Here is a 114,675-nt window from a genome sequence, read left to right as displayed (position 1 = left end):
GGTTTTTTCAAACAGCGAGTCGTAATAAAAGTCATGCCACACAGCCATGCTTGCGCCATTGCCCAGCAGCAAGCCGCTGCACGGGGTGCTGGTGCGTAAGGCGTTCCAGTCTTCTAGTTCGGCATCAAATTCCTGGAAGGGGGTCATCGCAAATATCGTCTCAAGGCGTGGGCGGTGCAGGACTTTATCACGCCGCTGTGTTGAGCCAGATCAACATCCTTATTAACTGATGGGGTGAAGCTATGCTCATTGACTTCATCAGCGTCGCGGGTGCGCCCGCACAGAGGACTCGCCATGACCAGTACCTTTTTTATTCCTGCCGTGAACATCATGGGCAACGGTTGTCTGGATGAAGCCATGACTGCGATTCGCAATTATGGGTTTCGTAACGCGTTGATCGTGACCGACGCAGGTCTGGCCAAGGCGGGGGTGGCCGCTAAAATTGCCGAAAAACTTGCGTTGCAAGACATCAATGCCGTGATTTTTGACGGTGCCAAGCCCAACCCGAGTATTGCCAACGTTGAAGCGGGTTTGGCAGTGCTCAAGCAGCATCAGTGTGATTTTGTGCTGTCGCTGGGCGGCGGTTCGCCCCATGACTGCGCCAAGGGCATTGCGCTGTGCGCGACCAATGGCGGGCATATTCGTGATTACGAAGGCGTAGACCGCTCGGCCAAACCGCAACTGCCGCTGGTGGCTATCAACACCACCGCGGGCACGGCCAGCGAGATGACACGGTTTTGCATCATTACCGACGAAGAGCGCCACGTAAAAATGGCCATCGTTGATCGCAACGTGACACCGTTGCTGTCAGTCAATGACCCGGAGTTGATGGTGGCCATGCCCAAGGGGCTGACCGCGGCAACGGGTATGGATGCGCTGACGCACGCCATCGAAGCGTATGTGTCGATTGCCGCCAACCCGATTACCGATGCGTGCGCGATCAAGGCGATGGAGCTGATCAGCCATAACCTGCGCGATGCGGTGAAAGACGGCACGAATCTGACTGCCCGCGAGAACATGGCTTACGCGCAGTTTTTAGCCGGCATGGCGTTCAACAATGCGTCGCTGGGTTTTGTGCATGCGATGGCGCACCAACTGGGTGGCTTCTACGATCTGCCGCACGGGGTGTGCAACGCTGTGTTGTTGCCCCATGTACAAACGTTCAATGCCAGTGTGTGCGCATCGCGCCTGACCGACGTGGCTCATGCATTGGGCGCGGATGTACGCGGTTTAAGCCCGGAAGAGGGCGCGCAGGCGGCCATTGCGGCAATTCGCACCTTGGCCAAGGATGTAGAGATCCCGGCGGGCCTGCGGGACTTGGGCGCCAAGCTGGATGACATACCGATGCTGGCCACCAATGCCTTGAAAGATGCGTGCGGGTTCACTAACCCGCGTAAAGCGGATCAGGCGCAGATTGAAGAGATCTTTCGTAACGCGTTTTGATGCCAGGGGCTGTTTAAAACAGCGCCCATAAAAAAACGGCCGGTTTAACCCGGCCGTTTTTGTGTCTGGCTGATCAGTGCTTACTGCACTTCAACAGCCAGGCTCTCGCTGATTTTCTTCTGCCAGATCGCCGGGCCGGTGATGTGAACCGACTCGCCTTTGCTGTCGACTGCCACGGTCACCGGCATGTCTTTCACATCGAACTCGTAGATCGCTTCCATGCCCAACTCGGCAAAGGCCACCACGCGCGACTTTTTGATCGCTTGAGCCACCAGATAGGCCGCGCCACCCACCGCCATCAGGTACACCGCTTTGTGGTCCTTGATCGCTTCGATTGCGGTCGGGCCGCGCTCGGATTTACCGATCATGCCCAGCAAGCCGGTTTGGTCAAGGATTTGACGGGTGAATTTGTCCATCCGCGTCGCTGTGGTCGGACCTGCTGGCCCCACTACTTCGTCGCCAACCGGGTCAACCGGGCCCACGTAATAGATGAAGCGGCCTTTGAGGTCGACTGGCAAGGTTTCACCCTTGTTCAGCATCTCGACCATGCGCTTATGCGCCGCATCACGACCGGTGAGCATTTTGCCGTTCAACAACACGGTTTCGCCCGGCTTCCAGCTTTGTACGTCTTCAGGCGTCAGGGTGTCGAGGTTGACGCGGCGGGCCGATGGGCCTGCTTCCCAGACGATTTGCGGGTAGGCGTCCAGCGGCGGCGCTTCGAGCGATGCCGGGCCGGAGCCGTCCAGTACGAAGTGGGCGTGACGGGTGGCCGCGCAGTTCGGGATCATGCACACCGGCAGCGACGCTGCGTGGGTCGGATAGTCCATGATTTTGACGTCGAGCACGGTGGTCAGACCGCCAAGGCCCTGGGCGCCGATGCCCAGCTGGTTGACCTTTTCGAACAGCTCCAGGCGCATCTCTTCGATACGATTGGACGGGCCGCGCTTGATCAACTCGTGAATGTCGATGGACTCCATCAGCACTTCTTTGGCCATCACAGCGGCTTTTTCAGCCGTGCCGCCGATACCGATGCCGAGCATGCCCGGTGGGCACCAGCCCGCGCCCATGGTCGGAACGGTTTTGAGTACCCAGTCAACGATCGAGTCGGACGGGTTGAGCATGGCCATTTTCGACTTGTTCTCGGAACCGCCGCCTTTGGCCGCTACATCCACTTCCACGGTGTTACCCGGAACAATGGAGTAGTGGATGACCGCTGGGGTGTTGTCCTTGGTGTTGCGACGGGCACCGGCCGGGTCGGCCAGGATGGAGGCGCGCAGGACGTTTTCTGGCAGGTTGTAAGCGCGACGCACGCCTTCGTTGATCATGTCGTCCAGGCCCATGGTGGCGCCGGTCCAGCGCACATCCATGCCCACACGCACGAACACGGTGACGATACCGGTGTCCTGACAGATCGGGCGGTGGCCAGTGGCACACATGCGCGAGTTGATCAGGATTTGTGCCATCGAGTCACGGGCCGCTGGCGATTCTTCGCGCAGGTAAGCCTCGTGCATGGCCTGGATGAAGTCCACCGGGTGGTAGTAGGAAATGAATTGCAGGGCGTCAGCAACGCTCTGAATCAGGTCGTCTTGCTTGATCACGGTCATGGGTCGCGCTCCTCTATAAGACGGGAACATTCAATTAAGGTGTTTGCGACCTGGGTGTTTCGGTCTGTCGTAAACATCTTTGCAGGGATATACCGGACACGCATGACCGGTACAAAAAAGGCGCGGCAGTATAACCCGGCCAACCTTGTGATACATCCGTTGCGGTTAAAACGAAAGTAGGGGGGGGCGCGTCGTCGCTGTCCAAGGCTGTGTCCCACGGCGAAGGCGTCGTAGAATCAGCCAGCGAAATCATTCAGCTAAATCGCGTGCGCCACCTTATGATCGCCTGCAATCAGACGTCTAAGCCCCACAGGAGCCTGAAGTGCCCGAGTTACACGTCGCTGACCAGCACTGGTCAGTTGCCACCGGCAGCAATTTGCTCGACAGCCTGAATCAGGCGGGCGTGCCCGTGCCTTACAGTTGCCGCGCGGGCAGTTGCCATGCGTGCCTGGTGCGCTGTGTGCGGGGTGAGCCGCTGGACTTGCAGCCGGATGCCTTGACCCGTGCGCAGCGTGAGCAAGGCTGGCGCCTGGCGTGTCAGTGCCAAGTGGTCGAAGACATGCAGGTCGAGGCATTTGACCCGGTGCGCGATGGCGAGCCTGCCGAGGTGGCGGCATTGGACTGGTTAAGCCCGTCGGTGCTGCGGCTTGGCCTTTTACCGCGGCGCCCACTGCGTTACCGCGCGGGGCAGCATCTGGTGCTGTGGACCCGCAGCGGGGTGGCGCGCCCGTATTCGTTGGCCAGTCTGCCGGGTGAGGACCCTTTGTTGGTGGTGCATGTCGATTGCAGCGCTCGCGGAGCGTTCGTCAATGCGGCGCGTCAGCTTGCGGTCGGCGACGTGTTGCGCTTGGGCGAGCTGCGCGGTGGCGCGTTGCATTACGACCCTGACTGGCAGGAGCTGCCGTTGTGGCTCTTGGCCGCAGGCACGGGGCTGGGGCCGCTTTACGGTGTGCTGCGCGAAGCCTTGCGTCAGGAGCATCACGGGCCGATCCGCCTGGTGCATGTGGCCACAGACACCGCCGGGCATTACCTCAAGCAGGAGCTGGACGGGCTGGCGCGCACGTATCCAGCACTGTGTGTGGAATACGTGTTGGGCGATGAACTGGCTGACTATCTCGTCCAGATGCGTCTTGTTTCCCGGCAAACGCGCGCTTTAGTCTGTGGCCACCCCGACACGGTTCAAGCGTTTGCCAAGCGCTTGTTTCTGGCGGGGCTGTCGCGCAACCAACTGATGGCGGATGTTTTTCTAACCCGCAGTTGAGCGCAGGTTCTGATTCTTCGGGAGCACGCATGACTCAAGCCATCGTTGTAGAGCGCGACGGCGCGGTGACATCGATTGGCAGCGTTGGCGCCAGCGGCGGTGCAAGACACTAAGCGCCTGATGAAAGCCCCAGGGCGCGAGCAGTTACAGCGCGTGATCGCGAAAGAAAGCTGGCTGTTTATTCAGCGCTTGAGTTCGTCCGAGGCAATGGCGGCGCCGACTCTTAACAATGCTTACGAAAAAGCCCCGCCTGATCACTCAGGCGGGGCTTTGGGCTATCGCCTTGTCAGGCTTAAACCATTTTGTCGCCGACATGCAGGATCTTCATGCCGTTGGTGCCACCGATGGTGTGGTAGCTGTCGCCCTTGGTCAGGATGACCCAGTCGCCTTTCTCGACAACGCCGCGCTTGAGCAGCTCGTCAATGGCAGCCTGGCTGACCTGTTCTGGCGGCAACGAAGCCGGGTCGAACGGCACGGTGTAAACGCCACGGAACATGGCGGCACGGGCCTGGGTTTCGCGGTGCGGGGAGAACGCGTAGATCGGCACCGAGGAGCGGATGCGCGACATGATCAACGGTGTGTAACCACTTTCGGTCAGCGCGATGATCGCTTTGACGCCCGGGAAGTGGTTGGCGGTGTACATGGCTGCCAGCGCAATGCTCTGGTCGCAGCTTTCGAAGGTTTTACCGATGCGGTGGCTGGACGTTTTGCTGGTCGGGTGCTTTTCGGCGCCGACGCAAATCCGTGCCATTGCCTGCACGGCTTCGAGCGGGTAGGCGCCCGCCGCACTTTCAGCCGACAGCATCACGGCGTCGGTGTAGTCGAGCACGGCGTTAGCCACGTCGGACACTTCGGCGCGGGTTGGCATCGGGTTCTGAATCATCGACTCCATCATCTGGGTCGCGACGATCACCGCTTTGTTGTGGCGGCGTGCATGCAGAATGATTTTTTTCTGGATGCCCACCAGCTCAGCGTCGCCGATCTCGACGCCCAGGTCGCCACGGGCAACCATCACGGCGTCGCTGGCCTTGATCAGGCCATCGAGGGTTTCGTCATCAGCCACGGCTTCAGCGCGTTCGATTTTGGCCACCAGCCACGCCGTGCCGCCAGCTTCGTCACGCAGTTTGCGGGCGTATTCCATGTCGGCTGCGTCACGCGGGAACGAAACGGCCAGATAGTCGACCTGCATCTCGGCAGCGAGCTTGATGTCAGCCTTGTCTTTTTCGGTCAGGGCCGGTGCAGTCAAGCCGCCGCCACGACGGTTGATGCCTTTGTGGTCCGACAGCGGGCCACCGATCAGCACGGTGCAATGCAGTGCGTCATCCGTGGCGGTGTCAACACGCATCACGACGCGGCCGTCATCGAGCAGCAACTCGTCGTTTACGCCGCAGTCTTTAACCAGGTCCGGGTAATCGATGCCGACGATTTCCTGGTTGCCTTCGGTCAGCGGGTGGCTGGTGGAGAAGGTAAAACGATCACCGATTTTCAACTCGATGCGTTTGTTGGCGAATTTGGCGATACGAATTTTCGGGCCTTGCAGGTCACCCAGCAGGGCAACGAAGCGGCCATGCTTGGCGGCGATGTCACGCACCAGCTTGGCGCGAGCTTTGTGCTCATCGGGGGTGCCGTGGGAGAAGTTCAGACGGGCAACGTCCAGGCCAGCAAGGATCAGCTGTTCCAGCATTTCCGGTGAGTTACTGGCAGGGCCAAGGGTGGCAACGATTTTGGTTCGACGAACGGACATGCAAAGACTCCTGAGTTCAAGCGCTGCCAAAGGCTACTATGGTCTTTGGCTGTAGTCATTGTTCCTCTGCACTACTTTCGACTTAAGTTGTGGTGCATACGGTCATTGGCCTGAAGAATTTGCTCGCGGGGTCGATACACTGCCGAGAACAGGAGATACCCATGCGCATTTTGCTCGTTTTACTGTTGGCCACCACGGTGACCGGTTGTACCCGCTGGTCGATGAATCACCATTTGAACAATGCCTACCGCGCTTACGATCGCGGGCATTGCGAAACCGTCATGCTCGAACTGTCGGAGGTTGATCGCGACAGCCGCAGTCGTCCGTATATCTGGCCGCAAACAGCGATGTTGCGCGGGCTGTGCCTGGAGCGTACGAAGTTTTACCTGGACGCTGCCCAGACTTATCAGTGGATCATCAATGAATTCCCGCAGAGCGAATATGCCTACCGCGCCAAGGCGCGCATTGAGACGCTGCGTATTCTTAAGTTCATTCCGGGTGGCGGCACCACACAAGCGCTTCCCGCACAGATCTGATGATGGATGAAATAGAAGCTGGCCATTTGCCTGGCTTTTACTAATATGACAGGGTGACAGGCCGCATTGTGTGTGCGCGCCTGCACGGCCTTGCTGCCCGGTCCGGGTAAGCACTTCGCGTGTACACCATGCCTGTGCGCCGTGGTGCGCGGGCACTCAAAGCACTAGCGCGGCCATGCTCAATGGCCTTTCAAAGTGATATTTCGCATGTTTACTGATCGCCGTATCGAGCGTCATCAACTGCCGTATTTCTTGAAAGTTTTTAATCGGTTCACGGACAAGCCTATCGGGTTCCTCGGTTGCGTCTCGGATGAGGGGCTGATGTTGATCAGTCAACTGCCGTTGCTGATCGATGCCAATTTTGAGTTGCGCCTCAAGCTGCCAGGCGTTGAGGGGCATGTGCAGGTCATCGACCTGGCCGCCCGCTGCCTGTGGTGCCATGAAGATGTGACGCCGCATCACTATGATTCGGGCTTTATCCTGTATCAGCCACCTGCCGAGTACAGCGCGCTGATCACAACCTTGCGTCAGTACTTCAGTTTTTATCCCTTGCCGGCTTCTGCTTGATGTCAGGGCGCGGGGGCTGGTCTTGCTCACGCTTGAGCGCCTAGACTTACGGGGTCTACTGTTCAGGAACACCCCGTGACCACTATTTTTTGGTACGACTACGAAACCACTGGCATCAATCCGCGCTGTGACAGGGCGGTGCAAGTTGCCGGTATTCGCACCGACCTGGAACTCAATGAGATTGACCAGCCGCTCAATCTGTATTGCCAGCCCAGCGACGATATCCTGCCGCACCCAATGGCCTGTTTGATCACCGGTATTACCCCCAGTCGCCTGGAAGATCGGGGCTTGGTCGAAGCCGAATTCATGACGCGCACGCACGCCCAACTGGCGTTGCCGGGCACCTGTGGTGCGGGCTACAACTCGCTGCGCTTTGACGACGAAGTGACCCGCTACAGTCTTTACCGAAACTTCTTTGATCCCTACGCACGTGAGTGGCAGGGCGGTAACAGTCGTTGGGACTTGATTGATGTGGTGCGCACCGCCTATGCCTTACGCCCTGAGGGGATCGTCTGGCCGCAGGAGCAGGGGCGTGTGACGCTCAAGCTGGAGCGATTGACGGCCGCTAACGGGATTGACCACGGCCAGGCCCATGATGCGCTGTCTGATGTACGGGCCACGATTGCACTGGCGCGATTGATTCGTGAAAAACAGCGCAAGTTATATGACTGGTTATTCCAGTTGCGGACTAAGCAACGGGTGTTGGATCAGGTTCGACTTTTACAGCCGATGGTGCATATTTCCGGTCGATTCTCGGCAGCTCGCCATTATGTGGGGGTGGTGTTACCGCTGGCATGGCATCCAAAGAATCGCAATGCATTGATTGTGTGTGACCTGCACTTTGATCCCCGGCCGTTATTGGAGTTGGATGCAGCCACCTTGCGCCAAATGCTCTACACGCGACGTGAAGACTTGGCCGATGGACAATTACCCGTGCCGCTCAAGCTGATACACGTTAATCGGTGTCCTGTGGTGGCGCCGTTAAATGTAGTGCGTGCGCAGGATCAAGAGCGTCTGCAACTGGACATGGATGAATATCAGGCCCGTGCGCAAACTCTTATCGAGCACCAGGAAGTTTGGCAGGAAAAACTAGCGGCTGTTTATGCCCACGAAGACTTTGTTCCGAGCGCGGATCCCGAGCAGCAGTTATACGATGGTTTTATCGGTGACCGTGACCGTCGACTGTGTGAGCAAGTAAGGCTCAGTGACCCTGAAGCATTAGCCAAAGATACGTGGCCTTTTGATGACGAGCGCTTGCCCGAGTTATTGTTCCGTTACCGGGCACGAAACTTTGCACATACCCTCAATGAGCTAGAACAGGTACGCTGGCGTGAATTCTGCCAACAGCGATTATCCGACCCGAAGATGGGCGCACCGCTGACCCTGGAAGGCTTTAGGCAGGCCGCCGAGGAGCTGGCACGCAGCGCCACGCCTGATCAGCTTCAGGTGTTAGAGCAGTGGCAGCGTTACGCGCAAGCGTTGAGCCGGCGCGTGATGTTGCAGGCTCAAGAAGATCATTGAGCCTTACGTAACGCCCATAAAAAAACGCCAGCGAGCTGGCGTTTTTATTAGCAGCGCAAACAGGCTGCGCGTGCAGTGTTACTTAGTCGAGCAGCGTTGCCCAGCCTTCAACCACGTCACCGCCCCACTTGGCTTTCCACTCTTTCAGCGTTTTGTGATTGCCACCTTTGGTTTCAATCACTTCGCCGTTGTGCGGGTTTTTGTATTGTTTAACCTTACGGGCACGCTTGGTGCCGGTAGTTTTCACAACACCGCGCGGTGCTTTGCTTACTTTGGACTCTGGGTCCAGCAGCGCGATAATATCGCGGAGCGATTTTTGATACTCGCCCATCAGCGTGCGCAGTTTGCCTTCAAATTCCAGCTCGGTTTGAAGTTTGTCGTCTTCGGACAGGTTCTTCAGGCGAGCTTGCAGCTCTTTGATGGCTTCTTCAGTGGCGCGGTATTCGTTGATCAGGGACATGAGGATAACCTTATGTTGAAAAGGGTTAACAGGGACACAGTGCGGCAATAATAGTCAGACACTTTGTGCAAGTAAACCTGTCTGCGCAGAATAATTAAAATTTTTATTCATTAACTTCGCAGTTTCCAATAATCCCTTATTAAATACACGACGTTCCAAGGGACTAATATAAACCGTTCATCTCGGCTCGCCCGTGTGCATTAAATGTGACGCAGCCCGCGGTGCTGCTGACGCGGGCTGTACGCTGCGCGACTGAATGGCACAGGTAATTACCACCAAGGAATACTGTAGTTTTGCCGCGCACTCGCTAGAATGGCGGCCTTAGTAAAGTTTTTTTGGAGTTTGCCCTACATGCGCACTTTTCGATTGGTGATTGCGTGCCCCGACGGTGTCGGCATTGTCGCCAAGGTCAGCAATTTTTTGGCGTCACATAATGGCTGGATCACTGAAGCGAGCCACCACTCGGACGATCAAAGCGGTTGGTTCTTCATGCGTCACGAAATTCGTGCCGATTCGCTACCGTTTGGAATAGAGGCCTTTCGTGAGGCATTTGCGCCAATCGCCGAAGAGTTTTCGATGGTGTGGCGCATTACAGACACGGCGCAAAAGAAACGCGTTGTACTGATGGCCAGTCGTGAATCTCACTGCCTGGCGGATTTGCTGCACCGCTGGCACAGCGACGAACTGGATTGTGAAATCTCGTGCGTCATATCCAACCACGATGACTTGCGCAGCATGGTCGAGTGGCACGGTATTCCTTACTACCATGTACCGGTTAACCCCAAGGACAAAGAGCCGGCGTTTGCCGAGGTTTCGCGTCTGGTTAAACAGCATGATGCTGAAGTCGTGGTACTGGCGCGCTACATGCAAATCCTGCCGCCAGACTTGTGCACCGAATATGCCGGCCAGGTGATCAACATTCACCACAGCTTCCTGCCTTCATTCGTGGGTGCCAAGCCGTACCACCAGGCTTCGCTGCGCGGCGTGAAACTGATTGGCGCAACGTGCCACTACGTGACTGAAGAGCTGGACGCCGGTCCGATCATCGAACAGGACGTGGTGCGTGTCAGCCACAGTGACAGCATTGAAGACATGGTGCGTTTCGGTCGTGATGTCGAGAAGATGGTGCTGGCCCGTGGCTTGCGCTATCACCTTGAGGACCGCGTGCTGGTGCACGGCAACAAAACCGTGGTGTTCTAGGCTGTTGCGTAACCCGCCGCAGTTTTCGGCAGTTGCTACGGGAAAGGGGAACAAAACCCGGCGTAGACGCTGCCGAGCCGCGAGGCTACGATCCGGCGCGAAGCGCCCGTAAGCCAGGAGAGGTGCCATGACCGATCCGCTCGACAAGGCCACATCCTGTGCGCCTGCCACTTTGGGTGAAGGGTGCCTGAGTCGTTACGACCCGGACGCGCTCAGTCCCGAAGACGGTACGGATTTTCCTGACGCCGCGAGGCTTTGGGATGAGTTGCAGCAAGACGCTGAAGTAAACCCTGATCTGTAGCCGCCACGGGCGGCCACAGATTCACGTCCTGTTTAAATGCGGAAACTGCCGACCAGATGTTTCAGGCGCGCGGCCTGTTGCTCAAGGTCTGAGCAGGCGCGCAACGTGGCTTGCAGGTTTTCGACGCCTTCCTGGTTGAGGGTGTTGATCTCGGTGATGTCCATGTTGATCGACTCCACGACCGAGGTCTGCTCCTCCGTCGCCGTGGCCACCGATTGGTTCATGCCATCAATTTCACCAATGCGTTCGGTCACACTGACCAGCCGCTCACCCGCGCTGTTGGCGATCTGCACGCTGTCCTTGCTGTGCCGCTGGCTCTCTTCCATGGTGCTTACCGAATCGCGGGCGCTGACTTGCAACTCTTCGATCATTTTCTGCACTTGTTGCGCGGACTCTTGGGTGCGGTGAGCCAGGTTGCGGACCTCATCAGCTACCACGGCAAACCCGCGCCCGGCTTCCCCGGCACGTGCCGCTTCAATCGCCGCATTCAGAGCCAGCAAGTTGGTCTGCTGCGAAATACTGGTGATCACTTCCAGGATCTGCCCGATGTTCACGGTTTTGTCGTTTAGCGACTCAATGTGACCACTGGAGGTGCTGAGCATTTGCGACAGTTGTTGCATTGAACCGATGCTGCGTTCAACCACCTGCTGGCCTTCTTCAGCCAGGCCACGTGCGTCACTGGCTTGATGCGAGGCTTGGGCGGCGTTGCGTGCAATTTCTTGTGCCGCGGCGCCCAGTTCGTTGATGGCGGCGGCCACGCTGTTGGTGCGGCTGGCTTGCTCGTCAGAATTGAGCATTGAGGAATTGGACGCACTGACCACGCGCAAAGCGACTTCGTTGACATGTTCAGTGGCAGAGGCCACTTCGGTCATGGAGGTGTGGATGCGCTCAACGAATCGATTGAACGCACTGCCCAATGTGCCGAACTCGTCTTTGGACTCAACGTTCAGGCGGCGGGTGAGGTCGCCTTCGCCTTCGGCAATGTTTTGCATGGCACGTGTCATCACATGCAGGGGCTGCATCAACAAACGAATCAGCAAACCGAGCAGGGCAATGATCGAGACCACGGCAATCAGGGTCGCGATGATGGCGGACGTGCGGAACGTGCTGAGCATGGCGAAAGCCTGCTCTTTATCAATCGACAGGCCCACGTACCAGTTGACCGACCCCAGGCCTTTGACCGGGGCAAAGGTCACGATCCGGGTTTTACCGTCGACCTGGACTTCGCTGATCTCGGTGCTGATCGGTGGTGTGCCTTGAGGGTAGATATCGTTGAGGTTTTTTGTCACCAGGTTGCTGTCGGGGTGAACCAGGATCTTGCCGTCCGAACTGATCAGAAAGGCATAGCCCATGCCATCAAAATTCAAGGCGTTGATCGTGTCAGTGATGGTCTTGAGGGTCAGGTCGGCCCCTATCGCCCCGAGGGTCTGGCCAGCTTTTTTAACCGCCGTGCCAATCGAGATAACCATCTGCCCGGTGGCCGCGTCGATATACGGTTCGGTCAGGCTGGCCCCGTTACTGTTCAGTGCGTTTTTGTACCAAGGGCGGGTGCGCGGGTCATAGCCGTCTGGCATTTTGCTGTCCGGACGGATGGTAAAGCCGCCTTGGCTATCACCGTAGTACACCAACATAAACGTCTTGCTGAGGGCTTTTTGCTCCAGCAGGCTGCTGACGTTGTCCGCTTGCGGGTTAATGGCGATCGATTCGGCCAGGTTTTCACTCAGCACGATGCGCCCGCCCAACCACGTTTGAATGTTGTTGGCGGTGACGTTACCCATTTCGTGCAGGTAGTTTTCCAGGTTGCTGCGGATGGCGTTGCGCTGCAAATAATCGTTGTAGAGCGTAAATAGCGAGAAAGCGGCTATTACGATCAGGGACGCGGCAAGCAGGATTTTATGGCTGAAACGCAGGTTTTTATTCATGGCTTGAAGGGTCCGCTAAGGTCTAAAAGTTCGATGCCTACCAACTTGAAATGCGTGCAACATAGAAATCGCTGACAGAACCGGAGCAATTTCTATATTTGTTTGCGCTCTTTCCGAAATTAAATTCGGATTTTTCTGGTCTAGCATTAACTCTGTATCGACGTGTCATCGCGAAAGATTAATCAAAGGTGGGAAAATGCCTGACTCCTCAGCTCTACTTCTCGGCGCCGACCTTACGGGTCAGCCTATCGCTCAGTCTTTGCGCCTGGCCAATCGTCATGGCCTGGTCGCGGGGGCGACGGGGACAGGTAAAACCGTGACCCTGCAACGCCTGGCAGAGCAATTCAGTGATGCTGGCGTGGCGGTGTTCGCGGCCGATATCAAGGGTGATCTGTGCGGCCTGGGGGCGGCCGGTAACCCGCAAGGCAAAATCGCTGAACGGATCGCGGGCATGCCGTGGCTCAATTATCAGCCTCAGGCTTATCCAGTGACGTTGTGGGATATCCAGGGCAAAACAGGCCATCCATTGCGCACCACCTTGAGTGAAATGGGGCCGTTATTGTTGGGTAGCTTGTTGGAGCTGACAGACAGTCAACAGTCAGCGCTGTATGCGGCGTTCAAGGTGGCGGACCGTGAGGGGCTGTTGCTGTTGGATCTTAAAGACCTCAAGGCGCTGCTTAACCACCTGCGTGAACACCCTGAGGTATTGGGGGATGACGCGGCCTTGATGACCACAGGCTCCAGCCAGGCGCTGTTGCGCAGGCTGGCAACGCTGGAACAGCAAGGCGCAGAAGCGTTGTTTGGCGAGCCGGCGTTGCAGCTGGAAGATATCTTGCAACCGAGCAGTGATGGCCGCGGGCGTATTCACCTGCTCGATGCCAGTCGCTTGGTGCATGAAGCGCCCAAGGTGTATGCCACCTTCTTGCTGTGGCTGTTGGCAGAGTTGTTTGAGCAATTGCCGGAGCGTGGCGATGCTGAAAAGCCGCTGCTGGCCCTGTTTTTTGATGAGGCGCATTTATTATTCGCGGGCACGCCCAAGGCGCTTCAGGACCGACTGGAGCAAGTAGTCAGGCTGATTCGCTCCAAAGGTGTCGGCGTGTACTTCGTCACACAATCGCCTGCGGACTTGCCCGACACGGTGCTGGCTCAACTGGGGTTGCGTATTCAGCACGGCTTGCGGGCGTTTACGGCTAAAGAGCAAAAGTCGCTCAGGGCTGTGGCCGAAGGTTTTCGCCCCAATCCGGCTTTCGATGCCTTGGCGGTGCTCACGGAGTTGGGCACCGGTGAAGCGTTGGTCGGCATGCTGGAAGACAAAGGTACGCCGGCGATGGTGCAGCGCGTGCTGATCGCGCCGCCTCAATCGCGAATCGGGCCGTTGACGGACGCCGAGCGTGGCGCATTAATCGCCCGTTCCCCGTTGCAGGGCCGTTACGACAAACCCATTGACCGTGAGTCTGCTTATGAAGTGCTTATGGCGCGTAAAGGTGGCGTGCCTGATGGGCAAGCGCCAGTCGCGCCAAAAGAGCCGGGGTTTCTGGATCAGGCGGGCGAGTTTTTGGGTACCTCGACCGGCAAGGCGCTGCAATCAATGGCGCGCCAGGCCGTAAACCAGATGGGACGCCAATTGGTCCGCGGCTTGTTGGGTTCGTTACTGGGCACCAGCAAACGTAAATAAACGGGCGGGTAATGGCTGTCGCAGGCTGCTCGCTTTTAAAGCGCGCACCTCAAGAGAGGTTTGCAGCTTGCGGCAGTGACTATGTAGGTTCGGGTTTAGGCTTCGCGTGACTGGCCAGGCGTTCAAGGGCTGCGCGCAGTGCGGGGTCGGTAATGCCTTCGGCCGTTGCCTGAATGGTTTGTGCGGCGCCCTCTGACAAATCCAGCGTGTGGCCTGCCACTTTGGCCAGCACGGTTGGCGGCTGCACCTTGAATAAAATCCGGGTCAGACTGGCGAATTCATCAAACGCTTGTAATTGACGCTGCAAGCGTTTTTGTTGATAGCGCAGGCGGGTCGCCCAATGCCCATCGGTCACGATTAACAACAGGCTGCCTTCACGCCATGAGGCTACGTGGCAATGCTCACGCGCTGCCGGTTGAAGCTGGCTCTCAAGCAGGCGTTGCAGGTGCGCCAGGCGCCGTGCGTGGCCAAAAATGGCTTTTAGCGGCTTGGCCTCGCGCAGCAGGACGGAGGGTGCCCGAGCTGGATGTGGGCGAAATGCCATGTTCTAACACCTGGGAAAACTGAGGCGCAATCTTAGCAGAATCCACCCCTGTGGCTGTGTTTGATCCTGCCGTAAACGGCTTTCGCTGCAAAATCAATGGGTAACTTATTCGCCTTATGGGTTGAAGTTCAGCAAAAAGCCCTTATTTTAGTGAAGCCCCGTCACAACGCTGTACCAGTATCGTGGAATAACGCCACTTTCCTCACCGCCGTTTCCGGGTAGAATGCTCGTTCGCATGCGGCCATCAGGGCTGCTCGGGCGACTCTCGGGGCCGCCCTCCATCCCTATGTGTGGAAGATCCTGCCGATATGTTTGCGCCTTTGTTAAAGAAACTTTTTGGAAGCAAGAACGAGCGCGAAGTTAAACGCATGCTCAAGACGGTACAGGTCGTTAATGCCTTCGAAGAGCAAATGGTTGCTCTGACTGATGAGCAATTGCGCGCCAAGACCGAAGAGTTCAAGGCCCGCATAGCCAAAGGTGAGACCCTCGATCAACTCCTGCCAGAAGCCTTTGCGGTGTGCCGCGAAGCGGGCAAACGCGTCATGGGCATGCGCCACTTTGACGTGCAGTTGATCGGTGGCATGACCTTGCACGAAGGCATGATCGCAGAAATGCGTACCGGTGAAGGTAAGACCTTGGTCGCGACCTTGGGCGTTTACCTCAACGCGTTGTCCGGCAAGGGCGTACACGTGGTGACCGTGAACGACTACCTCGCCCGCCGAGATGCCAACTGGATGCGTCCGCTCTACGAATTCCTCGGTCTGACTGTCGGTGTTGTCACGCCGTTTCAGCCGCCACAGGAAAAACGCGAAGCTTACGCTGCCGATATCACCTACGGCACCAACAACGAGTTCGGCTTCGATTACCTGCGCGACAACATGGCTTTCAGCATGGAAGAAAAATTCCAGCGTGAGCTTAACTTCGCCGTAATCGACGAAGTCGACTCGATCCTCATCGACGAAGCTCGTACGCCGCTGATCATCTCGGGTCAGGCCGAAGACAGCTCCAAGCTGTACACCGAAATCAACAAGCTGATCCCGCGTCTCGAACAGCACATCGAAGAAGTGGAAGGCGAAGTGACCAAAGCCGGTCATTACTCCATCGACGAGAAGACCCGTCAGGTCGAACTGAACGAAGCCGGTCACCAGTTCGTTGAAGAAATGCTCACCCAGATCGGTTTGCTCGCAGAAGGCGAAAGTCTTTACTCGGCGCACAACCTGGGTTTGTTGACCCACGTGTACGCAGCGCTGCGTGCTCACAAGCTGTTCCATCGCAACGTTGAATACATCGTTGAAGACGGCCAGGTACTGCTGGTTGACGAGCACACCGGGCGTACCATGCCGGGTCGTCGCCTGTCCGAAGGCCTGCACCAGGCCATCGAAGCGAAAGAAGGCCTGAACATTCAGGCAGAAAGCCAGACCCTGGCGTCGACCACTTTCCAGAACTACTTCCGCCTGTACAACAAGCTGTCCGGCATGACCGGTACGGCGGACACCGAAGCGTTCGAGTTCCACCAGATCTACGGTCTGTCGGTGATGGTAATTCCGCCGAACAAGCCGCTGGCGCGTAAAGACTACAACGACCTGGTGTTCCTGACCGCTGACGAGAAGTACGCGGCGATTGTGGCTGACATCAAAGACTGCATGGCCAAGGGCCGTCCGGTACTGGTCGGTACGGCGACCATCGAAACCTCCGAGCACATGTCCAACCTGCTTAACAAGGAAGGCATCGAGCACAAGGTTCTGAACGCCAAGTTCCACGAAAAAGAAGCTGAAATCATTGCACAGGCCGGTCGTCCGGGTGCGCTGACCATCGCCACCAACATGGCCGGTCGTGGTACTGACATCCTGCTGGGCGGTAACTGGGAAGTGGAAGTGGCGTCCCTTGAGAATCCGACGCCTGAGCAAATCGCACAAATCAAGGCCGATTGGCAGAAGCGTCACCAGCAAGTGCTGGAGTCGGGCGGCCTGCATGTGATCGCTTCCGAGCGTCACGAATCGCGTCGTATCGACAACCAGTTGCGTGGTCGTGCCGGTCGCCAGGGTGACGCGGGTTCCAGCCGTTTCTACCTGTCGCTGGAAGACAGCCTGATGCGTATTTTCGCCTCTGACCGGGTGAAGAACTTCATGAAGGCGTTGGGCATGCAGTCTGGCGAAGCGATTGAGCACCGTATGGTGACCAACGCTATCGAGAAGGCTCAGCGCAAGGTTGAAGGGCGCAACTTCGATATCCGTAAGCAATTGCTGGAGTTCGATGACGTCAACAACGAGCAGCGTAAAGTGATTTATCACATGCGTAACACGTTGCTGGCCGCCGATAACATCGGTGAAACCATCGCTGACTTCCGCAAAGACGTGCTCGACAGCACGATCAGCGCTCACATTGCGCCACAATCGCTGCCTGAACAGTGGGACGTGGCAGGTCTGGAAGCCGCCATCGAAAGCGGTTTTGGCGTGAAGTTGCCGATTCAGCAGTGGCTTGATGAAGACGATCACCTGTACGAAGAAACACTGCGTGAGAAGCTGCTGAGCGAATTGATCGCGGCTTACAACGAGAAAGAAGAGCAGGCGGGCGCTGAGGCGCTGCGCACCTTCGAGAAGCAAATTGTGTTGCGCGTGCTGGACGACCTGTGGAAAGACCACCTGTCGACCATGGACCACCTGCGCCACGGGATTCACTTGCGCGGTTATGCGCAAAAGAACCCGAAGCAGGAGTACAAGCGCGAGTCGTTCAACCTGTTCTCCGAGCTGCTTGATTCGATCAAGCGCGATTCGATCCGTGTGTTGTCGCACGTACAGGTTCGTCGCGAAGACCCGGTCGAAGAAGAAGCGCGTCTGCGTCAGGAAGCGGAAGAGCTGGCCTCGCGCATGCAGTTCCAGCATGCCGAAGCACCGGGCCTTGATCAGCCGGACGCATTGGCCCAAGTGCTCGAAGGCGCCGATGTCGATGAAGTGACCACGGCTAATGATCCTGTTCGTAACGAGCAGAAGCTGGGTCGTAACGAGTTGTGCTACTGCGGCTCGGGCAAGAAATTCAAGCACTGTCACGGGCAAATCAACTAAGTAGCCTGTTTCAACTGCTGAAGAAACACCTGCGCCGCGACCGGCAATAGCCGTCGCGGCGTTTTACCTTTGAATTCCCGCCTTTGAGGGCGGCGCACACATCTAAATAGGAGCGCATCATGGCAGTTGGTCTTGGTCCTTTGCCCACTTTGCACCCGGTTGCAGGTTTTGAACTGGGGATTGCTTCAGCCGGTATCAAGCGGGTGGGGCGTAAGGATGTGGTGGTGATGCGCTGCGCCGAAGGCTCCAGCGTGGCCGGAGTGTTCACTCTGAACGCATTCTGTGCGGCGCCGGTGATCCTGGCCAAGCAGCGCGTGCACGGTGCTGTGCGGTATTTGCTGACCAACACCGGCAATGCCAACGCCGGGACGGGAGCGCAGGGTCTGGCGGCTGCGACCCGCACGTGTGCCAAATTGGCCGAGTTGACGGGTGTGGAGGCCAGCGCCGTGCTGCCTTACTCCACTGGCGTCATCGGTGAGCCGTTGCCGGTCGAAAAAATTGAAAGCGCCCTTCAGGCTGCGCTCGATGACCTTAGCGAAAACAACTGGGCACAAGCCGCTACCGGCATCATGACCACAGACACTTTGCCCAAAGGTGCAAGCCGTCAGTTTCAGCACGGGGGTGTGACCATCACCGTGACCGGTATCAGCAAAGGTGCGGGGATGATTCGTCCCAACATGGCGACCATGTTGGGTTACATCGCCACTGATGCCAAAGTGTCGCGTGAGGTGCTGCAAAACCTGTTGCTCGATGGCGCTAACAAGTCGTTCAACCGCATCACCATCGATGGCGATACCTCGACCAACGATTGCTGCATGTTGATCGCCACCGGCAAGGCTGATGTGCCTGAAATCACCGAAGCGCGGGGTCCATTGTTCGATGCGCTGAAACACGCGGTGCTTGAGGTGTGCATGGACGTGGCTCAAGCCATCGTGCGTGACGGCGAGGGCGCAACCAAGTTCGTGACCGTTGAAGTCAACGGTGGGGCTAATCATCAGGAATGCCTGGATGTGGGTTACACCGTGGCGCACTCGCCGCTGATCAAAACCGCGCTGTTTGCCAGCGACCCTAACTGGGGACGTATTCTGGCGGCGGTAGGGCGCGCAGGCGTGCCTGAGCTGGACGTCAGCAAAATTGATGTGTTCCTCGGTGAGGTGTGCATTGCCAGCGGCGGCGCTCGTGCGACGACGTACACCGAAGAGCAAGGCTCGGCGGTCATGGCGCGCGAAGAAATCACCATTCGCATTGAGCTGGGGCGTGGTGCATGCAGCGAGACTATCTGGACCACTGACTTGTCCCACGAGTACGTGAAAATCAACGCCGAATACCGTACCTGAGTGTTTCGACATTGCCTGTCAGTCACCGCGTGAGCATGAATGACAGGCAGGGTTGGCAGGTCGGCGCAAGATACAGCGGTTGAGCGGTGACCTGCGCTCAAGGCATGGCAATAGGCCGGATCAAAGGAAGTACAAGTGTGAAAAGAGTTCATGTGGCTGCGGCCGTTATCCGAGGCGCTGACGGCAGAATTTTGATCGCTCGTCGTGCTGATACCCAGCATCAAGGCGGTCTGTGGGAGTTTCCCGGCGGCAAAGTTGAAGCGGGCGAGACCGTCAGCGCCGCATTGAGCCGTGAGCTTAAAGAGGAGTTGGGGATTGGCGTCACGGCTGCTCGTCCGCTGATCAAGGTTCAGCATGACTACCCTGACAAGCAGGTGCTGCTGGATGTGTGGGAGGTTTCTTCATTCACGGGCGAACCTCATGGTGCAGAAGGTCAGCCTCTGGCGTGGGTCAATCCACGCGATTTGATGAATTATCAATTCCCCCAGGCCAATCAGGCCATTGTGGCGGCCGCACGTTTACCGGACCAATACCTCATCACCCCGGACGGCTTGGAAACGCCGGAGTTGTTGCGCGGCTTGCAGAAGGCCATTGCGGGCGGCATCAAGCTGGTCTCGTTGCGCGCGCCCAATGGCTATGACCCCAAATACCGCGACCTTGCGGTGGATGCTACGGGGCTGTGTGCGGGCAAAGCACAACTGATGCTCAAGGGGCCTTTGGAGTGGTTGGGCGACTTTCCTTCTGCCGGTTGGCATTTGACGGCGGCGCAGTTACGAAAATACGCACCTAAAGGCCAGCCGCTGGCGAAAGACCGCTGGTTGGCAGCCTCGTGCCATAACGCTGAAGAGTTGGCGCTGGCAGAGCAGATGGATGTGGATTTTGTGACGTTGTCACCGGTGTTGCCTACCCCAACGCATCCCGATACGGCGCCGTTGGGCTGGGAGCAAGCGCAGCAATTGATCGAAGGTTTTAGCAAGCCTGTATTTGTGCTGGGCGGGCTTGGGCCTGCCGACCGTCAGCAGGCATGGGAAATCGGCGCACAAGGTATCGCGGGGATTCGTGCGCTTTGGCCACACACGGCCTGAGATGCGCTGTTGCCACTGATGAGTAATACGCGCCAGCGTGCGGGCATAGCGGTTGCCCCCCCTTGAATGCGGTGCCTCAGAAGCACCGCGGTCATCGGGATTGCGAGCGCTTCGCCATCGGCCTCACCTCGGCACTTTCGGTGTGGCGCGAGGTCGCTTCACGCTTGGGGGTTGGGAGCGGCCTGCCACAGAATCTCCGCAATGCCCTGACGCTTGGCAATCAAGCGGGCGGCCACAAACAGCAGGTCTGATAACCGATTGATGTAAGCCAGCCCCGGACCTGTCAGTGGTTCCAGTGCATTGAGCTGCTGGCAGCGGCGTTCAGCGCTGCGGGCCAGGCTGCGGCAAACGTGCGCTTGGGCAATCAGCATCGAGCCGCCGGGCAGTATGAAGTTTTCCAGGGGGCCCAGTTCCTCGTTCCAGCGATCAATTGCGGTTTCCAGCCGCATCACTTCAGCGTTGTCGAGCGCCTGATAAGCTGGCATCGCCAGTTCGCCCCCCAGATCGAACAATCGATGCTGGCAAGGTTCAAGCACTTCAGACACCTCAATCAAACCTGCGTATTGGGCGGTGTGTTCGTGGAGTCCGGCCAGCAACACGCCCAGCTGGCTGTTGAGCGAATCGACTTCGCCGATGGCCTCTATGCGAGGGTGATCCTTGGGCACGCGTCGGCCATCGCCCAGACCTGTTTCGCCCTTGTCACCCGTGCGGGTGTAAATCTTGGATAAGCGAAAGCCCATGTCTACAGTTCCACCTTGGTTGATTCATGTGCGGGCATCAGCGGCAAGCGCAGGGTAAAGCAGGTGCCTTGACCCATTGTTGAGTGCACTTCCATTTGCCCTTTGTGGTTGTTGGTAATAATGAAGTACGACACGCAAAGCCCCAACCCGGTCCCTTGCCCGACTTCTTTGGTGGTGAAAAAGGGTTCAAAGATACGTTTGCGTACGTGCTCAGGCATGCCTGCGCCATTGTCTTCGACCTGTATTTCTGCCCACGGCGGGTTCAGTTTTGTGCGCAGGGTGATGCGCCCCGGTTCGCTGGGGTCTTTGCGCTGATGAATGGCCTGTGCCGCGTTTTTAAGCAAGTTCAGTAACACTTGCTCAAGCTCGTTGGGAATGCCGGGCACGGGACCCAGCTGGAGGTCGAACTGACGAATGATGGCCTGCCCTTTGAAATCAAAACCCAGCGCCAGATCGAAGTCATTACTGGCAATGTCCAGGGCCTGTTCAATCAGGGCGGGCAAGTCACAGGGACTCATTTGTCGATTGCTGCGACGGCTAAAACTCAGCATGTGGGTGACAATTTTGGCCGCGCGGGTGCCCGCTTGCTGGATACCGTCCAGTAGCTTGGGGATGTCGCGCGCGTGTAAATATTGGTTAATGGCCGCCAGATCTACGCCTGCTGCGGTTGCCTGTTCAATGTTCTTGGGCAGTTCATTCGACAAGCGCCTGCGGATGTTCTGCACGTTATGCAAGATGGCCCCCAAGGGGTTGTTGATCTCGTGGGCCATGCCTGCGGCTAATCCGCCGACAGAGAGCATCTTTTCGGACTGCACCATCATGTCCTCCAGCGAAAGGCGCTGTGTGATGTCATCGATCCGAATCACCGCGCCGCGTCCGCCATCGCCCATTAATGGGTAAAACGTCAGTGCGTAGTGTTTGGGTTCATCGTCTTGAAGCCAGGTGACGCGCTCAATTTTTACCACGCGATGTTGCTCGATGGTGTCCTTGATCTGCCTCAGGTACGGCTTGAGGGGCGCAAACGCTTGATAAACAGGCTGGTTCAGGGCTTCGTCCAGCCGTGTACCCGAAAGCGCGCTGGCTTCCTGGTTCCACTGGGTGACGTAAAGTTGCTCATCCAGTGCAATCAGAGCCGAAGGCATGGAGTCGATGATGTTGTTGAGGTAGAGCTGGAAGCCGGTCAGCTTTTTCTCGATTTTGCTGCGTACTTGCACTTCAAGTTCCAGCTTGCGATTGGTGTGGCGGGTTTCCTGTGCCAGTGCTTGCGCCTGGTCGTAGGCGGCCTGAGCTTGATCCCGGGCGCGTTTGAGCTCCTGCTCGCGCGCTTCAATACGCGACAACATCGTATTAAACGCTTCTGCCAGGCTGCCAATTTCGTCGTGATTACCCGGCGTTGCCCGCAATGCGTAGTTCTCTTCGCGAGTCACCTGACGCGACAGTACTTCAAGTTGATGAATGGGCTGGGTGATCAGGCGTTTGATCTGGCGCGCGATCACGAGCCACAGCAAAACGCTGAACACCAAAATGCCAAGGCTGGCAGTGAGCGTGCCGGTGTAGAAGGCCATGGGCAGCTCACTGCTGGCCACCAGCAGCAAGTGCCCGGGGGGCTTATCACCCTGGGGGAGTGGCGTAACGTGATGGCTGCGCAGCTCTGTCAGGCTCCAGGCGTCGATCTGCGCGAAGTGCTCGGGCAAGGGCAAATGTTCGCCATGCTGCAATTGCGCCAGTAAATTGCCGGCGCTGTCATAAATTGCCCCGGCACGCAGGGGGGCGTAGCTGCCAATGGTTTTGAGCAGTGCCTTGGCGCTTTGTGCAGAGTCCAGAGCCTGTGCCATCAGGTCAGGATTAGAGGCCAGGCTGCCCAGTGTTTGCAGCGCTTGGGGAGCGGTGCTTTCGTGGGAAATCCAGTAAGCCACACTGACAAAGGTCAGGTTGGCGACCACTAGCACGGTCGCCAACAGTACGAGCAGGGCGGCCAGCAACTTCTGGCCTACCGGAAGGTTTTCAAGGCGCTGGCGTAAAGGCATGACGTAGCCGTATGAGGGGCAGATAAGCGGGCAGGTTAGCGCGTAGCTCAGTCGCAGGGCAATCCACGCTGCAGCAAGTGTGCGCACAAGCGCTGGTGCAGGTGTTGCAGGTGCGGCACAGCAAGCTGAAGATTGATCGCGGCGTGGTTTGCATAACCGGTTAAGTAGCTGATTTCGGTACGTCTGCCTTGAGCGACGTCTTGATGCATGGAGGCGTAATTGTGTGCGGTCGCGTCAATGATGCGATGAACTTCGTCGTTCAAATTGAACGCAGCCTCTGGCTGGGCGCAGCTTTCAAGCAGGGAGCCCAGCTCAGTGCACAAGGCATCCACTTCAAGGCGGTGAGCCTTTAGGCCGCCATTGCGGCAATTGTGCAGAACGGTCAGCGGGTTGATGGCGCAATTGATTGCGAGCTTGCGCCACAAGCGACTCAGGATATTTTGGCTCCACTCGTGGCTGATGCCGCTGCGTTGCAGTTCTTCAAGCCATGCCGGTGCTGCGCCAGGTTGTGCATCGCCCAGCCAGATATGACCGTGCCCGGCCAATACCACGCGCCAGTCACCCTCGCGAAAGGCACCTTCTGTACTGGAGGCAAAGATACAGCGCGCATGTGGCACCCGAGTGGCAATGGCCTGCTGGCTGCCAAGCCCGTTTTGCAGCAGGATGATGTCGGCGTCGGGTGTCAGTCGATGGGCAACCTGAGCCACCGCGGCTTGTGCGTCATAGGCTTTGCAGGCCACCAGCAAGCGTGCAATCGGCTCGTCGGCTTCGGGTGTTTGTGCCGCAATGGGCAATAAGACGCAATTTTCGCCTTCGACCAGCGTCAAGCCTTGTGCGGCTTCATAGGCTTGCAGACGGGCTTGATTGCGCAGGATCAGGCGCACTGCAAAACCGGCGCGGGACAAGCGTGCGGCCCACAATGCGCCCATGCTACCTGCACCCAATATGTGCCAGGGGGTTGGCGTATGAAGGGAGGTGTGGGTAGTGGTTTGCGTGGGCATGTGTGCTCGCCAGTCAATCAAGTTAAAGAATCGCTATAATGCCCGCGCATTCTAACTGTCAGGCCAGGCGCGCTCCATCTGTGTTGTGCGCGCCCTTTATTTTGGAGATAAACACATGCCGTCGTTCGACGTGGTATCCGAACTGGACAAGCACGAAGTCACCAACGCAGTCGAAAACGCTGTGAAGGAGCTGGACCGCCGTTACGACCTCAAAGGCAAAGGCTCCTTTGAGTTCAAGGAAAAAGACCTGACCGTCAACATGACCGCGGAGGCAGACTTCCAGCTGGAAGCCATGATTGAGATCCTGAAGTTGGCGTTGGTCAAGCGCAAAATCGATGCGCAGTGCCTTGAGATCAAAGATGCCTATGCCTCGGGCAAGTTGATGAAGCAGGAAGTGGTGCTCAAAGAAGGCATCGACAAAGAGCTGGCGAAGAAAATCGTTGCTCACGTCAAAGACGCTAAGCTCAAAGTGCAGGCTGCCATACAAGGTGAGCAAGTACGCATCACCGGCAAGAAGCGTGACGACCTGCAAGAAGCGATTGCGGCCTTGCGTGCCAAGACGTTTGACTTGCCATTGCAGTTCAACAACTTCCGCGATTGATCAATGATCATTGGCCGTGGGGGAACCTATGGCGATCATTGACGTCCGAGTGTCCCGGGCACTGCACAAGCGATTGAGCGTTGCCGTTCAATCGTTTAGCTGAATACATAACGTCGCCGGGTATCGGTACGAGGAGAAGTAAATGGATTTGAACGCTGAAGTCGATCAGTTGATCAAGGCCTCTCAAGCCTGGATCCCGATGATCATGGAGTACGGAAGCCGTGTGCTGTTGGCGCTGATTACGCTGGCGGTGGGCTGGTGGTTGATCAACCGTTTGACCGCCAAGCTGGGTAACTTGCTGGCCTTGCGCAAGGCCGATCTGGCACTGCAAGGCTTTATCAGCAGCCTGGCCAACATCATCCTCAAGGTCCTGTTGGTGGTCAGCGTGGCCTCCATGATTGGCATTCAAACCACATCGTTCGTTGCGGCGATCGGTGCGGCGGGCCTGGCGATCGGTTTGGCACTGCAAGGCAGCCTGGCAAACTTTGCCGGCGGGGTGCTGATCCTGTTGTTCCGTCCATTCAAGATCGGTGACTGGATTGAGGCGCAAGGTATCAGCGGTACCGTTGACAGCATCCAGATCTTCCACACGGTGCTGCGTACCGGTGATAACAAAACAGTCATTGTGCCGAACGGTAATCTGTCCAACGGCATCATCACCAACTACAACCGTCAACCGACGCGCAAGGTGGTGTTTGATGTGGGCGTGGATTACGAGGCCGATCTGCAAAAGGTGCGTGAAGTGTTGCTGGCCCTGGCCGATGACCCGCGCGTACTGAAAGACCCGGCGCCAGTGGTGGTTGTGACCACGCTGGGGGACAGTGCGATCACTATGTCGTTGAGAGCATGGGTCGATACACCTAATTACTGGGATGTATTGTTCATGTTCAATGAGCAGTCGCGTGATCGGCTGAAGGCTGCAAATATTGATATTCCTTTCCCGCAGCGTGTCATACGAGTGGTGCAAGAGCGGGCAGAGTAACAAGTTGCAGCGAGTGCCAGCGAATGCCTGATTTAGATCATCAGGGATGAGCAGCAATTAAGGGGGCGAAAGCCTCCTTAATTGTTTCTGGCGTTTGTTTATAGGTGTTGATAGCCGGTGCATTGCATCTAATAAGTTAGTTAGCTTGCTATATAGATAACTTTTGACCGTGCAAAAAAAACCATGCCCTTATGCAAGGGCATGGTTTTTTCTGAAGCGTCTCTGCAATGAAGGCGTTGGGGCGCTTATTACAGAATGTTCAGCGGGTATTCAACGATGACGCGAACGTCGTTGGTGTCTACGCCGTAGTTGCTGGTGGTGCGGTAGATCGCGCTACGCAGGCGGAAGGACAAGTCTTTGGCCGGGCCTTCTTGCATCACGTATTTGCTTTCGAAGTTGAACTCGTGCTCTTTGCCTTCGCCGTCGGTGGTGGAGATGTTGTCACCGGTGACGTAGCGCGTCATGAAGCTCAGGCCAGGCACGCCGTAGGAGGCCATGTTCAGGTCGTAGCGCGCCTGCCAGGAGCGTTCGTCTTTGCCGTTGAAGTCGGAGTACTGCACGGAGTTGGCGAGGAAAATAGTGCCACCGCCGTCTACGCCATAGTAGTAACCGCTGTCACCGGTTGAGCGCTGGTGAGCCAGGGTGAACTTGTGAGCGCCGAGGCTGTAAGCCGCTGCCAAACTCCAGATTTTGTTGTCGACATCGCCCGCCAGTTCCTTGCCTTGGCTGGAGGTCCGGTAGCCGTTGAAGTCGAAGTTCAGGGCTTGGGATTCAGCGATTGGCAGGGTGTAGTTCAGGTTGACGTATTGCTTCTTGAAGTAGTCGTCAACGTCGGACGCTGCCACGCCACCGACGAAATTCTCAGTGAACTGGTAGGTCGCCCCCGCAATGTTTGCAGAAGGCAGGTGCAGGCTGTCGTGGAACATGCCGGTTTGCGAGCTGATGCCGGTAAAGCGACCTGCGGTCAGCTCAAGACCTTTGATTTCTTTGCTGGTGATCAATGTGCCGGTGGCCACTTCAGGCAGCAAGCGGCTGTCGTCGGTAGAGAAAACCGGGCTGGCCACGAACTGGTTGCCGTATTTCAGTACGGTGTCGGACAGGCGGAATTTTACAGCGCCACCGATTTTCGATTGGGTGTCTTCCGGAGAGCCATCGCTTTTGGTTGCGAACAGGCCGTTACCTTGACGACCTGCGCCGCCGTCCAGACGCACGGTGCCCATGGCAAATGCATCAACGCCCACCCCAATGGTGCCTTGGGTGAAGCCGGATTCGTAGTTAAGCAGTTCGCTCAGGCCCCAGTCTTCGCGATAGCCGCTTTTGTAAGGATGGCCGCCCGCCTCACCGTTTTTGCTGATGTTGCCAGCGCCATTACGGTAATCACGGTTCATGTAAAGCATGCGAGTTTTAGAAGTCAGTGTGCTGTCTTCAATAAAGCCCTTGGCGTCATCTTGGGATGAGGCCATTGCGAACTGTGTAGTGCCGGCTGAAACAGCCAGTGCGATCATGCTCCACTTCATCACGCGCATCGTGATTTGCTCCTTTGGTTTTAGGAAGAGTACTGCCGTCCCACCTGAATTTTTATCTGGGCGGCTCTTTCTTTTTGTGTCGGCGCAAACTTATATCACGCCGACCTTATTGGCGATACTTACCCTCAAAAGCTTTCAGCTTCTTTACAGATACGTCGCAAAACAGATTTTTGATGACGTAAATGTGCAGCAGTCATAAGGTTTGAACGGGCTGTTGAAACTACGAGCAGGGCTAAACACATGGCGCGATGTTGTGTGTCCACGGTTTAACAACTCCAATTTTCTGCGGCTGAGCTATGGTTATTTACCGTAGAGCCTTACGTCCCTTGGCTGGCTCTTGCGACTATGTACGAGCTTTATGCAACAAGCATGCTCAAAGCGGCGATGTCATGAAAAATAATTGATTTGTGCCCTGGTCTGCCTCTAAACCCCGATAAAGCGAGGGCGGTGCTTGTATGGGTTTCATCTTTGCGGATGCCTGGCTCCCCGCGTGCCAGCGCTGAAGTGTTCCGGCCAGCCTAAAGCGTTACCGGTTAACACCTGTTTGGGTACGCGGTGACGTTTGGCTGCACTAAAAGCATTCGTGTTGTTCTCTTTTGGTGCAGCAGTGTCTGAACGCTGTTTGGATCGGGTGTGATGCGAGCTTCAATCAAGGGTATCCTGCGCCTTTGCCGTCTGGCGCTTGATGAGTCTCATCGGTGTGAGTCGAGCTGCAAAAAAACCACCCTTCGAACAGGAGACCGTTCAGTGTTCGCTTTGGATTCACGGCTTAAACAGGACACCTGGCTGATAGGGGATTTCCCTTTGTGCAGCCTGCTGCTGTCCAATGACTCAAATTACCCCTGGTTTATTCTGGTGCCGCGGCGCGAGGGTATAAGTGAATTGTTTCAATTGGATGACGGTGATCAGCAGCTTATGTGGCGTGAAACTAACGCCTTGGCGCGCGTGCTGAAGGAGGTACTGGGTGCCGATAAAATGAATGTTGCCACGTTAGGTAATGTGGTCAGCCAGCTGCATATGCATGTCATTGCGCGCTATACCGCTGACGTGGCGTGGCCAGGCCCTGTGTGGGGTAAATTTCCTGCTAGGCCTTACACCGCAGATGAAGTGGTCGGGCTTTGTAAGCAGCTAAAACCTGTTTTGGGCGATAACTTCACTTTTTCGGAGGTTGTGGCGTGACATTAGAAGCGCGAGTTATGGACCTTGAAAGTCGTTTGGCTTTTCAGGATGACACCATTCAGGCACTGAATGATGTGTTGGTCGCACAGCAAAACGCAGTGGATCGTTTGCAGATGCAAATCGCTGCCTTGCTCAAGCGCCAGGAAGAAATGGGCGGCCAGTTTGAGTCCTTTGACGATGAAGCACCGCCGCCACATTATTAATACGTTCCACCGGCGAAAAAAAACCGCGATCAGCCTGGCTGGTCGCGGTTTTTTTGGGGGGTATGAAATCAGCGGCGTGGCAATGCTGCGATAACGTCTTCTGCCTGCAAGCCTTTGTCGCGGTTCATGACCGAGAACTCGACACGTTGGCCTTCGACCAGAACGCGATGACCTTCACCGCGAATGGCACGAAAGTGCACGAAAATATCATCACCCGAGTCGCGTGAGATAAAGCCGAACCCTTTTGAGGTGTTAAACCACTTCACCGTTCCAGTGTCGCGGTTAGTCATGTCGTAATTTTGCGTGGCTTGCGAGGGGGATGACTTGTAGAAGCTCACGGCCAGATGAAGCGCAACGGCTAGCACGGCCGGTGCAAGGCTAAGCAGAACGGCAGGCTGGTCGCCGATTGGCAACAGCAAGCCAAACAAGGTCAATGTCTGCAAAACAACAGACAGTACCAAGAGGGCGCTGACCAGGTTTTGCAGGTGATGGCGCGCACCTTTATTCCAGAACGGAATGACGGGAGCGAGTGTCAGGTTGAGCAGGCCGAGAAAGGCCAGGTAGAGGGCATCAGCGTGTTGGAGGTACGGAACGGCGTCGGGCTGTAGGCTGGGTATAAAGGACAGCAGCAAGGCAGCTGTTCCCATCACCAAGTGGACGATTTTCAACATTTCAATTAACTCACATTAAGACGGATCACAAGGAAGAGCGGATTGAGTACGGTTCGCTTCTGAAAAAAAGGAGGCGCTGGGCACGTACAGTCATCAGCCTATGCACCACCACCAAGGGCAGGTGAGGGCGACACGCCGCCTATTTAACAGTAAAGCTTGGCGGTTCTCAAATTAAGCCTCCTGAGCGGTAAATAAGGGTGATTCCGCAGGGCTAGTAGTCTCTATCTTTTTTCTGTGTAGGCATCATCCTTAGGATATATAGCTGAATTCCAGTTTTTTGGTGAGGGGTGGGAGGGGGTGGGTGTTGCTTGTTTTTATATTTGTTTTGGTGTCTTGTGTTGGGGAAGTTGTGTGTATCTTTTGGTTGAATTAAGTGCGCGGTCTTTTAATTTGTGACGGTGGATTTGGTTTGATTAATGATTGTGTTGAATACGACTGATCAGTTGATAGTTAAAAGAGGGTAGGGGCTGTGCTGATTGATCGCGATGCCCGAGTCCTTTCCGTTAACGTGTCTGCGGAGCGGAATGCTGGATCTTGTGGTGCCGAGGGGGCTGTGTCTTTGACGATGTTGTGCGCGTGCAGCGCTCAATGCCTGTGGCCTTTAAGCCGCCGCTCTTGAGGGGGCTGAGGCGCTCGAATTCATCGCCCCTATCGAGATGGCTCCTACGTGTTTGAGGGGGAGATCCGCTGGATAAGAACTTTTACATATTGTTTTATGTAAGTGCGTTACAGCAAATATCAATCAACTTAAATGGTGTTGCAATGGAGTGCTCTAATTATGGGGCGATTAATTCGGTATGAAGGTGTGGGCAGCAGGTTGGTGCAAAGAGTCAAGATTGATCCGGCTATTCTTAAGTTTGAAATGTCATTGGCTCGGCCGTTATCCCGGTCGGTGAGGCTAAATGGTTTTGCCACCTGTTTAAGGCTTGAAGAAATTTATTGGGAGGTGCTCGCGGATATGGCGCGTATTAATGAATGTTCAATCAATGCCTTGTTGTCCTATGTCGACAGGGAGGTGCATTTGCGGCATGGGGGGGTGAAAAATTTCAGCGGTCTGATCCGGGTTGTGTGCGTTATGCATTTGTCCGGTGCGGCACGAGGAGTGGCGGGGACGTCTCAAAAGCAGTTCTTTTGGGGGTGAGTGGCAGGTTGTGAAAGGCAGTGCTTGCGCGCAGCGGCTTGTAATCGATCGATATTTATGATGCCTTTAGTTGGTTCTGGTCATTCGTGCGGCTGCAAAGGCTCGATTTAACAGATATAATCTCGCGCTTTGTGGCCCTCTGTAGGGGTTGCCGCTAACGGATTGTCGAGATACGCCAATGCCCATGTACGATTATCAATGCGCTTCCTGTGGTCATCAGTTGGAAGCCATTCAAAAAATCAGTGATTCACCACTGGTTGATTGTCCTGCCTGTCAGGCGCCTGAGTTGAAGAAGATGCTGTCCATGCCAGGCTTTCGCTTGAGCGGAACCGGATGGTACGAAACAGACTTCAAGACAGGCTCGAAAAAGAATCTGGCAGGCGGCGACAAATCCGACTGAGATTGAGCGAAAGCAGTCTGAATATGAGCGGGCTCTTGCACTTTATCAGCACCGACGGTGCGCAAGACCTCCACCGAATTTCGAATTACGAGAAGTGAAACCACTACCATGATGCGCAGCCATTATTGCGGCCAACTGAACGAAAGCCTGGAAGGCCAGGAAATTACCCTTTGCGGATGGGTTCACCGTCGCCGTGACCACGGTGGGGTGATTTTCCTCGATATCCGTGATCGTGACGGTCTGGCCCAAGTGGTTTTCGATCCGGACCGCGCTGAGTCCTTCGCTGCAGCCGACCGCGTGCGCAGCGAATATGTTGTCAAGATTACCGGCAAGGTGCGCTTGCGTCCGGCGGGTGCGGGCAACACCAACATGGCGTCGGGCATGATTGAAGTGCTGGGCTATGAGCTGGAAGTACTGAACGAAGCTGAAACTTCGCCGTTCCCGCTCAATGAGTTCTCGGATGTAGGCGAAGAAACGCGTTTGCGTTATCGCTTCATCGATCTGCGCCGTCCTGAAATGCTCGAAAAGCTGCGTCTGCGTTCGCGCATGACCACCAGCATTCGCCGTTATCTTGATGAAAACGGTTTCCTGGACGTTGAAACGCCGATTCTCACCCGTGCGACCCCCGAAGGTGCTCGTGACTATCTGGTACCAAGCCGTACGCATGCGGGCAGCTTTTTTGCCCTGCCGCAATCGCCACAGCTGTTCAAGCAACTGCTGATGGTTGCCGGTTTTGACCGTTACTACCAGATCGCCAAATGTTTCCGCGATGAAGACCTGCGTGCTGACCGTCAGCCTGAGTTCACTCAGATCGATATCGAAACCAGCTTCCTTGATGAAAAAGACATCATGGGCCTGACCGAAGGCATGATCCGCAACCTGTTCAAGGAAGTGCTGGATCTGGAGTTCGGCGAGTTCCCGCACATGACTTTCGAAGAAGCCATGCGCCGCTACGGTTCCGACAAGCCAGACTTGCGTAACCCGCTGGAGCTGGTCGACGTTGCCGACCAGCTCAAAGACGTTGAATTCAAAGTGTTCAGCGGCCCTGCCAATGACCCGAAAAGCCGTGTCGCCGCCCTGCGCGTTCCTGGCGGCGCGAGCATGCCACGCAGCAAGATCGACGACTACACCAAGTTTGTCGGCATCTACGGTGCCCGTGGCTTGGCCTACATCAAGGTCAATGAGCGCGCCAAAGGTGTTGAGGGTCTGCAATCGCCGATCGTGAAAAACATTCCTGAGGCTAACCTCAATGTGATTCTGGATCGCGTAGGTGCAGTCGATGGTGACATCGTCTTCTTCGGCGCCGACAAAGCCAAGATCGTTAGCGAAGCCTTGGGCGCGCTGCGCATCAAGGTCGGTAATGACCTGAACTTGCTGACGTGCGAGTGGGCACCGATGTGGGTCGTTGACTTCCCGATGTTCGAAGAGAACGAAGACGGCAGCTTCAGCGCCTTGCACCACCCGTTCACAGCGCCGAAGTGCTCGCCAGAAGAGCTGGAAGCCAACCCGGCTACCGCTATTTCGCGTGCCTACGACATGGTGCTGAACGGCACTGAGTTGGGTGGCGGCTCGATCCGTATCCACCGCAAAGAAATGCAGCAGGCCGTATTCCGCTTGCTGGGTATCGAAGAGGCAGAGCAAGAAGAGAAATTCGGCTTCCTGCTGGATGCTCTGAAGTACGGTGCACCGCCTCACGGTGGCCTGGCTTTCGGTCTGGATCGCTTGGTGATGCTGATGACCGGCGCTCAATCGATTCGTGAAGTGATTGCGTTCCCGAAAACCCAGAGTGCTGCGTGTGTCATGACCCAAGCCCCTGGCCTGGTCGATGCCAAGGCGCTGCGTGAGCTGCACATTCGTTTGCGTGAACAGCCTAAGGCTGAGTAAAACTGGCCCACAAAGGCGCATCCCCGGATGCGCCTTTGTCGTTGGGGTCGAGCATTTTTATTGCCGGGCTGTGTTCACGGGCAGGGCCGGGCAAGGTTTCACACAAGGATTCGGAGTAGGTTATGGCAGGTCATTCTAAGTGGGCGAACATCAAGCACCGCAAAGAGCGTCAGGATGCCAAAAAAGGCAAGATCTTCACCAAGTGGATTCGTGAGCTGACGGTTGCTGCCCGTCAGGGTGGTGGCGATCCGGGCACCAACCCTCGTCTGCGCCTGGCGCTGGACAAGGCGCTGGGCGCCAACATGAGCCGCGACATCATTGATCGGGCAGTGTCGCGCGGTACAGGCGCAGCTGAAACCGACGACATGGTCGAGCTGACTTACGAAGGCTACGGCGCGGGCGGTGTGGCGGTCATGGTCGAATGCATGACGGACAACCGTAACCGCACGGCCGCAGCTGTGCGTCATGCGTTCAGCAAGTGCGGTGGCAATCTGGGGACCGATGGCTCGGTGGCCTACCTGTTCGAGCGTAAAGGTCAGATTTCCTACGCTGCCGGTATTGACGAAGATGCGTTGATCGAAGCGGCTATGGAGGCAGATGCCGATGATGTCGTAACCAATGAAGACGGTTCCATCGATGTCTTTACCTCGTTTTCCAGCTTTTATGCGGTGCGCAATGCTTTGGAAGCGGCAGGGTTCAAACCGGTCGATGCTGAAATTGTCATGCTGCCCACCACCAGTGCCGAGCTTGATCTGGAGGGGGCTGAAAAAGTGCTCAAGCTGATCGATATGCTTGAAGACCTGGATGACGTGCAAAACGTCTATTCCAATGCCGAAATACCCGAAGCGGTGCTGGAACAGCTAGCCTGATACCTGCTGCGACCTTGGAAGCCGGAGGTGCAACGCCGCGATGATCGCAGGCTGTGCACCTCCGGCTTCTGCCTTTAAGCTGTCCGGGTTAATGCCCGAGGGCATCACTTCAAAAGCTGTAGGCGTTATGACTCTTATTCTTGGTATTGATCCTGGCTCGCGAATCACTGGCTATGGCGTGGTGCGAGACACGGGGCGTGGCTGCGTGTACGTGGCTTCGGGGTGTATTCGTACGGGTAACGGCGAAATGCATGAGCGGTTGCAGATCGTGTATCGCGGTGTGCGCGAGGTCATTCAGACGTACGGGCCGGTTACGATGGGCATCGAGAAGGTGTTCATGGGGCGCAACGCTGACTCTGCGTTAAAGCTGGGACAGGCACGGGGGGCGGCCATCGTTGCAGGTGGTGAAGAAAGCTTGGAAATTGCCGAGTACACCGCCACGCAAATCAAACAGGCGGTCGCGGGCACGGGTGGGGCAAACAAAGAGCAGGTCATGATGATGGTCATGCATTTGCTCAAGCTCACCTCCAAGCCGCAGATTGACGCTTCGGATGCGCTGGCGATTGCGTTGTGCCATGCCCATACCCGCTCAAGCCTGTTGCCCCACGGCTTGGGTGCGGCACGTAGTCGTGGTGGTCGTCTGCGCCTTTGAAATGATGGCTTTTACTTTATTAAGCGTGCGGGTGATCGCTCCCGCAGTTACCCCTCGCTGCTGTCTTGTGAGCCAGGCGTTGTTCTGGCCAGAGAAAAGGATCTAAAACGTGATTGGACGCTTGCGTGGCACTCTGGCTGAAAAACAGCCGCCCCATCTGATTCTGGATGTCAACGGCCTGGGTTATGAGTTGGAAGTGCCAATGACCACGCTGTACCGCTTGCCATCCATTGGTGAACCGCTGACCCTGCACACGCATTTAGTGGTTCGCGAAGATGCACAGTTGCTCTATGGTTTCATTGGTAAGCGAGAGCGTGACTTCTTTCGCGAGCTGATCCGGCTCAATGGCGTAGGCCCCAAGCTGGCCTTGGCCTTGATGTCCAGCCTGGAAGTCGATGAGCTGGTGCGTTGCGTTCAGGCGCAGGACACCTCAGCGCTGACCAAGGTGCCGGGCGTCGGCAAAAAAACAGCTGAGCGCTTGTTGGTCGAACTCAAAGATCGATTCAAGGCGTGGGAGCAAGTACCGAGCATGTTTGCTCTGGTGCCTAATCAGCCGGATGCACCCGTGCAAGTTGCCAGCGCTGAAAGCGACGCAGTCAGTGCTTTGATTTCTTTGGGGTACAAGCCTCAGGAAGCGAGCAAGGCCGTGTCAGCGATCAAGGACAAGACCTTGAGCAGTGAAGACATGATTCGCCGTGCCCTTAAGGGAATGATTTAAGTGATTGAAGCTGACCGTTTGATAACCGCCTCCAGCGGGCGCGACCGCGAAGAGGTCCAGGACCGGGCGATTCGTCCATTGAGCCTGGCTGACTACATTGGTCAGCCCACGGTGCGTGAGCAAATGGAGCTGTTTATTCAGGCCGCGCGCGGGCGTTCTGAGTCACTGGATCACACCTTGATTTTCGGCCCGCCCGGGTTGGGTAAAACCACGCTGGCTAACATCATTGCTCAGGAAATGGGTGTCTCGATCAAAAGTACCTCCGGCCCTGTGCTGGAGCGTCCGGGCGATTTGGCGGCTTTGCTGACCAACCTTGAGCCGCATGACGTACTGTTTATTGATGAAATCCATCGACTTTCACCCATCGTCGAAGAAGTGCTGTACCCGGCAATGGAGGACTTCCAGCTCGATATCATGATTGGCGAAGGGCCTGCTGCGCGTTCGATCAAGCTGGATTTGCCGCCGTTTACGCTGGTTGGGGCGACGACTCGCGCTGGCATGCTGACCAATCCTCTGCGTGACCGCTTCGGCATTGTGCAGCGTCTGGAGTTTTACAGTACGGATGACTTGGCGACGATTGTCAGTCGCTCTGCCGGTATTTTCGGTTTGCCGCTTGATCCTGAGGGTGCATATGAAATTGCCCGGCGTGCTCGCGGTACACCGCGAATCGCCAACCGTTTGTTGCGTCGTGTTCGCGACTTTGCTGAAGTGCGGGCCAAAGGGCATATCACCAAGCCTGTGGCTGACCTGGCGTTAAACCTGCTGGATGTGGATGAGCATGGCTTCGATCATCAGGACCGACGTTTGTTGCTGACCATGATCGAGAAATTCGATGGTGGGCCGGTGGGCATCGACAGCTTGGCGGCGGCGATCAGCGAGGAGCGCCATACCATTGAAGATGTGCTTGAACCGTATCTGATTCAGCAGGGCTACATCATGCGTACGCCGCGCGGTCGCGTCGTGACCCGGCATGCGTATTTGCACTTCGGTCTGAACATTCCATCGCGCTTGGGTGAGATGCCGACCGAGGACATATTTTTGAATGCAGTGGACGATTAATTAGCCATCACGGGTCGATTTTTTTGTCGTTTTTGATGTCTCAAAGGCTGGCGCTGAAAATCTTGGGTCTTAAAGTCTAAGAAGAGTGAAAAACAGTGGTTTGGCGGATTGGCAACCTGAGGAGTAAGCACTAGAGTATGCGCGCGCAAAACAGGCTGGAGCCGTTCGCACATCGCTGTCGCGTTTATTACGAAGACACCGATGCGGGTGGCGTCGTGTATTACGTCAATTACCTTAAGTTTATGGAGCGGGCTCGAACCGAAAGGCTGCGGGAACTGGGCTTTGCCCAATCTGCGCTGGCGGGCGAGAACCTGTTGTTCGTCGTGCATTCCAGCGAGGCGCGTTACTACGCACCGGCGCGACTGGACGACGAATTGTTGGTAAGTGCGCACGTAATGGAACTCAACCGTGCCAGCCTGCGTTTCAAGCAGCAGGTCTGGCGGGCTGCGGACTCAACGCTGCTTTGTGAAGGGCAGTTTTTGGTCGCCTGCGTGCGCGCCGATAGTTTTAAACCCCGGGCCATTCCCGAAGCTTTACGTACGGCCTTTGCCGACGTGAGCGGCGCGGGTAAACATTTAGAGCAGGAGATAAAGCGTGGAAGCTAACGTCGTCGACCATTCCTCCATGTGGAGCTTGGTCAGCAATGCCAGCATTGTTGTGCAGTTGGTAATGTTGACCCTGCTGGCCGCATCGGTGACCTCTTGGGTCATGATTTTTCAGCGCAGCACGATGCTGCGCGCAGGTCGGCGTGCTCTGGAAAGCTTTGAAGAGCGCTTCTGGTCGGGTATCGACTTGTCAAAACTGTACCGTCAGGCCGGCAGCAACCCTGACCCGGACTCCGGCGTTGAGCAGATCTTTCGTGCCGGTTTCAAAGAGTTTTCTCGCCTGCGCCAACAGCCGGGCGTTGACCCCGAAGCGGTCATGGAAGGTGTTGCGCGTGCTATGCGCGTGGCGATCTCCCGTGAAGAAGAGAAGCTGGAACAAAGCTTGCCGTTTCTGGCCACTGTCGGTTCGGTAAGCCCGTACATCGGTCTGTTTGGTACGGTTTGGGGCATCATGAACTCTTTCCGTGGCCTGGCCACGGCTCAGCAAGCGACGCTGGCCACCGTAGCGCCCGGCATTGCCGAAGCGTTGATTGCAACGGCCATTGGTTTGTTCGCGGCCATTCCGGCAGTTATTGCCTACAACCGTTTTGCTGCGCGTAGCGAAACCCTGATCGGTCGCTACTACACCTTCGCCGATGAATTCCAGGCGATCCTGCACCGTAAAGTGCACACCAGCGAAGAATAAGCAGGTAATTCCCAATGGCTTTAATCGCTCGAGCTCGCAAAAAGCGCAAGCCGGTCGCCGAGATGAACGTTGTGCCATACATCGACGTGATGCTGGTACTGCTGGTCATTTTCATGGTGACTGCGCCCATGCTTAACCAGGGTGTGAAAGTGGATTTGCCCAAGGTCTCCAGCGAGGCCTTGCCGCAAGACAACAACACTCAGGTTTTGACTATTTCGATCAAGGCTGACAAGACCTATTTCTGGAACCTTGGCAGCGAAGTTGATACCGAAAAGCAAATGGACAAGGCCATGACCTTGCCGCAGATGACGGATGCGGTGACTAAAATCATCCGTGCCGGCAATGAAGGCGGAAAGCATACTCAAGTCTTCATTCGGGGTGACAAGACCGTGGACTATGGCGCGGTGATGGGTGCCATGGGCGGCTTGCAGAAAGCCGGGGTCGGTAACGTTGGCTTGATAACCGAGGCTCCCTGATGCGCGAACAGCGGGAGCCGTCCGCCTCTGAGAACTTTTTTTGGCCTACAGTGTGGGCGGTGGCACTGCACGTCCTGATTTTTGGCATGCTCTTCGCCAGTTTTGCCATGACGCCGGAGTTGCCACCATCCAAGCCCATTGTTCAAGCGACCTTGTATCAACTGAAGTCCAAGAGTCAGGCGACCACCCAGACCAATCAAAAGATTGCGGGTGAGGCGAAGAAATCTGCCGCGCGTCAGACCGAGGCTGAGCAGATGGAGCAAAAAAAGGTTGAGCAAGAAGCGGTAAAAGCGGCGGAACAAAAGAAAGAAGAGGCTGCCGAAAAAGCAGCTGAGGCCAAGAAGGCGGACGAAGCCAAGGCGAGTGAAGCCAAAAAGGCCGATGAAGCTAAAAAGGCAGATGAAGCCAAAAAAGCTGACGATGCTAAAAAGGCCACCGACGCTAAAAAGGCTGAAGAGAAAAAACTGGCTGATATAGCCAAGAAGAAATCTGAGGAAGAGGCCAAAAAAGCCGCTGAAGAAGAGGCGAAGAAAAAGGCCGCCGAAGACGCCAAGAAAAAGATTGTCGAAGATGCGAAGAAGAAAGCGGCTGAAGATGCCAAGAAAAAGGCCGTAGCAGACGAGGCGAAAAAGAAAGCCGCCGAAGATGCGAAGAAAAAGGCGTCAGCCGATGCTGCCAAGAAAAAGGCAGTAGAAGCCGCGCGTAAATCGACCGAAGAGAAAAAGGCGCAAGCCTTGGCAGATTTGCTTTCCGACACGCCGCAACGTCAACAAGCCTTGGCAGAGGAGCAGGGCGATGAGGTCGCCGGTAGTTTTGATGACCTGATTCGTGCCCGGGCAGCAGAGGGTTGGGCGCGCCCACCATCGGCTCGCAAGAACATGACAGTGGTGCTGCAAATCGGCATGTTGCCAGATGGCACGGTCACGTCAGTGACGGTTGCCAAGTCCAGTGGTGACGGGCCTTTCGACAGCTCTGCTGTGGCGGCGGTCAAGAACATTGGCCGTTTAACGGAGATGCAGGGTTTGAAGCCCAGCGAATTTAATCCTTATCGATCATTCAAGATGACATTCACACCTGAGGATCTAGCCTTGTGATTAACTTTTTTCGAGGACTGCTAGTCGTCGTCTGCTGCTTTGCAGGGATGGCGATGGCTGAAGAGAAGAACATTCTGGTCACCAGTGGTAGCGACCGGGCAACCCCGATTGCGGTGGTTCCGTTTGGTTGGCAGGGCGGCGCTGTTCTGCCGGATGACATGGCTGAAATTATCGGCAACGACCTGCGCAACTCGGGTTATTACGCGCCGATTCCAAAGCAGAACATGATCAGCTTGCCCGCCCAGGCCAGCGAAGTCATTTTCCGTGACTGGAAAGCGCTGGGTGCCCAGTACGTGATGGTCGGTAACATTGTCCCGGCGGGCGGGCGCCTGCAGGTGCAATATGCCTTGTTCAACGTGGCTACCGAGCAGCCAGTGTTGACGGGCAGCGTTTCGGGCACCGCCGAACAGTTGCGTGACATGGCGCACTACATCGCCGATCAGTCGTTTGAAAAACTGACCGGTATTAAAGGTGCATTCTCGACGCGTCTGCTTTATGTGACCGCTGAGCGTGCCAGTGCCACCAATACCCGTTACACCTTGCAGCGCTCCGACTACGACGGCGCTCGCGCTGTGACGTTGTTGCAATCGCGTGAACCTATCCTGTCGCCACGTTTTGCGCCGGACGGCAAGCGTATTGCTTATGTATCGTTCGAACAGAAACGCCCGCGTATCTTTATGCAGAACATTGATACCGGTCGTCGTGAGCAAATTACCAACTTTGAAGGCTTGAATGGTGCGCCAGCATGGTCGCCGGACGGTTCGAAGCTGGCGTTTGTGTTGTCCAAGGATGGCAACGCTGAAATCTACGTGATGGACCTGGCTTCCCGCCAACTGACGCGTGTGACTAACAGCCCTGCTATCGATACCGAACCGTTCTGGGGTAAGGATGGGTCTACCATCTACTTCACCTCTGACCGTGGCGGTAAACCGCAAATCTACAAAACCACAGTCGGTAGCGGTAATGCAGAGCGTGTGACATTTATCGGGAACTACAACGCCAGTCCGAAGCTTTCGGCTGATGAAAAGACCCTGGTAATGATTCATCGTCAGGACGGATTCACTAATTTCCGAGTTGCAGCGCAAGATTTGCAGCGCGGAAGTGTAAAAATCCTTACAGATACCAACCTTGATGAGTCAGCTACTGTTGCACCCAACGGCACCATGGTAATCTACGCCACCCGCCAGCAGGGCCGGGGAGTCTTGATGCTCGTGTCCATTAACGGACGCGTAAGGCTCCCTCTTCCTACCGCTCAAGGCGAAGTCAGAGAACCTTCCTGGTCCCCTTACCTGAACTGACGTGGTGATAGCTTTACGTTGCACTTAACACTTGGGGTTCATTAGGAGTTTTACGATGGAAATGCTGAAGTTTGGTAAATTTGCTGCGCTGGCACTGGCCATGGCTGTAGCTGTAGGTTGTTCGTCCAAAGGCGGCGACAATGCCGGTGAAGGCGCTGCTGTTGATCCAAACGCTGGTTACGGCGCAAACACAGGCGCTGTTGATGGCTCCCTGAGTGAAGAAGCTGCTCTGCGCGCGATCACTGTTTTCTACTTCGAATACGACAGTTCGGACCTGAAACCAGAAGCAATGCGCGCTCTGGACGTTCACGCAAAAGACCTGAAAGCTAACGGCGCTCGCGTTGTTCTGGAAGGTAACACTGACGCCCGTGGTACTCGTGAGTACAACATGGCTCTGGGCGAGCGTCGTGCGAAAGCCGTTCAACGCTACCTGGTACTGCAAGGTGTTTCCCCAGCACAGCTGGAGCTGGTGTCCTACGGTAAAGAGCGTCCAATCGCTACTGGCAACGACGAACAGTCGTGGGCTCAAAACCGTCGCGTCGAACTGCGTAAGTAATTCGTCATGCGAACGTGCCGCCGCGCTGTAACTATTCTGACTCTCAGCCTCATGCCGCTTGCGGCCTGGGCTGCGGTTCCTGTGGTCGATGACAATTCTGGCTATAACAATAGCGGGGGGAGTTATCCGTCAACGGGTTACGGTGCGAGCGGCGCCTATGCCGGGGGAGGGGTTTCGGCCCCTGTCTCGGCACAGGGCGAGCTGTTCAACCAGTTGCAACAAATGCAGGAACAGATAGCACGCCAGCAAGGTGTGATTGAGGTTCTGCAAAATGATGTATCGCGCATGAAGCAAGAAAGCCTGGAGCGATACCAGGAACTTGATCGGCGTATTGGTGCTGGCATTGCTCCTGCTGCCACGCCTGATAATTCTTCTGCTGGTGGCGCAACCAATGCCGCCGGCAATACCGCAGCGCCTGCACCTCAGGTGGCTGCAAGTACTGAGCCTGCTGATCCGGCGAAAGAAAAGCTCTATTACGATGCGGCTTTTGATTTGATCAAGGCTAAGGACTTCGATAAAGCCAGTCAGGCATTTACAGCTTTTCTGCGCAAATACCCAAACAGCCAATACGCGGGCAATGCTCAGTACTGGTTGGGTGAAGTGAACTTGGCCAAGGGCGATTTGCAAGCTGCCGGTCAGGCGTTTGCCAAAGTCAGTCAGCTGTATCCAAAGCATGGCAAAGTGCCGGACTCGTTGTACAAGCTGGCTGATGTAGAGCGCCGCTTGGGGCATACCGACAAAGTCAAAGGCATTTTGCAGCAAGTGGTGGCCCAGTATCCGGGCACATCCGCTGCGCAGTTGGCTCAACGCGATTTGCAGCGTATGTGAGTCCACAAAGCTTTCATCGAGAAACCCGCGCCTGTCGCGGGTTTTTTCGTTAGAATCCACGCCCTTTTATGAAATACGCTCTTCTGAGTCCTGCGCAGGCAGATTCTTTGGAGTGCCTGACGGAGGCGGACAGCCTGTTTAGCTGTTACGCCCGTGGCGGATATGCAAGACACATTAAGAATTACCGAAGTTTTTTACTCGTTACAGGGTGAAACGCGAACGGCTGGCTTGCCCACCGTTTTTGTACGTCTCACGGGCTGCCCTTTGCGATGCGGCTACTGCGACAGCGCTTATGCCTTCAGTGGTGGCACTGTGCGCTCCCTCGACAGCATCCTTGAGCAAGTCGCTGGTTTTCGTGCGCGTTACGTTTGCGTGACCGGTGGTGAGCCGTTGGCTCAACCCAACGCGATTCCACTTCTCAAGCAGCTTTGTGATGCTGGCTACGAGGTCTCTATTGAGACCAGTGGTGCGCTGGACATATCAGCTGTCGATCCGCGTGTCAGCCGCGTCCTCGACTTGAAAACCCCGGACTCTAAAGAGTCCCATCGCAATCTCTACGACAATATCGCCCTGTTGACGCGTCATGATCAGGTCAAATTTGTGATCTGTTCGCGCGACGACTACGACTGGGCGGTCTCCAAGTTGATTGAGTACGGTTTGGAGCGGCGTGCCGGTGAGGTGTTGTTCTCTCCGAGCCACCACGATTTGCCTGCGCGCGATCTGGCTGACTGGATCGTGGCGGATAACTTGCCTGTGCGCTTGCAGATGCAGTTGCACAAATATCTATGGAATGATGAGCCGGGGCGCTGAAATGACTGAACAATCGTTAGCCACTGAAAAAAGAGCGGTAATCCTGCTGTCGGGCGGTCTTGATTCTGCGACCGTCGTAGCGATGGCGCGTGCCGAAGGGTATAGCTGCTACACCATGAGCTTTGATTACGGGCAGCGCCATCGTGCTGAACTGGACGCTGCTGCTCGGGTTGCGCGCGACTTGGGAGCCATTGAGCACAAGGTCATCGGCCTGAGCCTGGACGGCATTGGCGGTTCAGCATTGACGGACAGCTCTATCGATGTGCCTGAGGCGCCAAGCGAAGGCATTCCGGTGACTTATGTGCCGGCGCGAAACACGGTATTCCTTTCATTGGCGTTGGGCTGGGCAGAAGTGCTGAGCGCGCGCGACATCTTCATCGGCGTCAATGCGGTGGATTATTCGGGCTACCCGGATTGCCGACCTGAGTTTGTTGCAGCATTCGAAGTGATGGCCAACCTGGCGACTAAAGCCGGTGTGGAGGGGCAGGGCTTCAAGATTCAAGCGCCTCTGCAAAATATGAGTAAGGCACAAATCGTCCAGGCCGGAGTAAAGCTGGGCGTCGATTACTCGCTAACAGTTTCTTGCTACCAGGCGGATGGTCAGGGGCGTGCATGCGGTAAATGTGACAGCTGCCGCTTGCGTGCAGAAGGCTTTGCAGCAGCCGGAATTAAAGACCCAACCCGCTATTTTTGATTTATTTGGTATTTATTTTTAATCGGGTGTTGAATTCTCGTTAAAAATCAGTATTATACGTCCCACAACGAAGCGGGTCGTTAGCTCAGTTGGTAGAGCAGTTGGCTTTTAACCAATTGGTCGTAGGTTCGAATCCCACACGACCCACCATATGCAACACCAAAACAGCCGGTCTAATCCTCAGGATTAACCGGCTTTTTTGTGCCCGCGATTTGGCGTGATCGCGGCATGGAGGGGGGTCACGTGCGTCACGTTTGATACGGGCTGATTCAATTGGAGGGAGATCGGCGTGAGCTGTTGTGCGCATGGAGGGTACTAACGTGTGTAAACGTTCATTATCCGGAGTCAGGAATGAGTATTTCCTCGCTAAGTGCTATTCGGCCCTGTGGCTCTAGCCTTCAATCGCTGAGCAGGTTAAAAGAGCAAAAAGTCTGCACCGCCAGACCTGAATCTGATGCCGCGCGGATGTTGCTGCTCCTGGAAAAAGTTCAGCATCGTACTGGCATTGTGGCCAGTCACTTGATGCCCTTGCAGAGCGTTGCGAAAGAGCACAACTGCATTATTGGCATTCGCCCGGTTGAAGCCGTGGCGACAGGGCTGATCGAGGAGGGGCACCCCACCAAAGATTTCCACATCAAAGGCAAGAGCGCCAATTGGGGGCCTCAGGCCGGGATGATCTGTGTCGACCAAGCGTTCAGCAAGCTGGAAGGGTGTCGGGTGTCGGACCCTGCGCGTATTGGAAAATTCAACGGGCAGACGCGCGAATGCATAGAAAACGGTCACGCCGTTGCCATTCCACTGGTGGTTTCCAGAGAGCGCCTGCACACGTTGTTGGCCGGTGATCTGATTACCGACATGCGGGTTGCGAATGCCGAGGGTTGCATCAGGTTTAGCGCAAAAGCGCCCAGTGGTGAGCGTTACCTGTTCGAAGCCGCACCGGCAGTGGACGCTGCGCAGGGTTTATACCAGATCAGCCAGCAAGGAAAGCCGCTGGAAGTACTGGCAAAAACAGCCGGGGGCAAGGCGCTGACGGCTGACTATGACTTGCATCTGGTCGGGCCTCATATCAGCGATCTTGGGACGCAAGATAACCTGCCGGTCCAGGATATAGCGCACGGTCTGTTCAGGGCTCGCATTGATGGATACATCGATCGCACAACCGATTCACGCCCTAAAAATCTGGCGCCAGAACTGCGTCAGGCTTATGCAAGTGCCAGCAATTTTTATCGCAAGGAATGTTCTGAGATCGGTAATGCCACGCACCGTATCGCTAAGATGATTCCTGTGATCAACGCGGCTTTGGTGGGTACGGGGGAGCGGGTGGTTCATCACAACGCAGACTCTGGTAGTCCGGCGAGTGAGGCCGCTGCCAACTATCCGGCCACGTTCTTCTTGCCCGTCAAGCTTGGGGGGTTTGACGAAATGTGTGTGATTGAGGACCGTCAGCAGATGGCCGAGCTTATTCAGCAAGCGAAAAACAGCGGATACCACGTGCCGTTAAATCCGTTATGGGAAGCGGATGTGACCCGTATCAGGCGCGCTGATTTCGTAAACGCTCAGCGGGTACTTAATCGCTCTGGATAACAGGTCCGTGTACATCTACTGCACGGCCCATCTGCCGGGTTCAGAGTGGAGAAACTACAGGGGCTTAAGCCGGACACGACCCTGGGGTGGCGTGGTCTATGCTCACAGCCCAATCCCGGGCTGAACCATTTGTGACTGTGTGTAGCCAAAGCAATAGCGTTCGGCTAGGGCTTGGAACACGTCCGACATCAACAGGAGGTTTACGATGAGCAAGAAGATTTTGGTGGTACTGACCAGTGTCGAGAAATACCCGAATCTGCCGCGCGCAACGGGATTGTGGTTGGGCGAGGCAGTGCATTTCGTACACAAGGTTGAGGCTGCGGGCTACACGGTGGATTACGTCAGCCCTCAGGGCGGTTACACCCCTATTGACCCGCACAGTTTGGCCAAGGACATGGCAGCCGATATCGACTGGCAGTGGTATCACGACAAAGCGTTCATGAATCGGTTGGGGGCGACGCTCAAGCCCGAAGACATCAAGCCTGAGGACTACGCGGCTATTTATTACGCGGGTGGTCACGGGGTGATTTGGGATTTCCCGGACAACGTAGCCCTGCAAACCATCAGTCGTGAGATTTATGAGGCGGGTGGTGTCGTGTCTTCGGTGTGTCATGGGGCGGTAGGGCTGCTTCACATCCTGCTGTCCGACGGCGAGCTGCTAATCAAGGGTAAAAAGGTGACTGGTTTTTCCAATGAGGAAGAGCAGTTGGCGGGGTTGGCCGAGTTCGTGCCGTACCTGACCGAGACTGAGTTGGTGAAGCGCGGTGCACTGTACGAGAAAGCCAGCGAACCGTGGGCGGCTTATGCAATCGCTGACGGGCGGTTGATTACGGGTCAAAACCCGGCGTCAGGTGGGCCGGTTGCTGATCTGGTGCTTGAAGCGCTGAAATAAAAGAGGGGATGCCCGCAGCCCGTCACTGACAGGCTGCGGGGTTGGTAATCCATGAAATCGCTATCTGGCGTCTTGCCTGAAACATTAAACTTTTGAATCTCAAGCATATTCTGTAGCCTTGGCGCGCTGAATAGCTTGCCCGTGCCTGATAACACACATTCTCCCGGCGGGACTTGACGGTCCGGAGCCGGTGGTACACTCGACTTTCGCGCATAAGCGCTTGCAGGTCTTGCGAACATGACGCACATCTCTGAACGTTTTCTGATTCAAGCTCACCTTGACGCCAAGCAACCCAAAGCCTTGACCCAGGCAGAAGAAGCGACGTTGCGTGCAGCAATTGCTGCCGAACTCAAGGCTCAAGATGCGGTGCTGGTTGCCCATTTCTATTGCGACCCTGTGATTCAGGCGCTGGCAGAAGAGACGGGTGGCTGTGTTTCCGACTCCCTTGAAATGGCTCGATTCGGCGCTGCACATCCAGCTAAAACCGTGCTGGTCGCCGGTGTGCGCTTTATGGGTGAGACCGCAAAAATTCTCACCCCTGAAAAGCGCGTGCTAATGCCCACGCTCGAGGCGACCTGCTCGCTGGACTTAGGCTGCCCGGTGGAGGCTTTTTCAGCGTTTTGCGACAAGCACCCTGAGCGCACGGTGGTGGTGTATGCCAACACGTCGGCCGCTGTTAAGGCGCGCGCGGATTGGGTCGTCACCTCAAGCTGTGCGCTGGAAATTGTCGAAAGCCTGATGGATAACGGCGAGACAATTATCTGGGGGCCGGACAAACACTTGGGGCGCTACATCCAGCGTCAGACGGGTGCCGATATGTTGCTGTGGGACGGTGCGTGCATTGTCCATGAAGAGTTCAAGTCCAAGCAGCTTGAAGACATGAAAGCGCTGTACCCGGATGCGGCCATTCTGGTTCACCCGGAGTCGCCTGAGTCGGTAATCGACCTGGCAGACGCTGTTGGCTCGACCAGCCAATTGATCGCAGCGGCGCAGAACCTGCCCAACAAGACGTTTATCGTGGCCACCGATCGCGGCATTTTTTACAAAATGCAGCAGTTGTGCCCCGACAAGGTCTTCATCGAAGCCCCTACGGCCGGCAACGGCGCTGCGTGTCGCAGTTGCGCGCATTGCCCGTGGATGGCCATGAATACGCTAGAGCGTACGTTGGAGTGCCTGCAAAAGGGCACCAACGAGATCTTTGTTGATCCGGCGCTGGTGCCCCACGCCGTCCGCCCGCTCAAACGTATGCTGGACTTCACACAGGCGGCGCGTTTGAAGCTGGCGGGTAATGCCTGACAGGCCCGATGACAGCTTGCCCTCACCCCCAGTGGGGAAGGGCAGGCGTTGTCAGTTCATCATTTCCTTGATGGCTCTTTCTTGGTCGAGCAAATCGCGTTGACGGGCATCAATGCGCGATGACAGCTGGAAGTTGTTGGTGAGTTTTTTGGCGAACTCCAGCTGTTGCAGTGCTTGCCGATAATCCCCCACCAATGCGAAGTATTCAGCGCGCGCCTGGTGCAAGCCGATGATGTTGCCCGACAGCCCTCGGGTTTCTGCTACCGAGTACCACACGTCCGGGTCGTCGGGGCGACTTTTGAGCAGTGCTTCGAGTGCTTTGTCAGCCTCGCCCGGGCGGTTTTGCTTGAGTAGCAGGTCGACGCGCGCCTGATTGAGCGGATAGTTACCCGGATACAGCGTGCGCATCCGGTCGACACGCTGTTGGGCTTCGGCCAACCGGTTGCTGGCCGTGTCGAGTTCAATTTGCGCCAGGTTATACGTGATGTCGTTGGGCGACTTTTCCAGCAGTATTTTTAGATTTTCACGTGCTTCGTTAAATTGGCTGCCTTTGATTTGGGCGATCGCCAACCCATAGCGGGCGACATCGTTTTTCGGGTTTTCATCGAGCAAGACGCGAAAACGCTTGGCGGCCAGGCCGGGGGTTTCTTCATAGTTGAGCTGGACGCGGGCGCGGATCAGTTGATAGCGCAGACTGTCTTCGGTGCCGCCGAGTTTGGCTTGCTCGGCGCGGTTGCGGGTGTCGGCGATGCGCGATTCTGTCACTGGGTGAGTCAGCAAAAACTCAGGTGGACGTCCGTCAAAACGGTATTGGCGCATCAGGCGTTCAAACATGGTCGGCATGGAGCGTGGGTCGTAGCCTGCTTTCTCCAGATTAAGAATGCCGATACGGTCCGCTTCTTGTTCGTTCTGCCGCGAAAAGCGTCTCTGCTCTTGCATGGCTGCTGCCTGGGTGCCGGCAATGGCGGCGATCCCTGCGTCACCTGCGCCCGCAGCGGCAACGATAATCCCGGCGAGTAAGGCGGCCATCATCGGCATTTGCATGCGTTGCTGGGCTTCTACACCGCGTGCGAAGTGACGTTGCGACAAGTGGGCCAATTCGTGGGCCAGTACCGAGGCGTATTCGCCTTCGGTCTGCGCGTTGAGAAACAGTCCGCCGTTGACCCCGATAATCCCACCAGGCGCGGCAAAGGCGTTGAGCTGCGGGCTGTTGATCAGAATGAATTCCAGGCGCCGATCCTGGACCTGGCTTGTCTCCACCAACTTGTAAACACTGGTTTCAACGTAGTCTTTGAGTTGTGGATCGTTAAGCTGCGAGACCTGACCACGAAGCATGCTCAACCAGGCGCGACCCAGTTGATACTCCTGCTGCGGCGATACGATGGACGAGCTGGCATCACCCAGCGACGGCAAATCGTCGGCGAAACTCGGTGATGCGAGCAGGCAAGCGAGCGTCAACAGGGTCGGGCGCAGAAAAGTCATGCACTAAGCTCTAGTCAGTAAAGCGCTTACTGTAGCTGCACACTTGGCTGGCGACCAGAGGTGGCTCGGCTTGGGGTATTCTAGCCGGCTAAAAATACCCGCAATGGTCGCCTGAGGAGCAATAAATGACTGAAGTGCCGCAGCATGATGTGGAACTCGACACCAGCGGTATGAATTGCCCGTTACCGCTGCTCAAGGCCAAGTTGGAACTCAACCGTCTGGCCAGTGGCGCGGTGCTCAAAGTCATTGCCACCGATGCGGGATCGCAACGTGATTTCCGTACGTTCGCGCGCTTGGCGGGGCATGCCATGTTGCGCGAAGAGGATACGGCAGGCGTCTATCGTTACTGGTTGCGCAAGGCCTGAGCCTTGGTGTTGCCTTCTTTCAAGGAATATTGATGTTCAAAGTGTTGCGTGATTGGGTTCAGCGCTATTTCTCCGATGAGGAAGCCGTGGTGCTGGCAGTGTTGTTGGTACTGGCCTTTACGGCCGTACTGACCTTGGGCGGCATGCTGGCCCCCGTGCTGGCGGGCATGGTGTTGGCGTATCTGATGCAGGGCCTGGTGGTGGCTCTGGAGCGTATGCACGTACCGGGTGCTGCGGCGGTCGGCTTGGTGTTCGCATTATTCATGGGGCTGCTGCTGGTGTTTATCGTGGTGGTGGTGCCTCTGCTGTGGCATCAACTGATCACTCTGTTCAATGAGTTGCCGGGCATGCTCGCGAAGTGGCAGTCATTGTTGCTGCTGTTGCCGGAGCGGTATCCGCATTTGGTGTCGGATGAGCAGGTGCTGCAAGCCATTGAAGTGGCTCGCGGCGAAATCGGCAAGTTCGGGCAATTGGCATTGACCTTTTCGCTGTCCAGTCTGCCATTGCTGGTCAATATGATGATCTACCTGGTGTTGGTGCCGATTCTGGTGTTCTTCTTTCTCAAGGACCGGGACATGATCGGTCGCTGGGTGCGCGGCTATTTACCGCGTGAACGGGCGTTGATCACCCGTGTGGCGCACGATATGAACCGCCAGATTGCCAATTACATTCGCGGCAAGGTGATCGAGATCTTTATCTGCGGTGGCGTGACCTACATTGCGTTTGTGGTCATGGACCTCAATTACGCGGCGTTGCTGGCGCTGCTGGTGGGCGTTTCGGTGGTGGTCCCCTATGTGGGAGCCGTGGTAGTGACTGTGCCGGTGTGCCTGATTGCCCTGTTTCAGTGGGGCTGGAGTGACCAGTTCATCTACTTGATGGCCGTATACGGGATCATCCAGACGCTGGACGGTAATGTGTTGGTGCCGCTGTTGTTCTCCGAGGCGGTGAGCCTGCACCCGGTGGCCATCATTTGCGCGGTGCTTTTGTTTGGCGGCCTGTGGGGCTTCTGGGGCGTATTTTTTGCCATCCCTCTGGCAACGTTGTTCAAGGCGGTGCTGGACGCCTGGCCGCGCAAGCAGCAAGTGGTGGCGCCGCTGTTGTAGTTCGCCGCTTTCTAGCAGGCAAGAAAAAGCCCCGGCTCTCACGAGTCGGGGCTTTTTCGTTACAGCATCAGCTTACGCTTGAATAACCGGGATGTTGGCATTGGCTGCCGCTTCACGGAATTCGGCGATCTGATCAAAGCTCAGGTAGCGATACACGTCCGCCGCCATGGTGTTGATCTCTGCCGCGTAGGCCATGTATTCCTCAACGGTAGGCAGACGACCCAGGATCGAAGCCACCGACGCCAACTCGGCCGAAGCCAGGTAAACGTTCGCACCGTCACCCAGACGGTTGGGGAAGTTACGGGTCGAGGTCGATACAACGGTCGAGTTCGGCTCTACACGTGCCTGGTTACCCATGCACAGCGAGCAGCCCGGCATTTCCATGCGTGCGCCAGCTTTGCCGTAGATGCCGTAGTAGCCTTCTTCGGTCAGTTGATGAGCGTCCATTTTGGTCGGCGGCGACAGCCACAGACGGGTTGGCAGCTGACCTTTGACCTTGTCCAGCAACTTGCCCGCCGCGCGGAAGTGGCCGATGTTGGTCATGCACGAACCGATGAACACTTCGTCGATCTTCTCGCCAGCAACGCTGGACAGCAGACGGGCGTCATCCGGGTCGTTTGGCGCGCAGAGCACAGGCTCATTGATGTCGGCCAGATCGATTTCGATGATTTCAGCGTATTCGGCGTCCGCATCGGCTTCCATCAGTTGCGGGTCGGCTACCCAGGCTTCCATCGCTTGAGCGCGACGTTCAAGGGTACGTGCGTCGCCGTAACCTTCACCGATCATCCAGCGCAGCAGGGTGATGTTGGAGTTCAGGTATTCAGTGATCGACTCTTTGGACAGCTTGATGGTGCAGCCAGCCGCCGAACGTTCTGCCGAGGCGTCGGACAGTTCGAACGCTTGCTCGATGCTCAGGTTGTCCAGACCTTCGATTTCCAGGATGCGACCCGAGAATTCGTTGATCTTGCCTTTCTTCTCGACGGTCAGCAGGCCTTTCTGGATGGCCACGTAAGGAATGGCGTGAACCAAGTCACGCAGGGTGATGCCAGGCTGCATTTCGCCTTTGAAACGCACCAGGATCGATTCCGGCATGTCCAGTGGCATAACGCCAGTGGCAGCGGCGAATGCAACCAGACCCGAACCTGCCGGGAACGAAATGCCCATCGGGAAGCGTGTGTGGGAGTCGCCACCGGTGCCGACGGTGTCCGGCAGCAGCATACGGTTCAACCAGCTGTGGATGATGCCGTCGCCCGGACGCAGAGAAACGCCGCCGCGGGTCATGATGAAGTCAGGCAGGGTGTGGTGGGTGGTCACGTCGATCGGCTTTGGATACGCCGCAGTGTGGCAGAACGACTGCATCACCAGATCTGCGGAGAAGCCCAGGCACGCCAGGTCTTTCAGTTCGTCACGGGTCATGGGACCGGTGGTGTCCTGAGAGCCCACGGTGGTCATTTTCGGTTCGCAGTAAGTGCCCGGGCGAACGCCGGTCACGCCGCAGGCCTTGCCAACCATTTTTTGCGCCAGGGTGAAGCCCTTGGTGCTTTCAATAGGTGCTTCCGGCTTTTTGAACAGGTCGGTAGGACCCAGACCCAATTCGGCGCGTGCCTTTTCGGTCAGGCCGCGGCCGATAATCAGCGGGATCCGGCCGCCAGCGCGTACTTCGTCCAACAGCACCGGGGTCTTCATTTCGAAGGTGGTGATGACTTCATCGGTACCGTGCTTGCAGACTTTGCCAGCGTGCGGGTACAGGTCGATCACGTCGCCCATGTTGATGTTCGATACATCGAATTCGATGGGCAGTGCGCCCGCATCTTCCATGGTGTTGTAGAAGATTGGAGCGATTTTGCTGCCGAAGCAGAAACCGCCAGCACGCTTGTTCGGTACATAAGGAACGTCGTCACCGAAGAACCACAACACCGAGTTGGTAGCCGATTTACGCGACGAACCGGTACCGACTACGTCACCGACGTAGGCAATCGGGAAGCCGTCGTTGCGCATTTCTTCGATTTGCTTCATCGGGCCGATGGAGCCTTGAACGTCCGGCACGATACCTTCACGAGCCATTTTCAACATGGCCAGGGCGTGCAGCGGGATGTCAGGGCGCGACCAGGCGTCCGGAGCAGGCGACAGGTCGTCGGTGTTCGTCTCGCCAGTGACCTTGAACACGCGCAGGCTGATTTTGTCAGCCAGGGTTGGACGGTTCTTGAACCACTCGCCGTCAGCCCAGGATTGCACCACTGCTTTAGCGTGGGCATTGCCATTTTTGGCTTTTTCAGCGACGTCGTGGAAGGCGTCAAACATCAGCAGGGTGTGCTTGAGTTGCGCAGCGGCAACCGGTGCCAGCTCAGCGTCGTCCAGCAGGTCAACCAGCGTCACGATGTTGTAGCCGCCTTGCATGGTGCCAAGCAGTTCAACAGCGCGTTTTTTGCTGATTAGTGGGGAGGACGCTTCGCCCTTGGCGATCGCGGCCAAGAAGCCGGCTTTTACGTAGGCGGCTTCGTCCACACCCGGTGGAATGCGGTTGGTGATCAGGTCTACGAGGAATTCTTCTTCGCCAGCTGGCGGGTTTTTCAGCAGCTCAACCAGGCCTGCGGTTTGTTCGGCGTTAAGCGGCTGGGGAACGATACCCAGTGCTGCGCGCTCTTCGATATGTTTGCGGTAGGCTTCAAGCACAGTTATTACCCTCATCATTGGTCCCAAATGGGTGTCCGGGACGCTCATCCAGGAATGCCAGGCACTCATGCGCTGCGGGGCTTTTTGGGCCGCTTAGCCAGAGTTGCAGAGATTCCCAACAGAAGCTGTTTTCAAAGTTTTACGCCCTAGGAACGGTGGGGGTGGTGCTGGTGGGTGCGGGGAGTTGCATGGCAAGTACCCATCACCCACACCGTTCTTCAGGATCAACTGTGCTCGTGACGCTTTGAAAACAGCTTCTAACGGACATTGGCGCCTTAAAAGGCAGGCCGATTCTACGGCAAAAACGCGCCAAAGGTAAGTTAGCCCCTGAAGGTTGAGGGGTGATCTGCGTTAGACAAAGGGCTAACATGGGCGCCTGTTTCGCTCTGCAGTGCTCTATTTCGCTATGCCCAATCAAACCATCAAGACCCCTTGTATCGGCCTGTGCTCAACGGTTTACGGCGACCTGGTGTGCCGTGGTTGCAAGCGTTTCCATCATGAAGTGATTCACTGGAACGGTTACAACGACGCTGAAAAACAGGCTGTCTGGCTAAGGCTTGAGCAATTGTTGGTGCAGGTGATGGCGGGCAAGGTCGAGGTGTTTGACGCGCACGCGCTGCGGGCTCAGATGCTGGCGCGCCAAATCCGCTTTGCGCCGCATCAGTCTGAATATTGTTGGGCTTATCAGCTGATTGCCCGCGGGGCGCGGGTCATCAATCAGCTGCAAGCCTATGGCATGGTGCTGTTGCCGGAGTTTCGCGACTGGAGCTTGCCCGAGCTGCGTGATGCCATTGATCGGGAATTCTTTCTGCTGTCCGAAGCTCATTATCAGCGTTACATCGCCCCCAGTTTTCTGAAGGATGCGCTGGGCCGCTAACCGACAATCAGCCTTTGGACGCGAGTTTCTCCAGATGACGGGTCATTTCTTGAGGCTTGAGCACCAGAATGTCGCTTTCCAGTGTGTCGATGACCACTTCTGCGGTGTTACCGATCAAGGCGCCTGAAAAACCGGTCCGTGCCACAGTGCCCATCACGGTCACGGCAGCCTCCAGTTGTTTGGCGATCCGCGGGATAATCACATCGGCTGGGCCTTCTTCGACGTGCAGACGGCTGCTTTCAATGTCGTATTGCGCCTGGAAGCCTTCGCAGGCCTTGCGATAAATCGCTTCATATTCGGTTTCAATCGGGTACGCGGCTTCGACCGCTGCCAGCATCGGCGCCGGAAAAGCACTGACTACGTGAAGGCTGCCTTTCACGAGATTGGCGATATTGAAGCCGTGGTCAACAATGCTTTTGTGCAGTTCCATGTGATCTGCATCGTCGTTGCCTACGTCCACGGCCGCCAATACGACCCCGCCTTCCCAGGCCTGCGCCTTTTTGGCCAGTAACACGGGAGATGGGCAATAACGCAGCAGCTTCCAGTCTTCTGGCGTGAGCAACAGCTTTTTCAAGGGGTTGTCGGGAAGATGCTGCTTGATCACCAGATCGCAATTATTGTCTTGCTGTGTACGGATGATGGTCTGGTGTTTGCTCTCATGCCAGGCGCACTCGCCGGTGACGGTAAAGCCTTCAGCTTTCAGCGTGACTTCAAGCATGCTGAGCAATGAGCTGTGTTTTTTCTCTTTATCGCAAATCAACAGGTGCAGGGTTGCCCCGGTTTTTTCGGCGATCTGTTTGGCGCGCTTCAGTGCGAGGCTGTCCTTTAACTCAGGTTCGATAACCACCAGCAGCTTGTTGATTGTTTGCATGGCCCGGCTCCATGAAAGATTAGTGCAACCACTATAGTTGCTCGCAGGTTGAGTGCGTGTTGATGCATATCAACCTGTCAGGCTGGTGCTGCGGCGTGTGGCCCGTATAATTGGCGGCTTTTGAAACTCCAGCCCTTGTGAGCCTCATGTCAGCCATTCTTGTGAAAACTGCCGGTCCGTTGCGCAACTCTCCTATTCCGGGAGCGTGCGCGTGATTCTTCCTGAAATTCATGAGTTTCTCGGCTGTCGCACCCCGGATGGTTGGATCAAGGCGGCATTGGCGGATCAGGAAACCTTGCTGATCGACCACAAAAATTGCGAATTCAAAGCGGCCAGTACCGCGTTGAGCCTGATTGCCAAGTACCACTCGCATGTTGATCTGATCAATATGATGTCGCGCCTGGCACGTGAAGAGCTGGTGCATCACGAGCAGGTCATGCGGTTGATGAAAAAGCGCAAGATCGAACTGCGCCAACTGTCGGCAGGGCGTTACGCCTCGGGTTTGCGTAAAGTGGTGCGCAATCACGAACCTGTGAAGCTGGTGGATACGCTGGTGGTAGGGGCATTTATCGAGGCCCGCAGTTGCGAGCGTTTTGAAGCACTCGTGCCGCATTTAGATGAAGAGCTGGGCAAGTTTTACTTCGGTTTGCTCAAAAGTGAGGCCCGGCATTTTCAGGGTTACTTGAAGTTGGCTTATCAATACGGCGATGCCAAAGACATCGCCTTGGTGATCGAGCGGGTCAGAGCGGCAGAGCAAGCGCTGATCGAAACCCCGGATGTCGAGTTTCGTTTCCACAGCGGCGTTCCTGCGCAGGCATAAAAACCGCTTGCGCCATGAGCTTCACGTTTTAGGTCAAGACCCATTGTGTTCCTGAATGACGAGGCCATCTGGCCTCGGCGTCGGCGTGCCTGCAACTATAAATAGGTAGCCAGCTATTTATATTCTTGACATTAGCTGCCTAGACAGTAATATTTCGAAACATTACTGCCTAGGCAGCTTCCTGGTGGCCTGATGAAGCACTTCAATCCCGATAACTTTCAACATTGCACCCTGGGTTTGCTCCTGGGGCGAGCCGCGTTGCTTAAAGACCGCATCATTGATCGCCACATGGAGCCTTACGGCATCACCGCGGCGCAGTTCAAAGTGCTGATCATCATGGCGCAGTTTGACGTTGACACCCCGGCGGAGCTGTGTCGCCACCTGTCTGTGGACAGTGGATCGATGACCCGCATGCTGGATCGTCTCGAGCAAAAAAACCTGCTGATGCGCCAACGCTCCGAGGCCGACAGGCGTCAAGTACGGCTCGTGCTGACCGTTGACGGCCAGGCCCTGGCCGACCAGTTGCCAGAAATTGGGGCCAACGCCATGAATCAGTTGGCGGGCGCCATTACTGCGCAAGAACTGGAACAACTTGAACAGATCCTGAAAAAAATACTGCTGGCTGCCGGTGACGCGATCACGGTCCAGCGCTTAGGTGGAAAATGAGCGACACAACCTTGCGTACAGGCTTAGGTCTGGTATTTGCGTCGATGGTACTGGCCGGTTGCGCCAATTATCAGGGGCTTGCGACCGACGGCGTTAGCCTTCAAGCCCATCATCTGAAGGCGGGGCAAACGCTCAGTGGCGCCCGCATCACCCCGGCCGCCTGGCCTGAAAAGGACTGGTGGAAGCGATTAGGCGATGCGCAATTAGACGGCCTGATTCAAGAAGCCCTGCGCGATAGCCCGGACATGCAGGTGGCCAGTGCGCGCACTCACCAGGCGGCCGCGGCTGCCAGTGCCGCTAATGCGCAGCGCATGCCAACGCTGGATGCCGGTGCTGATGTCACGCGCTCGCGACTCTCGCGCTCGCAAGACCCCGGCGGGCAAGGCGGACGTTACAGCACAGAGCGCGACATCAATCTGACCTTCAATTACACCTTCGATCTGTGGGGCGGCCAGCGTGATGCGTGGGAAGCGGCAGTGGGCGAGGCGCGCGCAGCTGAAGTGGATGCTCAGGCCGCACGCCTGACCCTGGCCAGTGATGTGGCCCGCGCCTACAGCCATTTAGGGCATGCGTTCAGTGTGCGTGATCTGTCCAAAGATGATCTTGAACGCACCCGTAAAATGCTTGAGCTGAGCCAGCGTCGTCTGGATTCGGGTATTGACAGCCACTACCAGTATCAGCAAACCGAAAGCCTGGAGGCCAGCGCTGAAGAGCAGCTGATCAACGCCCAAAAGCAGCTCAGCTCTGCGCGTATTGCGCTGGCCGTGCTGTTGGGCAAAGGGCCTGACCGTGGCGCTGAGATTGCGCGGCCCGCGGTGTTAACCCCCAACGCGGTGGCGCTGCCAAGCATTTTGCCTGCGGACTTGCTCGGTCGTCGTCCGGACTTGGTGGCGGCCCGCTGGCGGGTCGAAGCAGCCAATAAACATATCGCGGCGGCCAAGACCCGCTTTTATCCCAACCTCAACTTGACGGCCGCTGCCGGCACCCAGTCATTACTGGGGGATGCACTGTTCGGTCCAGCCAGTCGTTTCTTCAACATTGCACCGGCGGTATCGCTGCCCATTTTTGACGGCGGGCGTTTGCGAGCCGGGCTGGATGCCGAAGATGCGAACTACGATCTGGCGGTCGCGCAGTACAACAAAATGTTGGTGGGGGCGCTCGGCGATGTCAGCGACACCCTTGGGCAGTTGCGCGCTACAGGTCAACAAATCACCGCACAGCAGCGGGCAACCGAGATTGCACAGGACTCGTACGACACGGTGTTGCAGCGTTACGGCTCGGGTGTCGGCAACTATCTGGAGGTGCTGAGTATTGAGCAGCAATTGCTTGAGGCCCAGCGTCAGTTGGCAGACGTGAATGCACAACAGATCGACCTCTCAATTCAATTGATGCAGGCCCTGGGCGGCGGCTTTGAGCCCGCCCACACGGCGCTGGCCGTTCCTTCCCAAGCCTCGCTGGCAGAATAATTTCAGGTACTCGTCATGGCCACTGTGCAAACACCGAATGAAACGCAACACACCGAAGACGCGGGCAATACGCGCAAACGTAAACTCTGGCTGGGCGGTCTGGCACTGCTGGTCGTGCTCGCTGTAGTGGGCGTGTGGGCCTGGCATGAGCTGTATGGTCGCTGGGCTGAAAGTACCGACGACGCTTACGTGAATGGCAACGTGGTTGAAATCACACCTTTGGTCACCGGTACGGTGGTGAGCATCGGCGCCGATGATGGCGATTTGGTGCACGAAGGGCAGGTGTTGCTCAATTTTGACCCGAGCGACTCGCAAGTCGGCTTGCAAAGTGCCGAGGCTAACTTGGCGCGCACGGTGCGTCAGGTCCGTGGCCTGTTCAGCGATGTGGACGGCATGAAGGCTCAAGTGGCGGCACAAAAATCTGACGTGCAGAAAGCGCAAGACAACTACAGTCGCCGTAAGAGTCTGGCGGCAGGCGGGGCGATTTCTCAGGAAGAGCTGTCTCATGCGCGGGACGATCTAGCGTCCGCACAAAGTGCGCTGCGTCACGCCGAGCAACAACTTAATACCACCACGGCTTTGGTGGATAACACTGCGGTCGCCAATCACCCGGACGTTCTGGCCGCTGCCGCGCAGTTGCGCCAAGCGTACCTGGAGCACGCCCGCACCACGTTGATTGCGCCCGTCACGGGCTATGTGGCCAAACGCACTGTGCAACTGGGGCAGCGAGTTCAGCCGGGCACTGCGCTAATGGCGGTGATTCCCCTGAACCAGCTGTGGATCGACGCCAACTTCAAGGAAACCCAACTGCACAATATGCGCATCGGTCAGCCGGTTGAGATCGAGTCGGACATTTATGGCAGCGATGTGAAATACAGCGGTTCCATCGACAGCATTGGCGCCGGTACGGGCAGCGCGTTCGCGCTGTTGCCTGCGCAAAACGCGACGGGTAACTGGATCAAAATCGTCCAGCGGGTGCCGGTACGCATTCATATCAATGCCGATCAGTTGGCACAACATCCATTACGAGTGGGGTTGTCGACGGTAGTGGACGTGAACCTGCGTGACCAAAGTGGCCCGGTGCTGGCGCAACAGCCGCCGCAAAAAGCCACCTTCACCACCAATGTGTACGACAAGCAACTGGCGGATGCCGAGGCGCTGATTGCGCGCCTGATCGACAGCAACAGTGCCGCCTCGGGCAACTCTGCCGCTACGCGTTGATTCGCCAATCCATAAGCCCCGTCGCACTGGCGGGGCTGCGCCGCCTGTTTTAAAGGATTTGCGATGAGTACAAACGCGTCATTTACCCCGCCAAGCTTGCTGTTCGCCACCATTGGCCTGTCGCTGGCGACCTTTATGCAAGTGCTCGACACCACCATTGCCAACGTCGCCTTGCCGACCATCTCCGGCAACCTGGGCGTGAGTTCGGAGCAGGGCACGTGGGTGATTACATCTTTTGCTGTCAGTAATGCGATTGCCTTGCCGCTGACCGGCTGGTTAAGCCGACGCTTTGGCGAGGTGAAGCTGTTTCTGTGGGCCACGATTTTGTTCGTGCTGGCCTCCTTTTTATGCGGCATCTCCACCTCAATGCCTGAGCTGGTGGGCTTTCGGGTGCTTCAAGGGTTGGTTGCCGGGCCTTTGTATCCGATGACGCAAACCCTGCTTATCGCGGTGTACCCACCCGCGAAACGGGGGATGGCACTGGCATTGCTGGCCATGGTCACGGTGGTCGCGCCCATTGCGGGGCCGATTTTGGGCGGCTGGATCACCGACAGTTACAGTTGGCCGTGGATCTTCTTTATTAACATCCCGATTGGCATCTTTGCGGTGATGGTCGTTCGCCAGCAATTGAAGGCGCGGCCGGTGGTGATCACCCGTCAGCCTATGGATTACGTGGGGTTGATCACCCTGATCATTGGGGTGGGCGCGCTGCAAATTGTGCTGGATAAAGGCAATGACCTGGACTGGTTCGAATCCAACTTCATCCTCTTGGGCACGGCGCTGTCGGTGGTTGCGCTCGCGGCGTTTGTGATTTGGGAAATGACTGACAAGCACCCGATCGTCAATCTGCGCCTGTTCGCTCATCGCAATTTTCGAATCGGCACCCTTGTGCTGGTGTTGGGCTATGCCGGTTTCTTCGGCATCAACCTGATCTTGCCGCAATGGTTGCAAACGCAGATGGGCTACACCGCCACCTGGGCCGGTTTGGCGGTGGCGCCGATTGGTATCTTGCCGGTATTAATGTCGCCGTTCGTGGGCAAGTACGCGCACAAGTTTGATTTGCGACTGCTGGCCGGTCTGGCCTTTTTAGCCATTGGCTTGAGCTGCTTTATGCGCGCCGAGTTCACCCATGAGGTGGACTTCCAGCACATTGCGATGGTGCAGTTGTTTATGGGGATTGGTGTCGCACTGTTTTTTATGCCGACCCTGAGCATTTTGATGTCGGACTTACCGCCGCAGCAGATCGCGGACGGGGCAGGGCTGGCCACCTTCCTGCGTACGTTGGGCGGCAGCTTTGCCGCATCGCTGACCACGTGGATCTGGATTCGTCGGGCCGATCAGCATCATGCCTACATGAGTGAAAGCATGAGCACCTATGACCCTGTTACCCGGCATGCGCTGGAAAATCTGGGCGGTGCAAGCACCAAGGCTTATGCGCAGATGGACCAAATCCTGACAAGCCAGGCGTACATGTTCTCTACCGTGGACTACTTCACGATGATGGGCTGGCTGTTTATGGGGTTGATTCTGATCGTGTGGCTGGCCAAGCCACCGTTCGCAGCGAAGGCGGGTCCGGCGGCAAGCGGGCATTGATGAATCGTTTGTCACCCGCCCGCAGGCGCTGGCGACAGCTGCGATCTTTTGAACGCTAGCAGCCCTCGGCAGTGCCTGCAGAGATCAAGCGGCGGGCGGTAATGCCCGCTGAAAATCAAACGGCATCAGTTGCATGCCTTGCTCATCTACTTGCAATACCCAGCCTTGACGGTCCCAGTCACCGAGCACAATGCGCTTGGCGGCGTGCTCGCCGATTTGCAGTTTGTGAATCGCAGGGCGATGGGTGTGGCCATGAATCAAGGTGTGGACGCCGTACTGGGTCATGATCCGGGGGATTTCTTCGGGGGTCACATCGACAATGTCGTTGGCTTTCATGCGGGTCTGAGCACGGCTTTCACTGCGCAGTTTGCGCGCCAGTTTATGCCGGGTGCTCAGTGGCAGGTGCCGCAAAACCCAGAGCGTCACAGGATTACGCAGGTAGCGTCGCAGGCGCATGTAAGCTTCGTCGCGGGTGCACAAGCTGTCGCCGTGCATCAGCAATACCCGTTCGCCGTAGAAATCTACCACGCTCGGGTCTTTGAGTAGGGTGCAGCCAGCGGCCTTGCAAAAGGTCTGGCCAAGCAGAAAATCTCGATTGCCGTGCATCAGGAAAATCGGTGTGCCGCTGTCGCTCAGGGCGCGCAGTGCCTCACAGATTGAGCGCTGATAGGGCGTCATGGCGTCGTCGCCAATCCAGGCTTCAAAAAAATCACCCAGAATGTACAGCGCCTGTGCCGAGCGCGCACGCCCGGTCAGGAAATCCAGAAACGCCCGGGTAATGTCCGGGCGCTCCTCTTCCAGATGCAAGTCTGAAATCAGCAGTATCACTCAATGATCTCGGCTTTCTCGAGGATCACGTCGTCTGCGGGTACATCCTGGTGACCGGCCTTGGAGGTGGTCGACACGCCTTTGATCTTGTCGACAACGTCTTGGCCTGCGGTGACTTTACCGAATACGGCATAGCCCCAGCCCTGAACGTTTTTGCCGCTGTGGTTCAAGAAGCTGTTGTCAGCCACGTTGATGAAGAACTGGGCAGATGCCGAATGCGGCTCCATGGTGCGGGCCATGGCAACGGTGTATTTGTCGTTCGACAGGCCGTTGTCAGCCTCGTTCTGGATGCTTGGGCGCTTGTCTTTCTTTTCTTTCATGCCAGGCTCGAAACCGCCGCCTTGAACCATGAAATTGCCGATGACACGGTGGAAAATGGTGTTTTCGTAGTGGCCGGCTTTTACGTATTCGATGAAGTTGGCGACGGTGATCGGCGCTTTTTCAGCGTTCAGTTCGATCACGATGTCGCCGTGGTTGGTCGTCAGTTTTACTTGGGTCATGGTTGCTGTCGCTCTATCTAATGAATTCGTGGGGCGTGTGCGTATGGCTTGCCGCTCTTGGCCAAGGTACGGCCCAGCGGCGGAGTTTAGCCTGCCCGCCCGGCATTTCGATGCTGTTTTTGCTATATGGGCATTAAAAGCAGGCATTTCAAGGTGCCTGATTGCGTGCCTGCTCTGTCAGTGACTTGACAGCATCGGCTATGATAGGCGCTTTGATTTAGTCGGCCGCCCCAGGCCGCGCACTCGTTATGTTCAAGGATCCTATGAGCAAGCCCACTGTCGACACCACTCTGAATTCAAAGGCTGGCCCTGCTGTCCCGGCCAATTTCCTGCGTCCAATCGTTCAGGCTGACCTTGACTCGGGTAAATGCAAACAGATCGTGACCCGCTTCCCGCCAGAACCCAACGGGTATCTGCACATCGGTCACGCCAAGTCCATTTGCGTGAACTTTGGGCTGGCTCAAGAGTTTGGCGGCGTCACGCACTTGCGTTTTGACGACACCAACCCGGCCAAAGAAGATCAGGAATACATCGACGCGATTGAAAGCGACGTGAAATGGCTGGGCTTTGAGTGGTCCGGCGAAGTGCGCTATGCCTCGCAGTATTTTGACCAACTGCATGAGTGGGCGGTTTACCTCATTAAAGAGGGCAAGGCTTATGTCTGCGACCTGACCCCCGAGCAAGCCAAGGAATACCGCGGCAGCCTGACCGAACCGGGTAAAAACAGCCCGTTCCGCGAGCGTAGCGTTGAGGAAAACCTCGACCTGTTCGCACGCATGAAAGCGGGCGAGTTCGAAGACGGCAAGCGCGTACTGCGCGCCAAAATCGACATGACCTCGCCCAACATGAACCTGCGTGATCCGATCCTGTATCGCATTCGCCATGCTCATCACCATCAAACCGGTGACAAGTGGTGCATCTACCCCAACTATGACTTCACTCATGGTCAGTCAGATGCGATCGAGGGCATCACTCACTCGATCTGCACCCTGGAATTTGAAGGGCATCGTCCACTGTACGAATGGTTCCTCGACAATCTGCCGGTGCCGAGCAAGCCGCGTCAGTACGAATTTTCGCGCCTGAACCTGAACTACACCATCACCAGTAAGCGCAAGCTCAAGCAATTGGTTGATGAAAAACACGTCAATGGCTGGGACGATCCGCGCATGTCCACGTTGTCGGGTTTCCGTCGCCGTGGTTATACGCCCAAGTCGATCCGCAACTTCTGTGACATGGTCGGCACCAACCGTTCTGACGGCGTGGTCGACTTTGGCATGCTGGAATTCAGCATCCGCGACGACCTGGACCACAGCGCACCGCGCGCCATGTGCGTACTGCGTCCGTTGAAAGTCATCATCACCAACTACCCTGAAGACAAGGTTGAAACCCTTGAGCTGCCGTGCCACCCGAAAGAAGACATGGGTGTTCGCGTGTTGCCGTTCGCGCGTGAAATCTATATCGACCGTGACGACTTCATGGAAGAGCCGCCAAAAGGTTACAAGCGCCTGGAGCCAGCAGGCGAAGTGCGTTTGCGCGGCAGCTACGTGATTCGTGCCGACGAAGCCATCAAAGATGCCGATGGCAACATCGTTGAGCTGCATTGCTCATACGACCCTGAAACCCTGGGCAAAAACCCTGAAGGCCGTAAGGTCAAAGGCGTGGTGCATTGGGTGCCGGCAGCAGCCAGCGTCGAGTGTGAAGTGCGCTTGTATGATCGACTGTTCCGCTCTGCGAACCCTGAAAAGGCTGAAGATGGCGCGGGCTTCCTGGAAAACATCAATCCAGACTCGCTGCAGGTTTTAACCGGTTGTCGTGCAGAGCCTTCGCTGGGCAATGCACAGCCTGAAGACCGTTTCCAGTTTGAGCGCGAAGGTTACTTCTGCGCTGATATCAAGGATTCGAAGCCAGGTCGTCCGGTATTCAATCGCACTGTGACCTTGCGAGATTCGTGGGCCAGTGAGTCAGTTTTAAGGAAATCTTCGTGTTAACGATCTACAACACGCTCACCAAGAGCAAAGAAGTGTTCAAGCCTCTGGATGGCAACAACGTGCGTATGTACGTGTGCGGCATGACCGTATACGACTACTGCCACCTTGGTCACGGCCGCAGCATGGTTGCTTTTGACCTGGTGACCCGCTGGTTGCGTTTCAGTGGTTACGATTTGACCTATGTGCGCAATATCACCGACATCGACGATAAGATCATCAACCGTGCCCGTGAAAACGGCGAAACGTTTGAGGCGCTGACCGAGCGCATGATCGCGGCGATGCATGAAGATGAAGCGCGGCTCAACATCCGTAAACCGGACATGGAGCCGCGAGCCACCGATCACATTGCGGGCATGCACGCAATGATTCAGACCCTGATCGACAAAGGCTATGCCTACGCCCCGGGTAATGGTGACGTGTACTACCGCGTTGCCAAGTTCATGGGTTACGGCAAGCTGTCGCGCAAGAAGATCGAAGACTTGCGCATTGGCGCACGCATCGAGGTTGATGAATCCAAAGACGATCCGCTGGATTTCGTACTGTGGAAAGGCGTCAAACCGGGCGAGCCGAGTTGGGAATCACCGTGGGGTCCGGGGCGTCCGGGCTGGCACATCGAGTGCTCGGTGATGTCGACATGCTGCTTGGGCGAGACATTCGATATTCATGGTGGCGGCAGTGACCTTGAGTTTCCGCACCATGAGAACGAAATTGCCCAGAGTGAAGCAGCGACAGGTAAAACCTACGCCAATGCCTGGATGCACTGCGGGATGATTCGCATCAATGGCGAGAAGATGTCCAAATCCTTGAACAACTTCTTCACTATTCGCGATGTGCTGGAGAAATATCACCCGGAAGTGGTGCGCTACCTCCTGGTGTCCAGCCACTACCGGAGTTCGATCAACTACTCCGAAGACAACCTTAAGGACGCGAAAGCGGCGCTTGAGCGCTTCTATCACGCACTTAAAGGCCTGCCAAACGCAGAGCCTGCGGGTGGGGAAGCGTTTGTCGAGCGGTTCACCCAGGTGATGAACGACGATTTCGGTACTCCGGAAGCGTGCGCCGTGCTGTTTGAAATGGTGCGCGAGATCAATCGCCTGCGTGAAACCGATCTGCACGCGGCTGCGGGTTTGGCTGCGCGTCTCAAGCAGTTGGCTGATGTGCTGGGTGTATTGCAGCTCGAAGCAGACGAGTTCTTGCAGGCTGGCGCGCAAGGCAAGGTGGATGCTGCTCAAGTGGACGCTTTGATCGAGGCGCGTTTGGCCGCTCGTGCGGCCAAAGAGTGGGCTGAGTCCGACCGCATTCGCGATCAATTGAGCGCAATGGGTGTGGTGCTTGAAGACGGAAAAGGCGGGACAACTTGGCGTCTGGCTGACTAAGTTGCTCGTGTTGTGAACTAAAGCCCGCCCAGTGCGGGCTTTTGTTTGGGTGATCGTTTAGCTGCGCGCATGAAAACGGCACCCGAAGGTGCCGTTGGCAATGCCGCTTTAGACGCTTAGCCGTGCAGGGTTTCGGCTGCGTAGAGTGTGTTCTCCAGCAGGCAGGCACGGGTCATTGGGCCTACACCGCCTGGAACGGGTGTAATCCAGCCGGCGCGGGGCAGGGCGGTTTCGTACACAACATCGCCTACCAGCTTGCCATCGGCCTGACGATTGATACCTACGTCGATCACGATGGCGCCTTCTTTAATCCACTCACCTTTAACCAGGCCCGGTTTGCCGGCGGCAACCACAACCAGGTCGGCGCGGCCGACGTGGCCGGCCAGGTCTTTGGTGAAGCGGTGGGTGACCGTGACGGTGCAGCCTGCCAGTAGCAGCTCCATCGCCATCGGTCGGCCCACAATATTGGAGGCGCCTACAATGACGGCGTCCATCCCGTAGAGATCCTGACCGGTGCTTTCCAGCAAGGTCATGATGCCTTTAGGGGTGCAAGGACGCAGCAGAGGGATGCGTTGTGCAAGGCGGCCGACATTATAGGGGTGGAAACCGTCGACATCTTTGTCCGGGCGGATGCGTTCCAACAGCTTGGATGCATCCAGGTGCTCAGGTAATGGCAGTTGCAGCAGGATGCCATCGATGTTCGCGTCTTCATTAAGGCGGTCGATCAGATCGGTCAGTGCTTGCTGGGTGGTGTCGCAAGGCAGGTCATAGGCTTGTGAAAGAAAGCCGACCTCTTCGCAGTCTTTACGCTTGTGCGAAACATAAACCTGGGAGGCAGGATCGCTGCCTACCAGAATCACTGCCAGACCAGGAGTGCGCAGGCCTTGCTCGTGACGCTCGGCGACACGTTTGGCAATCTGCTGGCGCAGGCTGGCGGCGATCGCTTTGCCGTCGATTAGTTGTGCAGTCATTACGCGTGATTAACCATCGAAAAGGGTGGAAAAAGGGCGTGCATTCTCGCATGCCGTGGCGTGAGGGCAAAGGCGCTTGGTCTGCTTATTCCCCTAACCCCTTTATATTTCTAAACTTTTTTCAAAAAAGAGTTGACGACTTCCCGACTCACCTATAACATTCGTCGCACTTGTCGGGCACAGCCTAGCACTGGTTAAGAAGGTAGAGCGAAGTTGATGTCTAGCTGAGTGATACTGAAAGCACTTAGTTTGTAGTCGTCACAGAATACAGATTAATAAGGCGCCCGTAGCTCAGCTGGATAGAGCATCCGCCTTCTAAGCGGATGGTCGCAGGTTCGAGTCCTGCCGGGTGCGCCATTAGGCAGCTTTGGCACAAGTAAGGCAACACAGGCAATATGGTGGGCGTAGCTCAGTTGGTAGAGCACGGGATTGTGACTCCCGTTGTCGAGGGTTCGATCCCCTTCGTCCACCCCATATTTAGAAAGACGCCAGATTAATAATCTGGCGTCTTTGCTTCAAAAGTTTGAAATGCGGATGTGGTGGAATTGGTAGACACACTGGATTTAGGTTCCAGCGCCGCAAGGTGTGAGAGTTCGAGTCTCTCCGTCCGCACCAAATTTGGTAGTTCATCTACCAGCTGAAAAAAGGCGCAGCACCTGAAAAGGGCTGCGCTTTTTTCGTTCTGGCGATTTAATTTATCGGGTTCGTTATGCGTTCCTGGTTAGCTTTGTACGTGTTGCGTTAATGCGTGCAGCGCATCGTTCGTTTTTTGTAACGGTGTGCTCAGGTGTCTGCTGGGTGAGTGGGTGGCATCTGTTGAGCCTCTAAATTAGGGCTTGAGCGTAAAAAATGTGTACTGAGGTGGTAAGCAAATGATTGTTTGCACCTTATTAATGTGTCTGCTGTTTCTTTGCACGAATGCGGTAGGGTGACTTCTTGAGTTTGACCCACTAGAATGCATGCCCTTGATTATGGGGTCGGAAACGGCCGGCTAACGTCTGTGCAACGAGGAATATCCATGCAAGTTTCTGTTGAAAATACTTCCGCTCTTGAGCGTCGCATGACCATTGGCGTGCCAGCTGAGCGTATTGAGGCTGAAGTCAACAAGCGTCTGCAACAGACTGCCCAAAAGGCCAAGATCCCGGGCTTCCGTCCAGGCAAGGTGCCAATGAGCGTGATCCGTCAGCGTTACGAAGCTGATGCGCGTCAAGAAGCGCTGGGCAACATCATCCAGGCTTCTTTTTATGAAGCAGTGGTTGAGCAAAAGCTGAACCCGGCGGGCCAGCCATCCGTAGAACCTAAAGTGTTCGAAAAAGGCAAGGATCTGGAATACATCGCAACTTTCGAAGTTTTCCCGGAGTTCGAAGTCACGGGTCTGGACACCATCGCTGTTGAGCGCCTGAGCGCTGAAGTGGCTGATGCCGACCTGGACAAAATGCTGGACGTGCTGCGCAAGCAGAACACCCGCTTTGAAGTGACTGAGCGTGCTGCTCAGAACGAAGACCAACTGAATATCGATTTCGTTGGCAAGGTTGATGGTGAAGTATTCGCAGGCGGCTCCGCCAAGGGTACTCAGCTGGTACTGGGTTCGGGCCGCATGATTCCGGGCTTTGAAGATGGCCTGGTCGGCGCCAAAGCAGGCGAAGAGCGCGTTCTGACCCTGACATTCCCTGAGGACTACCAGAACCTGGACCTGGCAGGTAAAACTGCTGAGTTCACGGTGACTGTGAATACTGTTTCTGAGCCAAAACTGCCTGAATTGAACGAAGAATTCTTCGCTCAATTCGGTATTAAAGAGACAGGTATTGAAGGTTTCCGCGCCGAAGTTCGTAAGAACATGGAGCGTGAGCTGCGTCAGGCCATCAAGTCCAAGGTCAAAAATCAGGTAATGGAAGGCCTGCTGGCTGCCAACCCGATTGAAGTGCCAAAGGCTCTGCTGTCGAGCGAAGTAGACCGCCTGCGCGTTCAGGCAGTCCAGCAGTTCGGCGGTAACATCAAGCCGGATCAACTGCCTGCTGAGCTGTTTGAAGAGCAAGCCAAGCGTCGCGTAGTGCTGGGCCTGATCGTGGCTGAAGTGGTTAAGCAGTTCGACCTCAAGCCCGATGAAGATCGCGTTCGCGAAATGATCCAGGAAATGGCTTCCGCCTATCAGGAGCCAGAGCAGGTTGTAGCTTGGTACTACAAAAACGACCAGCAATTGAACGAAGTTCGTTCGGTTGTGCTGGAAGAGCAAGTTGTGGATACTGTTCTGCAGAAGGCTAAGGTGACCGACAAGTCGGTCTCTTACGAAGAAGCTGTCAAGCCGGTGGAAGCTCCACAAGCCGACTGATTTCGGACTCGTTGGAAAACACTACCATAAGCCAGCCTCGCGCTGGCTTATGCGTATTCAAGACAGAACTATTTGGGAGTGACTGCAGGACATGTCCCGCAATTCTTATATGCAGCAGAACTCTGACATTCAAGCCGCTGGCGGCTTGGTCCCGATGGTTGTTGAGCAGTCCGCCCGTGGCGAGCGCGCCTATGACATCTATTCGCGCCTGTTGAAGGAGCGGATCATCTTCCTGGTAGGCCCTGTAGAAGATTACATGGCGAACCTGGTTGCGGCGCAGTTGCTCTTCCTTGAAGCCGAAAACCCGGACAAGGACATCCATCTTTACATCAACTCTCCTGGCGGCTCGGTAACTGCAGGTATGTCGATCTACGACACCATGCAGTTCATCAAGCCAGACGTGTCGACCATCTGCATTGGTCAAGCGTGCAGCATGGGTGCATTCCTGTTGGCTGGCGGCGCACCAGGCAAGCGTCACTGCTTGCCTAACTCGCGCATGATGATTCACCAGCCATTGGGCGGTTTCCAGGGCCAGGCGTCGGATATCGACATTCACGCCAAGGAAATCCTCAATATCCGTCATCGTTTGAACTCGCTGTTGGCGCATCACACGGGTCAAACACTCGAGACCATCGAGCGTGATACTGAGCGTGACAACTTCATGAGTGCCGAGCGTGCAGCCGAGTATGGCCTGATCGACTCAGTATTCAGCAAGCGTCAAATGCCCGCTTAAGCAGCGCAAATGTGGGTGGTTGGATTAACCGACCACCTGCGGACTTGAAAAAGCCCGCAGTTGCCTTCATCTTGTGTTGCAAGCCTATCGGATTTGGATCGATCGAATGACTGACACCCGCAACGGCGAGGACAACGGCAAATTGCTCTATTGCTCCTTCTGTGGCAAAAGCCAGCATGAAGTGCGCAAATTGATTGCCGGCCCCTCGGTCTTTATCTGCGACGAATGCGTCGACCTGTGCAATGACATCATCCGTGAGGAGGTGCAGGAAGCCCAGGCCGAGAGCAGCGCGCATAAATTACCATCGCCAAAAGAAATCAGCGGCATCCTTGATCAATACGTTATTGGTCAGGAACGTGCCAAAAAGGTTTTGGCTGTAGCGGTATATAACCACTACAAACGCCTCAACCAGCGTGACAAAAAGAACGACGATGTCGAGCTTGGCAAGAGCAACATCCTGCTTATTGGTCCTACCGGTTCGGGTAAAACCCTGCTGGCGGAAACCTTGGCTCGTCTGCTGAATGTGCCTTTCACAATCGCTGACGCAACCACGCTTACTGAAGCGGGTTATGTGGGTGAGGATGTCGAAAACATCATTCAGAAGCTGCTGCAGAAGTGCGATTACGATGTAGAGAAGGCCCAGATGGGCATCGTTTACATCGATGAAATCGACAAGATTTCGCGCAAGTCTGATAACCCTTCAATCACCCGTGACGTTTCCGGTGAAGGTGTACAGCAAGCCTTGTTGAAATTGATTGAAGGCACTGTTGCTTCCGTTCCGCCTCAGGGTGGCCGTAAGCACCCGCAGCAAGAGTTTTTGCAGGTTGATACCCGCAACATTCTCTTTATCTGTGGCGGTGCGTTCTCGGGTCTGGAGAAGGTTGTACAGGCTCGATCGACGCGTGGCGGTATCGGCTTCAGCGCCGAAGTACGCAGCAAGGAAGAGGGCAAGAAGGTTGGCGAATCCCTGCGTGAAGTCGAACCTGACGATTTGGTCAAGTTCGGTCTGATCCCTGAGTTTGTCGGCCGTCTTCCTGTTTTGGCGACGTTGGACGAGCTGGATGAGGCTGCGTTGATGCAGATCCTCACTGAACCGAAGAACGCCTTGACCAAGCAATACGGCAAGCTGTTCGAGATGGAAGGTGTTGATCTCGAGTTCCGGGCTGATGCTTTGAAAGCTGTGGCCAAGCGTGCGCTTGAGCGCAAGACAGGCGCTCGTGGTTTGCGTTCGATTCTTGAAGGCGTCTTGCTCGACACTATGTATGAAATCCCCTCGCAGTCCGAGGTGAGTAAAGTGGTGATCGACGAAAGCGTTATAGAAGGCAAGTCCAAGCCGTTGTTGATTTATGAAAACAACGAAGCGACTGCCAAGGCTGCACCCGACGCGTAATTGTGTAGCTGTTTGTTACATCGTGCGTGTTAACAAAGGGGCCTTAGGGCCCCTTTGTTTTTCCTGCTCTTCAGCGCTTGTTTTTTTTAGAGACAGCCCCCATCTTGGCTTCAAGCTTACTTCCATCTGATTACGGCCTTATGGCCGCCGTAGAGGCGAAATCATGAAGACAACCATCGAATTGCCTCTCCTGCCGTTGCGTGATGTCGTTGTGTATCCGCACATGGTGATCCCACTGTTCGTGGGACGCGAGAAATCGATCGAGGCCCTTGAGGCAGCGATGACGGGCGACAAGCAGATCTTGCTGTTAGCTCAAAAAAACCCTGCTGACGACGACCCGAGTGCTGAATCACTCTATGGTGTGGGTACCATTGCCACCGTTTTGCAACTGCTTAAGCTGCCAGATGGCACCGTCAAGGTGTTGGTTGAAGGCGAGCAGCGCGGTGCAGTCGAGAAATTTGGTCAGGCTGAAGGTTATCTGAGTGCTGAAGTCTCTTTGATTGATGAGACCGCAGCGCCAGAGCGTGAGTCTGAAGTGTTTGTACGCAGCCTGCTTTCTCAATTTGAGCAGTATGTGCAATTGGGCAAAAAGGTCCCGGCTGAGGTGCTGTCCTCGCTTAACAGCATTGATGAGCCAAGCCGCTTGGTCGACACGATGGCGGCCCACATGGCCCTCAAGATCGAGCAGAAGCAAGAAATTCTCGAAATCATCGATTTGCAAACCCGGGTTGAACACGTCCTGGCCCTGCTGGATGCCGAGATTGACCTGCTGCAAGTTGAAAAGCGTATTCGCGGTCGTGTCAAAAAGCAGATGGAGCGCAGCCAGCGTGAGTACTACCTGAATGAGCAGATGAAGGCTATTCAGAAAGAGCTGGGTGATGGTGACGAAGGTCACAATGAAATTGAAGAACTGAAAAAGCGCATTGACGCGGCAGGCCTGCCTAAAGATGCAATGACCAAGGCGCTGGCTGAGCTGAACAAGCTCAAGCAAATGTCTCCGATGTCGGCTGAAGCCACGGTTGTGCGGTCTTATATCGACTGGTTGGTTCAGGTGCCGTGGAAGGCGCAGAGCAAGGTTCGCCTTGACCTCAAGCGTGCTGAAGACATCCTGGATGCAGACCATTATGGTCTGGAGGAAGTCAAAGAGCGGATCCTTGAATACCTCGCCGTGCAAAAGCGCGTGAAGAAGATTCGTGGTCCGGTCTTGTGCCTGGTAGGGCCTCCAGGTGTGGGCAAAACGTCTCTTGCTGAGTCGATTGCTCACGCTACAAACCGAAAGTTCGTGCGTATGGCCCTTGGCGGCGTGCGTGACGAAGCAGAAATTCGCGGTCACCGCCGTACTTACATCGGTTCGATGCCCGGTAGATTGATTCAAAAAATGACTAAGGTGGGCGTTCGCAACCCATTGTTCTTGCTCGACGAGATCGACAAGATGGGCAGTGACATGCGTGGCGACCCTGCGTCTGCACTGCTTGAAGTGCTCGACCCTGAGCAGAATCACAGCTTCAACGACCATTACCTGGAGGTCGACTACGACCTTTCCGACGTCATGTTCTTGTGCACCTCCAACTCGATGAATATTCCGCCCGCATTGTTGGACCGGATGGAGGTCATTCGTTTGCCGGGTTACACGGAAGACGAAAAAATCAACATTGCCGTCAAGTACCTCGCGCCCAAGCAAATTGAGGCCAACGGCCTGAAAAAAGGTGAGCTGGCATTTGATAACGAAGCTATTCGCGACATCATTCGTTACTACACGCGTGAAGCGGGCGTTAGAGGCCTTGAGCGTCAAATTGCCAAGATCTGCCGCAAGGCAGTGAAAGAGCATGTGATGGAGAAACGCTTCTGCGTTACGGTCACCGCTGACCTTCTTGAGCACTTTTTGGGTGTAAGAAAATTCAGTTATGGACTGGCCGAGCAGCATGACCAGATTGGTCAAGTGACGGGTTTGGCCTGGACTCAGGTCGGTGGCGAATTGCTGACGATTGAAGCGGCGGTTGTGCCGGGTAAAGGGCAATTGATCAAGACGGGTTCGCTCGGTGACGTGATGGTCGAATCGATCACGGCGGCGCTGACGGTCGTTCGCAGTCGTGCCAAAAGCCTTGGTATCCCATTGGATTTCAACGAAAAACGTGACGTTCACATCCATATGCCGGAAGGGGCTACACCCAAGGATGGCCCGAGCGCGGGTGTTGGTATGTGCACGGCGTTGGTCTCCGCACTGACACTGATTCCGGTGCGTGCGGATGTCGCCATGACGGGTGAGATCACCCTGCGTGGTCAGGTATTGGCGATCGGTGGCCTGAAGGAAAAATTATTGGCTGCTCATCGGGGCGGAATTAAGACAGTCATTATTCCAGAAGAAAATGTCCGCGATCTGAAGGAAATTCCTGACAACATCAAACAGGATCTTCAAATCAAACCGGTTAAATGGATTGACGAGGTCCTGCAAATTGCGCTGCAATACGCGCCGGAGCCCTTGCCGGATGTGGCTCCCGAGATTGTTGCCAAGGACGACAAGCGCGAGTCTGACTCTAAGGAAAGAATTAGCACGCATTAATACGGATTCGCCTGATGGGCTTTCTTGACGCTGTTTAGAGCCCTTGTTATAAAGCGGCTCAATAAGTGTCCGTAAGTGCTTCAGCAGTCGTTTTGCTTTTACCAAAAAAACTTTAGAAACATTCTCAGATAGATATAAGGGGACTTAGAGTGAACAAGTCGGAACTGATTGATGCTATCGCTGCATCTGCTGATATCCCGAAAGCTGCTGCTGGCCGTGCGCTGGACGCAGTGATCGAATCCGTCACTGGCGCTCTTAAGGCTGGCGACTCTGTGGTACTGGTTGGCTTTGGTACTTTCTCTGTGACCGATCGTCCTGCTCGTACGGGTCGTAACCCACAGACCGGTAAAACGCTGGAAATTCCTGCTGCTAAAAAACCTGGCTTCAAAGCCGGTAAAGCACTGAAAGAAGCGGTTAACTAAGTTTCTGTAATACCTTTTACCCAACCGGGTCAGGCGCACGCCAGGCTTGGCAGCGGAGCGGTAGTGCAGTCGATGTCAACATCGATCTGTTACGCCGGGGGTCGCGGGTTCGAGCCCGGTCCGCTCCGCCAGTTACGAGAAGGCGCATCCTCGGATGCGCCTTTCTTCTATCCGGACTCTACCCACGCTCCACGGTTGTTCATTAAGTAAGACCGTTTCTGGGGGAAGCATGCTGCAAAATATCAGGGACAATTCACAAGGCTGGATTGCCAAGACCATCATCGGTGTCATCGTCGCGTTAATGGCGTTGACCGGTTTCGATGCCATTTTTCAAGCCACCTCTACCAGCAAGGATGCCGCCAAGGTAAACGGTGAAGAGATCACTCAAACCGAGCTCAGCCAAGCTGTCGACATGCAACGTCGCCAGTTGATGCAGCAGCTAGGCAAAGATTTTGATGCCTCTTTGCTGGACGAGAAGATGCTGCGTGAAGCGGCCCTCAAAGGGTTGATTGATCGCAAGCTGTTGCTCCAGGGTGCTAACCAGGCCAAGTTCTCTTTCTCGGAAGCAGCCTTGGATCAGGTTATTTTGCAAACGCCTGAATTCCAGGTGGATGGCAAATTCAGCCCTGAGCGATTCGATCAAGTGATTCGTCAGCTTGGTTACGGCCGCCTGCAATTTCGCGACATGCTGGCTGAGGAAATGTTGATCGGTCAGGTACGTGCCGGCTTGGCAGGCAGCGGTTTTGTAACCGATGAACAGGTCAACGCGTTCGCCCGTCTTGAAAAACAAACCCGTGATTTCGCTTCGTTGAACATCAAGGCCGATCCGGCTGCGGTGAAATTGACCGATGACGAAGTTAAGGCTTACTACGACGAGCACGCAAAAGAGTTCATGACCCCTGATCAGGTCGTTATCGACTACATCGAATTGAAGAAGTCAGCCTTTTTCGATCAGGTGGCGGTTAAGGACGAAGAGCTGCAAGCGTTGTATCAGAAAGAGATCGCCAATCTGGCCGAGCAGCGTCGTGCTGCGCACATCCTGATTGAGGTCAACGACAAAGTCAGCGATGAGCAAGCCAAGGCCAAGATTGCTGAAATCCAGCAGCGCCTGGATAAAGGCGAAAGCTTTGAGGCGTTAGCCAAAGAGTTCTCTCAAGACCCGGGTTCGGCCGCCAGTGGTGGTGATCTGGGCTTCGCCGGGCCGGGTGTCTACGATCCTGTCTTTGAAACAGCACTGTATGCGCTCAACAAAGATCAAGTATCGCAGCCTGTGCGCACCAGCTTTGGTTATCACCTGATCAAGCTGTTGGACGTTGAAGCGCCCGAGGTTCCAAGCTTTGCCAGTCTCAAAGACAAATTGACGCGTGATCTGAAGACTCAACAGGTTGAGCAGCGTTTTGTCGATGCCAGCAAGCAGCTTGAAGATTCGGCTTTCGAAGCGTCTGATCTTGCCCAGCCTGCTCAAGAGCTGAAGCTTACAGTTCATACGTCTGCGCCATTTGGCCGTGAAGGGGGCGAGGGCGTTGCCGCCAATCGCGCTGTCGTTCAAGCCGCATTCAGCACCGAAGTCATGGATGAAGGTGCCAACAGCACCGCCATCGAACTCGATCCTGAGACAGTTGTTGTGCTGCGTGTCAAAGAGCATCGCAAGCCAGAGCAGTTGCCGCTGGACGCCGTTGCTTCAAGCATCCGTGCTCAGTTGGTTAAAGAACACGCCAGTGCGGCGGCCAAAACCAAAGCTGAAGACATCATTAAAGGTCTGCGTGATGGCAAGTTGCCGTTGAATGAGCCAATTGATGGTCAGTCTTGGACGGTTGAGGAGGCTGTGGCGCGTAGTCAGGACGGGATTGACCCGGCCGTGCTGCAAGCCGTGTTCCGTATGCCTAAGCCTGCCGCCAAGGACAAGCCGACGTTTGGCAGTGTGACCTTGGCCGATGGCAGTGTGGTTGTGTTGCGTTTGAACGGTGTCAACGATGCCGCCAAGCCGACTGAAGAGGAAAAAGCGTCTTATCGTCGCTTCCTCGCTTCGCGTGCAGGCCAGCAAGACTTTGCTGCGTATCGCAAGCAGTTGGAAAACGAAGCGAAGGTCGAGCGCTACTAAGCGTTGGATCACGCGCTTCACTAAAAATGGCCGCTCAATGAGCGGCCATTTTTTATGGCAGCGAAGGCATGTCGGTGCTCTGTTCTGGCAGGTTAAGCCTGTAGCAGTTGACGAGTAATGCGAGGCTACGTCCACAGGCGTAGCGGTCGTAAAATCATTCAGGTTGGTGTGTCAAGCGCACCGCCGTCATCGGGTTTACGACTGCTTCGCAATCGAACTACCCATTCGGCAACGCCAACACCGACAATCAAATGGCCTGTGATCAATACCATTTAATACCGCGTGTCATACGCGCCCTTGTGATCGGTGCAAAAACCCACTTGTCCCCTGCAACGAAAAACGCCCGGCGCATCACTGCGCCGGGCGTTTTTAATGGAGCGCCAGCGAAGGTTTATTCCTCGAGGCTGCCCATTGCGGTGGTGTTGAAGCCGCCGTCTACGTACATGATTTCGCCGCTGATGCCCGACGCCAGGTCGGAGCACAAGAAGGCGCCAGCATTGCCGACTTCGTCGATGGTGACGTTACGACGCAGCGGCGTTTGCGCTTCGTTAGCCGCCAGCATTTTACGGAAGTTCTTGATGCCCGAAGCAGCCAAGGTGCGGATCGGACCGGCTGACACGCAGTTAACACGGGTGCCTTCCGGGCCCAGGCTACCCGCCAGGTAACGTACGCCCGCTTCAAGGCTGGCCTTTGCCATACCCATCACGTTGTAGTTAGGCATAGTGCGCTCAGCGCCCAGGTAGGAGAGGGTCAGCAGGCTGCCATTGCGGCCTTTCATCATCGGGCGACCGGCTTTGGCCAGGGCCACGAAGCTGTAGGCGCTGATGTCGTGAGCAATGCGGAAGCCCTCACGGGTGGTGGCGTCGGTGAAGTCGCCGTCCAGTTGGTCGCCCGGTGCGAAACCTACGGAGTGAACAATGCAGTCCAGGCCGTCCCACTTCTTGCTCAAGTCTTCGAAGACCTTGGCGATTTCTTCATCGCTGGCAACGTCACAAGGGAAGCACAGCTCAGGGTTGGAACCCCAACCTGCTGCGAACTCTTCAACGCGGCCTTTAAGCTTTTCGTTCTGATAAGTGAAAGCAAGTTCAGCGCCTTCACGGTGCATGGCGGCAGCAATGCCAGAAGCGATGGACAATTTGCTAGCGACACCGACGATCAGGACGCGCTTACCGGCGAGAAAACCCATGTGTTGTTCCTCTATCAGATTAATCGACAGCCACTGGTGCCAAAAAGGCAGCTTCCAGTAGCTGTTGTGTATATGCATGTTGCGGTGAGGCAAAAATACGTTGCGCATCACCTTGTTCGACCACTTGGCCTTGCTTGACCACCATCAATTGGTGGCTCAGCGCTTTGACTACCGCCAGATCATGGCTGATAAACAAATACGTCAGGTTGTACTTGGCTTGCAGCGAGCGCAAGAGCTCGACGACCTGGCGTTGTACGGTTCTGTCCAACGCAGAGGTTGGCTCGTCCAGCAGAATCAACGCTGGCTTTAACACTAATGCGCGGGCAATGGCGATTCTCTGCCGTTGACCACCTGAAAACTCGTGAGGGTAACGGTGCCGGGTTTCCGGATCCAGACCTACTTCACGCAATGCTTCAATAATTGCTGATTCCTGCTCTTGCGCGGTGCCCATTTGATGAATACGCAATCCCTCGCCCACAATCTCGCTGACGCTCATGCGTGGGCTGAGGCTGCCAAACGGGTCTTGAAACACCACCTGCATTTGCCGTCGTAACGGCCTGACTTCTTTTTGCGATAAGCAGTTTAGCTGTTTGTCTTCGAAACGAATCGCGCCCTGGCTTGCAATCAGTCGCAAGATGGCCAGACCCAAGGTCGATTTGCCTGATCCGCTTTCCCCCACAATGCCCAGCGTTTGACCGCGGGGCAGGCTGAAGTTAATGCCGTCGACCGCTTTTACGTAATCAACGGTTTTGCGCAACAGTCCTTTCTTGATCGGGAACCACACTTTCAGGTTCTCGACTTCCAGCAATGGCGGGCCCGCAACGGTATCGGCCGGGCCGCCACGGGGTTCTGCACTGAGCAGTTCCCGGGTATAGGGATGCTGTGGTGAACGGAACAGCTGTTCACACGATGCTTGTTCGACGATGCAACCGCGCTGCATGACACATACTCTGTGCGCAATTCGTCGAACCAGGTTCAAATCGTGACTGATCAGTAACAGCGACATGCCCAGCCGTGCCTGCAAATCCTTGAGCAAATCAAGAATTTTGAGCTGCACGGTGACGTCCAGCGCCGTGGTGGGTTCGTCCGCAATCAACAGCTCGGGTTCATTCGCCAGGGCCATGGCAATCATTACACGTTGTCTCTGGCCGCCGGAGAGCTCGTGTGGCAAGGCTTTGAGGCGTTTGCGCGGCTCAGGGATGCCCACCAGCTCCAACAGCTCCAGCGTGCGCTCAGTGGCGGCCTTGCCTGACAGCCCTTTGTGGATGCCGAGCACTTCGTTGATTTGTTTTTCAATGCTGTGCAGGGGGTTGAGCGAGGTCATGGGTTCTTGAAAAATCATGGCAATTCGATTGCCGCGAATATGGCGCAGTTTTTTTTCGTCCAGGCTCAATAAGTCCTGCCCGGCATACTGAATGCTACCGCCGGGATGGCGAGCGATGGGGTAGGGCAGCAGTCTCAGGATGGAGTGGGCAGTGACTGACTTGCCTGATCCGCTTTCGCCTACAAGCGCCAGTGTTTCGCCACGCTTGATATCAAAGCTGATGTTTTGCACCACGCGTTGTGGCTGCTCACCGGCTACAAACTCCACGGAAAGATCGCGCACTTCTATCAGATTGTCCTGCGTCATCTCATTTCCTCGGGTCGAAAGCATCGCGAGCGGACTCACCGATAAACACCAACAAACTGAGCATGATTGCCAGCACCGCAAAGGCGCTGATACCCAGCCACGGCGCTTGCAAGTTGGATTTGCCCTGTGCCACCAGTTCGCCCAGAGACGGCGCGCCCGGCGGAAGGCCGAAGCCTAAAAAGTCCAGTGCGGTCAGAGTGCCAATGGCACCGGTCAAAATGAACGGCATGAACGTCATGGTCGATACCATCGCGTTGGGCAAAATATGCCGATACATGATGGCCATGTCTTGCATGCCCAAGGCACGGGCGGCGCGTACGTATTCCAGGTTACGCCCGCGCAGGAATTCGGCCCGCACCACGTCAACCAGGCTCATCCACGAAAACAACAGCATGATGCCCAGCAGCCACCAGAAGTTGGGTTGCACAAAACTGGCAAGAATAATCAGCAGGTACAAGACAGGTAAGCCCGACCAGATTTCCAGAAATCGCTGACCTGCCAGGTCTACCCAGCCGCCATAGAACCCCTGAAGCGCCCCGGCAATCACGCCGATAATCGAACTCAAAATAGTCAGGGTCAGTGCAAACAGTACGGAGATGCGGAAGCCATAAATCACACGGGCCAACACATCCCGACCCTGGTCGTCGGTGCCGAGCCAGTTTTCAGCGGATGGCGGTGCGGGGGCAGGGACTTTCAAGTCGTAGTTGATGCTCTGATAGCTATAGGGGATTGGTGGCCACAGCACCCAGGCATCTTTCTTGGCCAGCAGTTCGCGGATGTAGGGGCTTTTGTAGTTCGCTTCCAGTGGGAACTCGCCGCCAAAGTCAGTCTCTGGGTAGCGTTTGAGGGCCGGGAAATACAGTTCGCCGTCGTAGCTGATCACCAGCGGTTTGTCGTTGGCAATTAACTCGGCCCCCAGGCTCAGCCCGAAGAGCACCAAAAAGATCCACAGTGACCACCAGCCGCGTTTATTGGCTTTAAAGCGGGCGAAGCGTCGTCGATTGAGGGGCGATAACTTCATCTCAATGCTCCCTGCTTTCAAAGTCGATGCGCGGATCCACCAGGGTGTATGACAAGTCGCCAATCAGTTTCACCAGCAGGCCGACCAGGGTGAAGATGAACAAGGTCCCAAAAACAACGGGGTAATCGCGGTTGATCGCCGCCTCAAAGCTCATAAGCCCCAACCCATCCAGCGAGAAAATCACCTCAACCAATAGCGAACCGGTGAAGAAGATGCCGATAAAGGCTGATGGAAATCCGGCAATGACCAGCAACATCGCGTTGCGAAACACGTGGCCATACAGCACGCGATGATGGGTCAGTCCTTTGGCTTTGGCGGTCACCACGTATTGCTTGTTGATCTCGTCCAAAAAACTGTTTTTGGTGAGTAAGGTCATCGTGGCGAAGTTGCCGATGACCAATGCCGTCACAGGTAAGGCCAGGTGCCAGAAATAGTCGAGGATTTTGCCGCCCAGGCTCAATTCGTCGAAGTTGTTGGAGGTCAGCCCGCGTAGCGGGAACCAGTCCAGATAGCTGCCGCCGGCAAAGACCACGATCAATAAGATGGCAAACAGGAACGCCGGGATGGCATAGCCGATAATGATCGCCGAACTGGTCCACACGTCGAAATGACTGCCGTGTCGCGTAGCTTTGGCGATACCCAGCGGGATCGACACCAGGTACATGATCAAGGTGCTCCAGAGTCCAAGCGAGATGGAGACAGGCATTTTCTCCTTGATCAGGTCGATGACTTTGGCATCCCTGAAAAAACTCTCGCCGAAGTCCAGGTGGGCGTAATTTTTGATCATGATCCACAAGCGCTCGGGAGCGGGCTTGTCGAAGCCGTACATTTTTTCGATTTCCTGGATCAGCGCCGGGTCCAGTCCTTGGGCGCCACGGTAGTTGGAACCCGCCACTGAAACCTCAGAGCCGCCGCCTGCGATACGGCTGGTCGCCCCGTCGAAGCCTTCGAGTTTGGCAATCATTTGCTCCACCGGACCACCTGGCGCGGCCTGGATGATGATGAAGTTAATCAGCAAGATCCCGAACAGGGTCGGGATGATCAACAGCAGTCGCCCGAATATATACGCCAGCATCTAAGGCTCCAGGCTTTCGCTTGTGGGTTGGGTGGAGGTCACCGGTTCGACATCGGGCTTGACCCACCAGGTGTCTATTCCGATGTCATACAACGGGGTCACGGTGGGGTGGCCGATATGGTTGGAATACGCCACGCGCCAGGTTTTTATGTGCCAGTTGGGGATGACGTAAAAGCCCCATTGCAGCACACGGTCCAGGGCGCGGGCATGAGTGATCAGGTTCTGGCGCGAATCGGCATGGATGAGACCTTCGGTGAGTTGGTCAATGGCAGGGTCTTTTAGCCCCATGAAGTTGCGGCTGCCGGGTTTTTCGGCGCTTTGCGACTCCCAGTATTCGCGCTGCTCGCTGCCGGGAGAACTGGACTGCGGAAAACTGCCGATAATCATGTCGAAGTCCCGTGAGCGCAGACGGTTCAAGTATTGCGAAACATCGACCCGGCGAATCTGCATGTCGATGCCCAAGTCGCTGAGGTTGCGCTTGAAGGGCAGCAGAATGCGCTCGAATTCGGTTTGCGCCACTAGAAACTCAATGCGCACCGGCTTGCCCTGAGCATCGACCATCTTGTCGTCAACAATGCGCCAGCCGGCGTCCTGCAGTAATTGATAAGCGCGACGCTGTTGGTCGCGAATCATGCCCGTGGCATTGGTGACGTCGGGTTTGAATACCTCGGTAAATGCCTTATCGGGAATTTGCCCGCGCAAAGGCTCCAGAATTGCCAGCTCTTCTTCAGTCGGCGGAGCGCTGGCGGCCATTTCCGAGTTTTCGAAATAACTGCTGGTGCGGGTATATGAACCGTTGAATAACTGCTTGTTGGTCCATTCGAAGTCGAATAACAGGCTCAGCGCCTCGCGCACACGAATGTCCTGGAACATGGGTCGGCGCAGATTAAAAATGAAGCCTTGCATGCCAGTGGGGTTGGCATTGCGAATTTCCTCTTTAATTAAACGGCCCTGTTTGACCGCCGGTACGTGATAAGCGCTGGCCCAATTTTTGGCGCTGATCTCAAACCAGTAGTCAAATTGGCCTGCCTTGAGCGCTTCGAATGCCACGTTGTTGTCGCGGAAATAATCGATGGTGATGGCGTCAAAGTTATACAGGCCCTTGTTGATGGGCAGGTCTTTGCCCCAGTAGTTCTTGTTGCGTTCGTAACGAATCGAGCGCCCCGGCTTGATCTCAGTGATGGTGTACGGACCGCTGCCGACAGGTATTTCGAGGTTGCCCTTGCTGAAATCTCGGGTTTCCCACCAATGTTTTGGTAACACCGGCAATTGGCCGAGGATCAATGGCAGCTCGCGGTTCTTGTTGTGTTTGAAGACGAACGTCACTTGCAACGGGTTTTCTTCGACCGCTTTTTCGACGTCGCTGTAATACCCCTTGAACAAGGGCGAGCCGTTTTTCATCAACGTATCGAAACTGAACACGACGTCTTCAGCGCGAATGGGATGGCCATCATTGAACTTGGCTTCGGGCCGCAGATAAAAACGCACCCAGCTGTTATCGGGCGCCTTTTCAATTTTCTGCGCAATCAAGCCATATGCGGTGAAGGGTTCATCGAGGCTCTGGCGGGCCAGGGTGTCGTACGTCAGGTCGATGCTGTCGGCCGGTACGCCTTTGTTGATAAACGGGTTCAGGCTGTCGAAAGTCCCCAAGGCGGATTTGCGAAATGTCCCGCCCTTTGGCGCATTCGGGTTCACATAATCAACGTGCTTGAAGTTGGCCGGGTATTTGGGTGGTTCGTCGTACAGGGTTAGCGCGTGCTGTGGCGCCGCGAGCGCCAGGCAACTGAGGCCGGCCAATAGCAGGCCACTGAGGGGCTTGAGCAATGTACGCAAAGGCATCATTGGGATTTCTCCGTAGGCTTTAGCCACCACGCACTCAGGCCCAAGTTGTAGGGCGGCGTAGTCACGAAGGCGAACCGGTTGCGGTACGCCAGGCGGTGATAGTTCAGATACCAGTTAGGAATGCTGTAGTACTGCCACAACAAGACGCGGTCCAGTGCCCGGCCAGCGGCCAGTTGTTCTTCGCGGGTTTGTGCAGCCAGCAGTTTTTCAAGTAATTGATCGACAACCGGGTTGGCCACCCCCGCATAGTTTTTACTGCCCTTGACGTTGGCCTGGCTGGAGTGGAAGTACTGCCACTGCTCAAGACCGGGGCTCAAGGTTTGGTCCAGGGTCATGAGGATCATGTCGAAATCGAACTGGTCCAGGCGCTGCTTGTACTGTGCTCGGTCGACGGTACGCAGGCGTGCAGCAATGCCGATGCTCGCCAAGTTTTCCACGTACGGTTGCAGAATGCGCTCAAGGTTGGGGTTTACCAGCAATATTTCGAAGGTTAACGGCTTGCCGTCTGCATTGAGCAAGCGCTGGCCTGAGAGTTTCCAGCCGCTCTCAGCGAATAGACCCAGCGCACGGCGCAGGGTTTGGCGAGGGATGCCACGCCCCTCGGTCTGTGGCAGGCGAAAAGCCTGGGTAAACAATTCGGGCGGCAGTTGTGTGCGCCAGGGTGAAAGCATTAACCATTCGTGGCCCTGCGGGATGCCGCTGGCCGAGAAATCACTGTTGGGGTAGAAGCTCGTTGCACGCTGGTAGGCCCCATTGAACAGCGCCCTGTTGGCCCACTCAAAATCAAACATCAAACCCATCGCTTCACGCACTTTGGTTTGATTGAAGGTGCTGCGGCGGCTGTTCATGAACAGCCCCTGGGTTTGAGTCGGGATGTGATGAGGGATTTGAGCTTTGATTACATCCCCCCGGCGCACGGCCGGGAAGTTATAGCCGTTGGCCCAGTTCTTGGCCTGATGCTCGATGTAGATGTCGAACTCTGCGGCCTTGAAGGCTTCGAACGCGACATCGCTGTCGCGATAAAACTCGACCTCAACCCGGTCGAAATTGTATTTGCCACGATTGACCGGCAGGTTGGCGCCCCACCAGTTCTTGACGTGTTCGAAGACCACTTGGCGGCCCGGTGTGACTTTGCTGATCCGATAAGGGCCACTGCCCAGCGGTGGTTCAAAGGTCGTGGCTTTGAAGTCGCGTTTGGCCCAGTAGTGCTCAGGCAGAACGGGCAGTTCGCCGAGTCGCAGAATCAGCAGCGGGTTGCCAGAGCGTTTGAACACAAAACGTATGCGCTTGGGGCCCAAAATGTCCACCCGCTGCACTTCTTGCAAATGAGTGCGGTACTGCGGGTGGCCTTCTTTGCGTAAGAGGTTGTAGGAGAACGCAACGTCGGAGGCCGTGATCGGAGTGCCATCGTGAAAGCGCGCCTCAGGCCGCAGGTTGAACACCACCCAACTGCGTGTCTCGTTGTACTCCACGGATTGCGCGATCAACCCGTAACTGGAGGTCGGCTCGTCGCCTGATGGCGCGTACTGGCCAGTGCCTGCCATCAGTGTTTCATTCAGCTCGTTGACCCCATATTGCAGAAAGTTGGGGGTAGATACCGGGCTTGTGCCTTTGAAGGTATAGGGGTTGAGCGTGTCAAAGGTGCCAAAGGCCATGACCTTGAGCGTCCCGCCTTTGGGCGCATCAGGGTTGACCCAATCGAAATGGGTGAACGTGGCCGGGTACTTGAGTGTGCCGAACTGCGCATAACCGTGGCTTTCGCTGAGGGTTGCGCGGGCAGGAAAGCTCAAGGCCAGGCAGATAAGTAGCGAAAGGAGGGGACGCATCACGTCAGAGATCCGATCCAGGCGTTGGGCTTAGGTTTGGTTACAGTAACAGCTTGTATCTGCGGGAAAAAGGCTGCGCTAAAAAGCACTGCGGGCAAGTGGCTTCCTGGTTTTATGTAGGAGTCAACTTGCCCGCAGTGTTGTTATGCAATCGCTTAGCGTGGGTTTGAAACCGTCAACATTTGCCCAGGCTTGAGTGCCTTGGCGCTGTTAGGGTTCCAGCGCTTGAGGTGTTGCATCTCGACGTTAAAGCGTTTGGCGACGATGTACAGCGAGTCACCCTTTTTCACTTTGTATTGGGTGGCTTTCTTGCTGGCTGCGGGTTTGCGCGTGTCCTGCATCACCAGCATCTGGCCGCTCTTGAGGTTTTTGCCGGTCAGTTTGTTCCAGCGCTGCAAGTCACGGACATTGACCTTGTTGGCCTTGGCAATGGTGGTCAGGTTGTCGCCACTTTTGACCTTGTACTTACGGTTAAGGCGCACGGCCGTGTTGCTGGCCACATTGTCGAATACCGCTTTTTTGGGGCGCAGGCTGATCAGTTCATCAGGTCTGAGGTTGGACAGGCTGGTGGTCAGTAACTGAGCTTTGGAGGTCGGCACCAGCAGATGCTGCGGGCCATCCGTGGTGGCTCGTTGCTTGTAAGCCGGATTGAGCTGAAACATTTCGTCTTCGTCGATCTCGGCCAGCGCAGCAACGCGGGACAAGTCCATGGATTGTTTGATTTCAACCATTTCGAAGTACGGTTCGTTGGCAATCGGGTTCAGATTGATGCCATAAGCTTCAGGGGCCATTACCACTTGGGACAGAGCCAACAATTTCGGAACGTAGTCTTTGGTTTCCTGCGGCAGGGGCAGGTTCCAGTAATCCGTCGGCAAACCGAGCTTTTCGTTGCGTTCGATGGCCCGGCTTACGGTGCCTTCGCCTGCGTTGTAAGCCGCCAGCGCCAGCAACCAGTCGCCATTGAACATGTCATGCAGACGGGTCAGATAATTCATGGCCGCCAGGGTTGAGGCGGTGATGTCTTTACGCCCGTCATAGGCACGGGTTTGGCGCAGGTTGAAGTAGCGGCCGGTCGATGGAATGAACTGCCACAGACCGACGGCATTGGCGTGGGAATACGCCATCGGGTTGTAAGCGCTTTCAATGACGGGCAGCAGAGCCAGTTCCAGCGGCATGTTGCGTTCTTCGAGGCGCTCTACGATGTAGTGAATATAAAGGCTGCCACGCTCACCTGCGTTTTCGAGAAACGAAGGGTTGCTGGCGAACCACAGGCGCTGTTGTTCGATTCGCGGGTTAACTTCTACGCCTTCCTGCAACTTGAAACCCTGACGCATCCGCTCCCACACATCTTGTGGGGCTACAGGGCTGGGTTTTTCGCTGAGCCAGATCGGCTCCTGAGGAATGCGTTTGGTCAGTTTCAACGTGGGTCTTTCGGCCGTTTTGGCTGATTGATCCATGCTTTGACAACCCGCGAGTACAGCGGACACGGCCAGCGCGATGGCTTGCGCAAGACGCGTCAATGTGTCTGTTTTGATGAAGTTACGTATAGATGACGACATTGGCTGGAAGTAAGATCCGGGCAAAAATGTCGGGCGATTCTAGAAAGCAGGGGGGGCGCGGTCAACTGTTCAGAATTTTTGTGCCAACCGCGACCCTGATTAGAACTTATCTTTCCAGCTGCGCAAGCTGGCAAAGACGGCGCAGGGCGAGGCATTGTCCTGCTCGTTCCACTCGTCAGCTTTTTGTTTAACGGATGTTTCACTGACCCGTAAAAAGGGATTGGTGCGTAATTCCAGCGCCATTGTGGACGGCAAACTGATGCGACCTTCTGCGCGCCATCGGGTCACTTCATCGAGTCGCGCCTGGATGTCGGCGTTGTTTGGCTCGACCGCTTGTGCAAAGCGCAAATTGCTTAACGTGTACTCATGGGCGCAAAACACCGAGGTATTGGCAGGCAGCGCGGCCAGTCGGCTTAACGAGTGATGCATTTGTTCGGGGGAACCCTCGAACAGTCGGCCACAACCGGCGGCAAACAGCGTATCGCCACAAAACAGCAAGGGGGCGGCGGGCGCTGCCTGATAGTAGGCAATGTGACCGAGGGTATGGCCGGGTAGCAGGAAAACCTCGAACGTCAGGCCCAATACCTCGATGCAGTCGTGGTCGTTGAGCGCCTGCTGTCTCGCGGGGATGTTTTCGAGTGCAGGGCCCCAAACTTTGGCGCCTGTCAGGTTATGCAGGTGCTCAACGCCGCCGACATGATCAAAATGGTGGTGAGTGACCAGGATGTCGCTCAACGTCCAGTCCGGATGTCCATCAAGCCACGCCTGGACCGGTGCGGCATCACCCGGGTCGACCACGGCGCAGCGCTTGCTGGCATTGTCTTGTAACAACCAGATGTAGTTGTCGTTGAAGGCGGGCAGGGCGTCGATCTGTAGCATTGTGCAATTCCCAAGTGCGAAACAATGGCGCATCTTAGGGCCTGTAATGGGTGTAAGGCGAGTTGGAGGAGCAATGACCGATAAAGCATTGGCTCAGGCTGACCCTGAGTGGCTGGCGCTGATCCGTTCCGCGCGCGAATGGCTGTCCGGTCCTCACGGGCAGTTGTTGCTTGAGGATGAACAGCGAGTACTGGAAGAGGAGCTCGGTCGATTTTTTGGCGGTTACCTGGTGCATTACGGCCCAGGCGCCGACGCACCGCCCAGTGCCCCGCAGGTGCAACGCAATGTGCGCTTGGGTGCGCCCTTGCCGGGTGTCGAGATTTTTTGTGAAGAGCAAGCATGGCCTTTATGTGAGCACGCCGCCGATGTGGTGGTGTTGCAACACGGTCTGGATTTTTGCCTGTCGCCTCATGGCTTGCTACGCGAAGCCGCCAGCAGTGTGCGCCCCGGCGGGCACCTGTTGATCGTGGGAATCAACCCGTGGAGCACGTGGGGGCTGCGGCACGTTTTCGCCAAGGACGCGTTAAGCAAGGCGCGCTGCATTTCTGCCTCGCGCGTGGCGGACTGGCTGAATTTGCTGGGCTTTGCGCTGGAGAAACGCCGCTTCGGGTGCTATCGTCCGCCGCTCGATTCACCTGCCTGGCAACGCCGTTTGTCGGGCTGGGAGCGCAAGGCGGGTAGCTGGCAACTGGCCGGTGGCGGCTTCTACATATTAGTTGCACGCAAAATGGTGGTGGGTTTGCGGCCCGTCAATCCATTGCGCCGTGAACCCATGGGCAAACTGACTCCTTTGCCGATGGCCAAGGTCAATCGGCGTCACAGTGAACCCTAGTCCCTCTTGATTAACGAAAGGCTGGCGTGATCCGGTCTCTGGTGCTGTCCATCCATGATGGGCAGGCCACAACACCCTTTTCTGGATAGGTTGTAATGAGCGATAGCGTTGAAATGTTCACCGATGGTGCCTGCAAGGGCAATCCCGGCCCTGGCGGCTGGGGTGCCTTGCTGGTATGCCAGGGCGTCGAGAAAGAACTCTGGGGCGGCGAACCCAACACCACCAATAACCGCATGGAACTGATGGCTGCCATTCGTGGCCTTGAAGAGCTCAAGCGCCCGTGCGAAGTACTGTTGGTGACCGACTCCCAATACGTGATGAAAGGCATCACCGAATGGATGGTCAACTGGAAAAAACGCGGGTGGAAAACCGCCGCCAAAGAGCCGGTCAAAAATGCCGATCTGTGGAAATTGCTGGATGAACAAGTCAATCGGCATACCGTGAAATGGCAGTGGGTACGTGGGCACATTGGCCATTACGGCAACGAGCGCGCTGACCAGTTGGCCAATCGTGGCGTGGATGAAATGAGAGGTATCAAGCATGCGTAGTGTCGTACTCGATACCGAAACCACAGGTATGCCGGTCACCGATGGCCATCGGGTGATCGAGATCGGTTGTGTTGAGCTGATGGGCCGCCGTCTGACCGGACGGCATTTTCACGTGTACCTGCAACCGGATCGCGAAAGTGACGAGGGCGCGATCGGCGTTCACGGCATCACTAACGAATTTTTGGTGGGCAAGCCGCGTTTTGCTGAAGTGGCCGATGAGTTTTTTGAGTTCATCAAAGGCGCTCAGCTCATCATTCACAACGCTGCGTTCGACATCGGCTTTCTGAACAATGAGTTTGCCTTGATCGGGCAAACCGATCGCACTGACCTCACGCAGCACTGCACCATCCTCGATACGTTGATGATGGCCCGTGCGCGCCACCCTGGTCAGCGCAACAGCCTCGATGCCTTGTGCAAGCGTTATGGGGTCGATAACTCGGGACGTGAACTGCACGGCGCCTTGCTCGACTCCGAGATTCTGGCAGACGTTTACCTGACCATGACCGGCGGGCAGACCAGTCTGTCGTTGGCCGGCAACGCTTCAGATGGCAATGGTTCGGGTGAGGGTTCGGGTCAACAGGCGACGCAAATTCGTCGTTTGGCAGCGGACCGCCAGCCGGGTCGGATTATTCGCGCCAGTGAAAGCGACATGGCTGAGCATGCTGCTCGACTTGAAGCCATTGCAAAGTCAGCCGGAGCGCCATCGCTATGGACGCAACTGCTCGAAGCCAAAAGCCAGACCTTGCAATAACCCGAACCCTTGTGCGTTTGAATAAGGGCTCAAGGCCCTTCGCGCAGCATGCGGCAGCGTGGGCAGGCGGGTGTGCCAGAAACAAGGACTCTTTGATCTATGCATCTGGTTATTAATCCTCAAAATCCTGAAGTCTCGGTCCGGTTGGCTGATGAAGGTTTTGCACCGTATGTATGGTGTAACGATTTCAGCTTTGAAGTGCGTGCCTATGCGCAAGTAGAAGCGCAGCTGAACGTAGAGCACTGGCCATTGGCAATGGTCACGCCGTACCGCAAGTGTTATGGCATCGACCCGGATGAGTTCGCCAGCTATCGCGGTGCACCGGACAGCGCAGTTTTCATGGCGTACCTGGACAACCAGCCGGTGGGGCATGTGGTCGTCAGTACCAATTGGAACGGCTTCGCGCATGTGGATGAGCTAGCAGTGATCGCGGGCGCTCGTCGTCATGGCGTGGCCAAATCATTGTTAGACGTGGTGAAGTTTTGGAGCCACAAAAAAAAATTGCCGGGCATCATGCTTGAAACCCAAAACAACAATATCGGCGCCTGCCGCTTGTACGAACGTTGCGGTTATCAGGTAGGTGGGATTGATCATTTGCGCTATCGCGGGATTGACCCGCAGACCGCTGAAGTGGCGATCTTTTGGTACCTGCTGTTCGAAAACCGGACATAAATCCCAGCGCCGGTTCTTGCAGTAGCCACCGCTGGAGCGAGCGTACCACGCTCGCTCCTACAGTTTTTTCTTACGCTGGCACGACGGATTCAGGCTCGCGAATCAGGATCACGCCTGATTGCACCAGCTCGAACTCGGTATCAGAGTTTTTCTTAACGCGATCGCCAATAGCCAGCTTATAGGTGATGACTGGCTGACCGTCTGTCCCAGGTGTGGAATCTTGAAACTCATGCACCGAATAGACACGGCCTTCCGCGTCTCTTGCATGAAATTGTCCAACGAGAACTGCAGCCATTTGTAGAGAACCTCTGGAGATAAACACCCAATTTGCGGTTCTTGTAGACCGTTGATCAGCAGGGGAAGTTTAGCGCGGTGGAAAAAATAGTCTCGCTACTTTACAGGCTTGTTGGCCGATAGGGTGAATGGCGCTGCAAGAAAGGCGTCCGATCATCTATAACTAATCTTCCTACAGCTTGAGCCGCGGGGGTTTTCCATGAGTAAGGTCTACAGCGTTGCAGTGTTGGTCGGCAGTCTGAGAAAGGATTCTCTCAATCGAAAAGTGGCCCATGCCTTGGCGCAGTTGGCCCCCCCTCACTTGAAGCTGAACATTGTCGAGATCGGTGAGCTGGCGTTGTACAACGAAGACATTGACGTTACGCCACCTGCGGCGTCCTACACTGCGTTTCGTGATCAGGTTCGCCAGGCTGATGCGGTGCTGTTTGTCACGCCGGAGTACAACCGCTCGGTCCCAGGTGCGCTGAAAAATGCCATCGACGTAGGCTCTCGCCCTTACGGTCAAAGTGTGTTCAGTGGCAAACCGGGCGCTGTGATCAGTGTTTCGCCGGGTGCGATTGGCGGGTTTGGCGCTAATCATCATTTGCGCCAATCCCTGGTGTTTCTCAATGTGCCATGTATGCAACAACCTGAAGCTTACTTGGGTGGCGCAGGCAGTGCCTTCGATGAGGCTGGCCAGTTATCTGAGAAAACCCGACCGTTCTTGCAAGCGTTTATTGATGCTTACAGTCAGTGGGTGGAGACAGTTAAAGGTGTTTGATCGCGTCAGTGCTGTTCTTTAAAAACACCGCTTAGGCGGTGTTTTTTATATCGGTCAAAACAATGTCTATAAGGTTGGTCCACGGAGATGCATAAGTTACATGTATCTTGTTACGTATTGGGAGAGTGCACGGCGTGCACAAGCAGGGGGGTGAACTAATGTTGAGTGTTCAAGACGTTTGATTTCGAGAAAGGAAGCTCATGATTATGGCGAATCTACGCAGTACGTCATCCGTAATTAACGCAAGCACTCACGTACAAGACCCCATTGCCGAGTTAGAAGAACTGTTTATTGAAAAGACCCAAATGAGGCGAATACGAGCCGGACAATGCCCTGTCAGGCGCCCCGTTTTTTTACGTTTGAACGGAGTGGCGCATGGCCGTTTTGAAGTGGTTGAAGATCTGCCCGATGAATTAAAAGTGGGCCTGTTTGCACAGGCTAAAACCTACCCTGCATGGGTGCGTTACTCGTGTGACATTCCAGACGGTGCACCTGAGCGGGGTGAAACAGTTGGCTTGGGCATCAAGCTCTTCGGCGTTGAGGGTGAAAAATGCCTGGAGCCAGACGAATCGTCTCCTACCGTCGACTTCCTGCTTCAGAATCATCCGGTTTTTTTCGTTAATGATGCGCAGGACATGGCCTTGGCCTTCAGGGATTTCGCGGCCTGGATTGAGGCGCATGAAGACACCAAGGCAATCCTGGCCGCGATGCGCAAGGATGTGAAAAGCGTTTTGGAGAGTGAGTTGTGGAGCGTTATTCCTTTTCATTTTGGGTTGCAAAAATTTTGTAAATATAAAATTGAGCCTGAAGTGATCGCGTTAGGCCCTGAACCTGATTTTGATGCGCCCGGTTATTTGAAGGCCGATCTACATCAACGCCTGATGACGGCAGAGGTGCGTCTACGTTTTATGGTGCAACTGCAAGAAGATGATGACTGTATGCCGTTGGACACGGCGACTCATGAGTGGGATGAAGTAACGTCTGCGCCCGTTCATGTGGCCACTTTAATATTGCCGATACAGGACATCGATTCACGTAACCAGTCGGTGTATGGCGAAACCCTGGCATTCAATCCCTGGCGAACATTGAAAGAACATCAGCCGGTCGGCAGTCTTGCCGATGCCCGCAAAGTTATCTATCAAGCGTCTGCCACTGTGCGTCGTCATTACAATGGCAATGTGTTGGGTGAACCTCAAGTTGAACGCCCGGCGCAACTTAAGCCTTAAATAGATGAGCGAATGCATTTGCTTTTTTGTACACAGTCATCCCACATGGACGTGATGCTATGCACAGTAAAACACTCACACGGCAACAACTTAAAACAGTTGTGCGGGCCTCGATACATCCTGGTATTGGCATCGCACGCTTAGGTAACAGTCGCGACGAATACGTCATCAGCCCTGAAACCATAGCCCCGCAATGGGTCAGCGCTGGAAGTCGCCACGATGCAAACGGTGCCATTAAACGTCAGGCCGCGCGTTTTCGTATTTACGGCTACAACCTCGAGAACGAGGTGGTCGGTGAGCTGACGCTGGACGACGCTGACATTGAATGGCGCGCCCATGTGGTCAATCGAAAGGCTGAGTGGTTTGAGTTTGAAAAGGCGATGGACATAGAGGATGCCGCCCACACTCAACTTCGTTTACGCAATGCCGACAGGGTGGGCGCTGAGCGCGAAGCGCTGGTCATCGACGCGGGTGCCAGAGCCGTCTCGGGCAGAACGGTCAGCGGCCCTGCCCATGAGTTTACAGGCGGTACATTTTTGGGCATGCCGGTTTCGCTCGGTGAGTTGCGCACCGATGAGTCGGGGCGGCTGCTGGTGTTGGGCGGCTATGGCCACTCCGGATCTCCCACGGGTATGCCGATTTATGATCCCAATGTGAGTAATCACTTCGCCAATGCGGCCGGCTGGTTTGACGACACCTCTGACGGCCCGGTCTCGGCGTCGGTAAAAATCAATGGGGTTGTGATTCCCGTCGAATCCGCTTGGGTGGTGGTGGCCCAGCCGGACTTTTCGCCCAACACAGTCGGCTGGCGCACGCTTTATGACTTGATGACAGACACTTACCACGCCAATGGCTGGTTGGCACCGCCCGAGCGGCCTTCCTTCAGTCGCGATGTGCTACCGATTTTTCAGCGCCTGAGCGGCCTGCAATGGGTTAACAAAGGTTTCGCAACCCTGTTCGGGCAGGGCGCGCCCTTCGATTTTAATAACCCACTGTTATTGGCCAAACTGTCGCGCACCGACGAGACCTTCAGCCATCTGCGCCAAGCGGTGTTCAATGCGTTTCGTGGGGCAAACAACGCGGTGCATGAACCCAGAACCTGGCCCTGGTTGTACGGCGACACTTTTGGCGCTGATCAAGAGAGTGCGCACGATCACCTGGCCCCATCGCCTTATCGCAGCCAGTTGTTAAAACGATGGGTCAAAGGTGAATTCCATGCGGACTGGACACCGGACCATAAACCGCCCGCGCATCTGGATGATGTCAATTTGGCCGATCAACCCGCCATGCTGGATCAGGCCGCGCTGCACTTTTGCCTGGCGGATGCTTTCCATCCAGGAATTGAGCTGTCATGGCCCATGCGCCACATCTCTCTGTACCGCGCGCCTTTTCGTATTAAGGCCCTACCTGAAGACCAGCCATTGCCGGACTTCGGTCCCGTATTGGATCAACGCCTGGCATTGGCTGTCGACGGACCTTTGTATGCCCAACCTCCGGGTGGGCTTAGCCGGTGGATGGCATTGCCCTGGCAGGTGGATTCGGTGGGTTGTCGCTCAGGGTATGACGCCGATTACGATCCCTATCTGCCCACGTTTTGGCCAGCCGGTGTGCCTGATCAGGTGCTCAGTGAGGCGGACTATCACGTCTCAACCGACATGGCGCTACCCCGAGAGCAGCGCGTAGCTGCGTTTAACCGCCGGGTTTACTGGGGGCGTAAATTGCGCGGGAGCTTTATCGACCAGGCCACACAACTCGTCGGCGATATGGCGCGCGTGGGAGTGATTGAAGCACGGCCAGGCGTTGAGAATGACCCGGACTTGCCCGCGATCATGATGGTCGAAAGCGTGTCGGGTGGCCAAAGCCCTGTTGCGCCACCCGCGCCGGACCTGCGTAGGGGGGCAAAACGGTCCTTGTCCGATATCGAGCGGGCAGGGTGGGAGAGCCAGGAGCAATGCGAGGAGTTTCGCCGGATAGTCAGACGTGAAAACATTTGATGTCGCGATAGTCGGGGCGGGACCCGCAGGCGCTGTCGCGGCCAGGTGCCTGGCGTTATCGGGCCATCAGGTATTGCTGATTGATGACACCTCTCATGTGCTTAAAGTGGGTGAGAGTTTACCGGGGTCAGCCTATCCGCTGCTGTTTGAGCTGGGATTGTTACCTTGGCTGCACGCCAGTCAACCGCTGCCCTGCGTGGGCAATGTAGTGTCATGGGGCCAAGAGGCGCTCTATTGCCGGGACTTTATGCGCGAACCGTATGGAGCGGGTTGGCATCTCTGTCGCCAAGCGTTTGATGCAGCGTTGCGCAACGCCGCGGGTGATGCCGGTGTTACCGGGTGTACGCAGCGATTTGAGCAGGTGCAGCGCGCAGGGAACCGTTGGTTGCTGACATTGCGCGAGGAGCAGGTGGGCGCGCGCTGGGTGATAGATGCCAGTGGCCGCAGCGCGTGTGTGGCCCGGCGCCTGGGGGTCAAGCGCGAGCGAGATCAACGGCTGATTGCGCTTTACTCACGTACGCAACACGTTGCTGGTGATCAACGCACCTGTATCGAGGCGGTGAAAAACGGCTGGTGGTACAGCGCGGCGTTGCCCGGCGACCAACGGATTGCAGCCTTGCACCTCACACCGTGTGACGCACAAAAAGTACTTAAAGACCGTCATGGGTGGTTGGCGCAATGGGATAAAACGCGTTACATCCGGCGGCACAGCGGTTCAGGCGAGTGGTCGCCCCCTCACGCGTGCGAAGCAGGCGGTAGTTATTTACAGCAAGTAGCAGGTGAGCAGTGGCTGGCCGTCGGGGACGCAGCGCTGGCCTTTGACCCGTTGTCGTCCCAAGGCATTTTCAATGCGCTGTACAGCGCCATGCGTGGAGCGCAGACGGTTCAGGCGGCGTTGTCAGGCCAGCATGAATCGACGCAGCAATACACTGCGCAACTGTTGAGTATCAGGCGGGCGTATGTGCGCATGCTGGATATTCAGTACCGGCGTGAGCAACGCTGGGCGGATCAAGCGTTCTGGCAAGTTCGTCAACAATAAACAGAACCCGGCTGGCGACTGCGATGGGATTGGCCGCAGCCGTCAGCTGATAGCGCCTTAGCTGCTTTGCGGCATTTCACCTCGGGCCAGGCGGGTATTGATATCTGCAATGACCGTAGGCAGCTCGCGGAGGGTGTCGATCAGATAATGCGGGCGCGAGCCTTCGAACAAGGTGTGAATCCGGGTGCGTTCAGCGGCCAGGGTCACAGCGTCCAGTGCGGTGTATTGCTCGTAGGTCAGGCCCAGTGCGTTGCCGGAACACACCAGTGCTACCGTCCACATGCCCGCGCGGCGGCCTTCGAGAATGCCCGGCACCGTGTCGTCAATTTTGACGCAGGCGCCCACATCATCGATGCCCAGGGCAATGACGTTGGCCAGTGCCTGAGCAGGCCACGGACGACCGTTGGGGACGTCATCGGTGGCGACCACATGGTCGGCAACGTAACCATTGGTGGCTGCCAGCGCCACAACCTTGGCCATGACCTGCGCCGGATACCCCGAGCAGGAACCGATTTTCATGCCTTGGGCACGCAGTGTTGCAATGGCCTCAAGCGCGCCCGGAATCAATGCGGAATGTTCGGCGATTTTCTCGATTTGCAACGGCATGAAGCGCTTGTAAATGGCCGTGACGTCATCGTCAGACGGGGTGCGGCCGAATACCTTCTTATAGCGTTCGGCAATCTGCGGTTGGTCGCACAGGGTACGGATGTGATCCCACTTGCCCATCCCCATCGGGCCGCGTGCCTCCTCGATAGACACCTGCACATCAAATTCAGCGAAGGCTTCGACAAAGATTTGCGTGGGGGCAAAAGAGCCAAAATCGACCACAGTACCGGCCCAATCGAGGATGGCTGCTTGAAGCTTGCTTGGTTGGGTGTAGTTCATGTCTTTTGATCCTGTGTGAGCGGCCCGTGCCGCACGGCGAAATTTGGGTTTGTGACAGCCGTCCGGCTGTCAGATGTCCAGCACTTGCATTTCCTCCAGTACCTGCGCCACGGCATTAACCGCGGCCTGCATGTCGGCGTGATTAACATGACCGATACAGCCCACACGAAAGGTATCGACTTGAGTCAATTTGCCGGGGTACAGAATGAAACCCTTGGCCTTGACCCGCTCATAGAAATCCTTGAACTGATAACGCGGGTCTTTTGGGGCATGGAAGGTGACGATAATCGGCGCTTGAATGGCCGCTGGCACAAAGCTGCGAATGCCCAGGGTGGCCATGCCGTCGAGCAGGGTCTGGCAGTTCTTGGTGTAGCGCTGATGACGGGCTGGCAAACCGCCTTGTTCGTTGTATTGCGCCAGCGCCTCGTGCAGCGCTGCGACCACGTGAGTTGGCGGGGTAAAGCGCCATTGCCCGGTGTTGGCCATATAGGTGTGCTGGTCGTGCAGGTCCATGGCCAAGGAATGAGAGTTGCCCGCCGCGTGGGCCAATGCGTCTTTGCGCGCAAAGACAAAGCCCATGCCCGGTACGCCTTCCAGGCATTTGCCGGACGCTGCAATCAAGGCATCGAAGGGTGTTTTTTGTGCATCGATGGGCAGGGCACCGAATGAACTCATGGCGTCGATGATCAGGCGTTTGCCTTGTTTGGCTACAACTTCGGCAATTTCTGACAAGGGATTGAGAATCCCGGTGCTGGTTTCACAGTGAATCAGCGCCACATGGGTAATGCCCGGGTCGGCGTTGAGCAGGCGCTCCACGTCTGCGGCGGTCGTGGGCTGATCCTCGGCGGTTTCAAAGGTGCTGAAACGACGGCCCAGCACGTCGCAGATGTTGGCCAGGCGTTTGCCGTATGCGCCATTAATCAGCACCAACACATTGCCATCGCGTGGAACCAGAGTGCCGATTGCCGCTTCCACGGCGAACGTGCCGCTGCCTTGCAAAGGAACACAATGGTGACTGCTGGCGCCGTTGATAATGGCCAGCAGTTGTTCGCACAGGCTGGCCGTCAATCTGTTGAAGCTGTCATCCCATGAACCCCAATCCTGCAGCATGGCCTGGCGGGTGCGCAGCGAGGTGGTCAGTGGGCCTGGGGTCAGCAGGGTCGGCGCGGCAGAACTCATTCTGGTTTCCTCACAAGCTTTGGGATGGCTACTGAATACACGGCATAAATTGCAGTTTGAGTTGTTATCAATCAAATTGTTTGTTGTTATGCCAGCCATCAGTGAGGCTTATACATATGAATCTTTTCCAACTGCGTGCGTTTGATGCGGTGGCGCGCGAAGGCAGCTTCACCCGCGCCGCCGCACGGTTGTTTATCAGTCAGCCAGCGGTCACCGGCCATATCAAAGCGCTCGAAGATCACTACCAGATCACCCTGTTGCGGCGCACGGCGCGGCGTGTGGAGCTGACTGAAGAGGGCATTAAACTCGCCGCCATCACCCGCGCCATGTTCGGTTTGGTTGATGAAGCGCAGGTCATGCTGGAGGCCAATCGCCAGTTGCTCACCGGGCGCCTCGAAGTCGCCGCCGATGGCCCGCATCTGGTCATGCCAATGCTGGCGAACCTGCGCGAACGTTACCCCGGCATTACCGTGAATCTGCGTCTGGGCAATGCGCAGGAAACCCTCGCCGCTTTGCTCTCGGAGCACGTGGACGTGGCCGTGCTGACCGACGTTGAGCCGCGTAAGGGGTTAACGTTACGGCCGCTCAATCAATCGCGGGTATGCGCGTTGGTGCCGGCCGCCCATCCGTGGCAGGCGTTGACGGATGGCATCGAGATTGCGCAGTTGGACCAAGTGATCATGGTTTTGCGCGAGCCCACGTCCACCACTCGGCGTACGTTCGATCAGGCGTGCGCCAAGGCGGGGGTAAGCCCGCGTGTGTTGCTGGAGCTGGACAGCCGCGAAGCGGTGACCGAGGCCGTGGCTGCGCAGCTTGGCGTGGGAGTTGTGTCCTCAGTTGAAGTCAGCCAGGACCCGCGGGTTTGCGCCGTGCCCATCAACGGCACGGGGTTGGCCAATCGGCACATGATTGGCTGCATGGAACGCCGTGCCGAGTTGCGACTGATCAAGGCGCTTATGGCGCTGGCGCCACAGTCCAATGGGTAGACGCGAATTTTTTTGGTCGATTGAGACCTTCTTGCCGTATAAACTTGCGCCCATTCGATGGCCTTTGAGCCGCGACACACACGATTGAGAGAGTAAGAAATGGGCGCACAGTGGAAGGTTAAACACAAAGCGGACGCCGCCAATAGCCGCGGCAAGATTTTCGGCAAACTGGCGAAAGAACTAACCGTTGCTGCACGTAACGGCGCCGATCCGGACATGAACTCGCATTTGCGCCTGGTGTATGAACAAGCGAAGAAGGCCTCCATGCCAGCCGACACCATCAAGCGTGCCATTAACAAAGGTGCGGGTATCGGCACTGAGGCGGTGCAATATCACCGCGTCACGTACGAAGGTTTTGCCCCGCATCAGGTGGCGTTGATTGTTGAATGTCTGACCGACAATGTGAACCGTACCGTGGCTGAAATCCGCGTGGCATTTCGCAAGGGTCAACTGGGCACTTCCGGCTCGGTAACATGGGACTTTGACCATGTCGGCCTGATCGAAGCCAAGGCTGACACCCCGGACGCTGATCCTGAAATGGCGGCCATTGAAGCAGGCGCTCAGGATTTTGAAGAAGGCGACGAAGAAGGCACCACCTTGTTCATCACCGAACCTACCGACCTGGATGCCGTGCACAAAGCGCTGCCAGAACAGGGTTTCACCGTGCTGTCCGCCAAACTGGGTTATATCCCCAAAAACCCGGTCTCGGGCCTGACTGACGAGCAGATGGCTGAGGTGCAGGAATTTTTGGCCAAGCTCGAAGAGCAGGACGACGTACAAGACATGTTTGTGGCATTGGCCTAATCGGTATCTGTTGGCGATCAAGCCACGCGCATCTCAATCCTGTGGCCGCTGAGGCGTAACGCGAGGCGGCGACCGGGCGCGTAGCGGTCGTCGCCTTCGGCAACGGCAACGTGGATCGCGACAGGCTCAGCCCAGCGCGCGGCTGATGCCTGCAAAATCTGGCCGGGCCAGTACGTTCGGCTGGATGCAACGTTCGTGCAGTTGATGCCAGTCGCCGCGTTGGGCATCGCTCAAGCCTGAGTCGATGCGCGCCAGCAACTCCCCCAGCAAAATCCCGAACGCGCGCACTTCAATACGTTGCAGGGCGCGGGTGTGTGGGCTGTCGTCTGTGGCGTGAAAGCACGCGGCACCGAAGTCGCCCAGCAAACATTCGCCCTGTGCGTTGAACAAAATGTTGTGCGCGTACAAATCGCCATGACAGATCCCCTGCGCGTGTAAATGAGCTGCGGCCGAGGCAATGCCACGAGCAATACGTCGCGCGCTGTCAGCGGTGAAGCGGGTGCTGTCGGCGTACACGTCGCGGCTGCAACTGTCAAAACTGGGCAGGGCCGCCAGGTTGGTGAACGAGGGATCGATCAGTTCCATCACCAGTGCCGCTTGCGCCTCAGGGTGACCGACTACCCGGCCCAGCACCTTGATCAGATTCGGGTGCTGGCCTGCGGCGATGCAGGCGTTCATTTCGTGCAGCGGTGAGCCGTCGCTGGTGATGCTGCCTTTGTAGAGTTTGATTGCGACCGACCGCACCGGTTGCCCCGGTTCACGCCATTGCGCTTGATAAATTACCCCGGAGGCGCCTTCACCCAGTGGCTGCTCAAGGGTCAATTGCGACCAGTCAATGTTCGGTGTGTGGTCGTCTGCCTGCTGAGTGCGGGTTTCGTCGGCCAGCGGATTGCCCGAGTAGGCCAGCCAGCTCAGGCGGGGCATGGCCAGTAACCCGTCGGGCAGTTCAGCGAGCTGATTGGAGGCCAGGCGGATCAATTCCAGGCGCTCGCACCCGGCCAAGCTGCGCGGCAATTGTTGCAGGCGGTTACCGGCCAGCATCAGTTTTTGCAGCAAAGGACGCTGCCCCAGTTCGTCAGGCAATTGGCTGATGTGGTTATCCGTGAGGATCAGCCAGCGCAACAACGGTGGCAGCGCCGTACCCGGTACGTTCACGATCTGGTTGGCTTTGAAGCCGATCATGCTCAGGTTGGCACAACGCCCCAGGCACTCGGGCAGCGCGGTGAAGTGGTTGTCCGAGCAAAACAAAATGCGCAACCGGGTTAACCGAGGCAAATCGTCAGGCAGGCGGCTCAAGGCATTGCCGCTCAAGTTGAGGATTTCCAGCGAATCGGCCAGTTGGAAGATTTCGTCCGGGAACTCGGTCAGCCCGCAGGCCAGGTCCAGACGTTTGAGGCCTTTCAATTGACCGGCGCGCAGTTTAGCGAGGGTATCCATAAGCAGGCGGTGTGCACTCGTGTAAATCGATGAAAAGTGCCGCGCATGATAGCGATTAATCGTTTACAGGTTTCAGGCAATTTGCGCACACCCCGCGCCACGCAGTGCGTTGACCCTTCGGCTGAGTACGAAGTCCAGGTGCGGGTGACCGTGGAACGCGGTTGCCAGTTGATTGGCTCAACCCGCAACGCCGGGATCGAGCCTTTGGGTGTGCTTGATTTTGGGCGTATCTCACGTCTGGACAGTGGCTCCGGGCCATTGAATGCGGCGCTGCTCAATCAGCGTGTGCCGCGGGGGGGGGTGGGCCCGCACGACGGTGCTGGCGGGCGAATTGCCCCCGCCGCCTGCCGGCATGGAGGCCGTCGCCGATGCACAGTTGTATCTGGAACTGGTGGTTAACCAGATGAACACCCCGCGCGTGGTGCCGGTTGTACAACGCCAAGGGCAGCTGTTTGTGAGCGCCAGCGGATTGCAGGCGGTCGGCATTCGCTTGCCTGCCTCAGGCCCCTCAGAGGTGGGGCTGGACAGCGTGCCCGGTTTACACAGCGAGTACGACAGCCAAGCCCAGCGTCTATTGCTGCAAGTACCGCCCGATTGGCTGCCGGAACAACGGATCGGGGCGCGTTCGACCTACACGCGCACTGAGGCCTTGAGCAGCGCGGTGCTCAATGAACAAAACGGCGCGCGGGCCGTGGTGGGCTGGGACGGCCTGGTGTACCTGGAAGACCTGACGGCGCAGAACACGTTGCAGGTGATAGTGCCCGACGGCGCGCAGTGCAGAGCCTCATTCGCGTTACCGCCCCAAGGCGATCAAGTGCCCTTTATCGGGCCGGTGGTGTGCCAGTGAAACGCCTTGCGATGTGGCTCGCGCTGGGCGGCCTGTGCGGGTTGTCAGTCAGCGCACAGGCGGCGTGTAGTGTGGGCACCACGCCCCCCGCAGCGTTTGGTTTGGTGGGGTCGATGGCGGTGAAAAACACGCTGCAATCCACCTCCACGCTCAATTCGGGGCTAAGTTGCGTGGGCACCGGCATTACGCTGTTCGGCACCTCGATGTTCAAGGCCACCATCACCTCGGCCACCAGCGGCATGGTCGGGCCGACCGGCGATGTGATCGGGTATACGATTTACGCCACCCATGCCACCACCTACCCGATCAGCCGCGGGGCACCCGGCTTTGACTTCGCAAGTAACGGTTTGCTGTCGTTGTTGGGGCTGATTGGCAGTGCGTCGCCCAAATACATCCCGCTGTACCTCAGCACCATTACGGGGAGCAATGTGGCGGCGGGGGTGTACACCGAAACGCTGAATATTCAATGGGACTGGTACTACTGCCCCGGTATCGGCATCGGTGGCATTTGCATCGGGGCCAACGCTGGCAGCAAGTCGACGCCCTTGACCGTCACCCTGACGGTGGCCAATGACTGCACCATCTCCGCGCTCAACATCAGCTTTGGCAGTGCGCCGGTGATCAGCGCATTCACCCCGGTCACCAGCCAGACCATCAGCCTGTCTTGCACCAAGGGCAGTGCCTATACCGTGGGTTTGAGTGACGGTGCCCATGCGCTAAGTGTGGGTGGGCGACGGCAGATGATCTCGGGGAGCAATTTTTTGGCGTATGACATTTTCAAAAGTGCCGGCACCACCCGTTGGGGCAGTGTCGGCAGCGCCCGACGGGCAAGCTCGGATGCCGAGATCAACCCTGGCAACGGGTTGGGCGTCGGCAGTCAGGTGTTTAACTTCAACGCCAAAATCTACACCGATCAGGCCACCCCGCCCGCCGGGACTTATATCGACAACGTGGTCCTGGATGTCGGGTTTTAGCGCAGCTCCTTGACCATTGCCGAGAGGGTGCTCAACACGTCGTTGCCCAATTGCATCGAGCGTTGGCCATCCCAGCCGGTCCGCGGGTTTGGCGCGTCGTTGTTGTCCTTGAACGGCATCTCCAGGGTCAGCGACAAACAGTCGAAAAGCTCGCCGACACTGTTGCAGGCCAAGGTCATGTTGGCTTGGCCGGGTTCGTCGCGGGTATAGCCGTGGGTGGTCTGAAAGTCCCGGGTGCGAGCCTTCAGGTCGTCGCGAAAGCGTGCTTCCAGTGCGGCCAGGCGCGGCGTATAGCCAGGGTTGCCTTCACAACCCGCGGTGAACACATAAGGGATTTCTTCGTCGCCGTGGATATCCAGAAACAGGTCGACGCCGTGTTTTTTCATCTGCTCCAAGGCAAAGAACACCTCAGGGCTGACCTGCGAGCAGGGGTTTTGCCAGGCGCGGTTCAGGTCTTGACCGTTGGCATTGGTGCGCAAGTGGCCATGTAAGGCACCGTCCGGGTTCATGTTGGGGATCAGGTATAAGTCGGCGTAGTCCAACAACTTGCGCAACTGCGGGTCACTGCCTTGTTCCAGACGTTTGAAAATCCCTTCCATGAACCACTCGGCCATGTGCTCACCGGGATGTTGCTGCGCGATGATCCAGATCTTGTGTTTATTCGCAGTGCCAGTGCCAGTGCTAGTGCCAGTGCCAGTGCCCTTGCGCAACAGCTCAATATCGCGACCTTCGGCACTTTGGCCGACGGCCAGCACCTCGCAGCCCGACCACTGCTGCGCGTCCTTGATCAACCGGTCGTGGCGTTCGCGGCTGTAAGGTTCGAAATAGGCAAACCACACCTCGCGGTGCTCGGCGTCCAGGGTGATGTTGAGCGACGCACCGTCAAAGGTGGTGGGCACTCTGAACCAATGCTCGTGATCGTAGGACGCCACGGCGTTGTAGCCATCCCACGCCTTGTTGTAGGAAGACTGGCTGGCGTTGGTCAGGCAAAAGGTGTGGCTTTGCCCTGGGGTCAGACCGCTGGCCTTGAAATGAAACCACTGAAAGTGCTGACTTTTGGAATCGGGCTTGATGGCCAGTTTTACGTTCAGCGGGTTGCTGGCCTCCAGCACCTGAATATTGCCGCTGTCGAAGTCACTGCTGATGTGAAGTGAAGAGGGCGCCACAGTCATCGTCCAGATCCCTGAGTCTAAGAATTGTGGGCGTTACTGTACCGCGTCATGGCGTCGGGCCAATACGAAAATGTAGGTAAAAGCAGGCGAAAAAACAGGAGAAAAATACGAGGGGGGCGTCATCCTTGACGCGGCGCAATTCTAGTGTTTTTGCGATTGATTCTCAAGTGCTAAATTGCCATTACGGCTATAGTCTTGGACTTCAGGCTTTCTTCGGTCGATGTTCTTTTGCTATCATCGCCGGCATCGTAGCGGTCACCGAAAAAAACCGGCCGCACACCAGACTTCATTAGCCTGAAGCAAGCTGAGCCAGATAACTGGCCACAAAAAAAAGACCCGGCCAGAAGCCGGGTCAAATAACCGTGATTAGCCTGATGAGGAGATTATTCAAAGAACCGACCTAAGGTCCCTTGAATGATCGGCTGATCTCGCGACCAGCTGCATACAATAGTAATCATTATCATTTGCAAAGCAAGTGTTTTTCCGCGCATTTCGGAAATTTTTTTTCCATTCCTCGCTCCAAGGCTCTGTCCCGCTAGTCCAACAACAACTCAGTGGTGCGCTTGACTTCGCTCATGGCGATATTTGAGTGGGCTTCCTGTACGTGTGGCTTTTGCAGCAGGTGATCGCGCAAAAAACGCTCGTAGCTGTCGATGTCATGGGTCACGACCTTAAGCAGGTAATCCATATCGCCTGCCATGGTGTAGCACTCGATGACTTCCGGATAACCGGTGATCGCTTCTTCAAACTCGGTCAGATGGCGCCTGCCGTGGCCAGAAAGCCGCACATTGACGAACACCACCACGTTGAGTCCCAGTTTTTTCGGGTTGAGCAGGGCGACTTTGCGCTCGATCAAGCCTTCTTCCTGTAAGCGATGAATGCGCCGCCAGCAGGGCGATTGCGACAACTCAACGTGTTCGGCTACTTCAGCGGCAGACAGGTCAGCGTTGTGTTGCAGCAAGCGCAGGATCTTGCGGTCGATGGTGCTTAATTTAATCGGCATGAATTAATCTGATTTCTTATTTTTGTTGAATGTTTCATGCAGCCTAGCACTGCATTTCCTAAAAATAAGAAAGAAAAATCCTCTGGCAAACCTTCACTCTCTTACGACGGGTTACGCACCCGCAGGCCGGGTCGCGCAGTGACCCTCAGGTCTGGCGTCGCTCACTGACTAACAACAAGAGAGAAATGAAATGCCGATTTTTGCTCATCCCGAATTTGATCAGCATGAACAGGTCATGTTCTGCCACGACAAGGCCACGGGTCTCAAAGCCATCATTGCGGTGCACAACACACGTCTGGGCCCAGCCTTGGGCGGGTGTCGCATGTGGCCCTACGCCGATGAACAGCAGGCGTTGAATGATGTTTTGCGCTTGTCGCGCGGCATGACCTATAAATCTGCCTTGGCCGGGCTGCCCTTGGGCGGTGGCAAGGCGGTGATCATCGGCGACCCGCACAAAGGCAAGAGCGAGGCGTTGTTCCAGGCCATGGGCGGGTTTGTCGACAGCTTGGGCGGGCGTTATATCACGGCCGCCGACTCGGGCACTGGCGTGGCCGAAATGGCGCTGATGGGCCAGCGCACACGGCATGTGGTGGGTGCCGGTACGCGCGAGCAGTTGGGTGGCGGCACGCGCAGCGGCGATCCCTCGCCGGCAACGGCCCTTGGCGTCTTTATCGGCCTGCGCGAAGCGGTCGCGCAGCGTCTGGGTCGCTCAGACCTTAACGGCTTGCGTGTCGCCATTCAGGGGCTTGGGCAGGTGGGGTTTGATCTTGCCCGGCAACTCAAGGCCGCCGGTGCGCAGTTATGGGTACACGATATTCAGGACGCGAATGTACGCCGGGCCGTCGATGAATTGGGTGCCCATGCCGTGAGTGCGCAAGACATTTACGGGCTGGAGGTGGATGTGTTCTCGCCGTGTGCCATGGGGGCGGTGATCAACGATCACACCCTGCAACTGTTGCGTGCGCCGGTGATTGCCGGTGCAGCCAACAACCAGCTGGCCACCGCCGCCCATGCCGATGAATTGTGGCGCAGGGGGGTGTTGCACGCCCCCGACTATGCGATCAATGCGGGCGGCATCATTGACGTGTCTTACGAGTACCACGGCGGTACACCCGAGCAGGTCCGTCGGCACGTTGAAGGCATAGGCGAAACCTTGCGTCAGATCTTTGTGCGAGCCAAAGCTGAGGATCGCAATACCACCGCCGTTGCCGACAGCCTTGCTCAAGAGCGCCTTAACGGCTGATACGTGAGCAGGTCAGGCAAGGGCTGCTTGACCTGCAACGGCGGCACTCTCAATCAGGTCGCCGGGTGTCAGCCCCCGGCGACCTTGTGTGTGTCCACCGTGTTGTCGACCAGGTCTTTGGCCATCTCGATGAAATGCACCGCGCCAAGTGTGAGATCCCGTTGCGCGCCTTGTAGGCTTCCAGCGCATTCATGGGCGTAGGCCAGTGCATAGCGCAGCAACTCTGAGGCATGGACCATCGCTTCTTCCAAACTCAAACCTTCGCGCACAGTGAACACTTTGTGCTCAGTACTGCGCTGAGTTACAGATGGTTTCAAATAATAATCGAGTGCACGCTGCCTTGCGGCACTGTCTTTGAGCGCTTCTAGCTCTGCATCGGGTTCAGTCTTGAGCGGAATTTTTGTTATGGGAGTCATGATTTTCCTGCGTCTCTGAGATTAATCGAATCAGCCAATGCAGATTAGTACAATGAGTATTTATATCTAAAAGTTAAATAATACAATATGTGTATTGTTGCGGCTCAGGCATTCCGTATTGTTCGCCAGATGGATAAATGGATCGCTTTAGTCAGAACGAAATTGCGCGAGCTGAAACTCACGCAAGAAAAACTCGCCGAACGCGTCGGGGCTTCCCAGGGCGGTGTTGGTCATTGGCTTAACAAACGTCGTCAGCCCGACCTCGAAACGATGAACAAAGTGCTGCATGCCCTTGGGCTGGGGCACCTTGAAGTCGCGATCGTGGTACGTGAACGCAAGGCCAGTAACGATGACGTAAACACCGCCGAGCCGGTCTACGACATCACCTCGGCGTATCGCTACCCCGTCACTGACTGGGAAAGTGCCGGGCACATCAACGAGAAAGCCCGGCAGGGTTATCAGCCGTCCACGGTGTTTGAGATGAGCGATCACTACGCCAAAGGTGATGCCTATTGGCTGCAAGTGACAGGCGATGCGATGACGGCCCCGGTGGGCATCAGCATCCCCCAAGGCATGATGATCCTGATCGACCCGGACCTGGAAGCCGAACCCGGCAAGATGGTGGTTGTGCGCACGCCGGACAGTGAAGCCGCGACGTTTCGCCAGTTGATCGAAGAGAGTGGTCGGCGCTATCTCAAGCCGCTAAACCCGACGTATCCCAAAACCCTGCTCGATGAGCGCAGCCGTATTCTGGGTGTGGTGGTGCAGGCAACGACCAAGTTCTGATTGCCAGCCCTCCATGCATCCAGCTCAAAGGCGGACACCGGTGTCCGCCTTTTTAATGCCCGGCATTCAGGCCAGTTCGACCAACACCGCGCCTTCGACCACCATGTCCCCTTCCTGGCAGTAAAGGGCGTTGACGGTGCCGCTGCGGGGCGCACGCACGCTGTGCTCCATTTTCATTGCTTCGAGCACCACCAGTTGCGTACCGGCTTCAATGCTTTGCCCAACCTCGACCAGTACCCGCACGATGCTGCCATTCATGGGGGCTGTCAGACCGCCTTGTTGCGTATGACTGGCCCCTGTAGCCGCCAGCGGGTCATAGGCGTTCACCGTCTGTAGTTCGCCGCCCCAGCGCAGATACAGCGTGTTTGCGCGCCGAATGGCCAGGTGTTTGCTGCGCACCCCATCGTGCTCGCTCAACAACTGATCGCCGCGCAACGGGCTGCCAACACCGCTGAGGCTGACGGTGCGTTGTTCGCCGTTGCTGCTCAGTGCCAGCAACGTGTGCGCCGCTAATCCGTTGCGAAACCCGGTGCTGACCGCCCACGGTGAGGTGCGATCCTCTTCGTGAACAACGGGTGTAAGGCTTTGCGCATACGCCTGCGCGGCCGCAGTCCAAAATGCGTCAGGCAAAGGCTCAGCAGGCGGCAGTAATTGCGCCTGATAGCGCGGGATGAAGTCGGTGTCGAGTTCAGCCGCCGCGAAGGCTGGATGCCCGATAATCCGGCGCAAAAAGCTCAGGTTGGTTTTCAACCCGCCAATGCAAAACTCATCCAGCATCGCCAGCAGGCGCAACCGAGCCTGTTCGCGGTCTTCGCCCCAGGCAATCAACTTGCCGAGCATGGGGTCGTAAAACGGTGAAATCTCATCCCCTTCACTCACGCCGCTGTCCACCCGGCGTCCCGCACCTGCGGCCGATTCGCGGTACACGGCCAGGCGGCCGGTTTGCGGCAGGAAATCATGGCTGGGGTCTTCAGCGTACAAGCGCACTTCGATGGCATGACCGCGCAAGGGCACTTCATTCTGGGTGATGGGCAGTGCTTCGCCGCGTGCGACTTTGATCTGCCATGCCACCAGATCGAGACCGGTGATGGCTTCTGTCACCGGGTGCTCAACCTGCAAACGCGTGTTCATCTCCATAAAGAAGAATTCACCGCGGGCGTCCAGCAAAAACTCCACCGTACCGGCGCCCACATAGCCAATGGCTTGCGCGGCGCGCACTGCGGACTCGCCCATCGCGCGCCGTAGCGCAACGCTCAAGCCCGGTGCCGGCGCCTCTTCAACGACCTTTTGATGACGGCGCTGAATCGAGCAGTCCCGCTCGTTGAGGTACAGGCAGTTGCCCTGTTGATCGGCAAATACCTGGATCTCGACGTGCCGGGGTTTAAGCACGTACTTCTCTACCAGCATCCGGGCATCGCCGAATGACGACAACGCTTCGCGCTGCGCCGACGCCAGCGCTTCAGCCAGTTGGCTGTCGTTTTCGACCACTTTCATGCCTTTGCCACCGCCCCCTGCCGTGGCCTTGAGCAATACGGGGTAGCCGATGTTGTCTGCTGCGGTGCGAAAGGTGTCCACGTCTTGGGCTTCGCCGTGATAACCCGGCACCAACGGCACGCCTGCCACTTCCATCAAGGCTTTGGCTGCGGATTTGCTGCCCATCGCATCAATAGCCGAAGCGGGCGGGCCCAGAAAGATCAGGCCCGCGGCTTCAATCGCCCGCGCAAAGCCTGCGTTCTCGGACAAAAAACCGTAGCCGGGGTGAATCGCCTGAGCGCCACTGGCTTTGGCGGCGGCAATGATCTTGTCGATTTTCAAGTAGCTGTCAGCGGCCTTGCTGCCGCCCAGGTTCACGCAGATATCCGCCTCGCGACAGTGCCGGGCATCACGGTCGGTGTCGCTGTGAACCGCCACGGTGGTCAGCCCCAACGCTTTGGCCGTGCGCATCACGCGGCAGGCGATTTCGCCGCGGTTGGCCACCAGCACGCAGGTAATTGTCGATGGGTTCATGGGCGCGGCTCCTGCCTGGATGAGTCGAGCTGCCAACTCGGGGTGCGCTTTTGGAGAAAGGCACGCAGACCTTCCTGGCCTTCAGGGCTGACACGAATGCGCGCAATGGCGTTTTCGCAGTAGCGGCGAATGGCTGGCGTCGGTGCGCCGTGGCTGACTTCGCGCAGCAAATCTTTGCAGGCGCGCATGGCATGTGGGCTGTTGAGCAGCAGGGTGTCGGTCCAGCGCGCCACCTGTTGTTCGAGTTCGGCCACGGGGTAACTTTCTGACAACAATCCCAATTGGCGGGCACGTTCGCCACTAAAGCGTTCGGCGGTGAGGGCAAAACGTCGTGCGGCACGCTCGCCGATGGCTTGCACCACAAAGGGACTGATCACGGCGGGGGCAATGCCGATGCGCACTTCAGACAGGCAGAACTGGGCGTCATCGGCGCCGATGGCCATGTCACACGCGCTGATCAAGCCCAAGGCCCCGCCATAGGCCGCGCCTTGCACCACGGCCAGGGTCGGTATTTTCAACTTGGCCAGGTTGTACATCAGCTCGGCCAAGTGCCGGGCGTCGTCCAGGTTGGTGTTGTAATCAAGCTCGGCCGACTGCTGCATCCAGGCCAAATCGGCCCCGGCGCTGAAATGCCTGCCGCGCCCGCGCAGTATGAGAAAACGCAGGCTGGCATCACTTTGCACGGCGTCCAGCGCTAGGATCAGCTCACGGATCATTTCAGCGTTAAACGCATTGTTTTTCTGCTCGCGACTCAGCCACAAGGTGGCAAAACCCCGGGGGTCGGTGTGCAGTTCAAGGGTGTTGAAATCAATCATGTCCGTCAGTCCTTGGATGGCTGTACGTGTAAAAGATTGTGCCTGCTGTGCAGGTGCTTGCGGTGGAGTGCGGCCATCGCAAGCAAGCTCGCGCCTACCGTGAGGCTGGGGTTACATACGGAATACGCCAAAGCGCGTGCTGTCGATGGGCGCGTTCAGCGCTGCGGACAAGCCCAACGCCAGCACTTCGCGGGTTTGTGCCGGGTCAATTACGCCGTCATCCCATAAGCGGGCGCTGGAGTAGTAGGGGTGGCCCTGATGTTCGTATTGATCAAGGATGGGCTGTTTGATCTGCGCTTGCTCTTGATCGCTGAACGTTGTGCCGTTGCGTTCGGCTTGTTCGCGCTTGACCTGCACCAGCACCCCGGCTGCCTGTTCGGCGCCCATCACGCCGATGCGAGCGTTGGGCCACATCCACAAGAAGCGCGGGTCATAGGCGCGACCGCACATGCCGTAGTTGCCGGCACCAAAACTGCCGCCGATGATCACGGTGAATTTAGGCACTTTGGCGCATGCCACAGCGGTCACCAACTTGGCGCCGTGTTTGGCGATGCCGCCGGCTTCGTATTTTTGCCCGACCATAAATCCGGTGATGTTTTGCAGGAACACCAACGGGATGCCGCGCTGGCAGGCCAGTTCGATAAAGTGCGCACCTTTTTGTGCCGCCTCGGCAAACAAGATGCCGTTATTGGCCAGGATCGCCACCGGATACCCGTGCAAATGGGCAAACCCGCACACCAGCGTGGTGCCGAACAAGGCTTTGAATTCATCGAACACCGAGCCGTCGACCAACCGTGCAATCACTTCACGTACGTCATAGGGTTGCTTGGCCTCGGCGGGCACCACGCCATACAACTCGTCGCTGGCATACAGCGGCGCCGACGGGGTGCGTTGTTGCAGCTGGCCCAGTTTTCGCCAATTAAGGTTGGCCACACTGCGTCGCGCCAATGCCAGCGCGTGTTCATCACTCTGGGCGTAATGGTCGGCGACGCCGCTGATTTTGCAGTGCACATCGGCTCCGCCCAAGTCTTCGGCGCTGACCACTTCACCCGTTGCCGCTTTGACCAATGGCGGCCCGGCGAGAAAGATCGTGGCTTGCTGGCGCACCATGATCGCTTCGTCAGCCATCGCCGGCACATACGCGCCGCCCGCGGTGCACGAGCCCATCACCACGGCAATTTGCGGGATGCCCGCAGCACTCATGTTGGCCTGATTGAAAAAGATGCGGCCGAAGTGTTCGCGGTCTGGGAATACCTCGTCCTGGCGCGGCAAGTTGGCGCCGCCGGAGTCCACCAGGTAGATGCAGGGCAAACGGTTCTGCTCGGCAATGGTTTGCGCCCGCAGGTGTTTTTTGACGGTTAGCGGGTAGTACGAGCCGCCTTTGACGGTGGCGTCATTGGCCACAATCATGCACTCCACGCCTTCGACCCGACCAATGCCTGCGATGATTCCGGCCGCTGGTACGTCTTCGCCGTACACCTCGTAGGCAGCGAGCTGACTGAGTTCAAGGAATGGCGAGCCGGGGTCCAGCAGCCGGTCGATACGCTCGCGGGGTAACAGTTTGCCCCGTGAAGTATGCCGTTCTTGTGCTTTAGTGCCGCCGCCCTGTTGCACGTGGGCGAGCAGGCGGTGCAGGGCGTCGACCTGCTTGAGCATGGCCTCGCGGTTGACCGCGAATTCGGCCGAACGCGGGTTGATCGTCGTGTTCAAGATGGACATGCGCGTCCTCCTTAGCGGGTTTCGTTAAAGAGTTCGCGGCCAATCAGCATTCGGCGGATTTCGCTGGTGCCCGCGCCGATTTCGTACAGCTTGGCGTCGCGCAGAAGGCGACCCGCCGGGAATTCATTGATGTAACCATTGCCGCCCAGAATCTGGATCGCGTCGAGGGCCATTTGGGTCGCGCGTTCGGCGCTGTACAAAATCACCCCGGCGGCGTCTTTGCGGGTGGTTTCACCACGTTCGCACGCAGCGGCCACGGCATACAGGTAGGCGCGGCTGGCATTGAGTTGGGTGTACATGTCAGCGACTTTGCCTTGGATCAGCTGGAATTCACCGATGCTTTGGCCGAACTGTTTACGGTCGTGGATGTAAGGCACCACCAGATCCATGCACGCTTGCATGATGCCGGTCGGGCCACCCGAGAGCACCACACGCTCGTAATCAAGGCCGCTCATCAGCACTTTGACCCCACCGTTGAGCGGGCCGAGCAGGTTTTCTTCGGGCACTTCTACGTTGTCGAAAAACAGTTCGCTGGTGTTCGAGCCGCGCATGCCCAGCTTGTCGAAATGCTTGCTGCGGCTGAAGCCTTTCCAGTCGCGCTCCACGATAAATGCGCTGATGCCGTGGGCGTTTTTCTCGATGTCGGTCTTGGCGTAAATCACGTAGGTACTGGCATCTGGCCCGTTGGTAATCCAGGTTTTGCTGCCGTTGAGCACAAAATGATCACCACGCTTGTCGGCGCGCAGTTTCATCGACACCACGTCAGAACCCGCGTTCGGTTCGCTCATGGCCAGTGCGCCGACATGTTCGCCGCTGATCAGCTTGGGCAGGTAGTTGAGTTTTTGTGCGTGGGTGCCGTTGCGGTTGATCTGGTTCACGCACAGGTTGGAATGTGCGCCATACGACAGAGCGACCGAGGCTGAGCCGCGGCTGATTTCTTCCATGGCCACCACGTGTGCCAGGTAGCTCAGGCCCGTGCCGCCGTATTCTTCCGGGACGGTGATGCCCAGCAGGCCCATGTCGCCGAGTTTGCGCCACATGTCGGCGGGGAACAGGTTGTCTTTATCAATTTGCGCAGCCCGCGGCGCCAATTCAGCGGCCACGAAGGCCTGAACCTGATCGCGCAGCATGTCGATGGTTTCGCCCAGGGCGAAGTTCAAAGTCGGGTAGCTCATGGGGCACCTTGATCGTTGTTCTTATAAGAGGCGGTAACTGCGTCGCCATGGGTATGCTTTACGTTAACGTAAACTTGGCGTCAGGGGCTGTCAATGACCTTTACGTTAACGTCAACTTAAGCCAGAGTGAGTGTCTATTCTTCACCTTGAGACGGCGCTTGCGCGCACCGTGCTCATGCTCCCGACAATAATCACAAGAGGAGTTGCCATGAAGTTGCCATCTGTCCCCAGTTACAGCCAGGGCGCACAGGACAAAGCCCTGCTGAGCCTGACCCTTGGCCAGGCGTTCGATCAAACGTGCATGCGTTACCCTGACGGTGAGGCGCTGATTGTGCTTCATCAACAGCAACGATTGACCTGGCAGCAATTGGCGCACGCGGTCGATCTGCATGCCAAAGCCTTTATGGCGCTGGGGATGCAAGCGGGTGACCGGCTGGGTGTGTGGGCACCCAACTGCCTGGAATGGTTTATTTGCCAGTTTGCCAGCGCTCACATCGGCGTGATTCTGGTCAATATCAATCCCGCGTACCGGCTTTCTGAACTGGAGTACGTGCTCAAACAATCGGCGTGTCAGTGGTTGGTGTGCGCGCAGGCGTTCAAAACCTCGGACTACCACGCCATGGTGCAGACGCTGGTGCCTGAGCTGGCGCAGCGCCCCCTCAACAGCGAACGTTTTGGTGACTTGCGCGCGGTGATCAGTCTGGGGGCGCAGCCCCCCGCCGGGTTTATCCCCTGGGCACAGCTGGCCGTGCTGGGGGCGGGTGTCAGCGCCGCACACTTGCATGCCCGCCAGGCCGCTGTGCAGCCTCAACACCCGGTCAATATTCAATACACTTCGGGCACCACCGGCTTCCCCAAGGGGGCGACCCTCAGCCATCGCAACATCTTGAATAACGGCTACATGGTGGGTGAAAGCCTTGGATTGACGGCTCAAGACCGGCTGGTGATTCCGGTGCCGCTCTACCATTGTTTTGGCATGGTGATGGGCAATCTGGGCTGCGTCACCCACGGCACCACCATGATTTACCCCTCTGACGCCTTCGACCCTGGCCTGACCCTGCAAGCGGTTGCTCAAGAGCGCGCCACCGCGTTATACGGCGTGCCCACCATGTTTATCGCCATGCTCAATCATCCTCAACGGGCCGATTTTGACCTGTCGAGCTTGCGCACCGGCATCATGGCTGGGGCCACCTGCCCGATTGAAGTGATGCGCCGGGTGATCAGCGACATGCACATGGGGGAGGTACAAATTGCCTATGGCATGACTGAAACCAGCCCGGTGTCGATACAGACCGGTCCTGCGGATGGCTTGGAATTGCGTGTGACCACCGTGGGCCGCACCCAGCCACACTTGGAAAACAAGCTGATTGACGCGCAGGGCGAAGTGGTTGCCCGTGGTGAGATTGGCGAGTTGTGCACGCGCGGGTACAGCGTAATGCTCGGTTACTGGAACAACCCGCAGGCGACGGATCAAGCCATTGATAGCGAGGGCTGGCTGCACACAGGTGATTTGGCGCACATGGATGAAAACGGCTATGTCTGCATCGTCGGGCGTAACAAAGACATGATTATTCGCGGCGGAGAAAACATTTACCCGCGTGAGCTGGAGGAGTTTTTCTTCACCCATCCGGCCGTTGCAGATGTGCAGATAGTGGGCATTCCAGACGCCAAATACGGTGAGCAAGTGGTGGCCTGGATCAAATTTCACCCCGGTCATACGGCTAACGAACTGGAGCTGCAAACCTGGTGCAAATCGCGCATCGCACACTTCAAAACGCCGCGTCACTTCAAGTTTGTAGAAGCATTTCCCATGACCGTGACAGGCAAAATACAGAAATTCAAGATGCGTGAAATCAGCATTCAAGAGCTTGGGGAGGGGTAAAGGGTCATTGCAGATAACACAAAGGGGAGCCGAAGCTCCCCTTTAACGTGTCGTTGCGTGCTCTTTTTTTATTATTGAGGGGCGGTCTGTTGTTGTTTTTGGAACCGTGGCCCTTTGTTGCTGTTTTTGCGATCCCCATCCGGGATCAAGAGCAAACGTATTTTTTTGAGCGCTGATCCACTTTTATCACCGGCTATCACACCTGTGATCCAACCTGAACGGGTGCTACCTGAAGGTAGTTTTATTATTCTCAGCCCGGTTGCGAGGTGGCTTATGGCTCCTCGGAAAAGTAAATCTTCTCCAAAAAAATCTGTTAGCTGCGTCTCTGCCGTGTTGTTTTTGTTATGTCAGAGTCGTTTCGTATTGTTTTTATTATGTTGCTGCACTTTTTATTTTTGTTATGCCATAGAGATAGCAGAAGCCGTGCCAACTTTTAAAAATCGTTATAAATCAATAGTTTATTTTTTTTGATGAAAAAAACCGGCCCCTTGAGGGGCCGGTTTGTTTCCTTGTTACTCGTGTGGGTTACCGCTCGGTAACACTGCGGCACACTTTTCAGCCCTGGCGCGCTTTCGCGACGCGCGAGCCGGTAACACGGCCCAACACACGGCAGATGTGCTCACCGGCCAGCAGCAGCCTGTCCATGTCGACACCGGTTTCAATGCCCATGCCGTTGAGCATGTACAGCACATCTTCAGTGGCGACGTTACCGCTGGCGCCCTTGGCATAGGGGCAGCCACCAAGGCCTGCGATCGAGCTGTCAAACACGGCAATGCCTTCGTGCAGGCTGGCGTAAATATTCACCAGTGCCTGGCCGTAAGTGTCATGGAAATGCCCGGCGAGCTTTTCGCGCGGCACGTAGGCAGTCACAGCTTCAAACAGTGCGCGCGTGGCCGTGGGCGTGCCCGTGCCAATGGTGTCGCCCAGCGAAACCTCGTAACAGCCCATGGCATACAACTCATTAGCCACGGCGGCGACTTGCTGCGCCGGCACGTTGCCTTCATAGGGGCAGCCGAGCACGCAGGACACATAGCCGCGCACGGTAATCCCATGCTGGTGTGCGGCTTCAATCAGCGGGACAAAACGCGTCAGGCTGTCACTGATCGAGCAATTGATATTGCGTTGTGAAAACGCTTCGGAGGC

At 56.5% G+C, this 114,675-nt stretch carries 102 protein-coding genes, 4 tRNA genes and 2 pseudogenes (2 of these 108 running past the window's edge); 70 read left to right on the top strand and 38 right to left on the bottom strand.

The features are described from left to right. Positions 1-147 carry the start of a DUF4917 family protein gene (locus GYN01_RS16865; RefSeq protein ID WP_203307489.1) on the bottom strand. Its footprint begins 879 nt before the window's first position, so 147 of the gene's 1,026 nt are visible here — the first part of the coding sequence; the start codon lies at positions 145-147; its stop codon lies beyond the left edge, outside the window. A 147-nt stretch (positions 148-294) separates the two neighbouring features. On the opposite strand from GYN01_RS16865, the gene yiaY reads away from it, so the two are divergent. Further along, positions 295-1,443 (top strand): L-threonine dehydrogenase, encoded by a 1,149-nt coding sequence (yiaY, locus tag GYN01_RS16860; RefSeq protein WP_203307488.1) that lies wholly within the window; start codon positions 295-297, stop codon positions 1,441-1,443. 80 nt (positions 1,444-1,523) lie between these two features. Here yiaY and GYN01_RS16855 read toward each other — a convergent pair whose 3' ends face one another. Then, positions 1,524-3,047 carry a fumarate hydratase gene (locus GYN01_RS16855; protein ID WP_048363543.1) on the bottom strand — a complete coding sequence of 508 codons (1,524 nt, stop codon included), beginning with the start codon at positions 3,045-3,047 and terminating at the stop codon, positions 1,524-1,526. 322 nt (positions 3,048-3,369) lie between these two features. On the opposite strand from GYN01_RS16855, the gene GYN01_RS16850 reads away from it, so the two are divergent. Next, positions 3,370-4,308, top strand: coding sequence for an iron-sulfur-binding ferredoxin reductase (locus GYN01_RS16850; RefSeq protein WP_048363544.1), 939 nt, complete (start codon positions 3,370-3,372; stop codon positions 4,306-4,308). A gap of 292 nt (positions 4,309-4,600) precedes the next feature. Here the strand turns inward: GYN01_RS16850 and pyk are convergent, their stop codons facing one another. Beyond that, on the bottom strand, positions 4,601-6,052 hold the full coding sequence (pyk, locus tag GYN01_RS16845) for a pyruvate kinase (RefSeq protein WP_048363545.1): 1,452 nt from the start codon (positions 6,050-6,052) through the stop codon (positions 4,601-4,603). A 161-nt stretch (positions 6,053-6,213) separates the two neighbouring features. Between pyk and GYN01_RS16840 the strand changes: the two genes are divergently transcribed. The 3 genes from GYN01_RS16840 (at position 6,214) to sbcB (ending at position 8,676) form a co-directional block, all read left to right on the top strand. Next, entirely contained in the window at positions 6,214-6,588 is a 375-nt protein-coding gene (locus tag GYN01_RS16840) for a tetratricopeptide repeat protein (protein ID WP_048363546.1), read from the top strand. Between the two features lie 207 nt (positions 6,589-6,795). Then, positions 6,796-7,155, top strand: coding sequence for a pilus assembly protein PilZ (locus GYN01_RS16835; protein WP_048399809.1), 360 nt, complete (start codon positions 6,796-6,798; stop codon positions 7,153-7,155). A 75-nt stretch (positions 7,156-7,230) separates the two neighbouring features. Continuing rightward, a complete protein-coding gene (gene sbcB, locus GYN01_RS16830; protein ID WP_048363548.1) occupies positions 7,231-8,676 on the top strand; it encodes an exodeoxyribonuclease I in 1,446 nt (481 codons plus the stop codon). A gap of 82 nt (positions 8,677-8,758) precedes the next feature. On the opposite strand, the gene mvaT is transcribed toward sbcB, so the two are convergent. Continuing rightward, complete coding sequence (mvaT, locus tag GYN01_RS16825; RefSeq protein ID WP_048363549.1) at positions 8,759-9,136, bottom strand: histone-like nucleoid-structuring protein MvaT; 378 nt, start codon at positions 9,134-9,136, stop codon at positions 8,759-8,761. 351 nt (positions 9,137-9,487) lie between these two features. On the opposite strand from mvaT, the gene purU reads away from it, so the two are divergent. Next, entirely contained in the window at positions 9,488-10,336 is an 849-nt protein-coding gene (gene purU, locus GYN01_RS16820; RefSeq protein WP_048363700.1) for a formyltetrahydrofolate deformylase, read from the top strand. A 127-nt stretch (positions 10,337-10,463) separates the two neighbouring features. Then, complete coding sequence (locus tag GYN01_RS16815; protein WP_167337963.1) at positions 10,464-10,637, top strand: hypothetical protein; 174 nt, start codon at positions 10,464-10,466, stop codon at positions 10,635-10,637. Positions 10,638-10,669: 32 nt separating this feature from the next. Here GYN01_RS16815 and GYN01_RS22850 read toward each other — a convergent pair whose 3' ends face one another. Continuing rightward, complete coding sequence (locus tag GYN01_RS22850; RefSeq protein ID WP_464024590.1) at positions 10,670-11,434, bottom strand: methyl-accepting chemotaxis protein; 765 nt, start codon at positions 11,432-11,434, stop codon at positions 10,670-10,672. A gap of 93 nt (positions 11,435-11,527) precedes the next feature. Beyond that, a pseudogene (locus tag GYN01_RS22845) lies at positions 11,528-12,559 on the bottom strand (HAMP domain-containing protein); the annotation flags it as partial. Between the two features lie 196 nt (positions 12,560-12,755). On the opposite strand from GYN01_RS22845, the gene GYN01_RS16805 reads away from it, so the two are divergent. Beyond that, positions 12,756-14,234, top strand: a complete 1,479-nt coding sequence (locus tag GYN01_RS16805) for a helicase HerA-like domain-containing protein (RefSeq protein ID WP_203307486.1) — start codon at positions 12,756-12,758, stop codon at positions 14,232-14,234. Between the two features lie 79 nt (positions 14,235-14,313). Here the strand turns inward: GYN01_RS16805 and GYN01_RS16800 are convergent, their stop codons facing one another. Next, entirely contained in the window at positions 14,314-14,778 is a 465-nt protein-coding gene (locus GYN01_RS16800; protein ID WP_048363552.1) for a DUF721 domain-containing protein, read from the bottom strand. 308 nt (positions 14,779-15,086) lie between these two features. Between GYN01_RS16800 and secA the strand changes: the two genes are divergently transcribed. The 3 genes from secA to GYN01_RS16785 all read left to right on the top strand — a co-directional run bounded on the left by secA (position 15,087) and on the right by GYN01_RS16785 (position 20,262). Next, entirely contained in the window at positions 15,087-17,840 is a 2,754-nt protein-coding gene (gene secA, locus GYN01_RS16795; protein ID WP_048363553.1) for a preprotein translocase subunit SecA, read from the top strand. Between the two features lie 119 nt (positions 17,841-17,959). After that, positions 17,960-19,177: a bifunctional glutamate N-acetyltransferase/amino-acid acetyltransferase ArgJ gene (gene argJ, locus GYN01_RS16790; RefSeq protein ID WP_048399806.1), complete on the top strand. Its 1,218-nt coding sequence runs from the start codon at positions 17,960-17,962 to the stop codon at positions 19,175-19,177. A gap of 137 nt (positions 19,178-19,314) precedes the next feature. After that, positions 19,315-20,262, top strand: a complete 948-nt coding sequence (locus GYN01_RS16785; protein ID WP_203307485.1) for a Nudix family hydrolase — start codon at positions 19,315-19,317, stop codon at positions 20,260-20,262. Positions 20,263-20,420: 158 nt separating this feature from the next. Here the strand turns inward: GYN01_RS16785 and GYN01_RS16780 are convergent, their stop codons facing one another. The 3 genes from GYN01_RS16780 to GYN01_RS16770 are packed head-to-tail and all read right to left on the bottom strand — an operon-like array spanning position 20,421 to position 24,030. After that, positions 20,421-21,002 carry a cob(I)yrinic acid a,c-diamide adenosyltransferase gene (locus tag GYN01_RS16780; RefSeq protein WP_048399802.1) on the bottom strand — a complete coding sequence of 194 codons (582 nt, stop codon included), beginning with the start codon at positions 21,000-21,002 and terminating at the stop codon, positions 20,421-20,423. Positions 21,003-21,004: 2 nt separating this feature from the next. After that, positions 21,005-23,029, bottom strand: a complete 2,025-nt coding sequence (locus tag GYN01_RS16775) for a sensor histidine kinase (RefSeq protein WP_048399800.1) — start codon at positions 23,027-23,029, stop codon at positions 21,005-21,007. 47 nt (positions 23,030-23,076) lie between these two features. Next, entirely contained in the window at positions 23,077-24,030 is a 954-nt protein-coding gene (locus GYN01_RS16770) for a putative 2-dehydropantoate 2-reductase (protein ID WP_203307484.1), read from the bottom strand. Between the two features lie 115 nt (positions 24,031-24,145). Between GYN01_RS16770 and GYN01_RS16765 the strand changes: the two genes are divergently transcribed. Beyond that, positions 24,146-24,631, top strand: coding sequence for a YajQ family cyclic di-GMP-binding protein (locus tag GYN01_RS16765; protein ID WP_019410225.1), 486 nt, complete (start codon positions 24,146-24,148; stop codon positions 24,629-24,631). Between the two features lie 142 nt (positions 24,632-24,773). Beyond that, a complete protein-coding gene (locus tag GYN01_RS16760) occupies positions 24,774-25,613 on the top strand; it encodes a mechanosensitive ion channel family protein (RefSeq protein ID WP_048363559.1) in 840 nt (279 codons plus the stop codon). A 248-nt stretch (positions 25,614-25,861) separates the two neighbouring features. Here GYN01_RS16760 and GYN01_RS16755 read toward each other — a convergent pair whose 3' ends face one another. Continuing rightward, the gene (locus GYN01_RS16755; protein WP_048399797.1) at positions 25,862-27,139 is read right to left on the bottom strand and encodes an OprD family porin; all 1,278 of its coding nucleotides are present in this window, start codon (positions 27,137-27,139) and stop codon (positions 25,862-25,864) included. 747 nt (positions 27,140-27,886) lie between these two features. Between GYN01_RS16755 and GYN01_RS16750 the strand changes: the two genes are divergently transcribed. Together GYN01_RS16750 and GYN01_RS16745 are read left to right on the top strand one after the other, a co-directional pair. Further along, positions 27,887-28,318: an HIT family protein gene (locus tag GYN01_RS16750; RefSeq protein ID WP_048363561.1), complete on the top strand. Its 432-nt coding sequence runs from the start codon at positions 27,887-27,889 to the stop codon at positions 28,316-28,318. Continuing rightward, positions 28,315-28,521 carry a SlyX family protein gene (locus GYN01_RS16745; RefSeq protein ID WP_048363562.1) on the top strand — a complete coding sequence of 69 codons (207 nt, stop codon included), beginning with the start codon at positions 28,315-28,317 and terminating at the stop codon, positions 28,519-28,521. Before GYN01_RS16750 ends, GYN01_RS16745 begins: the two co-directional genes overlap by 4 nt. Before the next feature lie 68 nt (positions 28,522-28,589). Here GYN01_RS16745 and GYN01_RS22505 read toward each other — a convergent pair whose 3' ends face one another. After that, entirely contained in the window at positions 28,590-29,192 is a 603-nt protein-coding gene (locus GYN01_RS22505) for a cold-shock protein (RefSeq protein WP_048399795.1), read from the bottom strand. 778 nt (positions 29,193-29,970) lie between these two features. Between GYN01_RS22505 and GYN01_RS16735 the strand changes: the two genes are divergently transcribed. The 20 genes from GYN01_RS16735 to nadA all read left to right on the top strand — a co-directional run bounded on the left by GYN01_RS16735 (position 29,971) and on the right by nadA (position 46,733). Beyond that, positions 29,971-30,333 (top strand): ribbon-helix-helix domain-containing protein, encoded by a 363-nt coding sequence (locus GYN01_RS16735; protein WP_048363564.1) that lies wholly within the window; start codon positions 29,971-29,973, stop codon positions 30,331-30,333. Positions 30,334-30,511: 178 nt separating this feature from the next. After that, complete coding sequence (locus GYN01_RS16730) at positions 30,512-30,733, top strand: FmdB family zinc ribbon protein (protein WP_003441220.1); 222 nt, start codon at positions 30,512-30,514, stop codon at positions 30,731-30,733. A gap of 108 nt (positions 30,734-30,841) precedes the next feature. Further along, positions 30,842-32,617: an aspartate--tRNA ligase gene (gene aspS / locus GYN01_RS16725; RefSeq protein WP_203307483.1), complete on the top strand. Its 1,776-nt coding sequence runs from the start codon at positions 30,842-30,844 to the stop codon at positions 32,615-32,617. 122 nt (positions 32,618-32,739) lie between these two features. Beyond that, complete coding sequence (locus GYN01_RS16720; RefSeq protein ID WP_203307482.1) at positions 32,740-33,486, top strand: YebC/PmpR family DNA-binding transcriptional regulator; 747 nt, start codon at positions 32,740-32,742, stop codon at positions 33,484-33,486. A gap of 127 nt (positions 33,487-33,613) precedes the next feature. Beyond that, positions 33,614-34,138 (top strand): crossover junction endodeoxyribonuclease RuvC, encoded by a 525-nt coding sequence (gene ruvC, locus GYN01_RS16715; RefSeq protein ID WP_048363568.1) that lies wholly within the window; start codon positions 33,614-33,616, stop codon positions 34,136-34,138. Positions 34,139-34,247: 109 nt separating this feature from the next. Then, the gene (ruvA, locus tag GYN01_RS16710; RefSeq protein ID WP_019823258.1) at positions 34,248-34,856 is read left to right on the top strand and encodes a Holliday junction branch migration protein RuvA; all 609 of its coding nucleotides are present in this window, start codon (positions 34,248-34,250) and stop codon (positions 34,854-34,856) included. After that, a complete protein-coding gene (ruvB, locus tag GYN01_RS16705; protein ID WP_203307481.1) occupies positions 34,857-35,915 on the top strand; it encodes a Holliday junction branch migration DNA helicase RuvB in 1,059 nt (352 codons plus the stop codon). Between the two features lie 137 nt (positions 35,916-36,052). Further along, on the top strand, positions 36,053-36,520 hold the full coding sequence (ybgC, locus tag GYN01_RS16700) for a tol-pal system-associated acyl-CoA thioesterase (RefSeq protein WP_048399790.1): 468 nt from the start codon (positions 36,053-36,055) through the stop codon (positions 36,518-36,520). Then, complete coding sequence (gene tolQ / locus GYN01_RS16695) at positions 36,510-37,205, top strand: protein TolQ (RefSeq protein WP_048363571.1); 696 nt, start codon at positions 36,510-36,512, stop codon at positions 37,203-37,205. The genes ybgC and tolQ overlap by 11 nt, the downstream gene beginning before the upstream one ends. Positions 37,206-37,228: 23 nt before the next feature. Next, positions 37,229-37,681, top strand: coding sequence for a protein TolR (gene tolR / locus GYN01_RS16690; protein WP_162207799.1), 453 nt, complete (start codon positions 37,229-37,231; stop codon positions 37,679-37,681). Next, a complete protein-coding gene (tolA, locus tag GYN01_RS16685; RefSeq protein WP_048363572.1) occupies positions 37,681-38,775 on the top strand; it encodes a cell envelope integrity protein TolA in 1,095 nt (364 codons plus the stop codon). The genes tolR and tolA overlap by 1 nt, the downstream gene beginning before the upstream one ends. A 47-nt stretch (positions 38,776-38,822) precedes the next feature. Further along, positions 38,823-40,073 carry a Tol-Pal system beta propeller repeat protein TolB gene (tolB, locus tag GYN01_RS16680; protein ID WP_238936312.1) on the top strand — a complete coding sequence of 417 codons (1,251 nt, stop codon included), beginning with the start codon at positions 38,823-38,825 and terminating at the stop codon, positions 40,071-40,073. A gap of 55 nt (positions 40,074-40,128) precedes the next feature. Next, on the top strand, positions 40,129-40,629 hold the full coding sequence (gene pal / locus GYN01_RS16675) for a peptidoglycan-associated lipoprotein Pal (RefSeq protein WP_003441254.1): 501 nt from the start codon (positions 40,129-40,131) through the stop codon (positions 40,627-40,629). 6 nt (positions 40,630-40,635) lie between these two features. Continuing rightward, positions 40,636-41,457, top strand: a complete 822-nt coding sequence (gene ybgF, locus GYN01_RS16670; protein WP_048363574.1) for a tol-pal system protein YbgF — start codon at positions 40,636-40,638, stop codon at positions 41,455-41,457. A 162-nt stretch (positions 41,458-41,619) separates the two neighbouring features. After that, positions 41,620-42,267, top strand: coding sequence for a 7-carboxy-7-deazaguanine synthase QueE (queE, locus tag GYN01_RS16665; protein ID WP_048363575.1), 648 nt, complete (start codon positions 41,620-41,622; stop codon positions 42,265-42,267). A 1-nt stretch (position 42,268) separates the two neighbouring features. Next, on the top strand, positions 42,269-42,961 hold the full coding sequence (queC, locus tag GYN01_RS16660; protein WP_048400322.1) for a 7-cyano-7-deazaguanine synthase QueC: 693 nt from the start codon (positions 42,269-42,271) through the stop codon (positions 42,959-42,961). 74 nt (positions 42,962-43,035) lie between these two features. After that, positions 43,036-43,111 (top strand) — tRNA-Lys (locus GYN01_RS16655). A 315-nt stretch (positions 43,112-43,426) separates the two neighbouring features. Then, entirely contained in the window at positions 43,427-44,545 is a 1,119-nt protein-coding gene (locus tag GYN01_RS16650; protein WP_048399787.1) for an anthrax toxin-like adenylyl cyclase domain-containing protein, read from the top strand. Between the two features lie 205 nt (positions 44,546-44,750). Beyond that, on the top strand, positions 44,751-45,437 hold the full coding sequence (locus tag GYN01_RS16645) for a type 1 glutamine amidotransferase domain-containing protein (protein WP_048363577.1): 687 nt from the start codon (positions 44,751-44,753) through the stop codon (positions 45,435-45,437). Between the two features lie 237 nt (positions 45,438-45,674). Further along, a complete protein-coding gene (gene nadA, locus GYN01_RS16640) occupies positions 45,675-46,733 on the top strand; it encodes a quinolinate synthase NadA (RefSeq protein ID WP_048363578.1) in 1,059 nt (352 codons plus the stop codon). 51 nt (positions 46,734-46,784) lie between these two features. Here nadA and GYN01_RS16635 read toward each other — a convergent pair whose 3' ends face one another. Further along, the gene (locus tag GYN01_RS16635; protein WP_048363579.1) at positions 46,785-48,215 is read right to left on the bottom strand and encodes a M48 family metalloprotease; all 1,431 of its coding nucleotides are present in this window, start codon (positions 48,213-48,215) and stop codon (positions 46,785-46,787) included. A 125-nt stretch (positions 48,216-48,340) separates the two neighbouring features. Here GYN01_RS16635 and GYN01_RS16630 point away from each other — a divergent pair, with 125 nt between their 5' ends. Both GYN01_RS16630 and GYN01_RS16625 read left to right on the top strand, forming a co-directional pair. Next, entirely contained in the window at positions 48,341-48,580 is a 240-nt protein-coding gene (locus GYN01_RS16630; protein WP_048399785.1) for a sulfurtransferase TusA family protein, read from the top strand. A 32-nt stretch (positions 48,581-48,612) separates the two neighbouring features. Next, positions 48,613-49,683, top strand: coding sequence for an AI-2E family transporter (locus tag GYN01_RS16625; protein WP_048363581.1), 1,071 nt, complete (start codon positions 48,613-48,615; stop codon positions 49,681-49,683). A gap of 72 nt (positions 49,684-49,755) precedes the next feature. Here GYN01_RS16625 and acnB read toward each other — a convergent pair whose 3' ends face one another. Then, complete coding sequence (gene acnB / locus GYN01_RS16620) at positions 49,756-52,356, bottom strand: bifunctional aconitate hydratase 2/2-methylisocitrate dehydratase (protein WP_048399782.1); 2,601 nt, start codon at positions 52,354-52,356, stop codon at positions 49,756-49,758. Positions 52,357-52,762: 406 nt separating this feature from the next. On the opposite strand from acnB, the gene GYN01_RS16615 reads away from it, so the two are divergent. Next, a complete protein-coding gene (locus tag GYN01_RS16615; protein WP_048363583.1) occupies positions 52,763-53,233 on the top strand; it encodes a DUF1289 domain-containing protein in 471 nt (156 codons plus the stop codon). A gap of 7 nt (positions 53,234-53,240) precedes the next feature. Here GYN01_RS16615 and GYN01_RS16610 read toward each other — a convergent pair whose 3' ends face one another. Next, a complete protein-coding gene (locus tag GYN01_RS16610) occupies positions 53,241-54,104 on the bottom strand; it encodes a universal stress protein (RefSeq protein WP_048363584.1) in 864 nt (287 codons plus the stop codon). 211 nt (positions 54,105-54,315) lie between these two features. Here GYN01_RS16610 and GYN01_RS16605 point away from each other — a divergent pair, with 211 nt between their 5' ends. The 5 genes from GYN01_RS16605 to GYN01_RS16585 all read left to right on the top strand — a co-directional run bounded on the left by GYN01_RS16605 (position 54,316) and on the right by GYN01_RS16585 (position 59,870). Beyond that, positions 54,316-54,924, top strand: a complete 609-nt coding sequence (locus GYN01_RS16605; RefSeq protein WP_048363585.1) for a MiaE family protein — start codon at positions 54,316-54,318, stop codon at positions 54,922-54,924. A gap of 192 nt (positions 54,925-55,116) precedes the next feature. After that, the gene (locus GYN01_RS16600) at positions 55,117-55,590 is read left to right on the top strand and encodes a MarR family winged helix-turn-helix transcriptional regulator (protein ID WP_048399760.1); all 474 of its coding nucleotides are present in this window, start codon (positions 55,117-55,119) and stop codon (positions 55,588-55,590) included. Continuing rightward, positions 55,587-57,056 carry an efflux transporter outer membrane subunit gene (locus tag GYN01_RS16595; RefSeq protein WP_203307479.1) on the top strand — a complete coding sequence of 490 codons (1,470 nt, stop codon included), beginning with the start codon at positions 55,587-55,589 and terminating at the stop codon, positions 57,054-57,056. The genes GYN01_RS16600 and GYN01_RS16595 overlap by 4 nt, the downstream gene beginning before the upstream one ends. Before the next feature lie 15 nt (positions 57,057-57,071). Next, positions 57,072-58,277, top strand: coding sequence for an HlyD/EmrA/EmrK family protein (locus tag GYN01_RS16590; protein ID WP_048363588.1), 1,206 nt, complete (start codon positions 57,072-57,074; stop codon positions 58,275-58,277). A 63-nt stretch (positions 58,278-58,340) separates the two neighbouring features. Further along, a complete protein-coding gene (locus GYN01_RS16585; RefSeq protein ID WP_203307478.1) occupies positions 58,341-59,870 on the top strand; it encodes a DHA2 family efflux MFS transporter permease subunit in 1,530 nt (509 codons plus the stop codon). Positions 59,871-59,954: 84 nt separating this feature from the next. On the opposite strand, the gene lpxH is transcribed toward GYN01_RS16585, so the two are convergent. Both lpxH and GYN01_RS16575 read right to left on the bottom strand, forming a co-directional pair. Further along, complete coding sequence (gene lpxH / locus GYN01_RS16580) at positions 59,955-60,698, bottom strand: UDP-2,3-diacylglucosamine diphosphatase (RefSeq protein ID WP_048363590.1); 744 nt, start codon at positions 60,696-60,698, stop codon at positions 59,955-59,957. Further along, positions 60,695-61,198, bottom strand: a complete 504-nt coding sequence (locus tag GYN01_RS16575) for a peptidylprolyl isomerase (protein WP_048363591.1) — start codon at positions 61,196-61,198, stop codon at positions 60,695-60,697. The genes lpxH and GYN01_RS16575 overlap by 4 nt, the downstream gene beginning before the upstream one ends. Before the next feature lie 263 nt (positions 61,199-61,461). Here GYN01_RS16575 and GYN01_RS16570 point away from each other — a divergent pair, with 263 nt between their 5' ends. Further along, complete coding sequence (locus GYN01_RS16570) at positions 61,462-63,186, top strand: glutamine--tRNA ligase/YqeY domain fusion protein (protein WP_203307477.1); 1,725 nt, start codon at positions 61,462-61,464, stop codon at positions 63,184-63,186. Beyond that, a complete protein-coding gene (gene cysS / locus GYN01_RS16565; RefSeq protein ID WP_048399751.1) occupies positions 63,180-64,562 on the top strand; it encodes a cysteine--tRNA ligase in 1,383 nt (460 codons plus the stop codon). Before GYN01_RS16570 ends, cysS begins: the two co-directional genes overlap by 7 nt. 116 nt (positions 64,563-64,678) lie before the next feature. Here the strand turns inward: cysS and folD are convergent, their stop codons facing one another. Further along, on the bottom strand, positions 64,679-65,533 hold the full coding sequence (gene folD / locus GYN01_RS16560) for a bifunctional methylenetetrahydrofolate dehydrogenase/methenyltetrahydrofolate cyclohydrolase FolD (RefSeq protein ID WP_048363594.1): 855 nt from the start codon (positions 65,531-65,533) through the stop codon (positions 64,679-64,681). A 280-nt stretch (positions 65,534-65,813) separates the two neighbouring features. Here folD and GYN01_RS16555 point away from each other — a divergent pair. From GYN01_RS16555 to GYN01_RS16515, 9 genes are all read left to right on the top strand, one after another. Continuing rightward, positions 65,814-65,890, top strand: a tRNA-Arg gene (locus tag GYN01_RS16555). A gap of 41 nt (positions 65,891-65,931) precedes the next feature. After that, positions 65,932-66,007 (top strand) — tRNA-His (locus tag GYN01_RS16550). A gap of 56 nt (positions 66,008-66,063) precedes the next feature. Continuing rightward, a tRNA-Leu gene (locus tag GYN01_RS16545) sits at positions 66,064-66,148 on the top strand. Between the two features lie 403 nt (positions 66,149-66,551). Beyond that, positions 66,552-67,862, top strand: coding sequence for a trigger factor (gene tig, locus GYN01_RS16540; RefSeq protein ID WP_059763132.1), 1,311 nt, complete (start codon positions 66,552-66,554; stop codon positions 67,860-67,862). A 91-nt stretch (positions 67,863-67,953) separates the two neighbouring features. Next, on the top strand, positions 67,954-68,595 hold the full coding sequence (clpP, locus tag GYN01_RS16535; protein ID WP_047276599.1) for an ATP-dependent Clp endopeptidase proteolytic subunit ClpP: 642 nt from the start codon (positions 67,954-67,956) through the stop codon (positions 68,593-68,595). A gap of 106 nt (positions 68,596-68,701) precedes the next feature. Beyond that, positions 68,702-69,985, top strand: a complete 1,284-nt coding sequence (clpX, locus tag GYN01_RS16530) for an ATP-dependent Clp protease ATP-binding subunit ClpX (protein WP_048379377.1) — start codon at positions 68,702-68,704, stop codon at positions 69,983-69,985. Positions 69,986-70,148: 163 nt separating this feature from the next. Continuing rightward, positions 70,149-72,545, top strand: coding sequence for an endopeptidase La (gene lon, locus GYN01_RS16525; protein ID WP_048363597.1), 2,397 nt, complete (start codon positions 70,149-70,151; stop codon positions 72,543-72,545). Between the two features lie 149 nt (positions 72,546-72,694). Continuing rightward, positions 72,695-72,967 carry an HU family DNA-binding protein gene (locus GYN01_RS16520; RefSeq protein ID WP_003183171.1) on the top strand — a complete coding sequence of 91 codons (273 nt, stop codon included), beginning with the start codon at positions 72,695-72,697 and terminating at the stop codon, positions 72,965-72,967. A 229-nt stretch (positions 72,968-73,196) separates the two neighbouring features. Beyond that, on the top strand, positions 73,197-75,068 hold the full coding sequence (locus tag GYN01_RS16515; protein ID WP_048399747.1) for a SurA N-terminal domain-containing protein: 1,872 nt from the start codon (positions 73,197-73,199) through the stop codon (positions 75,066-75,068). 391 nt (positions 75,069-75,459) lie between these two features. On the opposite strand, the gene fabI is transcribed toward GYN01_RS16515, so the two are convergent. From fabI to gloB, 8 genes are all read right to left on the bottom strand, one after another. Then, positions 75,460-76,254 (bottom strand): enoyl-ACP reductase FabI, encoded by a 795-nt coding sequence (gene fabI, locus GYN01_RS16510; protein ID WP_003441378.1) that lies wholly within the window; start codon positions 76,252-76,254, stop codon positions 75,460-75,462. Between the two features lie 19 nt (positions 76,255-76,273). Beyond that, on the bottom strand, positions 76,274-77,884 hold the full coding sequence (locus tag GYN01_RS16505) for an ABC transporter ATP-binding protein (RefSeq protein ID WP_048363599.1): 1,611 nt from the start codon (positions 77,882-77,884) through the stop codon (positions 76,274-76,276). A gap of 1 nt (position 77,885) precedes the next feature. After that, on the bottom strand, positions 77,886-78,905 hold the full coding sequence (locus GYN01_RS16500; protein ID WP_048363600.1) for an ABC transporter permease: 1,020 nt from the start codon (positions 78,903-78,905) through the stop codon (positions 77,886-77,888). Between the two features lies 1 nt (position 78,906). Then, complete coding sequence (locus tag GYN01_RS16495; protein ID WP_203307476.1) at positions 78,907-79,980, bottom strand: microcin C ABC transporter permease YejB; 1,074 nt, start codon at positions 79,978-79,980, stop codon at positions 78,907-78,909. After that, a complete protein-coding gene (locus tag GYN01_RS16490; RefSeq protein WP_048399741.1) occupies positions 79,981-81,822 on the bottom strand; it encodes an extracellular solute-binding protein in 1,842 nt (613 codons plus the stop codon). It lies immediately after the preceding gene. After that, positions 81,819-83,648: an extracellular solute-binding protein gene (locus tag GYN01_RS16485; RefSeq protein ID WP_048399739.1), complete on the bottom strand. Its 1,830-nt coding sequence runs from the start codon at positions 83,646-83,648 to the stop codon at positions 81,819-81,821. Before GYN01_RS16485 ends, GYN01_RS16490 begins: the two co-directional genes overlap by 4 nt. A 155-nt stretch (positions 83,649-83,803) precedes the next feature. Then, complete coding sequence (locus GYN01_RS16480) at positions 83,804-85,207, bottom strand: transglycosylase SLT domain-containing protein (protein WP_048363604.1); 1,404 nt, start codon at positions 85,205-85,207, stop codon at positions 83,804-83,806. Between the two features lie 99 nt (positions 85,208-85,306). After that, complete coding sequence (gloB, locus tag GYN01_RS16475) at positions 85,307-86,086, bottom strand: hydroxyacylglutathione hydrolase (protein ID WP_048363605.1); 780 nt, start codon at positions 86,084-86,086, stop codon at positions 85,307-85,309. Positions 86,087-86,159: 73 nt separating this feature from the next. On the opposite strand from gloB, the gene GYN01_RS16470 reads away from it, so the two are divergent. From GYN01_RS16470 to GYN01_RS16455, 4 genes are all read left to right on the top strand, one after another. Beyond that, complete coding sequence (locus GYN01_RS16470; protein ID WP_203307475.1) at positions 86,160-86,918, top strand: methyltransferase domain-containing protein; 759 nt, start codon at positions 86,160-86,162, stop codon at positions 86,916-86,918. A gap of 95 nt (positions 86,919-87,013) precedes the next feature. Then, positions 87,014-87,466, top strand: coding sequence for a ribonuclease HI (gene rnhA, locus GYN01_RS16465; protein ID WP_048363607.1), 453 nt, complete (start codon positions 87,014-87,016; stop codon positions 87,464-87,466). After that, the gene (gene dnaQ, locus GYN01_RS16460) at positions 87,459-88,217 is read left to right on the top strand and encodes a DNA polymerase III subunit epsilon (protein ID WP_203307474.1); all 759 of its coding nucleotides are present in this window, start codon (positions 87,459-87,461) and stop codon (positions 88,215-88,217) included. The genes rnhA and dnaQ overlap by 8 nt, the downstream gene beginning before the upstream one ends. Positions 88,218-88,316: 99 nt before the next feature. Then, entirely contained in the window at positions 88,317-88,889 is a 573-nt protein-coding gene (locus GYN01_RS16455; protein ID WP_048363609.1) for a GNAT family N-acetyltransferase, read from the top strand. 70 nt (positions 88,890-88,959) lie between these two features. Here the strand turns inward: GYN01_RS16455 and GYN01_RS16450 are convergent, their stop codons facing one another. Next, complete coding sequence (locus GYN01_RS16450; protein ID WP_048363610.1) at positions 88,960-89,184, bottom strand: hypothetical protein; 225 nt, start codon at positions 89,182-89,184, stop codon at positions 88,960-88,962. A gap of 198 nt (positions 89,185-89,382) precedes the next feature. Here GYN01_RS16450 and GYN01_RS16445 point away from each other — a divergent pair, with 198 nt between their 5' ends. From GYN01_RS16445 to GYN01_RS16430, 4 genes are all read left to right on the top strand, one after another. Beyond that, positions 89,383-89,943 carry an NADPH-dependent FMN reductase gene (locus GYN01_RS16445; protein ID WP_048399732.1) on the top strand — a complete coding sequence of 187 codons (561 nt, stop codon included), beginning with the start codon at positions 89,383-89,385 and terminating at the stop codon, positions 89,941-89,943. Positions 89,944-90,149: 206 nt separating this feature from the next. Then, complete coding sequence (locus tag GYN01_RS16440; RefSeq protein ID WP_203307473.1) at positions 90,150-91,169, top strand: catalase family protein; 1,020 nt, start codon at positions 90,150-90,152, stop codon at positions 91,167-91,169. Positions 91,170-91,228: 59 nt separating this feature from the next. Then, positions 91,229-93,163 (top strand): LodA/GoxA family CTQ-dependent oxidase, encoded by a 1,935-nt coding sequence (locus GYN01_RS16435; RefSeq protein ID WP_203307472.1) that lies wholly within the window; start codon positions 91,229-91,231, stop codon positions 93,161-93,163. After that, positions 93,150-94,202 carry a tryptophan 7-halogenase gene (locus GYN01_RS16430; RefSeq protein WP_053075992.1) on the top strand — a complete coding sequence of 351 codons (1,053 nt, stop codon included), beginning with the start codon at positions 93,150-93,152 and terminating at the stop codon, positions 94,200-94,202. The genes GYN01_RS16435 and GYN01_RS16430 overlap by 14 nt, the downstream gene beginning before the upstream one ends. A 57-nt stretch (positions 94,203-94,259) precedes the next feature. On the opposite strand, the gene phnX is transcribed toward GYN01_RS16430, so the two are convergent. Both phnX and GYN01_RS16420 read right to left on the bottom strand, forming a co-directional pair. Continuing rightward, positions 94,260-95,087 (bottom strand): phosphonoacetaldehyde hydrolase, encoded by an 828-nt coding sequence (gene phnX / locus GYN01_RS16425; protein WP_203307471.1) that lies wholly within the window; start codon positions 95,085-95,087, stop codon positions 94,260-94,262. Between the two features lie 69 nt (positions 95,088-95,156). Further along, positions 95,157-96,266: a 2-aminoethylphosphonate--pyruvate transaminase gene (locus tag GYN01_RS16420; RefSeq protein ID WP_203307470.1), complete on the bottom strand. Its 1,110-nt coding sequence runs from the start codon at positions 96,264-96,266 to the stop codon at positions 95,157-95,159. 116 nt (positions 96,267-96,382) lie between these two features. On the opposite strand from GYN01_RS16420, the gene GYN01_RS16415 reads away from it, so the two are divergent. Together GYN01_RS16415 and GYN01_RS16410 are read left to right on the top strand one after the other, a co-directional pair. Further along, positions 96,383-97,252, top strand: coding sequence for a LysR substrate-binding domain-containing protein (locus GYN01_RS16415; RefSeq protein ID WP_203307469.1), 870 nt, complete (start codon positions 96,383-96,385; stop codon positions 97,250-97,252). Between the two features lie 99 nt (positions 97,253-97,351). Further along, positions 97,352-98,056, top strand: a complete 705-nt coding sequence (locus GYN01_RS16410; protein WP_048363617.1) for a YebC/PmpR family DNA-binding transcriptional regulator — start codon at positions 97,352-97,354, stop codon at positions 98,054-98,056. 126 nt (positions 98,057-98,182) lie between these two features. Here GYN01_RS16410 and GYN01_RS16405 read toward each other — a convergent pair whose 3' ends face one another. Next, a complete protein-coding gene (locus GYN01_RS16405; RefSeq protein WP_203307468.1) occupies positions 98,183-99,493 on the bottom strand; it encodes a protein kinase in 1,311 nt (436 codons plus the stop codon). Positions 99,494-99,574: 81 nt separating this feature from the next. On the opposite strand from GYN01_RS16405, the pseudogene GYN01_RS22340 reads away from it, so the two are divergent. The 3 genes and pseudogenes from GYN01_RS22340 to GYN01_RS16390 form a co-directional block, all read left to right on the top strand. After that, positions 99,575-99,787, top strand: a pseudogene (locus GYN01_RS22340) (hypothetical protein); the annotation flags it as partial. After that, on the top strand, positions 99,756-100,340 hold the full coding sequence (locus GYN01_RS22335) for a FimD/PapC C-terminal domain-containing protein (protein ID WP_338053177.1): 585 nt from the start codon (positions 99,756-99,758) through the stop codon (positions 100,338-100,340). The pseudogene GYN01_RS22340 and the gene GYN01_RS22335, both read left to right, overlap by 32 nt. A gap of 11 nt (positions 100,341-100,351) precedes the next feature. Continuing rightward, positions 100,352-101,314 (top strand): Csu type fimbrial protein, encoded by a 963-nt coding sequence (locus tag GYN01_RS16390; protein ID WP_203307573.1) that lies wholly within the window; start codon positions 100,352-100,354, stop codon positions 101,312-101,314. Here GYN01_RS16390 and GYN01_RS16385 read toward each other — a convergent pair. Together GYN01_RS16385 and GYN01_RS16380 are read right to left on the bottom strand one after the other, a co-directional pair. Next, positions 101,311-102,486: a M14 family metallopeptidase gene (locus GYN01_RS16385; RefSeq protein ID WP_203307465.1), complete on the bottom strand. Its 1,176-nt coding sequence runs from the start codon at positions 102,484-102,486 to the stop codon at positions 101,311-101,313. The two genes, GYN01_RS16390 and GYN01_RS16385, sit on opposite strands and share 4 nt — an antisense overlap. A 535-nt stretch (positions 102,487-103,021) precedes the next feature. Further along, entirely contained in the window at positions 103,022-103,489 is a 468-nt protein-coding gene (locus GYN01_RS16380) for an Lrp/AsnC family transcriptional regulator (RefSeq protein ID WP_048363621.1), read from the bottom strand. 190 nt (positions 103,490-103,679) lie between these two features. On the opposite strand from GYN01_RS16380, the gene GYN01_RS16375 reads away from it, so the two are divergent. Next, positions 103,680-104,732: a Glu/Leu/Phe/Val dehydrogenase dimerization domain-containing protein gene (locus tag GYN01_RS16375; RefSeq protein ID WP_048363622.1), complete on the top strand. Its 1,053-nt coding sequence runs from the start codon at positions 103,680-103,682 to the stop codon at positions 104,730-104,732. Positions 104,733-104,800: 68 nt separating this feature from the next. Here the strand turns inward: GYN01_RS16375 and GYN01_RS16370 are convergent, their stop codons facing one another. Beyond that, on the bottom strand, positions 104,801-105,148 hold the full coding sequence (locus GYN01_RS16370; protein ID WP_048363623.1) for a DUF6124 family protein: 348 nt from the start codon (positions 105,146-105,148) through the stop codon (positions 104,801-104,803). Between the two features lie 129 nt (positions 105,149-105,277). Between GYN01_RS16370 and GYN01_RS16365 the strand changes: the two genes are divergently transcribed. Beyond that, entirely contained in the window at positions 105,278-105,934 is a 657-nt protein-coding gene (locus GYN01_RS16365; protein ID WP_048363703.1) for a LexA family protein, read from the top strand. A gap of 66 nt (positions 105,935-106,000) precedes the next feature. Here GYN01_RS16365 and GYN01_RS16360 read toward each other — a convergent pair whose 3' ends face one another. From GYN01_RS16360 to GYN01_RS16345, 4 genes are all read right to left on the bottom strand, one after another. Next, entirely contained in the window at positions 106,001-107,941 is a 1,941-nt protein-coding gene (locus GYN01_RS16360; RefSeq protein WP_203307464.1) for an acetyl/propionyl/methylcrotonyl-CoA carboxylase subunit alpha, read from the bottom strand. Further along, positions 107,938-108,756 carry a gamma-carboxygeranoyl-CoA hydratase gene (locus GYN01_RS16355; protein ID WP_048399720.1) on the bottom strand — a complete coding sequence of 273 codons (819 nt, stop codon included), beginning with the start codon at positions 108,754-108,756 and terminating at the stop codon, positions 107,938-107,940. Before GYN01_RS16355 ends, GYN01_RS16360 begins: the two co-directional genes overlap by 4 nt. A gap of 111 nt (positions 108,757-108,867) precedes the next feature. Beyond that, the gene (locus GYN01_RS16350) at positions 108,868-110,475 is read right to left on the bottom strand and encodes a carboxyl transferase domain-containing protein (RefSeq protein ID WP_048399718.1); all 1,608 of its coding nucleotides are present in this window, start codon (positions 110,473-110,475) and stop codon (positions 108,868-108,870) included. A gap of 11 nt (positions 110,476-110,486) precedes the next feature. Then, positions 110,487-111,650: an isovaleryl-CoA dehydrogenase gene (locus tag GYN01_RS16345; RefSeq protein ID WP_048399716.1), complete on the bottom strand. Its 1,164-nt coding sequence runs from the start codon at positions 111,648-111,650 to the stop codon at positions 110,487-110,489. Positions 111,651-111,858: 208 nt separating this feature from the next. Between GYN01_RS16345 and GYN01_RS16340 the strand changes: the two genes are divergently transcribed. After that, positions 111,859-113,532 (top strand): AMP-binding protein, encoded by a 1,674-nt coding sequence (locus GYN01_RS16340; RefSeq protein WP_203307463.1) that lies wholly within the window; start codon positions 111,859-111,861, stop codon positions 113,530-113,532. Positions 113,533-114,087: 555 nt separating this feature from the next. Here GYN01_RS16340 and GYN01_RS16335 read toward each other — a convergent pair. Continuing rightward, positions 114,088-114,675: the 3' portion of a hydroxymethylglutaryl-CoA lyase gene (locus tag GYN01_RS16335; protein ID WP_203307462.1), read on the bottom strand. The gene runs 309 nt beyond the window's last position; 588 of the gene's 897 nt are visible here — the last part of the coding sequence; the start codon falls outside the window, past its right edge; the stop codon is at positions 114,088-114,090.

Origin of the sequence: Pseudomonas weihenstephanensis, assembly GCF_016812185.1 — a bacterium.
In the GTDB taxonomy this organism is placed as follows: domain Bacteria; phylum Pseudomonadota; class Gammaproteobacteria; order Pseudomonadales; family Pseudomonadaceae; genus Aquipseudomonas; species Aquipseudomonas weihenstephanensis.
This window is presented reverse-complemented; position numbering and strand designations above follow the sequence as displayed.

Excerpts from the sequence above, each read along its gene's own strand:
- yiaY (WP_203307488.1), top strand. The coding sequence starts at position 295 with ATGACCAGTACCTTTTTTATTCCTGCCGTGAACATCATGGGCAACGGT.
- GYN01_RS16855 (WP_048363543.1), bottom strand. The coding sequence starts at position 3,047 with ATGACCGTGATCAAGCAAGACGACCTGATTCAGAGCGTTGCTGACGCC.
- pyk (WP_048363545.1), bottom strand. The coding sequence starts at position 6,052 with ATGTCCGTTCGTCGAACCAAAATCGTTGCCACCCTTGGCCCTGCCAGT.
- GYN01_RS16840 (WP_048363546.1), top strand. The coding sequence starts at position 6,214 with ATGCGCATTTTGCTCGTTTTACTGTTGGCCACCACGGTGACCGGTTGT.
- GYN01_RS16835 (WP_048399809.1), top strand. The coding sequence starts at position 6,796 with ATGTTTACTGATCGCCGTATCGAGCGTCATCAACTGCCGTATTTCTTG.
- mvaT (WP_048363549.1), bottom strand. The coding sequence starts at position 9,136 with ATGTCCCTGATCAACGAATACCGCGCCACTGAAGAAGCCATCAAAGAG.
- purU (WP_048363700.1), top strand. The coding sequence starts at position 9,488 with ATGCGCACTTTTCGATTGGTGATTGCGTGCCCCGACGGTGTCGGCATT.
- GYN01_RS16815 (WP_167337963.1), top strand. The coding sequence starts at position 10,464 with ATGACCGATCCGCTCGACAAGGCCACATCCTGTGCGCCTGCCACTTTG.
- GYN01_RS22850 (WP_464024590.1), bottom strand. The coding sequence starts at position 11,434 with ATGCTCAATTCTGACGAGCAAGCCAGCCGCACCAACAGCGTGGCCGCC.
- GYN01_RS16805 (WP_203307486.1), top strand. The coding sequence starts at position 12,756 with ATGCCTGACTCCTCAGCTCTACTTCTCGGCGCCGACCTTACGGGTCAG.
- GYN01_RS16800 (WP_048363552.1), bottom strand. The coding sequence starts at position 14,778 with ATGGCATTTCGCCCACATCCAGCTCGGGCACCCTCCGTCCTGCTGCGC.
- secA (WP_048363553.1), top strand. The coding sequence starts at position 15,087 with ATGTTTGCGCCTTTGTTAAAGAAACTTTTTGGAAGCAAGAACGAGCGC.
- argJ (WP_048399806.1), top strand. The coding sequence starts at position 17,960 with ATGGCAGTTGGTCTTGGTCCTTTGCCCACTTTGCACCCGGTTGCAGGT.
- GYN01_RS16780 (WP_048399802.1), bottom strand. The coding sequence starts at position 21,002 with ATGGGCTTTCGCTTATCCAAGATTTACACCCGCACGGGTGACAAGGGC.
- GYN01_RS16775 (WP_048399800.1), bottom strand. The coding sequence starts at position 23,029 with ATGCCTTTACGCCAGCGCCTTGAAAACCTTCCGGTAGGCCAGAAGTTG.
- GYN01_RS16770 (WP_203307484.1), bottom strand. The coding sequence starts at position 24,030 with ATGCCCACGCAAACCACTACCCACACCTCCCTTCATACGCCAACCCCC.
- GYN01_RS16765 (WP_019410225.1), top strand. The coding sequence starts at position 24,146 with ATGCCGTCGTTCGACGTGGTATCCGAACTGGACAAGCACGAAGTCACC.
- GYN01_RS16760 (WP_048363559.1), top strand. The coding sequence starts at position 24,774 with ATGGATTTGAACGCTGAAGTCGATCAGTTGATCAAGGCCTCTCAAGCC.
- GYN01_RS16755 (WP_048399797.1), bottom strand. The coding sequence starts at position 27,139 with ATGCGCGTGATGAAGTGGAGCATGATCGCACTGGCTGTTTCAGCCGGC.
- GYN01_RS22505 (WP_048399795.1), bottom strand. The coding sequence starts at position 29,192 with ATGTTGAAAATCGTCCACTTGGTGATGGGAACAGCTGCCTTGCTGCTG.
- GYN01_RS16735 (WP_048363564.1), top strand. The coding sequence starts at position 29,971 with ATGGGGCGATTAATTCGGTATGAAGGTGTGGGCAGCAGGTTGGTGCAA.
- GYN01_RS16730 (WP_003441220.1), top strand. The coding sequence starts at position 30,512 with ATGCCCATGTACGATTATCAATGCGCTTCCTGTGGTCATCAGTTGGAA.
- aspS (WP_203307483.1), top strand. The coding sequence starts at position 30,842 with ATGATGCGCAGCCATTATTGCGGCCAACTGAACGAAAGCCTGGAAGGC.
- GYN01_RS16720 (WP_203307482.1), top strand. The coding sequence starts at position 32,740 with ATGGCAGGTCATTCTAAGTGGGCGAACATCAAGCACCGCAAAGAGCGT.
- ruvC (WP_048363568.1), top strand. The coding sequence starts at position 33,614 with ATGACTCTTATTCTTGGTATTGATCCTGGCTCGCGAATCACTGGCTAT.
- ybgC (WP_048399790.1), top strand. The coding sequence starts at position 36,053 with ATGCGCGCGCAAAACAGGCTGGAGCCGTTCGCACATCGCTGTCGCGTT.
- tolA (WP_048363572.1), top strand. The coding sequence starts at position 37,681 with ATGCGCGAACAGCGGGAGCCGTCCGCCTCTGAGAACTTTTTTTGGCCT.
- tolB (WP_238936312.1), top strand. The coding sequence starts at position 38,823 with ATGGCGATGGCTGAAGAGAAGAACATTCTGGTCACCAGTGGTAGCGAC.
- pal (WP_003441254.1), top strand. The coding sequence starts at position 40,129 with ATGGAAATGCTGAAGTTTGGTAAATTTGCTGCGCTGGCACTGGCCATG.
- ybgF (WP_048363574.1), top strand. The coding sequence starts at position 40,636 with ATGCGAACGTGCCGCCGCGCTGTAACTATTCTGACTCTCAGCCTCATG.
- queE (WP_048363575.1), top strand. The coding sequence starts at position 41,620 with ATGCAAGACACATTAAGAATTACCGAAGTTTTTTACTCGTTACAGGGT.
- queC (WP_048400322.1), top strand. The coding sequence starts at position 42,269 with ATGACTGAACAATCGTTAGCCACTGAAAAAAGAGCGGTAATCCTGCTG.
- GYN01_RS16650 (WP_048399787.1), top strand. The coding sequence starts at position 43,427 with ATGTTGCTGCTCCTGGAAAAAGTTCAGCATCGTACTGGCATTGTGGCC.
- GYN01_RS16645 (WP_048363577.1), top strand. The coding sequence starts at position 44,751 with ATGAGCAAGAAGATTTTGGTGGTACTGACCAGTGTCGAGAAATACCCG.
- nadA (WP_048363578.1), top strand. The coding sequence starts at position 45,675 with ATGACGCACATCTCTGAACGTTTTCTGATTCAAGCTCACCTTGACGCC.
- GYN01_RS16635 (WP_048363579.1), bottom strand. The coding sequence starts at position 48,215 with ATGACTTTTCTGCGCCCGACCCTGTTGACGCTCGCTTGCCTGCTCGCA.
- GYN01_RS16630 (WP_048399785.1), top strand. The coding sequence starts at position 48,341 with ATGACTGAAGTGCCGCAGCATGATGTGGAACTCGACACCAGCGGTATG.
- GYN01_RS16625 (WP_048363581.1), top strand. The coding sequence starts at position 48,613 with ATGTTCAAAGTGTTGCGTGATTGGGTTCAGCGCTATTTCTCCGATGAG.
- GYN01_RS16615 (WP_048363583.1), top strand. The coding sequence starts at position 52,763 with ATGCCCAATCAAACCATCAAGACCCCTTGTATCGGCCTGTGCTCAACG.
- GYN01_RS16610 (WP_048363584.1), bottom strand. The coding sequence starts at position 54,104 with ATGCAAACAATCAACAAGCTGCTGGTGGTTATCGAACCTGAGTTAAAG.
- GYN01_RS16600 (WP_048399760.1), top strand. The coding sequence starts at position 55,117 with ATGAAGCACTTCAATCCCGATAACTTTCAACATTGCACCCTGGGTTTG.
- GYN01_RS16595 (WP_203307479.1), top strand. The coding sequence starts at position 55,587 with ATGAGCGACACAACCTTGCGTACAGGCTTAGGTCTGGTATTTGCGTCG.
- GYN01_RS16590 (WP_048363588.1), top strand. The coding sequence starts at position 57,072 with ATGGCCACTGTGCAAACACCGAATGAAACGCAACACACCGAAGACGCG.
- GYN01_RS16585 (WP_203307478.1), top strand. The coding sequence starts at position 58,341 with ATGAGTACAAACGCGTCATTTACCCCGCCAAGCTTGCTGTTCGCCACC.
- GYN01_RS16575 (WP_048363591.1), bottom strand. The coding sequence starts at position 61,198 with ATGACCCAAGTAAAACTGACGACCAACCACGGCGACATCGTGATCGAA.
- GYN01_RS16570 (WP_203307477.1), top strand. The coding sequence starts at position 61,462 with ATGAGCAAGCCCACTGTCGACACCACTCTGAATTCAAAGGCTGGCCCT.
- folD (WP_048363594.1), bottom strand. The coding sequence starts at position 65,533 with ATGACTGCACAACTAATCGACGGCAAAGCGATCGCCGCCAGCCTGCGC.
- tig (WP_059763132.1), top strand. The coding sequence starts at position 66,552 with ATGCAAGTTTCTGTTGAAAATACTTCCGCTCTTGAGCGTCGCATGACC.
- clpP (WP_047276599.1), top strand. The coding sequence starts at position 67,954 with ATGTCCCGCAATTCTTATATGCAGCAGAACTCTGACATTCAAGCCGCT.
- clpX (WP_048379377.1), top strand. The coding sequence starts at position 68,702 with ATGACTGACACCCGCAACGGCGAGGACAACGGCAAATTGCTCTATTGC.
- lon (WP_048363597.1), top strand. The coding sequence starts at position 70,149 with ATGAAGACAACCATCGAATTGCCTCTCCTGCCGTTGCGTGATGTCGTT.
- GYN01_RS16515 (WP_048399747.1), top strand. The coding sequence starts at position 73,197 with ATGCTGCAAAATATCAGGGACAATTCACAAGGCTGGATTGCCAAGACC.
- fabI (WP_003441378.1), bottom strand. The coding sequence starts at position 76,254 with ATGGGTTTTCTCGCCGGTAAGCGCGTCCTGATCGTCGGTGTCGCTAGC.
- GYN01_RS16505 (WP_048363599.1), bottom strand. The coding sequence starts at position 77,884 with ATGACGCAGGACAATCTGATAGAAGTGCGCGATCTTTCCGTGGAGTTT.
- GYN01_RS16500 (WP_048363600.1), bottom strand. The coding sequence starts at position 78,905 with ATGAAGTTATCGCCCCTCAATCGACGACGCTTCGCCCGCTTTAAAGCC.
- GYN01_RS16495 (WP_203307476.1), bottom strand. The coding sequence starts at position 79,980 with ATGCTGGCGTATATATTCGGGCGACTGCTGTTGATCATCCCGACCCTG.
- GYN01_RS16490 (WP_048399741.1), bottom strand. The coding sequence starts at position 81,822 with ATGATGCCTTTGCGTACATTGCTCAAGCCCCTCAGTGGCCTGCTATTG.
- GYN01_RS16485 (WP_048399739.1), bottom strand. The coding sequence starts at position 83,648 with ATGCGTCCCCTCCTTTCGCTACTTATCTGCCTGGCCTTGAGCTTTCCT.
- GYN01_RS16480 (WP_048363604.1), bottom strand. The coding sequence starts at position 85,207 with ATGTCGTCATCTATACGTAACTTCATCAAAACAGACACATTGACGCGT.
- gloB (WP_048363605.1), bottom strand. The coding sequence starts at position 86,086 with ATGCTACAGATCGACGCCCTGCCCGCCTTCAACGACAACTACATCTGG.
- GYN01_RS16470 (WP_203307475.1), top strand. The coding sequence starts at position 86,160 with ATGACCGATAAAGCATTGGCTCAGGCTGACCCTGAGTGGCTGGCGCTG.
- rnhA (WP_048363607.1), top strand. The coding sequence starts at position 87,014 with ATGAGCGATAGCGTTGAAATGTTCACCGATGGTGCCTGCAAGGGCAAT.
- dnaQ (WP_203307474.1), top strand. The coding sequence starts at position 87,459 with ATGCGTAGTGTCGTACTCGATACCGAAACCACAGGTATGCCGGTCACC.
- GYN01_RS16455 (WP_048363609.1), top strand. The coding sequence starts at position 88,317 with ATGCATCTGGTTATTAATCCTCAAAATCCTGAAGTCTCGGTCCGGTTG.
- GYN01_RS16450 (WP_048363610.1), bottom strand. The coding sequence starts at position 89,184 with ATGGCTGCAGTTCTCGTTGGACAATTTCATGCAAGAGACGCGGAAGGC.
- GYN01_RS16445 (WP_048399732.1), top strand. The coding sequence starts at position 89,383 with ATGAGTAAGGTCTACAGCGTTGCAGTGTTGGTCGGCAGTCTGAGAAAG.
- GYN01_RS16440 (WP_203307473.1), top strand. The coding sequence starts at position 90,150 with ATGGCGAATCTACGCAGTACGTCATCCGTAATTAACGCAAGCACTCAC.
- GYN01_RS16435 (WP_203307472.1), top strand. The coding sequence starts at position 91,229 with ATGCACAGTAAAACACTCACACGGCAACAACTTAAAACAGTTGTGCGG.
- phnX (WP_203307471.1), bottom strand. The coding sequence starts at position 95,087 with ATGAACTACACCCAACCAAGCAAGCTTCAAGCAGCCATCCTCGATTGG.
- GYN01_RS16420 (WP_203307470.1), bottom strand. The coding sequence starts at position 96,266 with ATGAGTTCTGCCGCGCCGACCCTGCTGACCCCAGGCCCACTGACCACC.
- GYN01_RS16415 (WP_203307469.1), top strand. The coding sequence starts at position 96,383 with ATGAATCTTTTCCAACTGCGTGCGTTTGATGCGGTGGCGCGCGAAGGC.
- GYN01_RS16410 (WP_048363617.1), top strand. The coding sequence starts at position 97,352 with ATGGGCGCACAGTGGAAGGTTAAACACAAAGCGGACGCCGCCAATAGC.
- GYN01_RS16405 (WP_203307468.1), bottom strand. The coding sequence starts at position 99,493 with ATGGATACCCTCGCTAAACTGCGCGCCGGTCAATTGAAAGGCCTCAAA.
- GYN01_RS22335 (WP_338053177.1), top strand. The coding sequence starts at position 99,756 with ATGCGGCGCTGCTCAATCAGCGTGTGCCGCGGGGGGGGGTGGGCCCGC.
- GYN01_RS16390 (WP_203307573.1), top strand. The coding sequence starts at position 100,352 with ATGTGGCTCGCGCTGGGCGGCCTGTGCGGGTTGTCAGTCAGCGCACAG.
- GYN01_RS16385 (WP_203307465.1), bottom strand. The coding sequence starts at position 102,486 with ATGACTGTGGCGCCCTCTTCACTTCACATCAGCAGTGACTTCGACAGC.
- GYN01_RS16380 (WP_048363621.1), bottom strand. The coding sequence starts at position 103,489 with ATGCCGATTAAATTAAGCACCATCGACCGCAAGATCCTGCGCTTGCTG.
- GYN01_RS16375 (WP_048363622.1), top strand. The coding sequence starts at position 103,680 with ATGCCGATTTTTGCTCATCCCGAATTTGATCAGCATGAACAGGTCATG.
- GYN01_RS16370 (WP_048363623.1), bottom strand. The coding sequence starts at position 105,148 with ATGACTCCCATAACAAAAATTCCGCTCAAGACTGAACCCGATGCAGAG.
- GYN01_RS16365 (WP_048363703.1), top strand. The coding sequence starts at position 105,278 with ATGGATAAATGGATCGCTTTAGTCAGAACGAAATTGCGCGAGCTGAAA.
- GYN01_RS16360 (WP_203307464.1), bottom strand. The coding sequence starts at position 107,941 with ATGAACCCATCGACAATTACCTGCGTGCTGGTGGCCAACCGCGGCGAA.
- GYN01_RS16355 (WP_048399720.1), bottom strand. The coding sequence starts at position 108,756 with ATGATTGATTTCAACACCCTTGAACTGCACACCGACCCCCGGGGTTTT.
- GYN01_RS16350 (WP_048399718.1), bottom strand. The coding sequence starts at position 110,475 with ATGTCCATCTTGAACACGACGATCAACCCGCGTTCGGCCGAATTCGCG.
- GYN01_RS16345 (WP_048399716.1), bottom strand. The coding sequence starts at position 111,650 with ATGAGCTACCCGACTTTGAACTTCGCCCTGGGCGAAACCATCGACATG.
- GYN01_RS16340 (WP_203307463.1), top strand. The coding sequence starts at position 111,859 with ATGAAGTTGCCATCTGTCCCCAGTTACAGCCAGGGCGCACAGGACAAA.